General features: G+C 65.3%; 106 protein-coding genes, 2 pseudogenes and 1 riboswitch (1 of these 109 cut by a window edge). Of the genes and pseudogenes, 43 read left to right on the top strand and 65 right to left on the bottom strand.

From position 1 onward, the window contains the following. Positions 1 to 444: 444 nt before the first annotated feature. The 10 genes from HL666_RS18275 to HL666_RS18230 form a co-directional block, all read right to left on the bottom strand. Positions 445 to 2,184: a nitrilase-related carbon-nitrogen hydrolase gene (locus HL666_RS18275; RefSeq protein WP_172182792.1), complete on the bottom strand. Its 1,740-nt coding sequence runs from the start codon at positions 2,182 to 2,184 to the stop codon at positions 445 to 447. An 11-nt stretch (positions 2,185 to 2,195) separates the two neighbouring features. Further along, positions 2,196 to 3,185, bottom strand: coding sequence for an acetamidase/formamidase family protein (locus tag HL666_RS18270; protein WP_172182790.1), 990 nt, complete (start codon positions 3,183 to 3,185; stop codon positions 2,196 to 2,198). Positions 3,186 to 3,217: 32 nt separating this feature from the next. Continuing rightward, a complete protein-coding gene (locus HL666_RS18265; protein WP_172182788.1) occupies positions 3,218 to 3,934 on the bottom strand; it encodes an ABC transporter ATP-binding protein in 717 nt (238 codons plus the stop codon). After that, entirely contained in the window at positions 3,927 to 4,643 is a 717-nt protein-coding gene (locus HL666_RS18260) for an ABC transporter ATP-binding protein (protein WP_172182786.1), read from the bottom strand. Before HL666_RS18260 ends, HL666_RS18265 begins: the two co-directional genes overlap by 8 nt. Further along, complete coding sequence (locus HL666_RS18255) at positions 4,643 to 5,707, bottom strand: branched-chain amino acid ABC transporter permease (RefSeq protein ID WP_172114934.1); 1,065 nt, start codon at positions 5,705 to 5,707, stop codon at positions 4,643 to 4,645. The genes HL666_RS18260 and HL666_RS18255 overlap by 1 nt, the downstream gene beginning before the upstream one ends. A gap of 11 nt (positions 5,708 to 5,718) precedes the next feature. Beyond that, on the bottom strand, positions 5,719 to 6,591 hold the full coding sequence (locus HL666_RS18250) for an ABC transporter permease subunit (protein WP_172114932.1): 873 nt from the start codon (positions 6,589 to 6,591) through the stop codon (positions 5,719 to 5,721). A 92-nt stretch (positions 6,592 to 6,683) separates the two neighbouring features. Continuing rightward, positions 6,684 to 7,922 carry an urea ABC transporter substrate-binding protein gene (locus tag HL666_RS18245; protein ID WP_172114929.1) on the bottom strand — a complete coding sequence of 413 codons (1,239 nt, stop codon included), beginning with the start codon at positions 7,920 to 7,922 and terminating at the stop codon, positions 6,684 to 6,686. Positions 7,923 to 7,931: 9 nt separating this feature from the next. Continuing rightward, positions 7,932 to 8,597, bottom strand: a complete 666-nt coding sequence (locus HL666_RS18240; RefSeq protein ID WP_172114927.1) for an ANTAR domain-containing response regulator — start codon at positions 8,595 to 8,597, stop codon at positions 7,932 to 7,934. After that, entirely contained in the window at positions 8,594 to 9,754 is a 1,161-nt protein-coding gene (locus HL666_RS18235) for a transporter substrate-binding domain-containing protein (protein WP_172114924.1), read from the bottom strand. The genes HL666_RS18240 and HL666_RS18235 overlap by 4 nt, the downstream gene beginning before the upstream one ends. A 293-nt stretch (positions 9,755 to 10,047) precedes the next feature. Continuing rightward, positions 10,048 to 10,275, bottom strand: a complete 228-nt coding sequence (locus tag HL666_RS18230; protein WP_172114922.1) for a hypothetical protein — start codon at positions 10,273 to 10,275, stop codon at positions 10,048 to 10,050. A 266-nt stretch (positions 10,276 to 10,541) separates the two neighbouring features. Between HL666_RS18230 and HL666_RS18225 the strand changes: the two genes are divergently transcribed. Further along, on the top strand, positions 10,542 to 10,961 hold the full coding sequence (locus HL666_RS18225) for an NUDIX hydrolase (RefSeq protein ID WP_172114920.1): 420 nt from the start codon (positions 10,542 to 10,544) through the stop codon (positions 10,959 to 10,961). 231 nt (positions 10,962 to 11,192) lie between these two features. On the opposite strand, the gene HL666_RS18220 is transcribed toward HL666_RS18225, so the two are convergent. Together HL666_RS18220 and HL666_RS18215 are read right to left on the bottom strand one after the other, a co-directional pair. Further along, entirely contained in the window at positions 11,193 to 11,402 is a 210-nt protein-coding gene (locus tag HL666_RS18220; RefSeq protein ID WP_172114918.1) for a PRC-barrel domain containing protein, read from the bottom strand. Positions 11,403 to 11,543: 141 nt separating this feature from the next. Further along, positions 11,544 to 13,208 (bottom strand): tannase/feruloyl esterase family alpha/beta hydrolase, encoded by a 1,665-nt coding sequence (locus HL666_RS18215; protein WP_172182784.1) that lies wholly within the window; start codon positions 13,206 to 13,208, stop codon positions 11,544 to 11,546. Between the two features lie 186 nt (positions 13,209 to 13,394). On the opposite strand from HL666_RS18215, the gene HL666_RS18210 reads away from it, so the two are divergent. Beyond that, complete coding sequence (locus tag HL666_RS18210; protein WP_172134626.1) at positions 13,395 to 14,753, top strand: LLM class flavin-dependent oxidoreductase; 1,359 nt, start codon at positions 13,395 to 13,397, stop codon at positions 14,751 to 14,753. Positions 14,754 to 14,772: 19 nt separating this feature from the next. On the opposite strand, the gene HL666_RS18205 is transcribed toward HL666_RS18210, so the two are convergent. Further along, positions 14,773 to 15,423 carry an aspartate/glutamate racemase family protein gene (locus HL666_RS18205; RefSeq protein WP_172114952.1) on the bottom strand — a complete coding sequence of 217 codons (651 nt, stop codon included), beginning with the start codon at positions 15,421 to 15,423 and terminating at the stop codon, positions 14,773 to 14,775. A 144-nt stretch (positions 15,424 to 15,567) separates the two neighbouring features. Beyond that, positions 15,568 to 16,239 (bottom strand): O-methyltransferase, encoded by a 672-nt coding sequence (locus HL666_RS18200; RefSeq protein ID WP_172182782.1) that lies wholly within the window; start codon positions 16,237 to 16,239, stop codon positions 15,568 to 15,570. Between the two features lie 89 nt (positions 16,240 to 16,328). Between HL666_RS18200 and HL666_RS18195 the strand changes: the two genes are divergently transcribed. The 8 genes from HL666_RS18195 to HL666_RS18160 all read left to right on the top strand — a co-directional run bounded on the left by HL666_RS18195 (position 16,329) and on the right by HL666_RS18160 (position 25,212). Next, on the top strand, positions 16,329 to 16,979 hold the full coding sequence (locus HL666_RS18195; RefSeq protein WP_172114908.1) for a TetR/AcrR family transcriptional regulator: 651 nt from the start codon (positions 16,329 to 16,331) through the stop codon (positions 16,977 to 16,979). 392 nt (positions 16,980 to 17,371) lie between these two features. Further along, on the top strand, positions 17,372 to 18,235 hold the full coding sequence (locus tag HL666_RS18190) for a CPBP family intramembrane glutamic endopeptidase (RefSeq protein ID WP_172182780.1): 864 nt from the start codon (positions 17,372 to 17,374) through the stop codon (positions 18,233 to 18,235). Between the two features lie 236 nt (positions 18,236 to 18,471). Next, complete coding sequence (locus tag HL666_RS18185) at positions 18,472 to 19,593, top strand: hypothetical protein (protein WP_172182778.1); 1,122 nt, start codon at positions 18,472 to 18,474, stop codon at positions 19,591 to 19,593. 1,382 nt (positions 19,594 to 20,975) lie between these two features. Further along, on the top strand, positions 20,976 to 21,596 hold the full coding sequence (locus HL666_RS18180) for a nitroreductase family protein (protein WP_172114901.1): 621 nt from the start codon (positions 20,976 to 20,978) through the stop codon (positions 21,594 to 21,596). Between the two features lie 189 nt (positions 21,597 to 21,785). Continuing rightward, positions 21,786 to 23,081 (top strand): O-acetylhomoserine aminocarboxypropyltransferase, encoded by a 1,296-nt coding sequence (locus HL666_RS18175; protein WP_172134631.1) that lies wholly within the window; start codon positions 21,786 to 21,788, stop codon positions 23,079 to 23,081. 3 nt (positions 23,082 to 23,084) lie between these two features. After that, a complete protein-coding gene (locus tag HL666_RS18170) occupies positions 23,085 to 23,867 on the top strand; it encodes an alpha/beta fold hydrolase (protein WP_172114897.1) in 783 nt (260 codons plus the stop codon). Positions 23,868 to 24,128: 261 nt separating this feature from the next. Further along, a complete protein-coding gene (locus HL666_RS18165) occupies positions 24,129 to 24,533 on the top strand; it encodes a BA14K family protein (RefSeq protein ID WP_172182776.1) in 405 nt (134 codons plus the stop codon). Between the two features lie 139 nt (positions 24,534 to 24,672). Next, complete coding sequence (locus HL666_RS18160) at positions 24,673 to 25,212, top strand: hypothetical protein (protein WP_172114893.1); 540 nt, start codon at positions 24,673 to 24,675, stop codon at positions 25,210 to 25,212. A 60-nt stretch (positions 25,213 to 25,272) separates the two neighbouring features. On the opposite strand, the gene cyoB is transcribed toward HL666_RS18160, so the two are convergent. The 13 genes from cyoB to HL666_RS18095 form a co-directional block, all read right to left on the bottom strand. After that, positions 25,273 to 27,273 carry a cytochrome o ubiquinol oxidase subunit I gene (cyoB, locus tag HL666_RS18155; RefSeq protein ID WP_172114891.1) on the bottom strand — a complete coding sequence of 667 codons (2,001 nt, stop codon included), beginning with the start codon at positions 27,271 to 27,273 and terminating at the stop codon, positions 25,273 to 25,275. A 12-nt stretch (positions 27,274 to 27,285) separates the two neighbouring features. Continuing rightward, the gene (locus HL666_RS18150) at positions 27,286 to 29,055 is read right to left on the bottom strand and encodes an SDR family oxidoreductase (RefSeq protein WP_172182830.1); all 1,770 of its coding nucleotides are present in this window, start codon (positions 29,053 to 29,055) and stop codon (positions 27,286 to 27,288) included. A gap of 168 nt (positions 29,056 to 29,223) precedes the next feature. After that, positions 29,224 to 30,132, bottom strand: coding sequence for a flagellin (locus HL666_RS18145; RefSeq protein WP_172114889.1), 909 nt, complete (start codon positions 30,130 to 30,132; stop codon positions 29,224 to 29,226). Between the two features lie 15 nt (positions 30,133 to 30,147). Beyond that, a complete protein-coding gene (gene flgK / locus HL666_RS18140) occupies positions 30,148 to 31,905 on the bottom strand; it encodes a flagellar hook-associated protein FlgK (RefSeq protein WP_172182774.1) in 1,758 nt (585 codons plus the stop codon). 27 nt (positions 31,906 to 31,932) lie between these two features. Continuing rightward, positions 31,933 to 32,385 (bottom strand): flagellar protein FlgN, encoded by a 453-nt coding sequence (locus HL666_RS18135; protein WP_172114884.1) that lies wholly within the window; start codon positions 32,383 to 32,385, stop codon positions 31,933 to 31,935. 16 nt (positions 32,386 to 32,401) lie between these two features. After that, entirely contained in the window at positions 32,402 to 32,671 is a 270-nt protein-coding gene (locus HL666_RS18130) for a hypothetical protein (RefSeq protein WP_172182772.1), read from the bottom strand. A 2-nt stretch (positions 32,672 to 32,673) separates the two neighbouring features. Next, the gene (gene flgE, locus HL666_RS18125) at positions 32,674 to 33,912 is read right to left on the bottom strand and encodes a flagellar hook protein FlgE (protein ID WP_172182770.1); all 1,239 of its coding nucleotides are present in this window, start codon (positions 33,910 to 33,912) and stop codon (positions 32,674 to 32,676) included. Positions 33,913 to 33,934: 22 nt separating this feature from the next. Continuing rightward, positions 33,935 to 34,597, bottom strand: a complete 663-nt coding sequence (locus HL666_RS18120; protein WP_172134636.1) for a flagellar hook assembly protein FlgD — start codon at positions 34,595 to 34,597, stop codon at positions 33,935 to 33,937. Positions 34,598 to 35,032: 435 nt separating this feature from the next. Beyond that, positions 35,033 to 35,305 (bottom strand): hypothetical protein, encoded by a 273-nt coding sequence (locus tag HL666_RS18115; RefSeq protein ID WP_172134666.1) that lies wholly within the window; start codon positions 35,303 to 35,305, stop codon positions 35,033 to 35,035. A 234-nt stretch (positions 35,306 to 35,539) separates the two neighbouring features. After that, positions 35,540 to 35,965, bottom strand: coding sequence for a flagellar export chaperone FliS (locus HL666_RS18110; protein WP_172114876.1), 426 nt, complete (start codon positions 35,963 to 35,965; stop codon positions 35,540 to 35,542). Further along, entirely contained in the window at positions 35,965 to 37,680 is a 1,716-nt protein-coding gene (gene fliD, locus HL666_RS18105; protein ID WP_172182768.1) for a flagellar filament capping protein FliD, read from the bottom strand. Before fliD ends, HL666_RS18110 begins: the two co-directional genes overlap by 1 nt. A gap of 61 nt (positions 37,681 to 37,741) precedes the next feature. Beyond that, complete coding sequence (locus HL666_RS18100; protein ID WP_172114872.1) at positions 37,742 to 38,566, bottom strand: flagellin; 825 nt, start codon at positions 38,564 to 38,566, stop codon at positions 37,742 to 37,744. Positions 38,567 to 38,704: 138 nt separating this feature from the next. Next, entirely contained in the window at positions 38,705 to 39,409 is a 705-nt protein-coding gene (locus tag HL666_RS18095) for an RNA polymerase sigma factor (protein ID WP_172182766.1), read from the bottom strand. A 900-nt stretch (positions 39,410 to 40,309) separates the two neighbouring features. On the opposite strand from HL666_RS18095, the gene HL666_RS18090 reads away from it, so the two are divergent. Together HL666_RS18090 and HL666_RS18085 are read left to right on the top strand one after the other, a co-directional pair. Then, complete coding sequence (locus HL666_RS18090; protein WP_172182764.1) at positions 40,310 to 41,644, top strand: hypothetical protein; 1,335 nt, start codon at positions 40,310 to 40,312, stop codon at positions 41,642 to 41,644. A gap of 22 nt (positions 41,645 to 41,666) precedes the next feature. Then, a complete protein-coding gene (locus HL666_RS18085) occupies positions 41,667 to 42,392 on the top strand; it encodes a formyltransferase family protein (protein ID WP_172182762.1) in 726 nt (241 codons plus the stop codon). Positions 42,393 to 42,398: 6 nt separating this feature from the next. Here the strand turns inward: HL666_RS18085 and bluB are convergent, their stop codons facing one another. Together bluB and HL666_RS18075 are read right to left on the bottom strand one after the other, a co-directional pair. Next, positions 42,399 to 43,055 (bottom strand): 5,6-dimethylbenzimidazole synthase, encoded by a 657-nt coding sequence (gene bluB / locus HL666_RS18080; RefSeq protein ID WP_172182760.1) that lies wholly within the window; start codon positions 43,053 to 43,055, stop codon positions 42,399 to 42,401. Beyond that, positions 43,052 to 44,392, bottom strand: a complete 1,341-nt coding sequence (locus tag HL666_RS18075) for a cobyrinic acid a,c-diamide synthase CobB (protein ID WP_172182758.1) — start codon at positions 44,390 to 44,392, stop codon at positions 43,052 to 43,054. Before HL666_RS18075 ends, bluB begins: the two co-directional genes overlap by 4 nt. Before the next feature lie 35 nt (positions 44,393 to 44,427). Here HL666_RS18075 and HL666_RS18070 point away from each other — a divergent pair, with 35 nt between their 5' ends. Continuing rightward, complete coding sequence (locus HL666_RS18070) at positions 44,428 to 45,570, top strand: cobalt-precorrin-5B (C(1))-methyltransferase (protein WP_172182756.1); 1,143 nt, start codon at positions 44,428 to 44,430, stop codon at positions 45,568 to 45,570. On the opposite strand, the gene cobM is transcribed toward HL666_RS18070, so the two are convergent. From cobM to cbiE, 3 genes are read right to left on the bottom strand one after another with little or no spacing between them, the layout of a single operon-like run. Next, entirely contained in the window at positions 45,540 to 46,301 is a 762-nt protein-coding gene (gene cobM, locus HL666_RS18065; protein ID WP_172114860.1) for a precorrin-4 C(11)-methyltransferase, read from the bottom strand. The genes HL666_RS18070 and cobM overlap by 31 nt on opposite strands. Further along, complete coding sequence (locus HL666_RS18060) at positions 46,298 to 46,696, bottom strand: cobalamin biosynthesis protein (RefSeq protein WP_172114858.1); 399 nt, start codon at positions 46,694 to 46,696, stop codon at positions 46,298 to 46,300. The genes cobM and HL666_RS18060 overlap by 4 nt, the downstream gene beginning before the upstream one ends. Then, positions 46,693 to 47,928, bottom strand: a complete 1,236-nt coding sequence (gene cbiE / locus HL666_RS18055) for a precorrin-6y C5,15-methyltransferase (decarboxylating) subunit CbiE (RefSeq protein WP_172182754.1) — start codon at positions 47,926 to 47,928, stop codon at positions 46,693 to 46,695. Before cbiE ends, HL666_RS18060 begins: the two co-directional genes overlap by 4 nt. A 14-nt stretch (positions 47,929 to 47,942) precedes the next feature. Between cbiE and HL666_RS18050 the strand changes: the two genes are divergently transcribed. Next, entirely contained in the window at positions 47,943 to 48,716 is a 774-nt protein-coding gene (locus tag HL666_RS18050) for a cobalt-precorrin-6A reductase (RefSeq protein ID WP_172182752.1), read from the top strand. On the opposite strand, the gene cobJ is transcribed toward HL666_RS18050, so the two are convergent. The 8 genes from cobJ to HL666_RS18010 are packed head-to-tail and all read right to left on the bottom strand — an operon-like array spanning position 48,680 to position 57,625. Next, positions 48,680 to 49,447: a precorrin-3B C(17)-methyltransferase gene (gene cobJ / locus HL666_RS18045; RefSeq protein ID WP_172182750.1), complete on the bottom strand. Its 768-nt coding sequence runs from the start codon at positions 49,445 to 49,447 to the stop codon at positions 48,680 to 48,682. The two genes, HL666_RS18050 and cobJ, sit on opposite strands and share 37 nt — an antisense overlap. Continuing rightward, the gene (locus tag HL666_RS18040; RefSeq protein ID WP_172134647.1) at positions 49,444 to 50,202 is read right to left on the bottom strand and encodes a precorrin-2 C(20)-methyltransferase; all 759 of its coding nucleotides are present in this window, start codon (positions 50,200 to 50,202) and stop codon (positions 49,444 to 49,446) included. The genes cobJ and HL666_RS18040 overlap by 4 nt, the downstream gene beginning before the upstream one ends. Further along, entirely contained in the window at positions 50,199 to 50,831 is a 633-nt protein-coding gene (locus HL666_RS18035) for a precorrin-8X methylmutase (RefSeq protein WP_172114846.1), read from the bottom strand. The genes HL666_RS18040 and HL666_RS18035 overlap by 4 nt, the downstream gene beginning before the upstream one ends. Continuing rightward, the gene (gene cobG, locus HL666_RS18030; RefSeq protein WP_172182748.1) at positions 50,824 to 52,107 is read right to left on the bottom strand and encodes a precorrin-3B synthase; all 1,284 of its coding nucleotides are present in this window, start codon (positions 52,105 to 52,107) and stop codon (positions 50,824 to 50,826) included. Before cobG ends, HL666_RS18035 begins: the two co-directional genes overlap by 8 nt. Next, positions 52,104 to 55,526: a cobaltochelatase subunit CobN gene (gene cobN, locus HL666_RS18025; RefSeq protein WP_172182746.1), complete on the bottom strand. Its 3,423-nt coding sequence runs from the start codon at positions 55,524 to 55,526 to the stop codon at positions 52,104 to 52,106. Before cobN ends, cobG begins: the two co-directional genes overlap by 4 nt. Before the next feature lie 9 nt (positions 55,527 to 55,535). Continuing rightward, positions 55,536 to 56,573 carry a cobalamin biosynthesis protein CobW gene (gene cobW, locus HL666_RS18020; RefSeq protein ID WP_172182744.1) on the bottom strand — a complete coding sequence of 346 codons (1,038 nt, stop codon included), beginning with the start codon at positions 56,571 to 56,573 and terminating at the stop codon, positions 55,536 to 55,538. Between the two features lie 20 nt (positions 56,574 to 56,593). Continuing rightward, positions 56,594 to 56,989: a DUF1636 domain-containing protein gene (locus HL666_RS18015; protein WP_172114838.1), complete on the bottom strand. Its 396-nt coding sequence runs from the start codon at positions 56,987 to 56,989 to the stop codon at positions 56,594 to 56,596. A gap of 3 nt (positions 56,990 to 56,992) precedes the next feature. Beyond that, positions 56,993 to 57,625 (bottom strand): HupE/UreJ family protein, encoded by a 633-nt coding sequence (locus tag HL666_RS18010; RefSeq protein ID WP_172182742.1) that lies wholly within the window; start codon positions 57,623 to 57,625, stop codon positions 56,993 to 56,995. Between the two features lie 120 nt (positions 57,626 to 57,745). After that, positions 57,746 to 57,937, bottom strand: a riboswitch (cobalamin riboswitch). A 34-nt stretch (positions 57,938 to 57,971) separates the two neighbouring features. Here HL666_RS18010 and cobU point away from each other — a divergent pair. The 3 genes from cobU to HL666_RS17995 are packed head-to-tail and all read left to right on the top strand — an operon-like array spanning position 57,972 to position 60,610. After that, positions 57,972 to 58,508 (top strand): bifunctional adenosylcobinamide kinase/adenosylcobinamide-phosphate guanylyltransferase, encoded by a 537-nt coding sequence (gene cobU, locus HL666_RS18005; protein ID WP_172114834.1) that lies wholly within the window; start codon positions 57,972 to 57,974, stop codon positions 58,506 to 58,508. Positions 58,509 to 58,524: 16 nt separating this feature from the next. After that, positions 58,525 to 59,133, top strand: coding sequence for a cob(I)yrinic acid a,c-diamide adenosyltransferase (gene cobO, locus HL666_RS18000; RefSeq protein ID WP_172114832.1), 609 nt, complete (start codon positions 58,525 to 58,527; stop codon positions 59,131 to 59,133). Positions 59,134 to 59,137: 4 nt separating this feature from the next. Then, positions 59,138 to 60,610: a cobyric acid synthase gene (locus tag HL666_RS17995; RefSeq protein WP_172182740.1), complete on the top strand. Its 1,473-nt coding sequence runs from the start codon at positions 59,138 to 59,140 to the stop codon at positions 60,608 to 60,610. Between the two features lies 1 nt (position 60,611). Here HL666_RS17995 and cbiB read toward each other — a convergent pair whose 3' ends face one another. Further along, positions 60,612 to 61,583, bottom strand: a complete 972-nt coding sequence (gene cbiB, locus HL666_RS17990) for an adenosylcobinamide-phosphate synthase CbiB (protein WP_172114828.1) — start codon at positions 61,581 to 61,583, stop codon at positions 60,612 to 60,614. Positions 61,584 to 61,605: 22 nt separating this feature from the next. Between cbiB and cobD the strand changes: the two genes are divergently transcribed. Continuing rightward, positions 61,606 to 62,640: a threonine-phosphate decarboxylase CobD gene (cobD, locus tag HL666_RS17985; RefSeq protein ID WP_172182738.1), complete on the top strand. Its 1,035-nt coding sequence runs from the start codon at positions 61,606 to 61,608 to the stop codon at positions 62,638 to 62,640. Here cobD and cobS read toward each other — a convergent pair. The 5 genes from cobS to HL666_RS17960 form a co-directional block, all read right to left on the bottom strand. Further along, a complete protein-coding gene (gene cobS, locus HL666_RS17980) occupies positions 62,637 to 63,356 on the bottom strand; it encodes an adenosylcobinamide-GDP ribazoletransferase (protein ID WP_172182736.1) in 720 nt (239 codons plus the stop codon). The two genes, cobD and cobS, sit on opposite strands and share 4 nt — an antisense overlap. Then, positions 63,353 to 63,946, bottom strand: a complete 594-nt coding sequence (locus HL666_RS17975) for a histidine phosphatase family protein (RefSeq protein ID WP_172182734.1) — start codon at positions 63,944 to 63,946, stop codon at positions 63,353 to 63,355. The genes cobS and HL666_RS17975 overlap by 4 nt, the downstream gene beginning before the upstream one ends. Next, on the bottom strand, positions 63,946 to 65,001 hold the full coding sequence (cobT, locus tag HL666_RS17970) for a nicotinate-nucleotide--dimethylbenzimidazole phosphoribosyltransferase (RefSeq protein WP_311975863.1): 1,056 nt from the start codon (positions 64,999 to 65,001) through the stop codon (positions 63,946 to 63,948). Before cobT ends, HL666_RS17975 begins: the two co-directional genes overlap by 1 nt. 82 nt (positions 65,002 to 65,083) lie before the next feature. After that, entirely contained in the window at positions 65,084 to 65,296 is a 213-nt protein-coding gene (locus tag HL666_RS17965) for a hypothetical protein (protein WP_009027829.1), read from the bottom strand. A gap of 432 nt (positions 65,297 to 65,728) precedes the next feature. After that, positions 65,729 to 66,778 carry a hydroxyacid dehydrogenase gene (locus HL666_RS17960; protein WP_172182730.1) on the bottom strand — a complete coding sequence of 350 codons (1,050 nt, stop codon included), beginning with the start codon at positions 66,776 to 66,778 and terminating at the stop codon, positions 65,729 to 65,731. Between the two features lie 143 nt (positions 66,779 to 66,921). Here HL666_RS17960 and HL666_RS17955 point away from each other — a divergent pair, with 143 nt between their 5' ends. The 3 genes from HL666_RS17955 to HL666_RS17945 all read left to right on the top strand — a co-directional run bounded on the left by HL666_RS17955 (position 66,922) and on the right by HL666_RS17945 (position 68,550). Next, positions 66,922 to 67,482 (top strand): thiamine pyrophosphate-binding protein, encoded by a 561-nt coding sequence (locus tag HL666_RS17955; RefSeq protein WP_172182728.1) that lies wholly within the window; start codon positions 66,922 to 66,924, stop codon positions 67,480 to 67,482. Continuing rightward, positions 67,479 to 68,078, top strand: a complete 600-nt coding sequence (locus tag HL666_RS17950) for a thiamine pyrophosphate-dependent enzyme (RefSeq protein WP_172114813.1) — start codon at positions 67,479 to 67,481, stop codon at positions 68,076 to 68,078. Before HL666_RS17955 ends, HL666_RS17950 begins: the two co-directional genes overlap by 4 nt. Before the next feature lie 118 nt (positions 68,079 to 68,196). Next, a complete protein-coding gene (locus tag HL666_RS17945) occupies positions 68,197 to 68,550 on the top strand; it encodes a VanZ family protein (RefSeq protein WP_172114811.1) in 354 nt (117 codons plus the stop codon). Positions 68,551 to 68,604: 54 nt separating this feature from the next. Here the strand turns inward: HL666_RS17945 and HL666_RS17940 are convergent, their stop codons facing one another. Beyond that, entirely contained in the window at positions 68,605 to 68,994 is a 390-nt protein-coding gene (locus tag HL666_RS17940) for a DUF1236 domain-containing protein (protein ID WP_172114809.1), read from the bottom strand. Between the two features lie 580 nt (positions 68,995 to 69,574). Next, on the bottom strand, positions 69,575 to 69,808 hold the full coding sequence (locus tag HL666_RS17935) for a hypothetical protein (protein WP_172182726.1): 234 nt from the start codon (positions 69,806 to 69,808) through the stop codon (positions 69,575 to 69,577). 150 nt (positions 69,809 to 69,958) lie between these two features. Here HL666_RS17935 and HL666_RS17930 point away from each other — a divergent pair, with 150 nt between their 5' ends. Next, positions 69,959 to 70,423 carry a hypothetical protein gene (locus HL666_RS17930; RefSeq protein ID WP_172182724.1) on the top strand — a complete coding sequence of 155 codons (465 nt, stop codon included), beginning with the start codon at positions 69,959 to 69,961 and terminating at the stop codon, positions 70,421 to 70,423. A gap of 245 nt (positions 70,424 to 70,668) precedes the next feature. On the opposite strand, the gene HL666_RS17925 is transcribed toward HL666_RS17930, so the two are convergent. From HL666_RS17925 to HL666_RS17905, 5 genes and pseudogenes are all read right to left on the bottom strand, one after another. Continuing rightward, on the bottom strand, positions 70,669 to 71,133 hold the full coding sequence (locus tag HL666_RS17925; RefSeq protein ID WP_172114804.1) for a hypothetical protein: 465 nt from the start codon (positions 71,131 to 71,133) through the stop codon (positions 70,669 to 70,671). A 225-nt stretch (positions 71,134 to 71,358) separates the two neighbouring features. Next, positions 71,359 to 71,751: a SecDF P1 head subdomain-containing protein gene (locus HL666_RS17920; RefSeq protein ID WP_172114802.1), complete on the bottom strand. Its 393-nt coding sequence runs from the start codon at positions 71,749 to 71,751 to the stop codon at positions 71,359 to 71,361. A 178-nt stretch (positions 71,752 to 71,929) separates the two neighbouring features. Beyond that, on the bottom strand, positions 71,930 to 72,634 hold the full coding sequence (locus HL666_RS17915) for a hypothetical protein (RefSeq protein ID WP_246739367.1): 705 nt from the start codon (positions 72,632 to 72,634) through the stop codon (positions 71,930 to 71,932). A gap of 294 nt (positions 72,635 to 72,928) precedes the next feature. Beyond that, positions 72,929 to 74,351 (bottom strand): annotated as a pseudogene (locus tag HL666_RS17910) (IS1182 family transposase). Between the two features lie 170 nt (positions 74,352 to 74,521). After that, positions 74,522 to 75,421: a sigma-70 family RNA polymerase sigma factor gene (locus HL666_RS17905; protein ID WP_246739351.1), complete on the bottom strand. Its 900-nt coding sequence runs from the start codon at positions 75,419 to 75,421 to the stop codon at positions 74,522 to 74,524. Between the two features lie 208 nt (positions 75,422 to 75,629). Here HL666_RS17905 and HL666_RS17900 point away from each other — a divergent pair, with 208 nt between their 5' ends. Further along, complete coding sequence (locus HL666_RS17900) at positions 75,630 to 76,085, top strand: carboxymuconolactone decarboxylase family protein (protein WP_172114326.1); 456 nt, start codon at positions 75,630 to 75,632, stop codon at positions 76,083 to 76,085. 37 nt (positions 76,086 to 76,122) lie between these two features. Here HL666_RS17900 and HL666_RS33995 read toward each other — a convergent pair whose 3' ends face one another. The 3 genes from HL666_RS33995 to HL666_RS17885 all read right to left on the bottom strand — a co-directional run bounded on the left by HL666_RS33995 (position 76,123) and on the right by HL666_RS17885 (position 78,173). Then, positions 76,123 to 76,269, bottom strand: a complete 147-nt coding sequence (locus HL666_RS33995; RefSeq protein WP_210261951.1) for a hypothetical protein — start codon at positions 76,267 to 76,269, stop codon at positions 76,123 to 76,125. A gap of 475 nt (positions 76,270 to 76,744) precedes the next feature. Then, entirely contained in the window at positions 76,745 to 77,461 is a 717-nt protein-coding gene (locus HL666_RS17890) for an SDR family oxidoreductase (RefSeq protein ID WP_172182722.1), read from the bottom strand. 34 nt (positions 77,462 to 77,495) lie between these two features. Continuing rightward, positions 77,496 to 78,173 carry a peroxiredoxin-like family protein gene (locus HL666_RS17885; RefSeq protein WP_172114328.1) on the bottom strand — a complete coding sequence of 226 codons (678 nt, stop codon included), beginning with the start codon at positions 78,171 to 78,173 and terminating at the stop codon, positions 77,496 to 77,498. 127 nt (positions 78,174 to 78,300) lie between these two features. Between HL666_RS17885 and HL666_RS17880 the strand changes: the two genes are divergently transcribed. The 4 genes and pseudogenes from HL666_RS17880 (at position 78,301) to HL666_RS17870 (ending at position 82,203) form a co-directional block, all read left to right on the top strand. Next, positions 78,301 to 79,197, top strand: a complete 897-nt coding sequence (locus HL666_RS17880; protein WP_172114422.1) for a LysR family transcriptional regulator — start codon at positions 78,301 to 78,303, stop codon at positions 79,195 to 79,197. Between the two features lie 95 nt (positions 79,198 to 79,292). After that, positions 79,293 to 80,063: an enoyl-CoA hydratase/isomerase family protein gene (locus HL666_RS17875; RefSeq protein WP_172114329.1), complete on the top strand. Its 771-nt coding sequence runs from the start codon at positions 79,293 to 79,295 to the stop codon at positions 80,061 to 80,063. 129 nt (positions 80,064 to 80,192) lie between these two features. Then, positions 80,193 to 80,381, top strand: a pseudogene (locus tag HL666_RS34235) (carboxymuconolactone decarboxylase family protein); the annotation flags it as partial. Positions 80,382 to 80,799: 418 nt separating this feature from the next. Continuing rightward, positions 80,800 to 82,203, top strand: a complete 1,404-nt coding sequence (locus HL666_RS17870) for an ABC transporter substrate-binding protein (RefSeq protein WP_172182720.1) — start codon at positions 80,800 to 80,802, stop codon at positions 82,201 to 82,203. Positions 82,204 to 82,370: 167 nt separating this feature from the next. Here HL666_RS17870 and arr read toward each other — a convergent pair whose 3' ends face one another. From arr to HL666_RS17850, 4 genes are all read right to left on the bottom strand, one after another. Further along, a complete protein-coding gene (gene arr / locus HL666_RS17865) occupies positions 82,371 to 82,784 on the bottom strand; it encodes an NAD(+)--rifampin ADP-ribosyltransferase (RefSeq protein ID WP_172182718.1) in 414 nt (137 codons plus the stop codon). A 328-nt stretch (positions 82,785 to 83,112) separates the two neighbouring features. Further along, positions 83,113 to 83,904, bottom strand: a complete 792-nt coding sequence (hyi, locus tag HL666_RS17860) for a hydroxypyruvate isomerase (protein ID WP_172182716.1) — start codon at positions 83,902 to 83,904, stop codon at positions 83,113 to 83,115. A gap of 34 nt (positions 83,905 to 83,938) precedes the next feature. Next, complete coding sequence (gcl, locus tag HL666_RS17855; RefSeq protein WP_172182714.1) at positions 83,939 to 85,726, bottom strand: glyoxylate carboligase; 1,788 nt, start codon at positions 85,724 to 85,726, stop codon at positions 83,939 to 83,941. A 170-nt stretch (positions 85,727 to 85,896) separates the two neighbouring features. Continuing rightward, a complete protein-coding gene (locus HL666_RS17850; RefSeq protein ID WP_172182712.1) occupies positions 85,897 to 87,699 on the bottom strand; it encodes an adenine deaminase in 1,803 nt (600 codons plus the stop codon). A 198-nt stretch (positions 87,700 to 87,897) separates the two neighbouring features. Here HL666_RS17850 and HL666_RS17845 point away from each other — a divergent pair, with 198 nt between their 5' ends. Together HL666_RS17845 and HL666_RS17840 are read left to right on the top strand one after the other, a co-directional pair. Next, positions 87,898 to 89,118 carry a metalloprotease gene (locus HL666_RS17845; RefSeq protein WP_172182702.1) on the top strand — a complete coding sequence of 407 codons (1,221 nt, stop codon included), beginning with the start codon at positions 87,898 to 87,900 and terminating at the stop codon, positions 89,116 to 89,118. A 629-nt stretch (positions 89,119 to 89,747) separates the two neighbouring features. Then, a complete protein-coding gene (locus HL666_RS17840) occupies positions 89,748 to 90,026 on the top strand; it encodes a hypothetical protein (RefSeq protein WP_172182700.1) in 279 nt (92 codons plus the stop codon). 163 nt (positions 90,027 to 90,189) lie between these two features. On the opposite strand, the gene HL666_RS17835 is transcribed toward HL666_RS17840, so the two are convergent. From HL666_RS17835 to HL666_RS17825, 3 genes are all read right to left on the bottom strand, one after another. After that, on the bottom strand, positions 90,190 to 90,426 hold the full coding sequence (locus HL666_RS17835) for a hypothetical protein (protein ID WP_172182698.1): 237 nt from the start codon (positions 90,424 to 90,426) through the stop codon (positions 90,190 to 90,192). Between the two features lie 119 nt (positions 90,427 to 90,545). Next, positions 90,546 to 91,391, bottom strand: coding sequence for an IclR family transcriptional regulator (locus HL666_RS17830; RefSeq protein ID WP_172182696.1), 846 nt, complete (start codon positions 91,389 to 91,391; stop codon positions 90,546 to 90,548). Positions 91,392 to 91,514: 123 nt separating this feature from the next. Beyond that, positions 91,515 to 93,656: an acetate--CoA ligase family protein gene (locus HL666_RS17825; RefSeq protein ID WP_172182694.1), complete on the bottom strand. Its 2,142-nt coding sequence runs from the start codon at positions 93,654 to 93,656 to the stop codon at positions 91,515 to 91,517. A gap of 189 nt (positions 93,657 to 93,845) precedes the next feature. Here HL666_RS17825 and HL666_RS17820 point away from each other — a divergent pair, with 189 nt between their 5' ends. From HL666_RS17820 to HL666_RS17800, 5 genes are all read left to right on the top strand, one after another. Further along, positions 93,846 to 94,577 carry a GntR family transcriptional regulator gene (locus HL666_RS17820; RefSeq protein WP_172114337.1) on the top strand — a complete coding sequence of 244 codons (732 nt, stop codon included), beginning with the start codon at positions 93,846 to 93,848 and terminating at the stop codon, positions 94,575 to 94,577. A 60-nt stretch (positions 94,578 to 94,637) separates the two neighbouring features. Then, positions 94,638 to 96,368 (top strand): oxalyl-CoA decarboxylase, encoded by a 1,731-nt coding sequence (gene oxc, locus HL666_RS17815; RefSeq protein ID WP_172182692.1) that lies wholly within the window; start codon positions 94,638 to 94,640, stop codon positions 96,366 to 96,368. A gap of 60 nt (positions 96,369 to 96,428) precedes the next feature. After that, entirely contained in the window at positions 96,429 to 97,706 is a 1,278-nt protein-coding gene (frc, locus tag HL666_RS17810) for a formyl-CoA transferase (protein WP_006610672.1), read from the top strand. 202 nt (positions 97,707 to 97,908) lie between these two features. Next, complete coding sequence (locus HL666_RS17805) at positions 97,909 to 98,187, top strand: DUF7660 family protein (protein WP_172182690.1); 279 nt, start codon at positions 97,909 to 97,911, stop codon at positions 98,185 to 98,187. Between the two features lie 180 nt (positions 98,188 to 98,367). Continuing rightward, positions 98,368 to 98,925, top strand: a complete 558-nt coding sequence (locus HL666_RS17800; protein WP_210261949.1) for a hypothetical protein — start codon at positions 98,368 to 98,370, stop codon at positions 98,923 to 98,925. Between the two features lie 65 nt (positions 98,926 to 98,990). On the opposite strand, the gene HL666_RS17795 is transcribed toward HL666_RS17800, so the two are convergent. Both HL666_RS17795 and HL666_RS17790 read right to left on the bottom strand, forming a co-directional pair. After that, positions 98,991 to 99,653: a macro domain-containing protein gene (locus tag HL666_RS17795; protein ID WP_246741558.1), complete on the bottom strand. Its 663-nt coding sequence runs from the start codon at positions 99,651 to 99,653 to the stop codon at positions 98,991 to 98,993. 311 nt (positions 99,654 to 99,964) lie between these two features. After that, on the bottom strand, positions 99,965 to 100,459 hold the full coding sequence (locus HL666_RS17790) for a peptidoglycan-binding domain-containing protein (protein ID WP_172182826.1): 495 nt from the start codon (positions 100,457 to 100,459) through the stop codon (positions 99,965 to 99,967). A 377-nt stretch (positions 100,460 to 100,836) separates the two neighbouring features. Between HL666_RS17790 and HL666_RS17785 the strand changes: the two genes are divergently transcribed. From HL666_RS17785 to HL666_RS17745, 9 genes are all read left to right on the top strand, one after another. Then, a complete protein-coding gene (locus tag HL666_RS17785) occupies positions 100,837 to 100,974 on the top strand; it encodes a hypothetical protein (protein WP_172114341.1) in 138 nt (45 codons plus the stop codon). 357 nt (positions 100,975 to 101,331) lie between these two features. Next, positions 101,332 to 102,330, top strand: coding sequence for a Bug family tripartite tricarboxylate transporter substrate binding protein (locus HL666_RS17780; RefSeq protein ID WP_172182688.1), 999 nt, complete (start codon positions 101,332 to 101,334; stop codon positions 102,328 to 102,330). Positions 102,331 to 102,339: 9 nt separating this feature from the next. Further along, positions 102,340 to 102,834, top strand: coding sequence for a tripartite tricarboxylate transporter TctB family protein (locus HL666_RS17775; RefSeq protein ID WP_172134555.1), 495 nt, complete (start codon positions 102,340 to 102,342; stop codon positions 102,832 to 102,834). Between the two features lie 42 nt (positions 102,835 to 102,876). Further along, the gene (locus tag HL666_RS17770; RefSeq protein ID WP_172134554.1) at positions 102,877 to 104,376 is read left to right on the top strand and encodes a tripartite tricarboxylate transporter permease; all 1,500 of its coding nucleotides are present in this window, start codon (positions 102,877 to 102,879) and stop codon (positions 104,374 to 104,376) included. A gap of 205 nt (positions 104,377 to 104,581) precedes the next feature. Beyond that, positions 104,582 to 105,868 (top strand): oxalate/formate MFS antiporter, encoded by a 1,287-nt coding sequence (gene oxlT, locus HL666_RS17765; RefSeq protein WP_172134553.1) that lies wholly within the window; start codon positions 104,582 to 104,584, stop codon positions 105,866 to 105,868. Between the two features lie 249 nt (positions 105,869 to 106,117). Then, positions 106,118 to 107,434, top strand: coding sequence for an oxalate/formate MFS antiporter (gene oxlT / locus HL666_RS17760; protein WP_172182686.1), 1,317 nt, complete (start codon positions 106,118 to 106,120; stop codon positions 107,432 to 107,434). Between the two features lie 226 nt (positions 107,435 to 107,660). Next, positions 107,661 to 108,080 (top strand): CBS domain-containing protein, encoded by a 420-nt coding sequence (locus tag HL666_RS17755; protein ID WP_172114347.1) that lies wholly within the window; start codon positions 107,661 to 107,663, stop codon positions 108,078 to 108,080. Between the two features lie 137 nt (positions 108,081 to 108,217). Further along, positions 108,218 to 109,186 (top strand): zinc-binding dehydrogenase, encoded by a 969-nt coding sequence (locus tag HL666_RS17750; RefSeq protein ID WP_172114348.1) that lies wholly within the window; start codon positions 108,218 to 108,220, stop codon positions 109,184 to 109,186. Between the two features lie 108 nt (positions 109,187 to 109,294). Continuing rightward, positions 109,295 to 110,503, top strand: partial view of a cation diffusion facilitator family transporter gene (locus HL666_RS17745; RefSeq protein ID WP_172114349.1) — the 5' portion only. Its footprint extends 180 nt past the window's final position; 1,209 of the gene's 1,389 nt are visible here — the first part of the coding sequence; it begins with the start codon at positions 109,295 to 109,297; the stop codon falls past the right edge of the window.

Raw genomic sequence — 110,503 nt, 5'->3', positions numbered from 1 at the left:
CCCGAGACCCGCAAGGACTCCGCCGTCCACGTTTCTCTTTCTTCATCTTCACTTGTCAAACAGCCCGCACTTGTTAGTTCGCGAACTAAGTCGCTCCGAACTAATTAGCGCACCTTCTTCGGTCTCTTTCGCCGTCGAAGTCTCCGTTGCCGGGGCGCTTCAAATAGCTGATTTTCCGAGACCGTCAAGAGCTTTTCTGAAGAAAAACTCAAGAGCCAGTCGGAAGAAGAAACATCAAGGAAAACAACGTCGGTCCCGAAAGTCGGGGGCCTCAGTCATCAGTGATGTCCGGCTGGCGTGGTGGTGAGATAGTGCGATGCCGCAGCCCGCGCAAGAACTTTTTGCGACGGCTGTGAAGAAATGTGGACAGCGCGGTCGCACGCCGCTCTGCGCGCTGTCACACGCGGTTTCCGTTCCATTTTGGAACGGAACGCGCGCGCAAGCTCAGAAATTGCTCGCCTTCGATTGCACCAGCGCACGATAGGAGTGCGGCATGCGCATGCAGACGAGATCTTTGCGCCGGACGACGTTGGTCGGATAGACGCTGTCGAGATTGCTGGTGTCGATCTCGAGCGTCGCGATCCCTTCCCCGCCTGCGACGATCGCCTCGCGGCGCGGAAACGCAAATGTATCCGGACCGAACACGCCGCTGAGCCCGCGATACGCGTTCGCGGCGTCGCACACATTCGCGAATGCGAAGTAGGCGTTGTTCTCGCCACCGCGAACCCGGAAGTGATGCCAGTGATGCGGATCGGCCCCGGTCGGGATCGGCGCCGGCTGCCCCACCTCGGTCCCCACATGCGCCGCACTGAAGGTGCCCTTCACTGCCGAAGGACACACGATCAGATCGCAGCCGCGCAATGCAAGCACCCGGCCTGCTTCCGGAAACGCCGCGTCATGGCCGATCAGGATGCCGATCCGCCCCATTGGCGTATCGACCACCGTCCATTGATCTCCCGCCGTGGCCCAGCTGCGCTCGGCCGTGGTCAGGTGCGTCTTGCGGTAGGTGCTGATTTTACCGTCGGGGGTCACCAGGACGGCTGAATTATAGATGGTGTTCCCGTCTCGTTCTGCAAGGCCGCAGACCAGCGTGAGCCCCTGCTCCGCCGCGATCTGGGTCAGCGCCCCCGTGATGCGGCCGGGGACCCGCTCCGCCGCTTCGGCCGGGTTGGTCAGCCCCGTTGCCGCCAGTTCCGGGAACACCAGGAGCTCGGAGCCCTCCCCCTTCGCCACAGCCGCGAGCTCGGCAATGCGGGCGAGATTGGCGGCGACGTCAGAGGTCGGTGCGAACTGCGCGACGCTGACGCGCGAGCGTTTGCCCACCGGCCACGGCTGACGGCCGTAGAGGCCGAAGAAGTCGCGCGGGTTCCAGCTGTAGGTATTGGTGAGCAGCTCCGGGTACAGTTCCGGCCGGCGCTGCGCGAACACCGGCTCGCCGAGTACGCGGCGTGCCCGGGCCCATGCGAGATCGATCTCGGCAAAGGCGACACCATCGCCCTTGTCGATCACAGCCGGCAGGCTGCCATCGGGCGCTATGACGCAGCTGCCGCCGGAGAATTGCACCGTGCGCTCCAGTCCCCAGCGGTTGCTCTCGATGACGTAGCAGGAGTTCTCGAAGGCGCGGCTGATCCAGTACGGCGCCGGCGTCCGCTCGGCGAGCCAGTTCGAGATGTGGCAGATGATGTCGGCGCCGCCGAGCGCCATCAGCCGCGCCGTCTCGACGAAATGGATGTCCATGCAGATCAAGAGCGCGATGCGGCCGATCGGCGTCTCGAACACCTGGTTGTGCAGGTCGCCGGCCGCCGCCCATTTCGGCTCGGAGATGTAGGGGTGCGTCTTGCGGTGCCGGCCGATCACGCCGTCGGGGCCGATCAGCACCGCGCTGTTGTAGTAGATGTCGTCGTCATCGACCTCGGGCATGCCGATGACGATGTAACAATCATGCCGCCTGGTCAGCGCCGCGAAGCGGTGCGTGGTCGAGCCCGGCACTTTCTCGACGTAGGGCGCCACCTCTGCGCGGTCGTACCAGCAATAACCGGTCGTGCCCATCTCCGGCGTGACGATCAGCTTCGCGCCCGACGACGCCGCCTGCTCGCAGAGTGCAAGCAGGCTTTCGATATTGCGCTCCTTCTCGGCGAGAACAGGCTCGAACTGGACGGTCGCGACCTTGACTTCCAACGTCATCGTCTGCGGCCTCAGACCAGGAAATGCTTCTTGATGGAGGCGCCGAGCGTGTATTTCGGATCGACCATGTTGCCGAGCCGGACGCGGCCGGCCTGCGTCAGCAGCATGTAGGCGTCGATCTCCTCGAAACCGTAGTCGGCCGCCATCCAGCGGCACAGCTCCCGATAGGCGATGCGTGCCGCGTCCTCCATCGGCCTGGCAGAGCCGATGGTCATGATGAAGTCCTTCGTCTCCAGCCGCGGCCAGGCGATGTGCCAGCCCTTGATCAGGTCGACCTGCACGGTCGTGACCGTCGGATGCTCGATCGCGACGCCGCACAGTTCGCCGTCGCCCTGCGCAGCGTGGCAGTCGCCGAGATAGAGCAGCGCCCCCTTGGTATTCACCGGCAGATAGATGATCGCGCCGGTGCCGACATCCGGCAGGTCCATGTTGCCGCCGTAGTAGTCGGGCACGAGCGAGGAGATCGCCTCGATTTCCGGCGAGGTGCCGATGGTGCCGATGAACGGCTCATAGGGCAGCGTGATCTTGTCGTTCCACACCGTGCCCTTCTCCGCTGTGATCTCCAGCTTCTTGACCCGCTCGGGCAGCGCCGGATTCAGCAGCGCCGTATTCCCGGTTCCGACCAGCCCTCCGAACTCCGGCATGATCACGGTGGTGCCGCGCGGCTGCGGCCCGCGCGGGACGATGCTCTCGATGTACACCGCGAGCGTATCGCCCTTCTCGGCGCCGTTGACGTAGATCGGTCCGTTCTGCGGGTTGAGGAACGGGAAGTTCAGGATCTTCGACGGGCTGTCGGTCTCATGCTTGATCGCACCCTCGAACGCGTCATGCGTTTCGGCCGAGACGACGGCGCCGGGGTCGATGATCAGCACCGGATCGACATAGGGGCCGTAGACGTAGTGATACTTGCCCTGGTCCTGTTCGGTGATGAGATGGTGCGCGCCGCGCACGCCCTTGGCCACGCCCTTGCGGGCCATGATCGATTCCGACTGCCAGGCCATGCTCGTTCTCCTTGTGCTCGTTTCAAGTTTCTTCAGACTGCGAGGTGGCGGCGCATCTCGGCGGCGTCGTCGAGCGCCTCGCGCGCGATAGCAGCGGTGATGCGGCCCTTGTCCATGACATAGGCGCGCTGCGCCATGGCGCGGATCATGTCGAGATTCTGCTCGACGAGGATGATGGTGACCCCGGTCCGGCGGTTGAGCTCGACCATGTTGCGGGCGATGTCCTGGACGATGTTCGGCTGGATGCCCTCCGAGGGCTCGTCGAGCAGGATCAGATTGGGATCCGCGATCAGCACGCGGCCGATCGCGAGCTGCTGCTGCTGGCCGCCGGACATCGTGCCGGCGCGCTGACTCCAGCGCTCCTGCAGGATGGGAAACGCGCCGATGACGCGCTGCTTCCCCTCTTCCGGAATGCCGCCGCCCTTGATCGCCGCGCCCACCGCGATGTTCTCGCCGACCGTCAGCCGCGGAAACACGTCGCGGCCCTGCGGCACATAGCCCATGCCGAGCCGCGCCCGCTTGTGCGCCGGCAGATGCTCGACGGCCTCGCCGCGATAGACGATCGAGCCGGACATAGCTGGCACAAGTCCGATCAGACTCTTCATCAGGGTCGACTTGCCGACGCCGTTGCGGCCGATCACCGCGACGATTTCGCCTTCGCGGACCTCGATCTCCAGCCCCTGCAGCACCGGCTTGCCGCCATAGCCGGCGCGAAGCCCGACGGTGGTGAGGATGACTTCCTTACGCATGCGCCTGCCCCAGATAGATCGCCGCGACGCGCTCGTCGGCCACGATCTCGTCGATCGAGCCCTGCGCGAACACCTGGCCGAGATGCAGCACGGTGACGCGCTGCGCGACCTGGCGCACGAAGGCCATGTCGTGCTCGATGGCGAGCACGGTCATGCCGGCCGCGTTCAGCCGCCGCACCATCTCGCCGGTCATGTGCGTCTCCTCCGGCGACATGCCGGCGGTCGGCTCGTCGAGCAGCAGGAGCCGCGGCTTCAGCGCGATTGCCATGCCGATCTCCAGCCACTGCTTCTGGCCGTGGCTGAGATTGCCGGCGAGCTGCGCCTGCTCGGCTTCAAGGTTCAGAAAGGCGAGCAGCCGCTCGATCTCCTGGTCGAGCGCGGCCCCGTGCAGCCGGCTTTGCAGCGCGATTTCCAGGTTCTGCCGCACCGACAGACCCTTGAACACGCCGGGCACCTGAAACTTGACCGACAGCCCGCGGCGGATGCGCGCGAAGGATTTCAGCGTCGTGATGTCCTCGCCGGCAAAATAGATCTGGCCGCTGCCGGGATGATGCTCGCCGAGGATCAGCCGGAACAAGGTGCTCTTGCCGGCACCGTTCGGCCCGATCAGGCAGTGGATCTCGCCCTGCTCCAGCACGAGATTGACGGAATTCGTCACGTGCAGACCGCCGAAATGCTTGTTGACGTCGCGCAATTGCAGCAGCGCCATCACGCCGCCTCCGATTTGCGCCGCGTGACGAGCTTCGTGATCCAGTTGATCACGCCGAGCACGAGGCCGTTCGGCGCGATCAGCACGGTCAGCACCAGCAGCACGCCCATGAACACCAGCGCATATTGGCTGCCGTAGATCGTCAGCGCCTGGAAGCCGGAGAGCACCGCCAAGGTACCGATGATGGTGGCCGTCAGATCGCTGCGGCCGCCGACGGCGACCCAGATCAGCGGCAGCGACGCCGCCGTCATGCCCATGCTGGACGGCGTGATGTACTGGCCCCACACCGTGTAGAGCACGCCGGAGAGGCCGGCGAGCGCAGCGCCAATCACGAATGTGATGAGCTGATATTTGCGGATGTCGTAGCCCAGCATCTCCGCACGCTCGGGGTTCTCCCGGATGGCGACGATGACGTTGCCGAAGGCGGAGTTCATCAGGATGCGCAAGCCGAGATAGACCAGCACGAGCATCGCGAGCACGACATAGTAGAGCCCGACATCGGCGAACAGCACGATCGGGCCGCCGAACCAGGGAATGGTCAGCGGCGGCATCGCGCTCATGCCGTTGAACCCGTTCAGCCGGGCCGCACCGATGCGCCATTCGGGTCCGGCCGTCTGCGCCATGAAGCGCTCGAGCATCAGGGTCACCGCAAGCGTGACGATGCCGAGGAACACGCCGGCGATGCGGCCGAAGAACATGAAGTAGCCGAGCAGCGCTGCCACCAGCGCCGCCATGCCGACCGCGAGCAGCAGCGCGATCCAGGTGAAGCCGTAAGCCGCGCCGAAATTGATGGTGAGAATGCCGTAGCCATAGCCGGCGATGCCGAAGAACGCGGTCTGGCCGAACGACAGCGAGCCGCCATAGCCCCAGATCAGGCTGAGGCTGAGCGCGATGAACACCCAGACGAAGAAGTAGACGGTGTTGCCCACGGTGTAGCCGTCGCTGAACAGCGGATAGGCCAGCGCGCCGGCCAGCACGAGTGCGAACAACGCCCAGAACGCTGGGCCGCGGCCGAGCGTCTGCGGTCCTTCGAGCCGGCGGAACAGGGATAGAAATCCAGCCATGGCGCCGCTCCTCAGGTCCGCTCGCGCAGCACGAAGCCGGAGATGCCCTTCGGCAGAACCCGGACGACGATGATGACGGCAATCAGGAGCCCGATCTGGCCGAACAACTGTCCCTGCCAGGAGGTCATCCCGGATTTCACGATGGCAAGGAGGCCGCCGGCCGGCGCGGTGCCGAGGAACACATCGGCGCCGCCGATCACCACGGTGACGAACGCCTCCATGATGAAGGTCGCGCCCATCGTGGGCACCAAGGTCATGGTCGGCGCATAGAGCCCGCCGGCAAGGCCTGCGAGCCCCGCGCCGCAGGCGAAGGTGAGACTGTAGATCAGCCTTGTGTCGACGCCGAGCGCGGCCGCCATGTGCGGCACCTGGATGGTGGCGCGCGCGAGCACGCCGAACCGGGTCCAGTTGAACAGCGCGTACAGCGCAGCCAGCACGGCGAGCGCGGCCACGAACAGCACGATGCGGTAGATCGAATAGGAATAGGCGCCGACCTGAAAACTGCCGAACGGCGTGCCGACGCCGGCCATGGTCGAGCCGACCAGGATCAAGGTGCCTTGCGTCGCGATCAGGCTGAGGCCCCAGGTGGCGACGATGGTGTCGAGCGGCCGCTCGTAGAGATGGCGGATCACCAGCAGTTCGACGAGCACGCCGACGAAGGCTGAGGCGAGCGTGCCGCAGAGAATGCCGAGCGGCAGCGGCAGGCCGGCGTGCACCGTCGCCGCCGTGACATAGGCGCCGCACATGATGAACTCGCCATGGGCGAGATTGATCACGCCCATCATGCCGAAGATCACCGCAAGCCCGCAGGCCGACAGCACCAGGAAGGCGAATGCGTCACCGAACTGGTAGAGCGCAGAGAATGCCAGGGTTGCGATATCCATGTCTTCGATCGATGTGGGGTTCGAATGGGCGAGGTGATGAGACAGCGGGCCGCTCCGGCGTGAGGGGACGCCGGAGCGGCCGCGTCCGCCGATCAGGGCTTCGGCGGCGGATTCGACGGCGTGTATTGCGCCATCGGATCCTTCTTGGTCAGGTCGCAGCCGGCCTCACCCAACCAATACGGCTTGATGTCCTCCCAGACCTTCGGGAAGGAGATCGAGTGGTCGGCGCCGACCTTGGCGAGATAGATGGTGTGCGACATGTGCTGGCTCTTGGGGTCGATGCAGACCTTGCCTTCCGGCGCATCCATGCAGACATCGCCCATCGCGATCACCTTGCGGATCTCGTCGCGGTTGGTCGACTTCGCCCGCTCCACCATCTGCTTGTAGAGATAGAGCGCGAGGTAGGAGTTCTCGGCCTCCTGGTTCACATAGGGCTCGTTGGGGAACTTGGCCTTGAACTTGGCCAGGAACGCCTTGCTCTTCGGGGTATCGATTTCCTCGATGTAGTTGGTGGTGACGTACATGTCCTTGAGGCTCGGCGGCTTGAAGCGCTTGTGCTCATAGCCCTGGCCGACGTTGACGGACGATGCCATCGGCAGATTGACGTTGGCGGACGCCGCCTGCTCGTAATAGGACGCCTGGGCGGTGCCGACCAGCAGGGTCACCACGAAGTCGGGCTTGGCCTTCTGGATGTTCTGGATGCTCTGCGAGAACTGCGACACGCCGAGCGGGATGAACTCCTCCCCAGCCATCTCGCCGCCGTTCTCCTTGACGATCTTGCGCACCCATTCGGCCGAGATCTGGCCGAAATTGTAGTCGGCGGCGAGCGTGTAGACCTTCTTGCCGTAGGTCTGCATCATGTAGGGGATCAAGGTCGAGAACTGCTGCTCCGGCACCGCGCCGGTCACCACCATGTGGCCGTCGCAGACGCCGCCTTCATACTGGTTGTTGTAGAAGGCGAAGCCGTTGAACTGGTCGACGATCGGCCGGTAAGCCTCGCGCGAGGCCGAGGAGAAGCCGGCGAACACGACGTCGACCTTGTCCCGCTGCAGCACGCGGCGCATGAACTCCTGATAGCGGGTGTTGTCCGACTGGGTGTCGTAGGTCACGAGCTCCAGCGGACGGCCCATGATGCCGCCGGCCTTGTTGATCTCCTCGGCCGCCAACTGGATGGCGTGCACCTTGCCGATCGTGGCGGCGGCGAAGTCGCCGGACTGATCTTCCAGCACGCCGAGCTTGATCGGGTTTTCCGCAGCAAATGCGCCTGACGCGAAGACAAGCGTCCCCGTGAGGGCTGCGGCACGCAGCCCCCGCATTCCAGATCTGGTCATGTGATGCTCCTACATCGCTTGCTTGTTGCCGCCTCGCAGCGTGACGCTGCTCGTGCGGTCCGGCGTATCGGGCGGCATCGCCCGTCTCTTCAGGAACTCCTCGCAATAGAGCTCCAGACTTTGCCGCGCCCGCATGCTGTCGCGGCGAAGCGCGGAATAGGCATCGTCGTCGTTGAGACCGGCCTCCTGCATCAGGGACACGACCGCGCGGATCACGGCCCTCCGGCCGCGCCTGCGGCTTTCCAGATCCTGCAGCTTCTCGTACATGTCGGTGCGCAGCAGGAACTGGTTGATGCCGAGGAACAGTGCGGTGTAGACGGCGCCGCCGTGCACCGGCTTGCGCAGGAACGAGGTCGCGCCGAGATTGACCAGCGCCTTGAGCCGGCTCGGCGCCTCGACGCCGACGAGGCCGATCACCGGCACCGGCGGCAGCTTCGAGGCCGGATTGACTTCCAGCGCGAGCGCGCCTTCGAGGTCGCCGTCGATGAAGAGGATGTCGCGCTCGGGCTGCAAGGCGCTGACGTCGAGCTGCGCGCGGCCGTCGATGATCTCGGGGTAGTCGCAGGCGACGCCGAGCTTGGCGAGCGTCGTCTCCAGGGTCGTCTCCCACCCTGCCCGCCGGGTGATCACCAGCGCGCGGCCACCCTTGAAGTTCTGCAGCAATCGGAAGGTCATGACTTCACCATTCGGAGCAGCGGTGGACGCATGGATGTCGCAAAGCGCGGCGACGACTGCACGAGGTACGGATCGGGCGCGATCGGCTGCCGCGCTTCCAGCAGCAGCTCGAACTGGCCGTCGGTCGAGGAGCGGCCGATCCGCGGCGTCAGCCAGGCGTGATAGGTCTGCGGATCGATCCGCACCTCGCCTTGTGGCGCGAGCAGACGCTGGTTGGCGACGGCGCAGCGCACCAGCCGCGACTCGTCACTGCCGGCCTGCGCCAAGGTGGCGGCGAGCAGCTTGACGGCGATGTAGGAGGCTTCGGCATCCGCGGAGACCACCGGGCCATCGGGGAATGCGGCCGTATAAGACTGCAGGAAGGCCGAGTTCTCCGGCGAGCTCAGCGACGAGAAGTACACGCTCGACGACAGGTGTCCATCGACGGCCTCTTCGCCGATTTCCTTCAGCTCCGGCTCGGACAGCGTGCAGCTCGCGACTGGAATCTCCTTCGCCTGGTCGATGCCTTGGGCGCGGCAGGCGGCACGGAAGGCCCGGAAGAAGGCGTAGGCGCTGGTGCCGATCAGGTTGTTGAACACGACGTCCGGCCGCTGATCGAGAATCGCCGCGATCACCTGGTCGAACTCGGTATCTCCCACGGTCAGATAGCGCTCGGCCAGCACCGTGCCGCCGCGCGCGCTGAGCGCCTCGCGGAAGATGCGGTTGTTCTCCCAGGCCCAGATGTAGTTCGAGCCGACGCAGAAGGCGCGCGCGCCCACGCGCGAGGCCAGATAGTCGACCAGCGGCAGCACATGCTGGTTCGGCGCCGCACCGGTGTAGATGACGTTGTCCGAGCTCTCGAAGCCTTCGTAATGCGACGGATACCAGAGCAGCCCGTCGAACTTCTCGAAGCAGGGAATCACCTCCTTGCGGCTCGACGAGGTGTAGCAGCCGACGACCTGGCGGATGCCGGAGCTCAGGAGCTCGCGCGCCAGCGCGCGGTACTGCGCGAGATCGCCGGACGGGTTGACCACGACCGGCTCCAGCGTGATCGGCCCATCCGCGGCGTTGACCTCTGCGAGCGCGAGCTGCGCTCCGTTCAGCATCGAGCGCGCGACGACGCTGTACGAGCCCGTCGTCGAGAACATCACCCCGATGCGAAACGTCGTCCGTGTCATCCCGCGTCCCAAAACAAAAAAGCGCCCGTCGGCTGTCAAGCCGAGGGCGCCCTCGCCACCAACCAAACACGCTTCGATCAGCGCGGCGTTGGAAATGGTTTGATCGTGCTCGCGTCCAATGGGCTGCTGTGCCCAACGCGTGGACATTACGGTCGCTTAGGACATCCATCCTGTCAAGCGCGTTGTTGCAGCGATGGCTGCATCAATTCGTGCCCGCTTGCAGTAAAAAGATGCAGCTGCGACGATGTTGCCTGTGACATCCGGCGTCGCCCTGCGCGGCCGGTCGTCGCGGGTCAGCGCGATCGCCTCGGAGTGCTGCGTGCTGGGGCGGTCAGGAAGCGGTCGAGCTCGACGATCGCTTCGGCCTCGCGGGCGCGGCGCAGCTGCCTGGCCTGCTCGATTCCGGGCGGCAGCCGTTTCGCCATATCGCGCGCCTCGCGCGCCGTCTGTTGCAACCGCTCGGCCAACGTCATCGTCTGCTTGACGCGCCGGCGCCGTTTCTTCTGAACTTCTACTTCCATGCGAGATCGGATCCGGTTTCGTCGATACGCATCACAACCTTAAATGAGGTCATGAACCGCGCATCAACATAAGTGAATCGGCGTCGAACCACGCCGTCAGCGCTCGCAGGGCGCGAGCGGATGGCGGCGCCGGGACAGTTGATGCTAGTCGCTGCGATGGCTCCATCACGTATCATTTGATATTCATCTCGGAGGTTTAACAGCCGCCGCTTCAGGAACCAATCAACAGGGTGTCCGGTTCAATCCAAGCCACGAAAGGGGGTCCCATGAAGAACAAGCAATTTGCCGCGCTGCCCTTTCGTATCGAGGCCACACAGCTCAGCATTCTGCTCATCACCACGCGGCGCAAGCAGCGATGGTCGGTGCCCAAGGGCTCGCCGATGCTGCGCAAGGGCCCGCATCGCGTCGCTGCCATCGAGGCCTATGAGGAGGCCGGCCTGCGCGGCAAGATCGGCCGCCAGTCGCTCGGCCAATTCAAGCACGCCAAGCGCAAGGGCAAGCGCAAGATCCTCTGCGACGTCGAGCTGTATCCGCTCAAGGTCAAGAAGCAGCATGGACGCTATCCCGAGCGCGGCCAACGCGAGCTGGTCTGGCTGCCCGCCGCGGAAGCCGCACGTCGCGTGCACCGGGCCAAGCTGCGCCGCCTGATCGAGAGCTTCGCCAGCCGGTACGCCAAGCGGCGCTGAGCGCAGCGATGCTGCGTGGAAGCAGGCGATCGTCCTGCCATCCCACTCCTTCCACGGCTCACGCGCGAGATTGGGCCGTACCAGAACGGTCTCGTCCCCAGATACGCCAGCATGTCGTTGCGGCATCGCAGCGGCTGATAGTCGCCTGTCGCGCCGCATGTGACCATGCGACACACCATCGATCCCCCGCATCGTCTGAAGGGTGCAAAGACGCCGGAGCGGCGGCGCCGCTCAGCGCTGCGCGAACTTGATGGTCGACACCGGCCACCGCCCGTCATGGCCGCTGATCGTGATACGCAGGCCATGCAGTTCGTCGAGATAGACCTGCTCCACGGTTCCCGCCTTGCCGTCGCTCAACGCCACGCACTTCCCGATCAGCTCCGTCTGGGCGTGCTCGAACTCGTACAAGATGGTGAAGGCTCGCGTCTTGACGGCAACCATGAGGGAACGATGTGTGGCTGATGGGAGCCGCTACGCTGCGGAGGCAGGCCGGCGCTGGCCGGTAGATCGGCACGTCCTCATCCCGGGTCAACCGCCCATCAAGCGATCGTGCACGCCGCACCAACGACGCACACGAGCCGTTCAACGACACTCGAAATTCGCCGCATCCTCCAGACTGCCGCTGCCCTTGTAGGTGGAAACCTTCGGGAACGCACAGAGATCGCGCGTGCGGCCCGGCCACGGCACATCGGGGGCGCGCCGCGCCGTGGCGCGGATCGTCGCCGGAGCGGCCGCCCTGCCCTCCACCCAATTATCCAGCGCGATCAGGAGATCGAACTGGTCGGTCGCAGGTCCGCCACCGCAATGGTTCATGCCGGGAACCAGGAACAGCCGCGCGAAGCCGTCCGCGTCAGTGTATTTCTTCTTCAGCTGCTCGACATAGTCGACCGTATCCAGCGCGGAGAAGATCGGGTCGGCAACGCCGTGATAGAACAGCATCTTGCCGCCCTTGCCTTTGAACGTATCGAGGTCAGTGGAGGTCGCGGCTTCATATTCCATGCCGGCGTCGAAGCCGCCGGCGCCCTTCATGACCTTGGGCGCGTCGCGGTCGATGTCGAAATTGCGCACCCAGGCGACGAGATCAGCCGGCGTCTCCGGCGGGCTCATGAAATCATAGGGCACGCCACCGGCGATCAGCGTGAGATTGCGCGCATTCGGCGGGCTGGCCTTGGGCGTGCCGAGCTTCCAGGCTCGCCAGCCCGGCGCGGCGAGGCCGGGGTCGTAGGGCCAGCGGGAATAGATCAGCCCGCCCATCGCGTTGCGGCTGCCGTCGAACATCAGCTTGACGGCTTTCAGCTTGGGAGCGGGCAGGCATTGCGCGCTCTCGCCGTCCTTGCAGGCGAGCACGGCCGCGTCGAAGCGGCAGGCCATAACGTCCTGCACCATGCCGTCCTTGGCGCCATCGGTGCCGTCGCACGCCGCGGTCACACCGTCGGCGACCAGCTTCAGATCGTCATCCGTCAGCGCGCTGCCGACATCGGCCTTGCCGTCGGGGCCGGGCGGCGCGATCGCGAGCAGCGCCTGCTCCTGCACGATCACGTCGATGCCGGCCAGCGGCACGCGGTAGGCGGGCGCGCCGGCGATGACGCCGTCGAACAGCTCGGGAAAGCGCTGTGTCACCATCATCGCCTGGCGACCGCCATTGGAGCAGCCGGCGAAATAGGAGCGGCGCGGCGCGTTGCCATAGAGCTTCTCGCTCGCCGCCTTGGCTGCAGCGGCGACCGGCGGGATCGAGCCATAGCCCTTGTCGCGCCGCGCCTGCGGATCGAGCCCGAACTGATACGGACCGAGCGGACCGGGCTCCTCGAGATGACCGGAGTCGGTCGAGGCCACCGCATAGCCGTTGGACAGGCCGTTCGGCGGGGTCGCGCCGGTGACCAGGCCGAGCGCCGGCCGCAGCACGCCATCGACGCCGCCGCCGCCCTGGAAGACGAACTTGCCATTCCACGTCGCGGGCAATCGCAGCTCGTAGCCGATAGCGTAGGGCTTGCCATCGATGCCGGTGCGCTCGTTGATCTTGCCGCGGATCAGGCAATGATCCGGTGCGGGACTCGTGACGCCCGCAGGCGCCGGCGGCGCCAGCTGCACGCCGCCGGCGGCGACGAACTCCGCCGTGACGATGCGACCGCTGCCGGAAAAGCCTTGCGCCAGCGCGGCGCAGCCCGCCTTGAAATCCTCGGCATGCGCCGATGGAATTGCCGCGCGCGTCAGCACCACAGCGGCCAGCGCCATCGTCCGGATCTGCATCAGTCTCGTCCTCCCCGCACGCGGGCTCATGCCCGCCTCGCGCCGTCATTGCATCGCAGCGCGCCTTGATCACCTCGAGACCATAGCCATGCCTGCGCGGCTCGCAAGCGGCCGTGAGCATGGACGCAATTGAAAATCACTGCGGAAGCGTGCCATCTGGACGGCGATGAAGCGTCGAGGGACATCATGGCTGCGGACATCCGGTTGAATGCGTTTGCGATGAACTGCGTTGGCCACCAGTCGCCCGGCCTGTGGCGGCATCCGCGCGACCGCTCCTCCGCATACAACCGCCTGCCCTATTGGCTCGACCTCGCAAAGACCCTGGAGCGCGGCCGCTTCGATGGGCTGTTCCTCGCCGACGTGCTCGGCGTCTACGACGTCTATGGCGGCAATCCGGACGCCGCGCTGCGCCACGCCATCCAGGTGCCGGTGAACGATCCGATGATGCTGATCTCGGCGATGGCCGCCGTCACCGAGCATCTCGGCTTCGGCGTGACCTGCACGCTGTCCTACGAGCCGCCCTATCCGTTCGCGCGGCGCATGTCGACGCTCGATCATCTGACCGAGGGCCGCATCGGCTGGAACATCGTCACCGGCTATCTCGACAGCGCTGCGCGCGGCATGGGCAAGGAGCGCCAGACCGCACATGACGATCGCTACGACGTCGCCGACGAGTACATGGAGGTCGTCTACAAGCTCTGGGAAGGCAGCTGGGAGGACGACGCCGTCAAGCGCGACCGCGCCAGCGGCATCTTCACCGACCCATCCAAGGTCCACCGCGTCAGCCACCAGGGCGAAAACTACCAGATCGACGCGATCCATCTCTGCGAGCCGTCGCCGCAGCGAACGCCGGTGCTGTACCAGGCCGGCACCTCGCCGCGCGGCCGCGTGTTCGCAGGCCGGCATGCCGAATGCGTGTTCATGTCCGGTCCTTCGGCCAAGATCATCGCGCCGCGCGTCGCCGCCATCCGCCAGGCCGCAGTCGAGGCCGGCCGCGCGGCCAGCGACATCGTGATCTTCAGCATCGCCACCGTCGTGCTCGGCGAAACGGATGCGGCAGCGGAAGCGAAGTTCGCGGACTATCGCCGCTACATCGACCACGAGGCCTCGCTGACGCTGATGTCGGGCTGGACCGGTGTCGACTTCTCGACCTACGACCTCGACCAGCAGGTCCGCCACGTGCTCAACGACGCCGGCCGCAGCGCGATGGACAATGTCACGCGCGCCGATCCCGACCGTGTCTGGACCGTGCGCGAAGTTGCCGAGCATGTCGGCATCGGCGGCATCGGCCCGGTGTTCGTCGGCTCGCCGGCGAAGGTCGCCGATCTCATCGAGAGCTGGGTCGAGCAGACCGGCGTCGACGGCCTTAACCTGGCGTTCGCGCTGTCGCCGGAGAGCTTTGCCGACGTCGCCGACATGCTGGTGCCGGAGCTGACGAAGCGCGGCCGCTACAAGCAGGCCTATCAGCCGGGCACGTTGCGCGAAAAGATGTTCGGCCGCGCGAGGCTCGCGGCACCGCATCCGGCGGCCGGCTATCGACCCTGAGCCGGGCGCCCGCCGCCGCTCATCCCGATAGCCTCTGCAGCAGCTGGGCCACCGCCGCCGCGATCGGCTTGATGATCGGCACCGCGAATTGCGGCTGAAGCTGATCGGCGGCCTGCGCCAGCGGCCCGCCGCCGATGATCACGGCGTCTGCGCCATCCTCTGCGATACAGCCGCGCGTGGCCTCGGCAAGTGCCGACACAAGCCGCACCGGATCAGCAGCGAGCGCCGCCGGGTCGCCCGGCGTGAGACGCGTTCCCGTAAACTGCGCCGACAGACCCAGCCGGTCTGCCAGCGCCGCGATGCTCGCGACCAGCGCCGGCGTCACCGTGGCGACGCCGAAGCGCCGCCCACTTTGCCCGGCCTCGCGCATGGCGGCCTCGCCGATGCCGATCACCGGCAGTGAACAGGTTTGTCCGATCTCAGCAGCGCCGGGATCGCCGAACGCCGCAACGATGATGCCGTCGCAGGCATCGAGATGCCCGCGCGCCATCTCAACGACCTCTGCCGCCGAGGCCGCCAGCGCCTCGGCATCGACGATCATGGCCGGCGCCCGCGTCGCGGTTGCGCCGACCACCTCGGCACGGCCGGCACAGCAGGCCGCCGCAATCGACACCATCATTGCGGTGGTCGCAGCCGAGCTGTTCGGATTGATCAGGAGAATGCGAGGCATGCAGGCTGGGTCGCGCATGATGACGGGACTCTCCTCCTGACCAATCGCCGCCCGTCCGTCAACTCCCGGGCTCCGAACGTGGGTGCCGATCAGCGGGACCGAGGCCCGGTCCCGTAGCCCGCATGTCGCTGGCGCTCATGCGGGCTACGGGCATCGTGCGATCCGCATCGACAATTCGACCTCGTCGCCGAACGGCACCGAGAGATAGCCGTTCGCCGGCAAACGGACATGAGCGAGATACTCGGGACAATAATCGGCATTGTCAGCCACGATGAACGCGCCCGCGCTGAGCCGGCTCTCGAGCAGCGCGAGGATGTCGCCATACAGCGGCTTGGCGCCGTCGAGCAGCACCAGGTCGATCGTCTCCGGCAGATCGGCGCGCAGCGTCTGCAACGCATCACCCTGTCGAAACTCGACCAGGTCGGCCAGGCCGCCTTCGGCAAGGTTGGCGCGGGCCCGCGCAACCTTCGAGGCTTCGAACTCGGTGGTGATCAGCCGGCCGCCGCCATTGTCGCGCAACGCCGCGGCCAGGAACAGCGTCGAGATGCCGAACGAGGTGCCGAACTCGACGATCGATTTCGCGCCGAAGCTGCGCGCCAGCATGTAGAGCAGCGTGCCCGTGTCGCGCGACACCGGCAGCGGAAAATCCTTCAGCTGCGCGTAGAGCTCGACATGGCCGGACTTGCTGCGCATCAACTCTTCGCCGCGCTCAGCCATGCCGGCAAAGACCGGGCTGGTTTCCGGGCGCAGCCGCGCCGCCTCGGCCAGCAGGCGATCCAGCAGCGGCGCCGCGGGCGCGGTGGTGAGGGTGATCATGATCGTCTCCGTGTTTCGCGTGGGTGTTTGCCTCCCCGTCAAAATACGACTAATCATTCGCGTTCGCTAATCGCATTCCGGAACGTGTCATGGCGCCAGCTCGAAAAGCCTCGATTGCCGCGAGAAAACAGCCGCAACAGGCGCGCTCCGCGGATCTCGTCTCGGCGATTCTGCAGGCCGCTGTTCAGGTTTTGACGACCGAAGGCGCGCAGCGCTTCACCACCGCCCGCGTCGCCGAGAAGGCCGGCGTCAGCGTCGGCTCGCTGTATCAGTACTTCCCCAACAAGGCTGCGATCCTGTTCCGGCTGCAGAGCGACGAGTGGCGGCAGACCACCGCACTGCTCACCGGCATCCTGGAGGACACCAGCCGTCCACCGCTCGTGCGGCTGCGCGCGCTGGTCCACGCCTTCCTGCAATCGGAATGCGACGAGGCCGCGGTCCGCGGCGCACTCGACGACGCCGCTCCGCTGTATCGCGATGCGCCGGAATCGAAAGCCGCCCAGGCGAGCGGCCGCCGCGCCATGCAGGCCTTCATGCGCGAGGCACTGCCCGAGGCCAGTCCGCCCGAGCGTGCGCGCGCCACCGATTTGATCAAGACGACGCTCGCCCAAGTCGGCAAGCACTTCTCGGAGACGCCGCGCAGCCGCGCCGAGATATCGGCCTATGCCGACGCGATGGCGGACATGTTTTGCGCGTACCTCTCCACCGCAAACAAGCCTCCGAGGCGCAAGGCCCGGTAGTCCTGCAACCGGCGCGTCTCCGACACGCGCGGCTCGTCCCGGCATCTGTGCCTGATAAGCAGCATATGAGCGAGCCAATGTCCGCAAACACGCCGCGCCAGCAGGTCCTGGGTCGCAAAGTGGATTGCGGCATGACCCTGCGCCTCATATCAAATGAGAGAGGAGATGCGGCACCCTGCTTGCCGGGGCTCTGCGTGCGGTCACCTGCCAAGCAAGCCAAAGACCGATACCGAGAGACCGTCAGACCCGAAAGCCGCTTGGATCTGGCGGGATGATACGCCGGTGCGGCAGCACCGACATGCGCGCGGGGACGATGGACTAACTCGTCGCAATTGTCGCCGCGAGGCGCGTCTGGAGCGAGCAGGTTCAAATCTGGGGGAGACGTTTTTCACATGACGGATATCAGCCTTTCCGGTCAGCCGCTCTGGCAGCGCATTCTGCAGTTTCCGCTGACCCGCCTCATCGTCCTGGGAACTGCCCTGTTCTACTTCATGGGATGGGCTCAGGCTCGCCTTGAGCAATTCCACGATTCACCCGTGCTGAACGCGGTCATCCAGATCGTGCTGGGTGTTGCGGCGATCGGCGTGTACGTGGCCTATCAGACCTTCATCGACCGCCGCGAGGCGACCGAGCTTGCGACGCCCGGACTCGGCCGCGAATGGGCCATCGGCGCGCTGTGTGGCGCGGGACTCTACGCCGCGAGCGCAACAGTCCTGATGCTGCTCGGCATCTACAAGGTCGAGGGATTCAATCCCGTGCTGTTCCTGCTTCCCAACCTTTCGATGGCGATCAAGTCGGGCGTGTTCGAAGAGCTGCTGTTCCGCGGCGTCCTGTTCCGATCGGTCGAGGACATGTTCGGAAGCTGGGTCGGAATCCTGGTCTCATCCCTCGCGTTCGGGCTCCTTCATCTGACGAACCCGGGGGCGACGCTGGGCGGCGCCATCTACATCAGCATCGAGGCCGGGCTGCTGCTGTCCGCGGCCTATCTCGTCACCCGTCGCCTGTGGATCTGCATGGGCTTCCACATGGCCTGGAACTACTTCCAGTCGGCGGTCTTCTCCGGCGTCGTCTCCGGCGCCGTCAGCGATCCCGGCCTGCTGAAGGCCACTATCGAAGGACCGGAGTTGCTGACCGGCGGCGCGTTCGGGATGGAGCATTCGGTGGTCGCGCTGGTGGTCTGTACCACGGCCGGCGTGATCCTTCTGCTGCTCGCGATCCGCCGGGGACACCTGATGCCGCCGATGTGGCAACGGTGAGAGAGCGGCAAATTTCTGGAGCGAAGCGGCCTATCCCTGATAGCAGCGACGCTCCGTTTCGTGACCCAAATCGGATATCCGATCCCTTTCTTGGACCTGCAGCCGGAAATCGCTTACGCTCCGATTGAGCGTAGCATGGAGCCGGATTGGCAATGAAGCGGTGCGAGTTCATGGACACTCATTCAGGACAGTTAACTACGTCCGGTCGCCGAGGGCGGAGAGCTCCCATTCCCGCCATGCTGGCGATGACGGCTTCCCTCCTTGCATCTTCGGGGCAAGCGCAGGAGGACCGGCGGGCAGCAAACAAGGCTCCCGATTACGTCGCGACAAGAGAGTACAGCGGCCGCCCCACGCAACAGGAGACTCTACGCCATCACAATGGGTGGCTGCGCGTTGACCGACAAGACGAACGAAGAAGCTATTTCCAGGGCCCGGGACGCTTTGTCTCATTGACGCGGACGCCGGATGGCAACCGCTACGAGTCACTCCATGTCACACAAGCGGTTGGCGACGATAAGACGCGGCCGGAAAGCGTGAAGACTGAGAAGCTGCAGACTTTTCTTGGAGAGACCTGCACGATCTGGGACTTTGTTGGTCCCGCGGACCCCAAGGGACGAAGGAGCACGTCCTTCCGTGATTGCATCACGCACGACGGCATTCCGATCGCGCGTGGCTGGGCGGCCAAAGACGGCGCACTCATGGAGCCGCCGGATTGGCAGCTGACGAGTTTGAGACGCACGCCAGTCTCCGAGGAAGAGACCTCGCCGCCCGCAGATCTGTTTGATTGGAGGAACTTTACGGGTTTTGATGCGCAAACGCCCTCCTTGGACACCAAAACGCAACCGGATTTCGCCGCGAAAATGAATGGCAGGATCGACTCCTCCGGTGCAGGCGTCAGGTACAGGAAGCGACACTTTCCGTGGGTGAGAACAGACACGACATTCGCCAATGGTGAGCGGATCATCGAGATCGTCAACGAACGAACCCACGCCGCACTCACGTTTCGCGCCACGGTGCAAGGCGCGTTCGAGAGCCTGTGGATCGGCGAATATCAGCCAGGGCCCGAGTACGTGTGGAGCGGCGCCGGACGTGATGCGGAACAGAAGGACGTCGTCGTCGAACGCGGGATATTCCTGGGGGAATGGTGCAGGATCACGACGGACGCGAGGAGCGAGCGCAGACGCACTGAATGGCGCACGCACGACGGCATTATTCTGAAAGAGGAGGAAAGTGGCGGTCGCGTGGCCAATCCTGAAAACTGGACCGTGGTCGAGTGGCAGCGACGCCCGGTCGAGCTGTCCGAAGTCATGCCGCCGGCGGAGATTTTCGAGCGGGCCAAGTGGGGCCTGTCTCGCTAAGGCCGACACTGCCTGACCTTCGCGCCCCCGGAGGGTCCGCAGTTCGTGGGGCGGATGGACGGAGCGCAATCCGCCTATCCGGATTTCAGCATACGTGATGTCCTGACAAAAGCGGCGGATGACGCCTGCGGCTAATACTACTGCGTCAGAAGAGGACTTCAATCTCTCCACGTGTCGTTCCGGGGCGCCCGAAGGGCGAGCCCGGAACCCATACCCACAGGCAATAGTGTGAGGCAGGCTGGTCGTGGGCATTTTGCCGCCAAACTTCTGTATGTGGCTATGGATTCCGGGCTCGCCCTTCGGGCGCCCCGGAATGACGACGGATAACTGGCAGTGTTTCTGACGCAGTAGTATTAGCGGAGCGTAATCCGCCACTCTGGATTCAGTTGGCGGCATGCGTGATATCCCGACTACAAGGGCGGATTACGCCTTCGGCGACTCCGCCCTACGCGCTGGCCGCAGCAAACGCGGTCGCCGATGACTGCGCCCTCGCCCCTTGTGGGAGAGGGCATGTGTGGCCCATCCGCGCATGCGGTTGGGTGAGGGGTATGTCTCCGCGAGCCGAACTCTTGGAGACATACCCCTCACCCAACCGAGCTTGCCGCACTTTCCTGCATGCCCTCTCCCACAAGGGGCGAGGGCACTGCATTGCGCAGCGGTGGGGAGGCGACGGCATGACAAGCATTCCCGCACCCGCATGCGCGAACACCCGATAATCCCCAGCGATCTCAAGCTGATTTGCCCTGTCCAGTCCCGCGGCGAAAAATATTCCTATTTCTTTTTTACCGAAATCATGATCATATCTGCGCATCCCGCCCGATCGAGGGGCGCTGTCGCGAACGTCACGAAGCGTTGGGTGGGATGCGGTGGCCGGTTCTCGTCGCAGCGTGCATGATGCGCGCGGACGAACGAGGGGAGCCGGACGGCGAAGTCGCGTGGTCCTGATACTCCGACGCTAGTATCACGCGCTGATGCGCAAGCATCATGCGCTACGGTGGCCAGAAAGCCCGGCGCACCGGGGAGATCGCGTATAAGCCGTAAGCCCATCGCGCAGGGAAGGCCGGATGTCCGGCTGATCCTGTGGTGACCGCCGCGTGCTTTCCTTTTTGCACGCGGGCCATGGGTGTCAGTCGACGCCCGGCCTTCCCTGCGCCCTCTCTCGACGAGGGGGGACGAACGGCAGACACATCTCGGACGCTCCGGCGCCGCGAGCGCGCGAGCGGCTGACCGAGAAGCCGCCTGATCGTGGTGAACGTGGACACATCTGCGTTGGCGATCTGGACTCCGAAGGCGTCGTGAGCCACAGAGCGCCATGGAACCGCGCTCTACAGTGAAGTGGAGCCCGAGGCCCGATGACGAGCCTGAATGAAGGAGACCTCCCCGTGACTGCCCACCTTCCCCCGCCGACCGACCGCGCCACCGAGCATCCGGCGCATCGCCTCTTCGTCGACCGCTGGTCGCCGCGCGGCTTCACCGACGAGGCGCTGCCCGAGACCGAGCTCCTCACCTTCATCGAGGCGGCACGCTGGGCGCCTTCCTCCTACAATTCGCAGCCCTGGCGCTTCCTCTACGCGCTGCGCGGCTCCGCCGAGTTCGACACCTTCCTGGCGCCGCTGATCGAGTTCAACCGCGGCTGGGCGCAGCATGCCGCAGCGCTCGTCTATGTGCTGTCGAAGAAAACCTTCATCCCGGCCGGCAAGACCGAGCCGGCGCCGACGCGCACGCATTCCTTTGACGCTGGCGCCGCCTGGGCCAATTTCGCCAACCAGGCTTCGCTGTCCGGCTGGGCCACGCACGGCATGAGCGGCTTCGATGTCGCCGCCGCGCAGAAAGCGCTCGGCGTACCCGATGGCTTCGCCGTCGAGATCGCGATCGCGGTCGGCCGCAAGGGCGACGGCGAAAAGCTGCCGGCGATGCTCAAGGAGCGCGAGAAGCCGAGTCCGCGCCTCGCCATCGCCGAGATCGCCGCGCCCGGCCTGTTCCCGAAGCGTTTTGGCGGCTGAAGACCTGAGTGCCCAGGGGCGGCGTCACCGCGCCGCCCCTGGCGAATGATCGTCGAGAAGGATCCGTGCTCGCGGCCATCCTTCGAGACGCCCGCCACCGGCGCGCAGCGCAAACCGACGCCCTCCCTGACGTCCGATCAAATCTGTGGCAGAAAGCAGAACCTGCAGTCAGACGAGAGCATAGCCCGCATGCCGCCGCCCAAACCGCCCGCCTTCGAGACCCTGAGCCTGCATGCCGGCCAGCATCCCGATCCCGCGACCGGCGCCCGCGCGGTGCCGATCTATCAGACCACGTCCTACGTGTTCGACGACACCGAGCACGCCGCCGCGCTGTTCAATCTCGAACGCGCCGGCCACATCTACACCCGCATCTCCAATCCGACCACGGCCGTGCTTGAGGAGCGATTGGCGGCGCTCGAAGGCGGCGTCGGCGCTGTCTGCACCGCGAGCGGCCAGGCCGCCCTGCATCTCGCAATCGCCACGCTTTTGAATGCCGGCGATCACATCGTCGCCTCCTCCTCGCTCTACGGCGGCACCATCAACCTGCTCGCGCACACGCTGCCGCGCTTCGGCATCACCACGAGCTTCGTCAAGCCCAGGGATCACGACGGCTTCCGTGCCGCCATCAAGCCCAATACACGCCTTCTGATCGGCGAGACGCTCGGCAATCCCGGCCTGGAAGTGCTCGACATCCCCGAGGTTGCAGTGATCGCGCACGATGCAGGCGTGCCGCTTTTGATCGACAACACTTTCGCGACGCCCTATCTCAGCCAGCCGATCGCGCAAGGCGCCGACATCGTGATGCACTCGGCAACGAAGTGGCTCGGCGGCCACGGCATCGCGATCGGCGGCGCGATCATCGATGGCGGCCGCTTCGATTGGCGCGGCTCAGGCAAGTTCCCGCAGCTCACCGAGCCCTATGCCGGCTATCACGGCATCGTCTTCGACGAGCAGTTCGGCCCGGCCGCCTTCATCATGCGCGCGCGCACCGAAGGCCTGCGCGATTTCGGCGCCTGCCTGTCGCCGACCAACGCCTTTCATCTGCTGCAGGGCGTCGAGACGCTGCATCTGCGGATGGAGCGCCATGTCGCCAATACCCGCGCGGTGCTGGACGTGCTCACGGCCAACAAGGCCGTCGACTGGGTGTTGCATCCCTCGCTCGAGTCGCATCCTGACCACGCGCTGGCGAGCGAGCTCTTGCCGCGCGGCGCCGGCTCGATCGTCTCGTTCGGCATCAAGGGCGGACGTCCGGCGGGGCGCAAATTCATCGAGAGCCTGAAGCTCATCAGCCATCTTGCCAACGTCGGCGACGCCAAGACGCTGGTGATCCACCCCGCATCGACGACGCATCAGCAGATGGACGCGGCCCAGCTCGCGGCCGCCGGGATCGGCGAGGAGCTGATCCGGCTCTCGGTCGGCATCGAGGCGGTGTCCGACATCATCGACGATCTCGCACAGGCGCTGCGCGCCTCGCAGAAGGTGTGAGCCATGCAGCTGAGCATCAGTGATCGCGAGGTCTTCGCCGCCACCGGCGGTCGCGACTTCGATCCGTCCCTTCCCGCCGTGGTGCTCGTGCATGGCGCCGGATTCGATCATTCGGTCTGGGCGCTGCACAGCCGCTGGTTCGCACATCACGGCTTTGCGGTGCTGGCGCCCGACCTGCCGGGCCATGGCCGTTCCGCCGGACCGGCGCTGCCGACCATCGCCGACATGGCCGATTGGGTGGTTGCGCTCTTGCAGGCCGTGAACGCGAAGCCGGCGCATCTGATCGGCCATTCGATGGGCTCGCTGATCGCGCTCGACGCGGCGTCCCGTCATCCCGACCGGGTTTCGGCGCTCAGCCTGATCGGTACCGCAGCGACGATGACGGTCGGGCCGGATCTCCTGAAGGCGGCGGAAGCGAACGATCACGCCGCGATCGACATGGTCTCGATCTGGGGGCTCGGTTTTGCCGCCGAGCTCGGCGGCAGTCGCGCGCCGGGCCTGTGGATGCATGGCGGAGCGCAGGCGACGTTGGAGCGCTGCGCACCGGGCGTTCTGTTCACTGATCTCTCCGCCTGCAACAACTATCAGGATGCACTGGCGTCGGCGGCCAAGATCACGGTGCCGACCCGCCTGATCCTCGGCGAGAAGGACATGATGACGCCTGTGAAAGCCGGCAGGACGCTGGCCGCCGCGATCGCGTCGGCGCGCACGATCGTGCTGCCGGGCGCGGGACATACGATGATGGCGGAATGCCCGGACGCGCTGCTCGACGCACTGATCGATTAGTTCGCTTGGCCAGGGTGCATCGAGCCCGCCCGGAATGCGCAATGAAACCCCGCCGCCGTCGAACGGCGTCGCACCGCAGCGCTGATGCAGGCAAGCTGATGCTTGAGACGAACCGCAGTGGCCCTGGAGGACAGAGGCCGCTGCGACAACATGGCGCCGCTGCGACGTTGTGCCCTCGATCGGGCGGCGCCGTGACGCGGGCCGGGCAGTTGTGGCGAAACGTTGCTCCTCCTATGTGGTCGACCGAAAGGAGCAATGCAGATGGAACTGCGAAACCGTCTCGCGGCCGCCATTCTCGGAGCCGTCGTGCTGTCGCTTGCGCCCCCCGTAGCTGCGGCTCCCCTGCTGCCGACCCATCCAGCCCCGTCATCGGCATCGCATCCGAGTGAACCCCAGGGAATCGCGTACCGCCACTGGCGTGGCGGCCACGACTGGCACCCCGGCCTCGGCCGTCGTCACGGCTATCAATACGGCTACCGGCCCCATCACGAGAGTAAGGGCCCGGCCGTTCTCGGGAGCCTCGCCGCCGGCGGCGCAATCGCCAACAGTCGTGCGCAGGCCAGCCCGTCGGAGATCTCCTGCTCGCTGCGTCACCGGTCCTACGACGCGCGCTCCGGCACCTATCGCGGCAAGGATGGCCGCCGCCATCCCTGTGGCCGTCGCTGAAGTTCCGCGCAATGCCGGAGGTCGGGCATCGCGCGTTCCTACGACGAATGTGGCGCGACAATCCGTCCTCCGCGAAAACTGCAACCAAGCCTCGGTCGTTTAGTTTGAGCAAGACCCAGACACTCCGGGAGAAATCAGAATGATGACCTTCAAGGCCGCCGCGACCCTGGCCATCGCCGGCGCGATCTCATTGTCCACGCTGCAATCGGCCTCCGCAGCGCCGCTGATGTCGCTGTCGGCGGCGAAGCCGACCGAGACCTCGAACGTCGTCCAGGTCGGCTATCGTGGCTGGCATCATGGTGGCTGGGGCGGCGGTGCGGCGATCGGAGCCGGCCTCCTGGCCGGTGCCGTGATCGGGTCGGCAATTGCCGCACCGAGCTATTACGGCGGCTATGCGCCCTATGGCTACGGCGGCTATCGCTATGCGAGCTATCCGTACGGTTATGGCGGGTATTACCCTGCTTACGCCTATCGCCCCTATTACGGCGGCTATGGCTACGGCTACGCGCCGCGCCCGGTCTATCGCAGCTACGGCTATTATCACCACCAGCGTCCGTGGCGGCACAGCTACGGCTACTACCGCGGTCCCGGCTTTGGCCATCATGGCTGGCATGGCGGCCGCCATTTCGGCCACCGCCACGGCCGTGGTGGCGTGATCGGCGTGCATCACCGCTGGTGATGCGATGATGACGTCGGTGCGGGCGGCTCGGCCGCTCGCGCCGATCGCACCGATCGCCCGTCAGGCTCCGCCCGTCGCCTGTGAGGGCCCTTGCCTCGCCTCGATGATGCTCCGATCGATCCGCGCCACCTCCGAAGCCGGGATCACGTATTCGTCGTGATCGCGCCAGGCAAACACGACGAATGTCGCGAACGCCCCCATTGCGCCGAGCGCGACCATCCACCAGATGTGCCAGATCAGCGCAAATCCCGTGATGGTGGCGAAGAACGCGCAGACGAACCCAGTGGGGGAATTCCTTGGCAGCTCGATATCCCGATAGTCTGTCGTCCGGTTGTGGAGCTGCTGGTCCTTGGCGTTTTCCTTGATCCGCCAATACGCATCCTGCCCCGTCACATTCGGCAGCACGGCAAAGTTGAACACCGGCGGAGGCGACGACGTCGCCCACTCCAGAGAGCGGCCGTCCCAGGGATCACCGGTGGTGTCGCGAAGCTGCTCGCGGTCGCGGATGCTGAAGACGAGCTGGAGGATCTGCAGGATGACACCGATTGCGAGCAGCGCCGTGCCAAACGTCGCCGCGGCCAGCCAGGGACGCCACTCGGCGACGTCATAGTGCTGCATGCGCCGGGTCATGCCGAGCAGACCGACAACGTAGAGCGGCATGAAGGTGACGTAGAAGCCGATCAGCGTGAACCAGAACGCCGCCTTGCCCCAGCTCTCGTACAGACGGAATCCAAAGGCCTTTGGAAACCAGTAGGTGACGCCCGCGAACACGCCGAACAGCACCCCGCCGATGATCACGTTGTGGAAGTGGGCGACCAGGAACAGGCTGTTGTGCAGCAGGAAGTCCGCCGGCGGCACCGCGACCAGCACGCCCGTCAGGCCGCCGATCATGAAGGTGATCATGAAGCCGACCGACCACAGCATTGGCGTCGTGAACCGCACCCGCCCGCCATACATCGTGAACAGCCAGTTGTAGATCTTGACGCCCGTGGGCACCGCGATGATCATGCTGGCGATACCGAAGATGGCGTTCACGTCGGGGCCCGCGCCCATCGTGAAGAAATGGTGCAGCCAGACCATGAAGGAGACGACGCAGATCGCCATCGTTGCCAGCACCATCGAGCGATAGCCGAACAGCGACTTGCTCGAGAATGTCGCGACCACCTCCGAGTAGATGCCGAACGCCGGCAGAACCAGGATGTAGACCTCGGGGTGCCCCCAGGCCCAGATCAGGTTCATGAACATCATCATGTTGCCGCCGGCTTCGTTGGTGAAGAAATGGAAGCCGAAATAGCGGTCCAGCATCAGCATCGTCAGCGTCGCGGTCAGGATCGGGAAGGCCGCAACGATCAGCAGATTCGACGCCAGCGTGGTCCAGCAGAACATCGGCATGCGCAGATAGCTCATCCCTGTCGTTCGCAGCTTGAGCACGGTGGTGACCAGGTTGATGCCGCTGACGAGCGTCCCCACTCCCGAGATCTCGAGCGCCCAGATGTAATAGTCGACGCCGACGCCCGGCGAATAAGTGAGCTCCGACAGCGGTGGAAACGGCAGCCAGCCGGTGCGGGCGAACTCGCCGACGACGAGCGAGACGTTGACCAACAGCGCGCCCGAGGCCGTGAGCCAGAAGCCGACCGAGTTCAGCGTCGGAAACGCAACGTCGCGCACGCCGAGCTGCAAGGGCACCACAAGGTTCATCAATCCGATCACGAACGGCATCGCCACGAAGAAGATCATGATCGTGCCGTGGGCGGAGAAGATCTGGTTGTAATGCTCTGGCGGAAGATAGCCGTTGGAATGGAACGCCACCGCCTGCTGCGTCCGCATCATGATCGCATCGGTGCCGCCGCGCAGCAGCATCAAGAAGGCGAGCAGGATGTACATGACGCCGATCCGCTTGTGATCGACGCTCGTGATCCACTCACGCCAGAGGTATGGAAAATGCCCCTTCGCGAGCACCCAGCCGAGAACGCCAAGGATCGCGACCAGCACAAGGCCTGCGGCCGCGAGCGGAATGGGCTGGCCAAGCGGAATAGCCGACCAATCGAGCTTGCCGAGCATGGCGCCTCCAGATCAACGCTGGCTGCGACGATGAGAGGGCCGCGCGGGCCGGCCTGCACGCGCGATGACAAGCAACGCGATGCCCCCGAGTCCGATGGCCAGCCCGATCTTGCTGAGCTGCCCGGCAGGCGGAAGCTTCTTGCGCCGAAGCCAATCGCCGCTCACCGCAGTCCCCGCCGGAATCGGCGCAAGCACGGCACCAGCGGTGCGCGACGCGCCCTTGGCGCGCGCGAGCAGGAACCGGAACGCCGTGCTCATGAGGCGCTCCGTCGGGCGGCGTGCCAGCGCGTAGGAGATCTGGCCAAGCCGCGCCGGCCATCCGACGGCAACCTCGTCGCGCGGCGCACGAATGAGCTGCACGAACGTCTCGGCGACGTCCTCGGAACGATACAACAGCGGACCGGGCTCCAGGTTGCGGCCGGACATGTTGGCGCCGTGAACGAACCCCGGCGTGTCGACCATGGCCGGGAACACGCTGCAGACATGAATGTGCGCGTGGGCTGCGAGCTCCTGGCGCAGGCTGGCCGAAAAGCCGCGCATGCCGAACTTGCTGGCTGTATAGGCGGCCGCGAACGGAGTCGGAGCCCAGCCGCCCAACGAAATGTTGTTGATCAAGGTCCCTCGCCGCTGCCGCAGAAAAATCGGTAGCACAGCGTAGGCGCCATTCATCGTGCCAAGCAGATTGACCTCGATCGTCTTGCGGTGGAGCGCGATGTCCGCGTCCTGATAGGCACCGAACACACCGGTGCCGGCATTGTTGATCCAGACGTCGATGCCACCGAATGTCTGTACAGCCTGCTCGGCCAGGCGCTGGACCGCTTCCGGGCGCGTGACGTCCGTCGCAACCGCGATCGCGCGGCCGCCCAGCGTCTCGCATTCGGCTGCAACGTCCTTGAGGACATCTTCGCGCCGGGCCGCCAGCACGATGCTGGCCCCTTCCCGAGCCAGGGCCTGCGCCGTGGCGCGTCCGATCCCGCTTGAGGCACCGGTGATCACGATACGGGTTCCCCGCAGGTCGCGCATCAGCCGCCGTGCCTCGGGCGACGCATCGAGAAGCCAGCCGAGCGATCGGCGCAGCTGCTGCGTCCCGCCGCTCTCGAACCACCGGCCATGAGCAAAGACGACGCGCTCGGGTGCCAGCGCGATCAACCGCGCGGCAGCGAGCCGGACGGCCCGGCCTCCCAGGCGAAGCAGCAGCCGCAGATGGGCCGGCGCCTTGCCGTCCGGCGCCGTAATCCCGAGCATGTGAGCCGCTGTGCGCGGCAGAATCCCCAACCCTTCCGGCGCAAGGTTTTGCACCAGATCAGTCAGGATGAGCGTACGGCTTGGTCGATGGAACAGCTCGACCTCGGTGAACATCGGCGCGGAGATCAATACCAGCTGAAGATCCTGGGACCATTCGTCCGGCGTGACATCTGTCAGCTCGCGGTCGATACGCAAGCGGCTGCGCCGGATCTGGCGGCGGTCGGCAAGGCCTGGGGCTGCATAAAGGCGTGCGTTCGGCAGAGCCGCCTGCCAATCCGGCAGGAACATCCAATGCGCCACGTTGGGCGCGAGCAGATATTTGATCGGCCCAAGCTGTTCCAGCTCCTCGCGCAGCGCGTGAGAGAAGCGCGTCGGGGAGTGCAGCAGCAGGTCGCCGCTCGACAGGCGGATCACGGTCATGCGAACCGGCAGCGGAAGGCCGGCGGCGCTGATGCGGCCGGCATCGATGATCCAGAGGTTGTCCGCGACCGGCCGCAGGCCATGGCCGATCGTTCGTGGCTGAGTTGGTTGATCCATGAGAGGTCCGCCGACGAGTTGCCCGTCAACAAACCTCCTGGAGGCGGCATGGTTGCAATCGCGCTGTGCCAAGGTTCCCCGGATCGCGCGCCCGCCTTGGAATCCGGCCGGCGTCGTCCGGCCGCCCCCCGTTCCGCGCCCGGCCCCGCAGCCCCCCAACCTGCCGGCTCACCGGAGATAGCTTGCCAGATTGAGACTTTGGATCTTGGAGATCGCCGTATACGACGCCGTGAGCTGCGCCTGATAGGTCGACAATTGCGCGGTCACCGCGGCGACGTCGACGCTGGTGAGATCGGTCGCCAAGCTCTCGGCGTAGCTCTTGAAATCGGTCTGCTGCGACTTTGCGGTCTCGATCCGGGAAGCGGCATCGGACAGCTTCGCCTGGACGGTGGCCACATCGTCCACCGCCTGATCTGCAAGCGTCAGTGCCGAGGTGATATCGCTACCGGACAGGGTCGAGCTGTTCGCGACGAATTTCAGCACCCGCATGACCTCCTCGAAGGCGGAATTGTCCGCCGTCACGCCATAGGTGACCGACTGACCATCGGAGACCCGCACGGTGGCAAGCTCGCCGTCACCCTGGTAGTAGCCGGTGTCGACGGTGGTCAGCGAGCCGGTTCCAGAAGCGAAGGCCGAGGTGTCGACGGCTGCCGTCGACGTTCGAGCCCCGCCAAACAGGTATTGCCCGTCATACTGGGTGTTCAGAATGCCTGCCATCTGCTCCAACAATTGTTGCGCCGAGCTGATCGCGGACGTTGTTCCCGTGCTGCTGCCGGAGCTCGCGGCGCTCAAGGCGGTACGCAGCTGGCTGACGATGTCGGACACCTGACCGACCGCGGAATACATGACCTGCACCTTGCTGTCGGCCAGCGTCGCGGCATCGATATAGGATTGCGCCCGCGTGACCGACACCTGCAGATTGACCACATGCTGGGTATCCGCGCCGTAGTCGGCCAGGTATCCCGACTTCAGCCCCGACGCTTCCTGCACCTGCAGCTTGGCCATCGTCGCCTGCGTCCGAAGTGCGCTGGCGATCATCTGGTCGGAGTTCGCGAAGGTCGCAACCCGCATCGTCATGATGAATGCTCCGAACTAGGTCGACTGCACGGCGCTGAGCAGCGACGAGAACATGCTGTTGATGACGGAGATCAGCTGCGAGGCGGCCGCGTATTTGTTCTGCAGCGAGCTCAGCCGGGCCGTCTCCTCATCGATATTGACGCCCGACTGCGACGACAGCGAGCTGGCATAGCTCGACTGGGCGGTGGATTTCGCGGTGTAGGCGCTCGCCGCCTGCGAGGCCTTGCTGGCCACGTTGGCAACGATCGATGCCGCGTAATCGGCAAAGGTTCCGGTGGTCGCGCTCAAGCCTCCGGCGGACGAGAAGCTGGTCGAGCCGGTCAGCTTGTCATAGAGCCGACTGATGACCGTCGCCGAGCCTGCCGTGAGCACCTGGCTGCCGGCCGCCAATGTCGCCGAGCTGTCGAGCGTCCCGGTCGGCAGGCCGGCAGCACCGCTGAGAATGCTGCTGTTCACGGCGAAATCGGCAGCACCCGAGCCCGTGACGAGATCGTTCATGCCGAAATAATCGGAAAAGCCGCCGCCGCCGATCGCGCCCGTCATGTCGTTGATCGAGATGCCGTTGGCCGACGACGTCGCGCTGATCGACAGATGACCGCTTCCATCGATCGAGGCCGATACGCCGGAAATGCCGTTGAGCGCCGTGACCAGATCGCCCACGGTCGCGTAGGACGACAGATCGAGATCCTGGTAGGAGACGAGGCTGCCGCTCTGATCGGCCACGGCGATCCGGACCGTACCCGACCCCGACAGCGCCGTCGTGCTGCTGACGCTCGCCGATCCCGTCAGGCTGGTTGGCGGCGGCACCGCCGATGCGCCGTTGGTGATCGAATTGAGCGCCGATTTCAACTGCGAGGCGAGCTGATCGAGCTGCGTCTGCACAGCCGGGAGGGTCTCGTCGCGCAGCGTGATCAGCGAGCCGATCTCACCTGATGTGATCTGGGACGTGACGTCGACGCCGTCGACCAAGATGCCGCTGAAGCCACCGGATGCATAGCTGGACGACGCCGAGACATTGGCCGACGCGGTATAGCTCAGCGTATGGGCCGAGCTGTCGACAAGCGCGCGCCCGGACGAGGTGTAGACCTGAAGATCCCCGTTCGACGCCGTGTAGTAGCTGACGTTCATGTAGGACGACAGATCCTGCAGCGCAGTGTTGCGCTCGTCCTCGAGATCGGCGGTCGACTGGCCGGACGCGGCCATCTTGCGGATCTCGACGTTGAGATCCGCGATCTGCTGGAGATCGTCGTTGACGCTCTGGATCGACGAGGCGATGTCCTTGTCGGCATCGGCCCGCAACGCCTGCACGCCGCTGGACGTGCTGCGCAGCTGGCTCGCAAAGTCGTCGAGCGCACTGACGACGGCCGATTGCAGAGAGACGCTGCTCGGCGAGCTCGCCAGCGACGACAGTGCCGATTCCAGCGACGCCAGCGAGTTTGCCAGCGACGTGCCCGTTGTCGACGTGCCGGAGGACGAGGCGCTGCCGAACAGCTGCTGCAACTGCGTCAGGTAGTTGTTCGTGGTGTCGGCCGCGCCGAGCTCCGAATTGGCGCCGATCAGGGACTTCAGCAGCAGCTTGTCGACATTGCTCGAGATGCCCGTGATCGACACCCCGGTTCCAACGCCCGCAGTGACGTTGGCGATCTGGTTCGCGGACTTCTGTGTGTAGCCCTTGGTGTCGGCGTTCGAAATGTTCGACGACGCCACGCTGATCTGCAACTCGGTCGTCGAGATGCCACTGAACGCGACCAGACGTGCTATATCGAGCGACATCGCCCTACTCCCGCTGCTGGATGGTCGTCACGCCCTGACATTGGTCCCGCACGAGGTCGCAGGCGCAACGCGGCGTCCGCTGACGCCATAGGGCGAGGCATTTGCGATCTGCTCGCGGATCGCCTGCATCACCGCCTCGATCCTGCGATTGCTCGCCTCGATCGCAGCCCGCAGCCGCACCAGGTTTTCGTCCATTGCGCTGCGCAGATCGAGAATGTGCTCCATCAGCTGCTCGCGCAGGACGCGGTCCCGCACATCAAGGCTCGCCGTCTGCCTGGCGCAGTCGGCCACCCGCTGCTCGAACAGCCCGGCGAGCCGGTTCTTGTCGTCGAGCTGCTTGGAGCGGGAGGCCGGCAGACCCTTGGCGAGTTCTGCATTCTCCTCCGACACCACCGCGATCAGCTCGTCGATCAGCGCGATCAAGGTCCGCACCTCGCTTTCGCTTGCCGGCCGTCGGTCGGGCTGGATTGCCTGTTTCATCCTGTCGCTCCCAATCCTAGTTTTCACGCGGCGGCCGGCCGCTCGTCTGCGCGACCCGCGCATAGGTGTTCAATGCCGTCACCCGGACCGCAGCGACTCGGAACTCCTCCTCGAGCAGCGCGCATTCGCGCAGGAGCTTCCGGCGGACCGTCTCGATGTCGTCCATCAGCGCCAGTAGTCGCGCACGATCATCCCTGCGGGCACCTGCGGCGCGCAGCCTCAGCCGCCGCAGCTTCTTCAGCAGGATCTCGCCCTCGCCGAGCCGCTCCTTTTTCAGATCGGCCATGCTCACCTCATCGACGAGATCAGGGTGTCGTACATCTTGTTGACGGCCGAAATCACCTGCGAGGCCGCCGAATACGCCTGTTGTGCCGAGATCATGTTGCTGAACTGGCCGGTCGTATCCGTCGTGCTCGACTCGAGCTCGCTGCCGTAGATGGTGCCCGCACCATTCTCGCCCGACGCCTGCAAGGTCGCGTTGCCCGACGTCGCCGTGGCGGTGTACATGCCGCTGGAGTGCGCCACGAGCCCGTTCGGATCGGAGAAGGTGGCGACCGCGAGCTTATAGATGGGAACGGTCTGGCCGTTGGAATAAGTCGCCTCGACCAGACCGTCCTTGCCGACCGCGATGCTGCTCAGCGTGCCGAAGGAGATGCCGTCCGAGTTGGCACTGAAATTCGAAACGCTCGGGGTCGTGCTTCCGGACGCCAGCTGGGTCAGACCATCGGTGCCGCCGCCGGTGGTTCCGAAGCTGAGCGTGATCGAGCTGGCAGCAGCACCGTTGTTCCAGGTGATGCCGAGATTGGTCGAGGAGACGGTGCTGAGCGATCCGTCCGAATTGAAATCAATCGTATAGGTGCCGCTGGTCACGGTGCCGTCCGAGGTGGTGGCGGGGGCGATATCGGCGGTCCACTCGTTCGCCGTCGCCGACTTGGTCCAGTTGACATTGAGCGTGTGTGCCTGCCCCAGCGAGTCGTATACCGTCATCGAGCTGCTGAAGGTGTCGCCGCTCGCGGCATCCGCCGGCAGATTGGCGGCAAGCGAGGTCTTGGTGGTGGCCCCGCCATTCGTCAGCGCCACCTTGGTGTTGACCGGCTCGAGGCCGTTGCCGACCACGTTGCCGCTGGCGTCGGTGCGCCAGCCCTCCAGATAATAGCCGTTGTTCTGGAGATAGCCGGCATTGTCGGTCGAGAAGGCGCCATTGCGCGTGTAGAACGTCTCGCCGCCGGCCGAGGTCGAGTTGGTGGCGACGAAGAATCCCGATCCCTGGATTGCGACGTCGGTCGCGTTGGTCGTGGCAGCCAGCAGCCCCTGCTGGGTGATGTTGGAGCGGCCGGAAACCGACACACCGCCAGACGAATAGGCCTTGGAGCTGCTCGACGCCGTCACCAGCTGCTCGAACAGGCCCGATGTGGTCTTGTATCCGGTCGTATCGGCGTTTGAGATGTTGTCGCTGATCATGGCGAGCGACGAGCTCTGCGCATTGAGCGCCGAGATCGCCGATGAAAGGGCTCCAGAAAGACTCATGATTATACTCCGAATGGTGCGGTCAGGAGGTGACGCCGATAATGTTGCTGGCGCTGACCGGTACGCCGCCGACAGTGAGCGACGGCGTGCTGGTCGAGGTGTCGATGCCGGTCACTGTCCCGGTGACCGTCGTGTAGTTGAGGACCGAATTTCCGGCCGAGTCGGTGGCCGTCACGGAGATGGTGTACTGGCCGCCGTCGCTGAGCTGGTTGCCGCTGGAATCGGTGCCGTCCCAGCTGAAGGAGTTGCTCCCCTTGTTGCCCGTGCCGGTGCCGGTCCAGACCGTGCTTCCCGAGGAGTCCTTGACCGAGATGGAGACAGTCGACGCAGCCGACGAGAGCGAGTAGCCGAACGTCGCGGAGCCGTTCGAAAGGACGGCGGTATCGCTCTTCGCCTCTACGGTATGACCGATGTAGTTGACGGAGTTCAGCGTCACCAGGCTCGAGAAGGAGCCGGCCAGCGAAGTCAAGCTGCTGTTGATGGATTGCTGCGACGAGAAGTTCGCATACGAGGTCATCTGGTTGATGAAATCGGTGACGCTCGTTGCGTTCATCGGATCCTGGTTCTGCAGCTCGCTAACCAGCAGCTGAAGGAAGTCGCTCGAGCTGAGCGTCGTGCGCGAGTCGCTGGAGGATGAAGTTGATGAGGTGGTCGTGGTCGACGAGCTCGTCGCGGAAACGGTCATGGCAGAACTCCGGCTCTCGCCGTGACAAACGGCGGGACACAGCGCCTCCGATGGTGGTGAAGGCGTCTGCTGATCAAACGGCTGGAGTGCCGAATTCAGGCGCACAATTAGTTGGACGAATTAGTTGATATGGCGGCAGAATTTGCCGCCGCGCCATTGGGCAGAGGCGGCAAGAATCGCCTGGTGCGGCGCGTCGTGGTGATAGGCAGCGCGGCTCATCCGAGCGATCGCCTGGAAGCGACGGAATCGGGAATGTCGGACCGCCCGGCTGCTCTGGAGCGCCCAGCTGGCTGCGCGGTCACGGCATGAACGACGTCGCGTCGCCGCGATCATCGCGTCGAGCGCAACGCGCCGGATGCGGCAGACCTGAGCAAGTTCGATCAGTGAGAGGATGACGCGGGCGCGGCGATCAGGACAACGTGCCCGGCAGGCGGCTCAACCGGCCTGATGAGCGTCCGCGGAGACAGCCGTAGCCTCCTCCGGCGTTTCCCGGTTGGCCGCTGCCGCGATACGGGCGGCAAGACCGGCGGGCGCGCGAACCGGGGGTGACGACAACGCCTCGCGGACAAGGCGGGCCTCGGAGATCAATTGGCCGGCTTCGGGCGAGGACGCGAGCAACTCGGCCGCCGCCTGACGCCGCTCGGCGGGCCATCGGGAGATGTCCTCTCCCAGGCGGTCGATCAGATCCTCGAATTCCCTGACGTCCATCGTCCGCTCGGTCCAGCGTTCCTCCGTCCCTCTTAAAGCATTCACCCGGCGAACGAAATTGATATTGGCCAATTGTGACGAACGACCGCAAGCAGGCCGGGCAAAACCCGTAAGTTCCGGGAGGTGTATGCATGAAAGGCTGCACCGAATACCGCGGCCTTGAGACAATGCCGGCTGTTTCCGTTCGGTTTCGCGAGATTTCTGCAGCGCAACAGTTACGTGATTCGGCGGCTGCTATCGGCGGCTGGCCGAATCACCCGACATGCGCGCCCCGCGTGCAGCGGCGTCGACGGCGTCCCACGAATCGCGAAGCTCCAGCAGACCGGCCGTGATCCGCTGGAAGTTCTCGCGCATGTGAGGGCGACCGTAGGCCCGCAAGGCGGCGAGGATCAGAGCGTTGTAGGTCGCGAACAGCTGGTCGGCGACCGCCCCGCCGCGATTGGGATCGAGATGCAGACTCAATCCGCGCAGGATGGCAATCGCGCGGGTCAGGTGCCCGTGCCCCTCCTCGAAGCGGCGCGCTTCCTGCGCCTGCAGCGACTTCTGGAGACAGCTCACGGCTCCGTTGAGGAGCATGACGACGGCCCGCAGCGGAGGCACCGCCACGGCGGCGCCGCGATAAGCCTGACTTGCAAATTGGGCCATTGAACTCTGGGTCATCAGTTACTGGAACTCGCGTTGAGGAGAGCTTTGAGGTAGGTCAGCATGTTGTTGGCGCTCTCGATGGCGGCCTGGTATTTCGCATATTGCGCCGTGAGCTGGGTCTGAAACGTCGCCGCCGCACTCTTGATGTCGTTGACCTTCGCCTGCAGCGTCTCGTCGCGGGACGTCAGATTGTCGATCAGCGTCTGCAAGGATCCGGTGCTGGATGAGGCGGTCTTCGCGAGCTGGTAGATCTGGGTGGCAAGCCCCTGCGTCGACGTGACCGTGATCGATTGCGAGGTCGAGCCGGTATAGGTGAAGGCCATGCCGGCGTAGATCGTCCCGGAGTTGCCAACGATGGTGTTGCCGCTGATCGTGAACAACGAGCTGTCGCCGCCGACCGACGCGGCCGACAGATTGCCGGACGAATCCACCGTGAGATCGAGGGTAAAGGATTGCGGCGAGGTTCCGGTATTGACCACGCTGAGCTGGCTCGACGATGTCTTCGTCTGAGCCGACAGCAGAGTCGTCACGCCGCTGAGATTGGTGCTGAGGATCGTCGACAGCGTGCCGGTGTCGAGCTCGAGTTCGTTCTTCTCGTTGAAGGACAGGCCGAGGTCAGCCATCGTCAGGCCGCCGACCGAGGATCCGAGCACGGATTGCAGCGTGTTCATGATGTCGCGCATCGTGCCGTCGCCGAACAGAACCGAGCTGGACGAGGCCGTCCCATCCGAGTTGGTCGTCTGCTGCGCCAGAACGGCATCACGGAATGCGTTGTAGTCGGTGACGAAGGTCTGGAGTGCAGACGAGATCTGGCTCGTGTCCGTGCCGATGGTGATGTTCAGCGAGGCTCCCGACGGGGTCGCCTGCAGAAGGTCGAAAGTGACGCCGCTGAGAACATCGGTGATGTCGTTGGTGTTCCGGGTCAGGCTGATCCCATCGAGCGTGAACTCCGCCGCCTGCGCAGTCTGAAGCACGGTGGCGAAGGCACCCGAGCTGTCGGTCACTCCGAGCTGGTTGAGGATGTCGTCGCCGGACGAGCTGGAATAGGTGATGTCGGCTGCGTCCTGCGTGCCGGTCAGCACGAGCTGGTAGGAATTGCTGGAGACCTGAACGATCGATGCCTCGACATTCGTGGTGGAGGTCTGCGCATTGATGGCGTCGACCATGTCCTGCAAGGACATGCCGCTCGTGATCGTGATGTCGGCCGTGCTGCCGCCGGACAGGCCGAGCGAGAATGTGCCGGAATAGCCGAGCGCCGTGGTTTGGCTGGACTGCGCGGTCCCCGTCACCTTGTGGGCGGTGGCGATCTGGCTGATGGTCAGCGTGTGGCTGCCGGTCGCCGCGCCGTTGCTCACCGACATCGACAGAGCGGATGAGGCGCTGACGTCGCCGGTGGTGCTGATCGTGGCCGCCCGCGTCGCAAAGGCGTTGGTTGCGAGCGAGTTCACCATCGACGTCGCCAGTGACGACAGTCCCGATGAGAGCGTCTTCAGCGCCGTCTGCAGCGTCTCATAGGCGGTGATCTTGGCCTCGTTGGCCGTGATCTTGGTGGAAATCTGGGTCGCCTGGGTGAGCTTGGCATTCACCGCGGACTCGATCAGAGCCGTCCAGTCGATGGTGCTCGTGGTGCTCGTTCCCGACGTCGTGAGCGAACTGCTCGAACTCGTCGATGATGAGGATGACGACGTCGTCGTGCTGCTCGTGCTCGAGGTGGCGCTGCTCACGGTCATTCGTCGACATCCTTTGAACGAGGCGCCGGACCGGCATGACGCCGGTCCGGCAGATCGCGGCTCAGCCCAGCAGCTTCAAGAGGTACTGCGGGATCTGGTTCGCCGCGGCTTCCGCCGACACGGCGGCCTGGGTCTTGACCTGGGCCGACGACAGCTTCGCCTGCTCGGATGCGATATCCACGTCCTTGATCGCCGAATTGGCGGCCTGCAGGTTCTGCGTCTGCGTCGAGATGGAATCGGCGGAGAAGTTGAAGCGCGACTCCTGCGCGCCGATGTCGGCGCGGGCCTTCGATACGGTGTCGATCGCCGTGTCCAGGGCCGTCAGAGCGGCGGTCGCTCCGGTCTGCGTGCTGACGTCGAGGGCGGAGACGCCGAGCGTGCTGGCGGTGAGGTCCGACAGCTTGATGTCGATGGTGTCGGTGGCGGACGAGCCGACCAGCACCGAGACGCCGGCCGAGAAGGTGCTGGTGCCGTCGAGCAGGCTCTGGCCGCTGTAGCGCGTGCCGGTCGCGATCGAGGTGATTTCGCTGATGAGCTGCGAGAATTCCGACTGGATGTAGGTGCGGCTGGTCCCGACCGTGGTGCCCGACGCCGACTCCGAGGCCAGCGACTTCATGCGCGCCAGGATGTCGCTGATGTTGGAGGCGCCGCCATCCGCGGTCTGCAGGATCGATGTGGCCTGCGATGCGTTCGTCGCGGCCTGCTGCAGCGTGGTGATGTCCGAGGAGATGCGGGTGGAGATCGCGAGGCCCGCAGCGTCGTCGGATGCGGACGTGATGCGGGAGCCGCTCGACAGCTTCGAAAGCGAGCTCGTCTCCTGTGCGGAGTTGATGTTCAGGTAGCGGACGGCCGAGTTGGCGGCGACGTTGGTCGAAATTGCGGGCACGGTGAGGACTCCTGGGTGATCGGCAAGACACGCCGCATCGTGGAAGGACTGACGGTGCGGATCGGCCCCGTCTGACCGATCAAACGGAAGCGCCTGCGGGAATCAGGCGGGAATTCTCTTGCGCCGGGAATTTTATGGTTAGCAATCGGTAAAGGCGCCGCGGATGTCGCGCTCATGACGGCGCAGCATCTCGCGCAGTTGCTGCCGTCCACGCTTCAGCAGCGATTCCACTGCGGCGACCGTCGTATCCATCACCTCGGCGATCTCGCCGTTGCTCATGTTCTCATGATAGGAGAAGATCACGGCGATCCGCTGCTGCTCGGGCAGACGCTGCATTGCAGCTTCGAGAATGCTGCTCATCTCGGCACGCTCGATCACGCTTGCCGCATCGGGCTGGCCGTCCGCCACTTCGGGAACGACATCGACATTCTCGGTGCGTGGCTTGCGGCGGAGGTCGATGCAGCGGTTGCTGACGACGCGATACAGCCAGGTCGAGAATTTCGCGCGGCCATGCTGCCAGCGTCCGCGATGGGTCCACACCTTCAACATCGTGTCCTGCACGACATCCTCGGCATCGGCGGCATTGCCGACGATCCGCAGGGCAATGGCGTAGGCGCGGTCGATGTGACGCTCGACGAGGAGACGGAACGCAATTTCGTCGCCGGTCGCAAGGCGATCCAGCAACTCCTTGTCCTCGTCGAACACAGCGGCCTCGCCGCCCGGCGCGCAATCCGGGACGGTGCTGGCCGACTCGCTCCATGGCACCGTCGCACCATCAACTGGTGCCGGCTCCTTCGAAGACATGCCATCGGCCGGGGCCCAGACGTCCAGCGCGTAGCTCATATCCGACTCTCCAACCCGCAATGCCGAAAGCGCAGCTCGCAGACGGCTTCCGATCGTTGAACGCTGCGACCGGAGCAAACAGGCGGAGTATTTTCGTTATTTTTCAAACTCTTAGCTGGAATATTTTGCCGGGAGCCGGGCAAAATCTGCCGCACGAGACTGACGCGCTGGAGGATCATGGAGGACGGGAAGCCGCTGGTCGGCATGGCTGGGATTCATTCCGGAAGACGAATTCAGCAGAAAACGCAGCTGCAACGCTTACTAACACGATCGATGACGCATCCTGCGGGTTCACAAGGCACGTCATTGCGTGGGACTCGAAACTCCCGCAGCGCTCGTCACACCCCGGCAAATTTTTCCGAATCACATCGACGAAATTATCGCATTTTTCGACTCTGTCAGTTGTCACGATGCAGATTCTGACTCTCACGACGATTATTTGCAGCTTTGTGCGCCTGATCTTGCAGGCTCATACGTTGTAGTTGCAGGCAGCAATGAGATTGAAAGCGCTCGACGTGATGCGTCGCGCGCCGAATTTTGCGCGCGCATTGCTGAATGTTTCGGAATGGTATCGCAACGATTCAGCAAGCGATCCTGTCGCGGCGCCGTGCAAGGACGATGGCCCGCGCTGCACGTTACTTTTCAGCCTTTTAGACAGGCGGTTTAGTCGTCGAACGAGGTCATGCATCGTAAGGCATGATCAATCCATGCTCGGGCTGAACGCAGCATCTTGCTGTCCGCCGCAATGTCGATCAGGCTCTCTGCAACATTCGGAAACGAAACGCGCGCGCTCCGTGTCGCACTAATAGATCACACCTTCCGCTTTCAGCGCCGACGACCTTGCGATCGGTGCGCCTGATTGGCTGCCGTGATCCGTTCTACTGTGCAGGAGGACCCGGCATGTCGCGACCAGACCCGAACGCCATTGATAATGATCCGGTGCAAGCCCTGCGGAGGCACGGCGTCAGGCTCGGCAACGAACAGGGACGCCGCCTGAAATGGCTGTCGCGAACGTTCGGCCCTCTCGTTCCCTGGAGCAACCTCCCGTCGCCGCGCGACGGACGCACCGTCGTCGTCATCGACCCGCCGACGGGCGCCGGGGCCGAGCTGCTCTGCCGCACGCTGACGGCTCGTGACGCCGTCGCGATCCCGTTCGGCGAAAATCCCGCATTCGATTTCCTGAAATCGAAGTTGACGGAATTCGGCACGGTGGGGACGTCGACGGACGGTCCGCACGAATTATGGTGGGGCGGCCGCGACTGGCGCCTGCCCTCCCCTGCGCGCGCAGCGGATACGATGCGCATCGTCTCCTGTCATCCCAAGAGCGTGGGCGACCTGCACGTCTATCATCTCAGGAGATCGCTGGAGCGCCTCGGGCTGCCGTTCGAGATCGAGCCGGTCGAGACGCGTCAGCGCGATGTCGTCAGCGCGGCGGAGAAGGCGGATTTCATTCTGCGCATGAGGCGGCGGCATGGTGCTCCGCTGCTCTTCGTGGACGCAGGCGTGATGCTGCAATCCGTCCCGTCGCTGCCGCTCCACGCCGGTTGCGACTTCGCCGTTCACAAGTGGAACGGCTGGGAGATGTCGGCGCGCACGCTCTACTTCGGACGGTCGCAAGCCGCCGAACAGCTGCTGACGATCTGGCGTGAGATCGCGTCGTCCCACCCGGATGTGTGGGACGGCTATCTCATCGATCAGGCCTGGAGCCTGGCTGTGTCGCAGATGCCGCTCGATACGGTCTGGCTGCCGCGCTCGTATCACGCGCTCGCCGGTGAGACTGGAGCGAGAGACGCCGCGATCGTTCATGATCTGAGACCGACCACCGCCGATCTCGGTCCGGATCCGGAGTTTGCCGAGATGGTTCGATCGGCGCGGCGGGCAGGCCGCGCCGGTGCTCGCGATCCCCTGCTCATCGTTCAATCGGACCAGGCCTGCGAACGGGCCATCACCGTGATCCTGCACGACGTCGAAGGCAGCAATGCGCGTGAGACGGCGGCGAGCATTCAGGCGCTGACCAGCGCATTCACCAACGACAATGGCGGCTTCTCCCGTCTCGAGCTTTCACTCTGCTCCTGGCAACGGGACGTGCGGGTCGCCAGGGAGGCCGCGTTTCTCGCCGACAACAGGGTACTCGAGGTCGTACCCGGGCAGCAGCTGCCTCCCGACATGTTCCGCTCACTCACTGCTGGAGACGCCACGCGCCAACCGATCGGCATCGATGGCCGCGGACACTGAGCTCAACAAGGAATCCCCAACCATGCTCGACACGATCATCCTCCTGACCGGCAGCCGCGATCAGCAGCTTGCCCTGACCGAGCTTCTCAAGGCGCATAATCCGGCGCTCGCGTTCCGTTGCGCCGTCACCTTGCAGGACCTGCAGGCGATCGAGCATGACGTGCTCGCCACGGCCCGCCTGCTGGCCTTCACCACCGGCGTGATCGTTCCTGTCGACATCCTTCAGGCGCTCGGCCATGGCGCCTACAATTTTCATCCGGCGCCGCCGGACTATCCGGGCTGGGCGCCCGCTCATTTTGCGATGTACGACGGCGCGACGCGTTTCGGCGCCACGGCCCATGTGATGGAGGCCCGCGTCGACTGCGGGGCGATCATCGGCGTCGAGACGTTCGACATCCCGAACGGCGTGAATGTCCGAGGGCTGGAGCAGATGACGTTCGTGCGGCTGGCCTATCTGTTCTGGCGCATGTCGCGTGATCTCGCCTGCCACTCCGGTCCGCTCCCGGTTCTTCCCATCGAGTGGAGCGGAATCCGGAGCACCCGAAAGATGTATGCCGAGATGTGCAACATGCCCGCCGACATCGGCCCGGCCGAGATGCAGCGCCGCATCCACGCGTTCCACGACAATTTCCGCGGCATTCCGCTCACGGTCACGCTGCACGGCGCGCGGTTTCAGCTGACGCCCGCAGCGCCGGCGGCCGCTCAGCCTGTCATCCTGGACGCGCCTGCGCTAGCGATGGCGTCTTGATCTGACCTAGCGCTTCAGCGGCTCGGTCGCCGTTCGATCGAGCCGCGTTTCCCAGCCGTGACGCTCCAGCTCGGGATCGTCATGCTCCTCTTCCGGCCATCCCACGCAGAGATAGGCGATCAGCGTCCAGTCGGGCTGCAGCTCGAGTTCCCGACAGACCTCGGCAGGATCGACGATCGACACCCAGCCGACGCCGAGACCTTCGGCACGCGCCGCCAGCCAGAACGTCTGGATCGCCGCGACGACGGAGTAGCGCAGCGTTTCCGGCATCGTCGCGCGGCCGAGTCGATGACCGGTCGCGGCGCCTTCGTCGGCGCAGACGGCGAGGTGCACCGGCGCCCGCGCCAGCCCCTCGAGCTTCAGGCTCGCATAGAGCGCGCGCCGCTCGCCATCATAGCCCGCAAGCGCGGCCTGGTTGGCGCGCCGGAAATTCTCGATGATTGCGGCACGCCGGCCGGCGCTCTCGACCAGCACGAAACGCCAGGGCTGACAGAAGCCGACCGACGGCGCATGGGATGCGAGGGACAGCAGCTGTGTGATCAGCTCAGGACTTACGGCATCGCTGCGGAAGCGGCGGACGTCGCGGCGCCAACGCACGAGCTCGGCAAAGCGAGCCTTGAACGCTGCATCGAATTGCGGCGGCTCTCGCTTCGTAGCGCTCATGCGTCTTCCCCGCTCAGGACGTGCAGGAACGATCCCGTCACGGTCGTCCGCCTCGCACCACGCTCGGCGATCGCGCGGCCGGCGGCATCGCGACAGTCGATCAGGGGATCATCAGCTTCGCTCAGGATTGTCGCGTAGTGGAATTCGTGGCCGTAAACGCAGGCGCCCTTCCGGCCGAGGCTGCAGTCTGCCAACAGGGTTGCGCAGCGATAGCCGAGATGCAGGCGTCGCTTGGCGAAGGAGGTCTCGAGCGACAGCAGTCCGGCCATCGCATGCCGCGTGCCCCCGGCATCCTCCAGACCCGTTCCCAGCGTCATGTAGCCACCGCATTCGCCGTGAATGGCCACGCCACGCGCGGCCATCGCGCGCAGGCTGCCGAGGAACGACGACGCCGAAGCCAATCGTCCTGCATGGAGTTCGGGATAGCCGCCCGGCAGCCAGACCGCGTCCGCTGCCGGATCTGGCGCCTCATCGTTCAACGGCGAGAACGGCACGATCTCCGCGCCCTCAGCACGCCATTGCCGCAGCAGATGCGGATAGCTGAACGAGAACGCGGCATCGGATGCGAGGGCGATGCGCTGCCCCGGCGGCCTGATGCCGAATCCGGATGTCGGCGCAGGATGGCCGATCGCACGCACGCGCTGCGCGCATGCGAGCACCGCATCCAGGTCGACCGATGCGGAGACGGACGTCGCGAGACGATCGAGATACGCCTCGATCGCCGCGATTTCCTGCGCCTGGACGAGTCCGAGATGCCGCTCCGGCAGTGACACTTGCTGATCGCGCGGAAGCGCGCCCAGCACCTTGATGCCGACCGTTGCAAAAGCTGGCTCAATCAATGCGCGATGCCGTTCGCTCGCGATCCGATTCAGGATCACCCCGGCGACGGCGATATCGTCGCGAAAGCGCGCGCAACCGAGCGCAACGGCCGCAGCCGTCTCGGTCTGACCGCTGACATCGAGAACGAGCACCACGGGCCAGCCGAGCAAAGCAGCGAGATCCGCAGCCGAGCCGCGCCCCGAACGGCCGGGCTGCGGCGCGCCATCGAACAGGCCCATGACGCCCTCGACGACGGCAATATCGGCGTCGGCAGCGACACCGCCGACGAGCTCCATCAATTGCGGCACGGACATCGCCCAGCCGTCGAGATTGTAGCTCGTCCGTTGTGCCGCAACCGTGTGAAATGCGAGATCGATGTAGTCGGGGCCGCATTTGAACGGCTGCACATGCGTGCCACGCCGGACCAGCGCCCGCAGCAGTCCGAGCGTGACGGTGGTCTTGCCGGCGCCGGAACGCGGCGCTGCAATGATGATCCCCCGAGGCACCGTCGTGGTCATGGCCCGCGCACCGCCGTGTCCCAGGAAAATGTGCTATGCGAGGAGCCATGACGGGAACCACTGGCACTCCGCGCCGACCGCTGAAACGTGGCTGGACCACCGGCAGCTGCGCCACGGCAGCCGCACGCGCGGCCTATGAGCTGCTGATCACCGGCAGCTGTCCGGCCACGGTCGAGATCGCCCTGCCCGGCGGCCGCCGCGTCAGCTTCGCCGTCGCGATGCACGAGACCAGCACGGCGAGCGCGACCGCTGCCGTGGTGAAGGACGCCGGCGACGATCCCGATGTCACACACGGCGCGCTGATCAAGGCAATGGTGCAGCGCGGTGCCGAGAAGACCGGCGTGACGTTCCGCGCGGGCGCGGGTGTCGGCACCGTGACGCGGCCGGGATTGCCGCTGCCGCCGGGAGAGCCCGCGATCAATCCCGTACCTCGCCAGATGATCACGGCCGCGATCGACGAAGCCGCCACAGCGCTCCGCGCGAACGGCGATGTCGTCGTGGAGATCTCCATTCCCGGCGGTGAGGAACTGGCCAGGAAGACACTGAACCCGCGGCTCGGCATCATCGGCGGCCTGTCGATTCTCGGCACCACCGGGATCGTGGTGCCGTTCAGCTGCGCCGCCTGGATCCACTCGATCTATCGCGGCATCGACGTCGCACGCGCGGCCGGCCTGCCGCATATCGCCGGCGCGACGGGAAGCACCTCCGAGAAGGCCGTGCAGCAGCTCTACGGCCTGCCGGAGGCTGGACTGATCGACATGGGAGACTTCGCGGGCGGCATGCTGAAATATCTGCGCCGGCATCCGGTGCCGCGCATCACCGTGGCCGGCGGCTTCGCCAAGATGACCAAGCTCGGCCAGGGCCTGCTCGACCTGCATTCGCGCGCCGGTGAGGTCGATCTCGGCTGGCTCGCGGACACGCTGCGCGATGCGGAGGCGCCGGACGCGCTGGTCGCACTTGCGCGTGGCGCCAACACCGCGCTGCAGGTGCTGCAGGAGGCCGAGCGGATCGGATTCCCGGCGGGCGAGATCGTCGCGCGGGCCGCCTGGCAGACGGCCCGCCGCGCCCTCGGCGACAATGACATCGCGCTCGATGTCGCCGTGTTCGACCGCGACGGACGGCTGGTCGGGCAGAGCAGCGGACCGGCTCATTCGCCCCTCCCGCGGAAGCGCCGCTGATAGTCGGCGTCGTAAAGTGCGCTGTTGCGAAAATCCTCCGAGCCGAGCGCGCGGCCAACCAGAATCAACGCAGTGCGCTCCATGGCCGCGCTCGCGACCTGGCCGACGATCGACGCCAGCGTGCCGGTCACGATACGCTGCTCCGGCCAGCTCGCGCGATAGACGATCGCGACGGGGCAATCCTCGCCGTAATGCGGACGCAGCTCGTCGACGACCTTGTCGAGCACATGGATCGACAGATGGATGGCGAGCGTGGCGCGCGATTGCGCGAACAGCGACAGCTGCTCCGTCTCCGGCATTGCGGAAGCGCGGCCGGACGTGCGTGTCAGCACGACCGATTGTGCGAGACCCGGAAGCGTGAGCTCACGCTCCAACGCGGCCGCGGCCGCAGAGAACGACGGCACCCCCGGCGTGACCGTGTAGGGAATCTTCAACGCATCGAGCCGCCGCAACTGCTCGCCGAGCGCGCTCCAGATCGAGAGATCGCCGGAGTGCAGCCGCGCCACGTCTTCGCCAGCGGCCGTGGCCTGAGCCATCTCGGCTATGATCTCGTCGAGCGCCAGCGGCGCGGTGTCGATGATGCGGGCGCCTGGCGGGCAATGCGCGAGGAGGGCTGCCGGAACCAGCGAGCCGGCATAGAGACAGACGGGACAGCGCGCGATCAGGTCGCGACCGCGCACGGTGATCAGATCGGGCGCGCCGGGCCCGGCGCCGATGAAATGCACCGTCATGTTGCCGGCTCCACCGGGCCATCGCCTTGCGCAATTGCACAAGTCGCGCAGGCGTTGGCCAGCCTCGGCAGAATGAGGCGCGCATTACGGCCGGCCGCCGCCAGCGCTGCGGTCTCGGCCACGGACGGAACACCCTTGAGGCGCTGCACGAGATCGCTTCGGGTGACGGCGAGCTCAGCGACGGCCGCGAGGTCTGCGATGCCGATGCCCCGTAGCGGCCGCCGCAGCCGCATCGCTGCTTCGATCACGCCGGACTCGTCCCTCTTGTCCGCCGCCGTCGCGACCACGGCAATATCACCGGGGGCCAGACCCGCAGCAGCCAAGGCCTGCGCGACGACCGCATCGACGTCGTCGGCGCTGACGTTGCGACGGCAACCGATCCCGAGCGCGATCATGGCTTGGTGACTCGCCATTGCGTCACGGGCATCGCCTGCCGCCAGCCATGCATGCGGCCGACCGGCTCTATTCGCGACACCGCGACGCGGATGAGCTCACCGCCATGCTTGCCGAATAGATCCGACAGCCGGCCCTCGCCTTCGAGCGAAATGACATTGGCGACGAGGCGGCCGCCAGATCTCAACTTCGACCAGACCGCCTCGAACACACCCGGCTCCGAAATGCCGCCGCCGATGAACACCGCGTCCGGAGGCTCGATATCGGCGAGCACCGCCGGCGCGCGCCCGATGACGACTTTCAGATCGGGAGCACCGAGCGCAAGCGCGTTGCGCATGGCGCGGTCGCCGCGATCCTGCCGCGCCTCGATGCCGACCGCGCGCAGCGCGCCGTGGCGCAGCAGCCATTCGATCGCAACGGAGCCCGACCCCAAACCGACGTCCCAGAGCAATTCGCCTGGTCGCGGCGCAAGCGCGGCCAAGGTGACTGCACGGACGTCGCGCTTGGTGATCTGACCGTCATGCTCGAACATATCGTCGGCAAGGCCCGACGTCAGCGGGATCACCCGCGCATCAGAACCGGCTTCGACCTCGATGGCAAGCGTGGTCAGCGGATGGATGTCCGACAGATCGAACTCATCCGCCGTCACGCCGCGCACCCGCTCCTGCGGTCCTCCGATCGCCTCCAGAACCGTCAAGCGCGAGCGCCCCATGCGCCGGGACGTCAACAATGCAGCAAGCTTTTCGGCGGTCGACCCGTCCCAGGCCAGCGCCAGGATGCGAGCTCCCGGCGTGAGATGGCGGATGATGCCTTCGAGGGCGCGGCCATGCAGCGTGACCTGGGCCACCTCCTGGAGCGGCCAGCCGAGTCGCGCAGCTGCAAGGCTGAACGCCGAGGGCTGCGGGACGCACAGCATCTCGTTCGCATCGAAGCGCTGCATCAGCTGCTTGCCGACGCCGTAGTTGAAGGGATCGCCGCTCGCCAGCACGGCGACCGGCGTTCCCCGGCGCACCGCGATCTGCTCGAACGCCAGTTGCAGCGGGCTCGGCCAAGCCAGCCGCTCGCCTCTCACAAGCTGGGCCGCGAGATCCAGATGACGCACGCCGCCGACCACCAATTCCGCCTGCGCGATGAGACGCCGCGCGGGCTCCGAAAGACCCTCCACACCGTCCTCGCCGATGCCGACGATGGACAGCCAGCGTGCCACGTTGCAAGTTGCGCCCGGATTCACCATGGACCCTGCCCCGCATGCGCATCCTCATTCTCGGCGGGACGACCGAGGCCTCGGAGCTGGCGCGGCTGCTGGCCGACGACAGCCGGTTCGAGGCGACGCTGTCGCTCGCCGGCCGCACCATCTCGCCCAAGCCGCAGCCGCTGCCGACGCGCATCGGCGGCTTCGGTGGCATTGTCGGACTGCAAGCGTGGTTGCGCGATCATGCTGTCGAAGCGGTGATCGATGCGACCCATCCCTATGCCGACCAGATCTCCCGGCATGCGGTCGCGGCCTGCCATGCGCTCTCGCTGCCGCTGGCATCGATCCTGCGCCCAGCGTGGCAGCGCCAAGAAGACGATCGCTGGATCGAGGCCGAGAGTGCGGACGCCGCCGCTCGCGCACTCGGGGCCACTGCTGCGCGCGTGTTCCTCAGCCTGGGCCGGCTGGAGCTGGCGGCGTTTGCCGCAGCTCCGCAACACCACTACGTCGCCCGCACGATCGATCCGCCCGGTGACATCCAGCTGCCGCCTGACATCCGCTTCGTCTACGATCGCGGACCGTTCGACGATGCGAAAGAGCATGACTTTCTCACGCGTGAGCGCATTGCCTTCCTCGTCTCGAAGAACTCCGGCGGAGCCGCGACCTATCCGAAGATCGCGGCAGCACGGCGGCTCGATCTTCCCGTGGTGATGATCGCGCGGCCCGACAAGCCGCGTGGCGTGGCGCTGGACAGCGCAGGGGCCGCCCTGCTCTGGCTGGAGACCGCGCTTGCTCATGCGCCGCCCTCGACTTCTCGGCGCAGCGTGTAGACGAACGGCGCCTTGCCCTCCCGCTCAATCAGGCGCGTTGCGGTCGATCCGATCAGGACCAGCGTGCGCATGTCGGCGTTGTCGGGATCGACGTCGCCCAGCGTCGTGATGATCTGCCTGACGTCGCCGCTGCCCGCGGCGCGCACCATCACGACCACGGTCGACGATGGCTTGATCTGCCGCAGCAGCGCAAAGGCGTCGCCGAGCTGATGCGGCCGCGCCCTGGAGAGCGGGTTGTACAGCGCGATGACGAAGTCGGCCGCAGCCGCAGCCTCCAGCCGGCGCCTGATGGTGGCCCAGCTCTTGAGATTGTCGGACAGCGAGATCGCGCAGAAATCGCCGCCCAGCGGCGCCCCGACCTCGGCTGCAGCAGCCAGCATCGCGGTGACGCCGGGCTCGACGCGGATGTCCAGATCGCGCCACGCCGACGGGCCCGCCTCGACCGCCTCGAACACGGCGGCGGCCATCGCGAACACGCCGGGATCGCCGCCTGAGACCACGGCGACCTGCTTGCCGGCGCAGGCAAGTGCCAGCGCGTGACGCGCGCGGTCGAGCTCGACGCGATTGTCGCTGGCGTGGCGGGTCTGTCCTGCGCGAAGCGTCGTCACCCTGTCGAGATAAGGTCCGTAGCCGATCAGATCGGTTGCGTCCGCGATCGCCGCCGACGCCGCCGGCGTGATCAACTCGGGACGCCCGGGGCCGACACCGACGATGGTCAGCGTGCCCGTCACAGCCGACGCCCCTGTCCGGGGATCAGGATCATCGAGAAATACGGGCCGCGATCCGACACCACTTCGGCCAGCGGCGAGACGCGCTGCGCCTCCATGGTGCCACGCTCGACGTAGATGGCGCGATCGAGCAGCCCGGCCTGAGTGATGGCGCGCTTCACCTTGGCGAGATTGCGCCCGACCTTCATGATGACGGCGGCCTCGCAGCGGGTCAGCCGGTCATGCAGAATGTCCTCCGCCAGGGTGCCCGGTAGGACCGAGAGCACGTCGTCGCCCCAGGTGATCGGAGCATTGGCCTTGGTCCAGCATCCGGACATGCCGGTCACGCCGGGAACCACCTCGACCGGGTGATCCTGTTCGAGCCGTCGCCACATGTGCATGAAGGAGCCGTAGAAGAAGGGATCGCCTTCTGACAACAGGCCGACCGATCGGCCCGCGGCAAGATGGGCCGCGATGCTGTCGGCTGCGCGATGATAGAAATCGCCGATCTGCGCCTGATAGGACGGATCACCGACAGGCACCTCCTCGGTGACGGGATATTCCAGCCGTAGCTCGTGGCGGCGCGGGTCCATCAATGGCGCCACGATTCGCCGGGCATTGCCCTCGATGCCGCGCTTGGCAAAGAACGCCACGACATCGACGGATCTGACGAGGCCGGCCGCGCGCAGCGTGAGATAGCGTACGTCGCCCGGGCCGACGCCGATGCCGTAGAGCGTGCCCGGATCTGCCGAGCCTGCGATGGTGTCGAGCAGACTCATTCGACGTCACTCGCAACGGCATTGACGGCCGCAACGGCCATCGCGCTGCCACCCTTGCGGCCCTTCACGATGAGATACGGCACGCGGCCGTCGGCCGCGAGCGCCTCCTTGGACTCACGCGCCCCGACGAAGCCGACCGCCGTTCCGATCACGGCTGCCGGCCGCGGCGCGCCCTGATCGAGCATGTCGAGCAGATGAAACAGCGAGGTCGGCGCATTGCCGATCGCCACCAGCGCACCGCCGAGATGCGGTCGCCACAGCTCCAACGCCGCCGCTGAGCGCGTCGTGCCGAGCTGCGCCGCCAAAGCCGGAACTTTCACGTCGTCGAGCGTGCAGATGATCTCATTCCCGGCGGGCAATCGCGCTCGCGTGATGCCTTGCGCCACCATCTTGGCATCGCACAGGATCGGTGCGCCGCGATCGAGCGCGGCCCGCGCTGCAGCGGCGAACTGATCGGACATCTCGATGTCGGAGGTGATCTCGACCATGCCGCAGGCGTGGATGATGCGCACCGCGATCTTCTCTTCGAGTCCATGGAAGCGCGAGAGGTCGGCCTCGGCGCGGATGGTCGCGAACGAGCGCCGATAGATCTCCGCGCCATCCTTGATGTAGTCGCGCAGATCAGACATCGGCCTTCTCTCTTGCTTCGAACAGCCCAGCGCCGGCCATGTCGAGATCGGCCGGATCGAGGCTGCCGGACGGCTCGCTCTTCACCGTTCCGTTGCGGACGATGCGATAACGTCGACCATCACCGATCAGCACGAGGTCGGCAGCAGCCGAGCGCGCGCAGCCCTTAGCACAGCCCGAGACATGCAAGGTGCCTGCGAAGCGCGCGCGAGCCATCGCGCCGGCCAGCAAGCGGGCGTGCACGCGCACAGCCAGCGATGTCGACGGGCAGCCGCCGGCGCCGGAGCAGGCATCGATGCGCATCAGCGGATCGGCGTCGTCGACGATCAGGCCCAACCGGGCTGCTCCTGCAACGAGCGGCTCGGCATGGCCGTGGTCCGCAGCGACATAGAGCGTGCGCCAGGGTGACAGCCGGACCTCGGAGACCGCATAGGTCTCCAGGAGTGCCGCGAGCCGCACCAGCATGTCGCTGTCGACACGGCCGAACGGAGCGCCGAAGCCGACTGCGCAGGCCTGCTCGGTCAAGGCGAAGGCGCCGCGTCGTTGCTGCGGCTCCGCGGCTGCCGAGACCATCGCGATCGCATCCAATGCATCGAGACCCGGTCCGGCGCGCAGAGCGGCGATTGCCTCGGGCGGCAACGCGGCGGCACGGCGCGTGGGGCTATGCTGCAACATACTTCGCGCGAGCTGCATCGCGACGGCAGCAGCATCGGCGACGGCGGTCGTGCCGAGCCAGACGACGCCGTCGCGACCGGCAACGCCGACGGCGACGCAAGCCTGATCACGTTGGACACAGGCGACCAGACGAATGTCGGCGGCGAGATCCGCAAGCGTCAGCACGCCGCCGCCGTCGAGCGCAAAGCCGAACTTGGCCGGCAGCGCATGCAGCGATCGATCGGCCGCGAGCAGCGTCTCCAACGTCGCGGCGATGGGACGCATGTCGAGGAGCTCGGCCGGGTCGAGGCCCGCCAGCGGGGTGATAACGATGTTGCGGATCGCCTCCTGCTCGGCGCTGTCGTCGAGCAGCGCGAGCGAGGCCATCAGCTCCCACAGCGGCGCCAGCCCTTCGGCGGCCACACCTCGGATCTGAAGATTGGCGCGGCGGGTGAGATCGATCTGGCCGCTGCCGAAGCGCTGCGCGGCCTCGGCAAGGTCGCGCAAGGCTGCAACCTGCAATGCACCGCCATGTGGCCGGACGCGCACGATCAGCCCGTCGCCGCTCGGCATCGGCCGGCGCGCGCCGGGACACCAGCCCTTGATGTCGACCGCGGCCGTCACGACGCCCTCTCCGTTTGCGCCAGACGGCGGCGGGCAAGTGCAAGCTCGTCCGCGACGGCATTCCGGCGCGGCACCCACAGCTGCCGGCGCAGCGCATCCTCGAATCGCGACGTCATCGCCGCAACAGCCGCCGGATTGCGTGCGACCATGGCGTCCAACACTGCCTCGTCACGCAGCAGCGCCCCATGCGCCAGATCAAACAGGTGCTCGGCAACCGTGTCCGACGTGGCGGCAAAGGCATACAGCGCGTCGACGGCTTGCGCGATCTCGGCGACGCCGCGATGGCCATGGCCGAGCATTCCCGCGATCCAGCGCGGATTGGCGAGGCGGCCGCGCACCACGCGCGCAATCTCCTCGCTGAAAGTCCGTGCCTTTGGCGCTTCGGGACGGCTGGTGTCGAGATGCAGCAGCGCGGGCGACGCGCCGAGCGACGCGGCAGCAGCCGCGAAGCCTCCGGCAAAGTCGGCAACCTCCTCGCCATCGAGCAGATCGCGCTCGCGATCGTCCTGCGGATGCACCAGCGCATCGGCGCTGCGCACGCGCGCGCGGAACGTGTCGGAGGCCGCGACGCCGTCATGCGCTCCCCCGAAGCTGAAACCGGTGCTGTCGAGATAGGCTTCGCCGAGCTGCGACCGGCTCTCCCAGTTCATCCCCAACGCCAGGTCGGCGGCAACGGCGCCGTAGCTGCCCGGCGCGCCGCCGAACACGCGCGCGAGACTCTCGCCGCGGCGCCGCGCCGCAGCCAGCGGATTGTCGGCATCGTCCTCGTCGAGCGATGCCACCTTCTGCACGGCGAGATCGAACAGCGCAATCTGCGCCTCGAACAGGTCGCGAAACAGCCCCGAGATCCGCAGCGTCGCATCGATGCGGGGACGGTCGAGCATCGCCAGCGGCAGCACGTCGACGCCCGTCACGCGGTTCGAATTGAGATCCCAGCGCGGCCGCACGCCGAGATAGGCGAGCGCTTGAGCCAGATCGTCACCGCCCGTGCGCAGCGAAGCGGAGGCCCAGAGATCGAGCATCAGCGACCGCGGATAGTCGCCATGGTCCTGCAAATAGCGCCGGATCACCTCGTCGGCCGCGCGGACGCCGACCAGCGCGGCCGTGCGGGTCGGGATGGCGCGCGGATCAATCGCGGTCAGATTGCGCCCGGTCGGCAGCACGTCGAGGCGGCCACGGCTCGGCGCACCGGCGGGACCAGCGGCCACGCGGCGGCCGTCGAGCGCCGCGAGCAGCGCGCTGCCTTCGGCCGCAGCGCTCTCGGCGATGCGGGCCTCGACGGCCGTCCGATCGACGGTGCCACCCGCCAGCTCCGCCGCTGCCGTGATCGCATCGGCGAGGAGACTGGTCGCTGCGACGTCGGGCGCCTGGCCGAACACGTGCAGGCGGTCACGCACCGCGAGCTCCTTGATGTCGCACAATTGGGCGTCGAGCTGCGCGATCGCCTCGCGGTTGCTCATCGTGCGCTCGAGGCCGCAATCGGCGGCAAGCCCGCTCTGCCAGGCCCGGGCGATGATTTCGTCCTCCAGGAGCGTCAGGCGTCGTTTGTCGAGACCGTCGGCCTCGGCATATTCCTCGACCAGCCCCTCCAGCTCCAGCAACGGTCCATGCAGACCGGCCTGCGACAATGGCGGCGTCAGATGCCCGAGCGTCACGGCGGACAACCGCCGCTTGGCCTGCATCGCCTCGCCGGGATTGTTGACGATGAAGGGATAGATCATCGGCAGCGGGCCGAGCACGGCTTCCGGCCAACAATTGCTCGACAGCGCCAGCGCCTTGCCCGGCAACCATTCCAGCGTGCCGTGCGCGCCGAGATGGATTAGCGCGTCGATCTTTTCGACATCGCGCAAATGGGCATAGAGCGCAACATAGGCATGCCGCGGCGGCACGCTGGTGTCGTGGTAGCCGGACTTGCGATCGGCGCGGCTGCCGCGATCCGGTTGCAGCAGAATCGCGAGCTTGCCCGCGCGCAGCACCTGAAAGCGAAACGCGCCATCGCGAAACGCCGGGTCGGCTTCCGCCTCGCCCCAATTGTCATGCAGGGCGCGCTGCAGATCGGGCGGCAACAGCGCGAGAGCGCGCCGATGGTCCGCAAGCGGCACGACGAGCTCATCCGCCTCGTCGCGCAGCAGCGCTTCAACCTGTCGCGACGCCGGGAGCTGACCACCGACATCGTATCCGGCCTCCGCCAACGTCAGGGTGATCGCCGCGGCGCTCTCGCTGGTGTCGAGTCCGACCGCATAGCCGCGGCGCCCGCCGCGGGCCGGATAATCCGATAGCACGAGCGCGATGCGGCGCTCCTGCGCGGGCAGCGAGCGCAACCGCGCCCATCGCGCGGCGAGCTGCGCGACATAGCATATGCGATCCGCCCGCGGAACGTAGCGTACGGTGCCGAATTGCAGGCGGTCGTCCGCCGGCATCTCGCCCTTGAAGGCGATCGGGCGCGCCAGCAGTCGACCGTCGAGCTCCGGCAGCACGACGTTCATCGCAAGATCCGTCGGCGACAATCCGCGACCGGACGAGGCCCAGCTCGCTTCCGTGCTCTGCGCCTGGATGATCTGCAGGACTGGCGCGTCTGCGACATCCAGCACCGTCGAGCCGTCATCGCGCAGCGCCGAGAACGCGGTCGCGTTCAGGATGATCGCGGGACGCCGCGTCACGATCAGTTGCTCCAGCGCAGCCGCGATGCTGGGATCCTTCAGGCTGGTGACCGCGACCGCCAATGCGGCGAGCCCTTCGCGTTCGATCCCCCGCATCAGTTCGGCGATCCCCGCCGTGTCGGCGGCCAGCAGACTGGCGCGATAGAACACGGTCAGCGCGGTCGGCCGCGTATCACCGTGACGGAAGAGTTCCTCGATGGCGACGGCGCCGCGATCCGGCACGAAGCCCACGATCGAGCCGATCGCAACCGGCGCGGCAAAATCCGTGCGACGGCCGAGAAGCGCAGCGAGGTAACGCAGCGCCTCCCGCGCATTCCCGACCCCGCCTTCGTGCAGATAGCCATAGAGCCGCGACGTGGCGTCGTGCGGCAGCGTCGAGAGCGCGTCGAGCCGATCGTCGGCGCGATCATCGCCCGGCAGCGCCGCGAACGCGATGTTGCGGCTGCGGCACACCGCGGCAATGCGCTCCATCCCGTAGCGCCAATAGTCGAGCCCGCCGAGACAGCGCACGACCACCGCGCGTGCGCCAAGCACGACGCGGTCGATGTAGAGGTCGACTGACATCGGGTGCTTCAGTCGTTTCAGGCTCGCGAGGCGCAGGCCGGGCAGCTCGTCCGACGCCCCCGTCCAAGCCTCGGCCAGGGCTGACAGGTCGCTGTCGGAGAACGACAACACGACGATCTCGGCGGGCGACTGCGCGAGATCCACGGCCTGTTCGAGGTCGTCGAGATCAGCGCCCGATGTCGCCAGGAGATGCATGTCCCTCGCCTAGCCCGCGATCAGGCTTTGGATCGCGGCCGCATCGAGACCGCGCTCGCCGATGATCACCAGCCGTCCCTGCCGCGACTCGCCGGATTGCCAGGGGCGCTCGAACTGATGCTGGATGCGGTTGCCGACGGCCTGCACCAGAAGGCGCAGCGGCTTGCCGGCCACTTCCACGAATCCCTTCACCCGCAACACGTCATGCGCTTCGACGGCAGCCGCGATGCGGTCGACGAGTGCATCGGGAGAGGTCTGCGCCGGGACGTCGAGCACGAAGCTTTCGAAATCGTCGTGATCATGCTCCGCCTCGTTGTCGTGATGTGAGGGACGCGCAGCGAGATCGTCCTCGGCGGCGGCACCAAGCCCGAGCAGCACGGAGGCCGACAGCCTGCCATGCTCGGTCGCGATCACCTTGACGGCGCGCTGCACCTTGGTCGCGATCTCGGAGGCCACGATCTTGCGCTGCTCGTCGCTCATCAGGTCGCTCTTGTTCATCACGACGAGGTCGGCGCAGAGCAGCTGATCCTCGTAAACCTCCTCGAGCGGGTTGTCATGATCGAGCGAAGCGTCCGCTGCGCGTTGCGCGGCGAGCGCCTTGGGATCGTCGGCGAAGCGGCCAGCCACCACCGCCGGGCCATCGACCACTGCGACGACACCATCCACCGTGACGCGGGTTGCGATCTCCGGCCAGTTGAAGGCCTGCACCAGCGGCTTCGGCAGCGCGAGGCCCGACGTCTCGATCACGATGTGCTCGGGCGGGTCCTTCTGGTCGAGCAGGCTCTTGAGCGCGGGTACGAAATCATCGGCCACCGTGCAGCAAAGGCAGCCATTGGACAGCTCGACGATACGATCCTCCGGACAGTCCGGCACACCACACCCCCTGAGGATATCGCCGTCGATGCCGACATCACCGAACTCGTTGACGATGATGGCGAGCCGGCGGCCATTCGCCGTCTCGATCAGATTGCGCACCAGCGTGGTTTTCCCGGCCCCGAGAAAGCCGGTGACGATGGTGCAAGGCGTCTTGGCGAACGACTTCGTCATGGTGATACGATCTCTCGTCTTCAGCGCGGCACTGCCAGAGCAGGCACGCGCGCAACGGTGTTCTTGCGGATGTATTCGGGACGCTCGCGCCAGGCCGGCAGGCCAGCTTCATGGCGCTGATGCAGCTGCGCGAAGCTCAGCACATCCTGAGCATGAAGATCTGGATCGAGCGCCCCGAGCACATAGGTCCATTTGCCCGGCGCCGTCACGGCAACCGTGCAGGCCCGGTTGCAGTTGGACAGGCACTCGACGCCGACCACCGACACACCGGCGCGCTGCTCGGCCGGCACGGTCTCGATCGCTGCGAGCAGGCGGGCCCCGGCCCGCGGCTGATCAGGCGGCGCAGCTTCAGCCGCCTGCGTGCGACAGGTGACGCAGACGAACAGCGTCGTTGCGCCAATTTCAGGTGTGGACATCAATCAGCCGATCATTCCGGCTGCCGTGGCCGCAGCGACGCCGCCGGCCAGCACGATCGCAGCGCCGGCCAGGCGCAGCGCCAGCGGCGCAATGGCATTGGCCTTGGCCGACAGCAGCTTGGTGCCGAGGAACGCACAAGCAGCGATCACCGTCTGGATCACGAGCAGGCCGGCGAGATAGGCGCCGAGCGGCGCAGTCTCCGCACCGACGATCGACTCACCCAGCGCATAACCGTGCACGAGGCCCGTCAGAGCAAACAGACCGGCGACCGGCAGCACGCCGAAACGGCCGCGCACCACCACCACGAGGCCGACCACGACGGTCGTGAGGCCGACCAGCAGCTCGGCCGCCGGGATGTTGGCCTTCGCCACGTGAAGGCCGACACCGGCGATCATCGCCGTCGTGAACGCCAGCACCGGGGCGAAGCCGCGGCCGAGCAACGCCGCAACGATGCCGGCACCCACGATGGCCGCCAGATGATCGATGCCGATGATGGGATGGGCGAGCCCGGACAGCATGCCCTGCGCGAAGGTCTGCGGCAGCTTGCCATCCATCATGTGATGCGCGAAAGCGGGCTGGGCGGCGAGCAGAAGCAGGCTCGCAATCGTGAAAGTCGTCGTGCGGGTGAACTTCATGGCCGTCTCCGTCGCTTGCCGGCTCCCCCAGAGGACCGGACGATGCGCTGCATCCGACGGCATCCCGCCCATCCCGGCGGGATCAGAACCAGCATCGCGACTCCCCGCGCGACGGGTCGGCCAACAGCAATGTCGACGGCAGGTCTCCTGGCTCTCGGGTCGCTGCGTGAAACCACCTTCCCGGTTTCCCAGTGGTGCTTTGGCCTCACACTCGCCGATTACAGTTGCGGGGGCAGCCACGGCCTTGGGTGTGATCCCGCACCATGTTCCCTAAATCTCTCCTTTCGGAGAACCGTCATCTGTTAGATACGGGTCGCGCCAAAGCCCGTCAATCGGAATCGTCCCCATGGTCCCTGCCCCGCCGCCTCCCGCCCTGCCGCGCCTGACCCTGGTGCTCGGCGGAGCGCGCTCGGGCAAGAGCCGCCACGCGGAGGCGCTGGTCACGACGAGCGCGCCGCCCTGGACGTATGTTGCGACCGCGCAGGCGTTCGACGAGGAAATGACCGAACGAATTGCGCAGCACAAGGCGCGGCGCGCAGACGGATGGCAGACGCTGGAGACGACGCATGATCTGGCCGGCCTGATTCGCGAACACGCGTACCAGCCTGCGCCAGTGCTGATCGATTGCCTCACGCTGTGGCTCAGCAATGTCATGCTCGCCGACATGAACGTGCAGGCGGCTTGCGCCGAGCTCATCGATGCGCTCCGCGCCGCACGCGGGCCGATCGTCGCCGTCTCCAACGAGGTCGGTCTCGGCATCGTGCCGGACAACGCGCTGGCGCGTGCGTTTCGCGACGCGCAGGGGCGGCTGAACCAGGACGTGGCGGCATTGGCGGATCGCGTGATCCTGATGGCGGCCGGGCTGCCGCTCAGCTTGAAATGACGAAGAGGACGAACCGATGACCGAAAGCGCCGACGATGCCCGCCACAAGGCCAAGATGGAGAACCGCAAGGCGGTGCAGGATGCCGAGGTCGCTTCGAAGACCGTCGAGAAGGGCCTGCTGATCGTCCACACCGGCAAGGGCAAGGGCAAGTCGACGGCAGCGTGGGGCCTGATGCTGCGTGCGATCGGCCGCGGCTTTCGCATCGGCGTTGTGCAGTTCGGCAAGGGTGCATGGGAGACCGGTGAGCGCAAGGCGATCGCCGCGTTCGGTGATCAGGTCTCGTGGCACACGCTCGGCGAAGGCTTTACCTGGGAAACGCAGGATCGTGCGCGCGACGTGGCCGCGGCCGAGCGCGCCTGGGCCAAGGCAAAGGAACTGATGGCGGATCCCGCGATCCGGCTGCTGGTCCTCGACGAGCTCAACATCGCGCTACGCTATGATCACCTGCCGATTGGCGACGTCGTGGCAGCGCTCGCGGCGCGCCGTCCCGATCTCCACGTCGTGGTGACCGGCCGCAACGCGAAGCCGGAGCTGATCGAGGCGGCCGATCTCGTCACCGAGATGAACCTCGTCAAGCACCACTTCGCAGCCGGCGTGAAGGCGCAGGAAGGCATCGAGTACTAGGCTCATGAGCGCGCGCGCCATCATGTTCCAGGGCACCGGCTCCGACGTCGGCAAGTCGCTGATCGTTGCAGGCCTTGCGCGCGCGCTGACACTGCGCGGCTTGAAGGTGGCGCCGTTCAAGCCGCAGAACATGTCGAACAACGCCGCCGTCACCGCGGATGGCGGCGAGATCGGCCGGGCCCAAGCGCTGCAGGCGCGCGCAGCGCGGCGGCCGATGACGGTGCATATGAACCCGGTGCTGCTGAAGCCGCAGAGCGAGATCGGCTCGCAGGTGGTGGTGCAGGGCCGCGTCGTCGGCAATGCCAAGGCATCCGCCTATCAGGCGATGAAGCCGCAATTGATGCATGCCGTGCTCGACAGCTTTCATCAATTGGCGGCCGATGCCGATATTGTGCTGGTGGAAGGCGCGGGCTCGGCGTCCGAGATCAACCTGCGCGCCGGCGACATTGCCAACATGGGCTTTGCGCAAGCGGCGCAGATTCCCGTGGTGCTGATCGGCGACATCGATCGGGGCGGCGTGATTGCGAGCGTGGTCGGCACCAAGACGGTGATCGCGCCCGACGACGCCGCGCGTGTGGCGGGTTTCCTCGTGAACAAGTTCCGCGGCGACCCCGCCTTGTTTGCATCAGGCATGAACGAGATCGCGCAGCGGACAGGGTGGACGTCGCTCGGGCTCATTCCACATTTTCCGGATGCGCGCCGCCTGCCGGCGGAGGACGCGCTTGGCCTGGCTGAACGCGGATCATCGGGAGGACAGCGGCCGAAGATCGTCATCCTCGCCTACCCGCGTATTTCCAATTTCGACGAGTTCGATCCGTTGCGGCTGGAAGATGGAATCGATCTGCAGTTTTTGCGGTCTGGCACGCCGATTCCCGGCGACGCTTCGATTGTGATCCTGCCGGGCTCGAAGGCCACGATCGCCGATCTCGCCGCCCTGCGCGACGCCGGCTGGGACATCGACCTCGCCGCGCATCTGCGTCGCGGCGGGCGCGTGCTCGGCATCTGCGGCGGCTATCAGATGCTGGGGCGCATCATCAGCGATCCCGATGGACACGAAGGAGCACCGGGTTCCGTCGCAGGACTTGGCCTGCTCGACGTTGAAACCACGCTGACCGATGACAAGGCGCTGCGGGAGGTCCATGGCAAGCTGATGGATGATCAGCGGCCCTTCCGCGGTTACGAGATGCACATTGGCCGCACCGACGGGCCGGCAACGCAGACCCCATTCCTCACCTTCTCCGACGGTCACCGCGATGGCGCTGTCGCAGCCGACGGCCGGATCGCCGGCTGCTACGTGCACGGCCTGTTCGCAGATGACGGTCTGCGCAATCATTGGCTGCGCGGCCTCGGCGCAGCCGCGAGCGGGCTCGCTTACGAGAGCGACGTCGAGACAACCCTCGATGCGCTTGCAGCACATCTGGAGCAACACATCGACGTCGATCGTGTCCTAGCACTGGCCACCGAGCCGCGCGGCTAGGCTAGACCATCCTGACCACGACGAGTGCGGCAACCACGAGAGCCTGAACAACACACGCCAGCCGGTAGAGCCGCAATGCGCGCCGGATGTCCGAGGCATCGAGATCAGCACGCCCATCCCCCATCCAGGCATCGGTGACGAGATGGCCGTCATAGACGCGCGGCCCGGCCAGGCGCAGTCCCAACGCCCCCGCCATGGCGGCCTCCGGCCAGCCGGCGTTCGGCGACCGATGCCTCGCGGCATCGCGTGCAACGATTTGCAGGGCCGATGCCGAGGACGCTGCGGGGACGATGCAGGCGGCGGCTGCAATCCACAGTGCCGAGAGCCGTGAGGCCGGCAGGTTGATGAGATCGTCGAGCCGCGCCGCCGCCCAGCCAAACGCGCGGTGACGTTCCGAGAGATGGCCGATCATGCTGTCGGCCGTGTTGAGAGCCTTGTAGATCAGGATGCCCGGCAGACCGCCCATCACGAGCCAGAACAGGGGCGCGACCACACCGTCGGAGAAGTTCTCGGCCAGACTTTCGATGGCCGCGCGCGACACGCCGGATTCATCGAGCCGCTCGGGATCGCGCCCGACGATCATCGCCACCGCACGGCGGCCGCCGTCGAGCCCCTCGTTCTCCAAGCCGTCCGCGACGGCGGCGACATGCGCGTCGAGGCTGCGCTGAGCAAGCAGGCTGCTCGCTAAGCCTCCAAGGATGATCGTTGCGGCCCATTCGCCCGCCACGGCCTGCACGATCCAGGTTGCGCCCAGGCCGACGGCCAACATGCCTGCGGCGAGCAGCATCACGAGGCGCAGGCCGCGCGCCCGTCGCGCGGCGAAGCTGTCGCCGGCCCCGTTCCAGTGGCGGTCCGCCCATGCTATCAGCGCGCCCATCCACATCACGGGATGACCGATCCGCTGCACCAGCATCTGGGGATAACCGACCGCAGCTTCGATGAGGAGCGCCGCGAGCGCGAGAGAGACGAACATCGATCTCCGCTGAAGGACAGACATGAACGACGACAGAGCGACTAGCACGCGATCGGAAACGCCGGAAGCAATCCTTCACGGCGGCGATCTCCACGCGGTCAGCGGTCGTTACCCGGATGCGCCGCAGCCGTGGATCGATCTGTCGACCGGCATCAATGCAGTGCCCTACCCGGTCCCGGAAATCCCGCCCTCCGCCTGGCAGCGATTGCCGGCCAAGTCCGAGGAGCGCATCCTGCTCACCGCGGCGGCGGCGCGCTATCGCGTGGCCTCCCGGGACACGATCGTCGCCGCGCCAGGCACCCAGGCGCTGCTGCAGAGTCTGCCGCGGCTGCGGCCGCGATCGACCGTCGCGGTGCTCGCGCCAACCTATGAGGAGCACGCGCTGTGCTGGCGGCGCTGCGGCCATCAAGTGCATCTGGTCGACGACGCCGACGCGCTCGCCCACGCCGACATCGCCGTCGTGGTGAACCCGAACAATCCAACCGGCCGCCTGCTGCCGCGCGACGTCCTGGTCCGGCTGGCCGCAGCACAGCGCCGGCGCGACGGTCTGTTGATCGTCGATGAAGCGTTCGTCGATCTGTATCCCGCCAATGCGAGCCTTGCGGCCGACCTGCCGCCGGCGACGATCGTGCTGCGCTCATTCGGCAAGGTCTATGGCCTCGCCGGCGTGCGGCTGGGATTTGCGATCAGCTCGGCGGACATTGCAACGCGCCTCCGCGGGGAACTCGGACCCTGGGCGGTATCGGGGCCGGCGCTCGCGGTGGGAACGGCCGCGTTGGCCGATGACGCCTGGCTCGCGCAGACAGGCGCGCGCCTCGCCCGGGATGGCCAGCGCATCGAGGCGCTGCTGGAGAACGCCGGTTGCGCCGTCATCGGCATCACGCCCCTGTTCCGCCTGATCGCATCGCCGATCGCGGCCGGGATCGCCGACCGGCTCGCCCGCCACGGCATTCATGTCCGACGCTTTCCGGCTCAGCCGACCTGGCTACGCTTCGGCCTGCCAAGCCATGAGGGCGACTGGGAGCGGCTGGCGCAGGCGCTCGGCAGTTCGTCCTAGCCCAGCACGCAGGCCGCAAGCAGCAGCGTCTCCGTGACCTCGATGCTGGCGCCATGACAATCGCCGGTGATGCCGCCGAGCCGCCATTGCCAATAGAAGGCGACCGCCGGAATGAGGATGATGGCGATCAGCGTCGGAGGTGCGCCGGCCAGTGCGCCGAGCGCGAGCACGCCGCCCCAGCCGACGATCACGTTCCAGCCGACGCTGTTGGAGATGCTCGCGCCCAGACCCGGCTTCAGCGACAGCAGCGTCTTGTTGCAGACCAAGGTCCCCAGACGCGCCCAGGCCGGGATCAGCACGAGCGCCCAGGCGGTCGGTCCGGTCGCCAGCTCGGCGATCAGCACCAGCTTGGCTGCGATCTGCAGGGCGATGGCAACGACGGCGAAGCTGCCGGCATGGGGATCGCCGAGCACGGCAATGAAGCGCTCGGGCTTGCCATGCGCGGCACCGAAGGCATCGGCGACGTCGCCGAGACCATCGAGGTGAAGCGCGCCGGTGATCCAGATCCAGGCGACCAGAACGGCGAGCGCGACGATCCAAGGGTCGGCGCCGTGCAGAAGCCGGGCCACGACCGCCAGACATACGCCGATGACCAGTCCCGCGGCCGGGAACCAGACCGAGGCTCGCGCGAGATCATCCGCACGCGCCTCCGCGACGCGCGGCGTCGGCAGCCGCGTCAGGAATTGCAGCGCGATCCAGAATTCACGTGTGCTCATGGCTGGATGATCTCGATGATTTCGCCCCAGGACGTGCCACTCTCCGCCCGTCCGGCTTCGACCGCGATGCGCGTCCCCGGACGAATGCGCAGGCTCCACAGCTGGCGCAGCCGCCAGCCGAGCAGATGCGCCAGCGCGGCGCGAATGGCACCGCCATGGCTGACGACCAGAGCCGGCGCGGCCTCCGGGCTGGAGAGAATGCGATCCAACGCTCGCGCAATCCGGGCCTGCAGGTCGGCCCAGCTCTCGCCGTCGGGCGCGGGAACCGCAGCATCGGAGTAGAAGGCATCCAGCAAGGCAGCTCCGCCGGCCTCCCCCGCGATGTCGGCGCGCGTGCGCCCATCCCATCGGCCGAAGTCGAGTTCGCTCCAGTCGGGATCGATGGCCAGCGCACAGCCGGTTTGCCGCGCGAACTCCGCCGCCGCCGCATGCGCGCGCATCAATGGCGAGCTCACGACGCGCCGCCAGATGCGGCTTTGCGTCTGCCGCCGGAATTGATCCCAGCCGAGTTCGCTGAGCGGCGGATCGGTGCGGCCGTCGAGATGACCGTCGCGACCGGTCGTGCCGTGCCGCAGGAGATCGATCCGCATCAGGACCCGCGGCCGGAGACGGCAGCCTCCGCAAAGGTCGCCATGCCGTTGTGAAGCGCGCAGGCCAGGCGGAGGATGGGGAGCGCAGTGGCGGCCCCCGAAGCTTCGCCCAGCCGCAGGTCCAGATCGATCAGAGGATGCGCGCCGAGCGCTTCGAGCACCAGGGCATGGCCGCGCTCGGCCGAGCGGTGCGAGAACAGCAGCCAGGAACGGCAGGAGGAATTGAGCCTGACGGCCACGAGCGCCGCGACCGAGACGATGAAGCCGTCGACCAGCACCGGCCAGCGGCGCTGCGCGGCCGCGATGATCGCGCCGGCGATCGCGATGATCTCCAGACCACCGACCGCGGCGAGAATGTCGGCAACGCCCGCGCCTGATGTCAGCCCATGCCGCGCCAAGGCGGCGGCGATGATCGCGGCCTTTCGAGCCCGCCCGTCGGCATCGAGACCCGTGCCGCTGCCGACGATCTCGGCCGGCGCGCAACGCAACAGCGCGGCGGCGATTGCGGCCGCAGATGTCGTATTGCCGATCCCCATTTCGCCGAAGATCACGAGCTGCGGCGCATGGTCCGCCTGCCGCGCCACGGCGCGCCGTCCAGCCTCGACCGCGAACGCGACCTCCGCAGGCGCCAGGGCCGCCTCGACGCTGAAATCACGCGTGCCGCGGCGCGGCTTGTCGACCAGGACGCCCGGCACCGGCGCGCTCGCCAGCGTGCCGACATCGACCACCTCGAGCGGACAACCGAGGCCGCGTGCCAGCACCGAGATCGCCGCACCGCCGGCTGCGAAATTATGCAGCATCTGGACGGTGACTTCGGGCGGATAGGCCGAGACACCCTGCGCCGCTATGCCGTGATCGCCTGCGAACAGCACCACCGGGACCCGGTCGGCCGAAGGCCGCTCGGAAGCCTGGAGCGCCGCGATCTCGACCGCCACCTGCTCTAGCCGGCCGAGGGCACCGAGCGGCTTGGTCAACTGCGCCTGACGTTCGAGAGCCGCCTGCCGATGAGTCTCGGACGGGGGCGCACAATCGAGGCTGGTCCATTCAGGAAGCACGCAAGATCTTTCGTGAGGGGAACGACGGGCGCCACGATTGCCATCGCACCATGCCGATGACAAGCGCTGCCGGCGTGCTGCATCAGGACGGGAAGTCGGCCGCCTTGACCTGCATCCGGTCGGCATGCAGCGACCAATCGCGCAGGTTCTGCGTCTTGCAGAATTCCTGTTTGGCGATCTCTGCCGCTTCGCCTTCGCTGTCGGCCTCAACCTCCAGCGTGCTCTGGCAGATCTCGCACTGCCGGCCGTTCTCGCCCAGCACGTCCTTCATGAAATGGATGACATAGCGCGACATACAACCTCCCGCCTCTCAAGCAGTGCTTGAGGGAGATGTTACCGCGCTTGCGGTCGGGCTGTTGACCGATATCAAGCGGCCGACGCAAATATTTGATGCAGCAATGGAACCGTCGCTCAGGCGCCGACGGAGGGCAGGCTCGCGGCGGCGATCGCCACGAAGGTCGAGACGGCACGCCGCACCCGACGAGGGGTCGACTTCAAGATCGCGTGCAACTGGCGCATTGGATCCATTTCCCTTCGGCGCCGAGCGAAAGGCGGTGCTCAAGCTCATGGCGCACCTCGGAAAATGATGGGGCACCGTCGGGCTGTCGAGACCGGCGGGAAAATAGCAATGTCTGCGTCGTCGAAGCCGCTCCGGAGAGAAGATTTGTTGCTGCATTGCAGCTTGGGACGCATGAAATCTTCCCCCCGAATGCGGCCCTCGCCCCCCTCAGCCCGGGCTCACCCCGAACGCCTCGCGGAACCGGGCGCTGTAGCGCGGCCAAGCCTCCGGGTTGATCAGCCGCGGCGGCCGGCTCCCGTCGAGCGCGGCGAGCAGCTGCTCGGCGGCGATGCGGCCCATGTTCTGCCGCGCCTCCCGGGTCACGCCGGCCGTGTGGGGGCTCGCCAGGACGTTGTCGAGCAGCAGCAGCGGATGCTCCGGCGGCGGCGGCTCCTTGGCCCAGACGTCGAGCCCGGCCCCGGCGATCCGCCTCTCGGTGAGCGCCGCGAGCAGCGCCTCCTCGTCATGGATGAAGCCGCGCGCGGTGGTGACGAAATAGGCATTCGGCTGCATCAGCGCGAACTCGGCCGCACCGATCATGCCCCGGCTTTCCCGCGTCAGCGGACAATTGACCGAGACGAAGTCGGAGCGCCGCATCAGATCGTGCAGCTCCACCTTCTCCGCCCCGCGCGCGGCGATCTCCTCGGCCGAGAGATAGGGGTCGTAGGCCAGCACTGTCATGCCGAGAATGCCCCGGCATAGCTCGGCGACGCGGCGGCCGACATTGCCGAGCCCGACGATGCCGACCGTGCGGCCCTGCACCTCGTGGCCGATCAGGTCGTTGCGGTTGACGTCGCGCTCCCGGCGCAGCCTCCGGTCGGACTGGATGATGCGTTTCGACAAGGTCAGCATCATGCCGAGCGTGTGCTCGGCGACCGAATGGGCGTTGCCGCCGGACTGGTTCACGACCAGGACGCCGGCCTGGGTGCAGGCCTCGACGTCGACGGGATCGTAGCCCGCGCCGTTGCTGGAGACGATCAGGAGATTTGGCGCGCGGCGCAGCAGGTCGGCATCGACATGGAAGCGCGGGGCAAGCTCGTCGCGGGCCGCACCGATCTGATAGGCGTGGGCGGCCGCGAGGATCGGCGCGGTCTCGGCCTCGGCGCCCTCGTTTTCCAGCCGGTCGAGCCGGACGTCGGGGCGGGCCGCGAGCAGCTCGCTGAAGATCGGGTGCGCGAGATATTTGACGTAGAAGACGCGCTTCGAGTTTGCGGCCATGAGCGGGCGACCTCCTGGTTCTCGTTTCTTGATTCGGACGCGCAAGGCAGATGCCTGACCGGCCGGGGCGGCATGTTGACAATCGTCCGGACCACGTCAAGCTCAACGCAATGCCTCGGGACGGAGGCGCGGGAGGACGAACCATGGCCGCCGATGCCGATGCGGCGCGATCACCGGGCATATCACCGGACTTGCCGCACTGGCACGAGATCGTGCAGGCCACGCTCAAGCGCAACGAGGTGAACCTCGTCCCCTACGTTCCCGACCGCGTCCTGACCCCGCTGATCGCCGGCCTGCATGCCGACCCGTTCTTCACGACCTTCGCCACGGCGCGCGAGGAGGAAGCGGTCGGCATTCTCGCCGGCGCCTGGATGGGCGGCCGGCGCGGCGCGCTGCTGATGCAGACCTCGGGCTTCGCGACGTTGGCAAACGTGCTGGCCTCGCTGGTCGTGCCCAGCCAGATTCCGCTGATCATGTTCGTGTCGGAACGCGGCACGCTCGGCGAGTTCAATGTCGGCCAGTCACTGGTGTGCCGGACGATGCGGCCGGTGCTCGATGCGCTGGCGATGGAGCATCACACCATGACGCGCCTCGACGAGCTCGAATTCATCGTCGACCGCTCGATCAAGCAGGCGGTTGCGACGCAGGCGCCGGTGGCGCTGATCCTGTCGCCTTTGCTCACAGGCGGGAAGGTGTTCGCATGAGCGCGCCGCTGCGCAATACCAAGGTCATGAACCGCACCGATCTCACCTGCCGGCTGGTCGGCAGGCTGACGCATGGGGAAGCCGTGATCGGCGGCATCGGCAACACCAATTTCGACCTGTGGGCGGCAGGCCAGCGGCCGCAGAATTTCTACATGCTCGGCAGCATGGGGCTGGCCTGCCCGATCGCGCTCGGCGTCGCACTGGCGCAGCCGCCGCGCCGGGTGTTCGCGATCGAAGGCGACGGTTCGCTGCTGATGCAGCTCGGCTGTCTGACCACGATTGCGACGCTGGCGCCATCAAATTTGGCCATCATCGTCATGGACAACGGCATCTATCAGATCACCGGATGCCAGCCGACGCCGGCCCGGCAGGCCGACATCGTCGCGATCGCCGCCGGCTGCGGCATTGCGGCCAGCCATTGGGCCGTGGACGAGGAGGATTTCGAACGCCTGGTCGACGTCGCGCTCGCGACGCCAGGGCCGATGCTGATTGCGGCGCGGATCGACGACAGACCGGGCGTCGGGGCCACCAAACGCGATCCGGCGCAGATCCGCGAGCGGTTCATGCAGGGCCTCGGCGTGCGGCAGCCGATCTGACGGGCGGTCGAAGCCCGCGGTACAATCGGACGGCGCGGGCTTCAGCGCCATTAACTACACCAGCGGCTCGAGCAGCCGTGAGCCCGGCTTCTGGCCCGGATCATGCTAAGCAGGATGCATGAAACTCGTATTCCGACTCTCTGCCTGGCTGCTCGCCGCGGCCGTTGCCTTTGCCACGCTTGGCCCGCCGAACTACCGGCCGCACTCCCATCTCGGACAGGATGGCGAGCATGCGCTCGCCTTCGTCCTGATCGGCCTTGCTTTCGGCCTCGCCTATCGCAGCCACCGCTTGCTGACGACGGCAATCGCGGTGGCCCTGATCGGCGCACTCGAGCTGGCGCAGTTCCTGGCGCCCGGGCGCCACGCACGGCTGGAAGATTTCATCGTCGACGCCGCTGCGGCCTGCGCAGGCTTCGGTCTGGCCGCCGCACTGGATTGGCTGGCTCGCCAGATCCGTCCGCAGACCACTTGATGCACGGAAGGCCCCGCTGATGCAGCGGGGCCCTCCGCATTCGGAGACGTCAGATCACTCGATGATCTTGATCACGCGACGGGTGCGCGGATCGACGATCACGCGACGATCGTTGACGACCGCATAGCGATACTCGGTGTAGCGCGGCACGGGGCGCAGCTCGACCGTGTCGGGCAGCGGCTCGCCGACCACGACGCGCTCACGCACCACGACCGACGGCGCGCGCTCGCCCTCGATCGAGGTGATCACCGCGTTCGGAATCTCGACGGCTGCGCCGACGGCCGCACCGACCGTGCCACCGACCATGGCACCGACCGGACCGGCGACGGCACCGCCCGCGGCCGCGCCATTGGCGGCGCCTTCGACGGTGGTGGACTGGGCGAACGCGGCGGTCGACGCCAGCAGCGAGGTGGCGATCAGCGAAACGGCAAGACGGGTTCTCATCATTCTCTCCTCCAGTGCGTTCAAGGTGCCCGCTCAACACCGAGAGAACGCCCGCGGTTCCGGTTCCAAATGGCCGAAACTTCATCATTCCCCCGGGAACGGAAACCGAAGCTCGGCACCTGGACATGACAAGGGTCGCTCGAGGTCTATCCACGTTTCAAACAGCGGCGCAGGTTCGCGATCTCGCGGCGGATCACGCCCGAGTCCTGCGATCGATCGCCCTTCGATGACATCGAGAGGGCGCAGGGAATGCCGGGTGAAGGCCTCACCCATGGCCCGCCTGCTGAAAAAAATGCAGGCGGCAGGTACCACAGGCAAAGCCGATCAACCGGCATTCCCTGCGCGGCGGTTTTAACGCTTCCTTCGCGCTCTCCTCGGGGACCGGCTGATTGACCCCGTCGCTCGCACGAGAGCATGAGCTCTCGTCGCGCGCTTGACCTCGGCACCGGGAGGCCAGGACCACACGACTTCACGTCCGTGATGCATCGTTCGTCCACATGCACGTAAGCACATGCTGCGACATCTCACGGCCACCGCATCCCTGCCCCACGTGTCGTGACGATCGCGCGCAACGTCCCTCTCATCGAGGCAGGATGCGCACATCATGCATGATTTCTGAAAAATGGAAAGCGATTTCTCGGCTGCGCGGCGATGTGCGCGAGATCAGCTTGATTTCGTGGACGAATTCGATTCGTCCGATGCGGCGTGTCTTAGCCACGGCGGCGCGCATTTCAACCATTTGCGCGCAAAGTGCGCGGACTGATTTGCCCGACGAGCGCAGCCCTTGTCCTTCTGATCGCTTCTGCCCCGTCACGCGCCTTCCCGCTCGATGCCGGCGACATCCGCGCTGAAGGCCGCATCGAAGCAAATCGTGGAATGGTCGGCAGACAGCTCTTGACCAAAGCGGAACCGGCAGCCGTTATGGTGCAAGGCGATGGAGTTCGGTCGATCGGATGATGGACAGATGAAGCTGGTGAAGGTGACGCTGGTCGTGGCGTTCATGCTTGGGAGCATGCAACCGAGTGATGCTGCCGTGCGCATCGTTTTTGATCAGGGCGGACGGATCGGAAACTATGTCGACAGGTTCAAACTTTTGCGCGACTTCGGCGCGTCCGTCATCATCGACGGCGTCTGCGCCGGCGCCTGCACGCTCGTGCTGGCGTACATTCCCCACGACAGCATCTGCGTGACCCCGAGAGCCGTCTTCGGCTTCAGGGTCGCCGACAATCCTGGGCCCGACGGGAAGGCTATTCCCAACCCTGAAGCCACGCAGATGCTCTATGATCGTTACCCACCCGCGGTCAGGCAATGGATTACGCGGCACGGCGGCATGACCGCGCGCGCGATCTACCTTCGCGGCCGGCAACTCCAGGCGCTGTATCGGTCCTGCGCCACCGATGTCGAAGGTGGACGCGGCCAGCCACGGTAGCCAAGGCCAACGGATGGTGTTGCGCCGGGTCGCCATGACGAGGTGGCCCCGCAGCGGCCGGGCTCGAGGCCACCCAAGAGTTTCTTGGGTTCAAGTACCGACCCTGAAGCCGAGCCGCTTCTTGAATTGCTTGAGGACTGTAAGCGCGCCGGTGATTTTGACGGCTTTACGCCTCAACGGCAGCTTGCGTTTTATCGGCGATATTACGGGCTCACCTCGTGAAGCTGCCATATCTGCTTCGGACCCTAAGCCGACTTGCTCACCCGTGCTGGCGATTGCAGCCATCTGTCCAAGAAGAACAATGGCACCATTCCCAAACAGTGAATGGCTATTCCAACCAAAAGAGGAATGGTGCCATAGATCAAACCCAGCAAAAACGTAATAGGAGCGAAGATTACGGTGATAAGGGAAACAATGATGAGAAGCGTGAAGTAGATGCAAACGGGAGCGCCAATAAAATAACGTACTAGCATGCCTACGTCGATGGCATTCCGCTTTCTTATAGCGCTCATTGCTTCGCCAAATGCGACTGGGGCGACGATGAACGGAGCAAATCCCGGAAGCGCATTCATCAGGTCGCGCTCGATGCGCACCACGGACGTAAAAAGCTCGGGATAGAGAGGCCGGATCATAAGAATGGCCAGCGAGGCCACAGCGGTGGTCCAGATCGTTAGATAAGTAACGATGACCGCCTGCGCTCGGACTTTCACGCTGGGAGCTCCACTCATATGCTCATCACCATAGCATACGCTAGTTTCCCGTATTGCCCGCTTGCTCAGAACAGGTTTGCAGACCATTAACGAGTTCGTCTACCTGCACCTTCCGCTTCCGGCCCGGAACGCAAGTGCTGGGCCGCACGGGGCACTTCCGGAGCTGGGGGAAGTCCGGCTGTGCCGTCCGACTGCAGCTTACAGCCGCCCTTGACCCGAAACAGACTACTTCGGTGGTTGCGCCGTTCGAAACTCGATCTCGCCTTTTGGAGCATTGTTAAGTTGCTCCGCCAGACCATTCACTTCTTGATCGGTCCAATCGCGGTCACTGATCTGCCAAGTCGCACCTCCTATTGGCTCTCGAAGTACCGGGGTCAGAAACGTACGTCCCGCAACACGAATCTCGAGCGGCCGACCAAGATTGCTGTTGCTAATAATGCGTAATGTTTCCTTGGATTTCTCCGCAAAGATCAGGTTCAGGATTGGCCTTCCTGTTCTCTCGTCGCGACCTACTGTCGCGCCGGTGAGCACAACCACGTGGTCACCCGCAATGCATCCTGACATAAACAAAAGGCTGGTGACCACAATCAGTAGCGAGCGGCATCTCAGCAACATCATGGACCGGCTCCAAGCTCAACCGGATTTAACGTCAGCGTCATTGTAGACGAGAGCACCCAAGTCGCCTACTGACCCCAGAGCGGATATTGGCGAACGAGCTACTGGGTTGCGCCGTCTACCAAAAGAGAAAAGAGAATCCATCCGCGTTGATATACAATCTCAAGTCCAGATGATGCTGCTATCTTTGTTTACGTTCGACACGTCGCTGAAGCTTTTTCGCTCCGAGCGGCACAGTTGCGGAGAAAGGGGGCGGTTGCGGGTCCGGAACGAGATTGTTGAAGTCGGCGAGGCAGATCGCTTCCCGTGTCTTTGTAGCCGCGCAGATGAGCTTGCCATCAGCCGCGTAGATTAATCTGCCGCGTTGATCTCGACCGGTCCACTCAGCTCCCTCAATTTCCTGGGTCGACTGATGTAAGGGAGCAAGATCGTATTTTCTCTCAAAACTCGTGTCGAAGGCAATGAAGCTGACATTGAGCCCAGCTCCCGGGTGATCTGGATGTGCTGCTACCGGATAAAATCTGAGGACGGCGCTTCGATCGTCTGTAAAGCGTCCGCCTCCGCCATACGTCGTACCCTGGGGCCACAGCCCAAGAGCATGAAGCCAGGGACTCCGGCTGATAGCGCTCCACGCCGACCTGTAGTCAGTTTTCAGTTTGCGTCCTTGATGGATGAACGACAGAAGCAATTTGCCGTCAGGCGACAAATCGCATTTCTCAGGATAGATGCGTCCTTTTAGCCAGGCGCCCGGATGGAACGTATCGTTCTTGGTGTCCCAGCGAACGATATGAAACCAGTCCGACGGACCCCGACGGAAGATGACGGCTTCATGTGCTTCACACGCAAATATCACAAAAAGACGAGGGGCGACTTTCTTCTGAACCACATTTGCACCCGCAGGCAGAGAACGAAGTCAGATCCCTATGGAGTTGCTCAATGCCGCGAGGAGTATCAAAGTGGCACTATCTTGTGAATACGCCCAATCGGCGCTGGTCCTTACGGGCTTAAGAGACTGTGAATGTCTGCTGGTGGCCGATGCTGTCGAAAAAGTCTTTTTCGCCGCGCGGGACTGCTTCTCCTGGTCTGGTTCGACGGCGAGGCCATTTATGGATCGAGTATCCGCTGCGCCGGCCGATCGCTGGCTGCGACGCTGGCGCATAATTGCTCACACGCATACAACTCATACCCGCGCCGGCTCTGGCGGCTTGAGCAGCTTCAGCGCCATTGTCTTCAGGTTCTGCACGATGGCGGCGAGATGGAATTCGTCGCGGGCGCCGGACAGACCTCTCAGGCGCAACCGCTCGAACCCATGGTGGGTCTTCAAATGTGCGAACCGCATCTCGACCCGCTTGCGCTCGTCGCGTGATTTGAGGAACGCTTTCGTCGTCATTTTCCGGCGCGCGACATCTCGGGCGTCTTCGTGGAGATCGCGCGGGATCTGCCGGGCGGGCATGTTTGGGCAACACTGCGCCTTCAGGACAGATGGAGCAATCGTGTTTGCTGGCGCGGAACCGTAGCATCGTTCCATCGTGAACTTTGCCGGTGGTGCGAAGCACCTTCCCACTGGGACAGACATACACATTGGCGCGGCTATCCCATTTGAAGTCTGCACGCGAGAAGGTGCCATCTTCGCGTTTACTTTTATCCCACACGGGGATGTGCGGCGTGATCTGTTTCTCCTTGACGAGCCAACCGAGGAACTTGCCTGTGCCATAGGCTGTATCGGCGATCAGTCGCTTCGGCTTCAGATCGAAGCATCGCGCTGTGCGATCGATCATCGTCTTGGTCGCGACGACTTCGTCGTAGGTCCGCGCTGGCGTTGCTTCCACGTCGACGATGACCGCATGTTCGACGTCGATCAGGTAATTTAGACCATAGCCGAACTGGACGCGCTTGTTGGCTTTTGCCGTCCACGCAGAAGATGGATCGGACAGCGAGATCACCTTCGGCGCCTTGCGTTCGCTGCGCCGGTGCCGCGGCGTCTCAGGATCATTGTCGGTGTCGTCGGCGCCATCCGCCGCCTCGGTGGGCTGCGCGGCAGCTTCGATCGAAGCAAGATACTCAGCAACGGCGCGCCGCTGACGTTGTGCGTCGGTCCAGTCGAGTTCGGCCGGCGGCTTGCCGTGGTAGCGACTGGCGTTGGCCTCCAGCACGCTGGCATCGACCGCGAAGCCTTCGCCCTTTACCAGCCCGGTCGCCATCGCCGACCAGACGACACGCTCGAAGATGTGGCGCAGCACGTCGCTCTCGCGAAAGCGGCCGAGCCGGTTGACCGAAAATGTCGAGTGATGCGGGAGAGCGTCATCGAGATCGAGCTGGCAGAACCAGCGGTAGGCGAGATGCAGTTCCACTTCCTGGCAAAGCCGGCGCTCTGAGCGGATGCCGTAGCAGTACCCCACGAGCAGCATCCGGATCATGAGTTCGGGATCAATCGACGGTCGCCCGATCTCGGAATAGTGCGGCTCAAGCTCCTTGTGTAGATCGGCGAGTGCCACGGCGACGAACGCGTTCATCCGCCTGAGCAGATGGTTCTCGGGGATACGATCCTCCAAGCGAAACTCATAGAACAGGCTGCCCTGATCCCGCTTCCGCCGTCCCATCATCACCGTTCTCCGTCACCGAAGCTCGATCAGATGAAGGAATCAGTGTTCGCCGAGGCTCTCAAGCCTTTTTTCGACAGCATCGGCCCGTAGCGGACGTTCGACCGTGAGCGAGCCATGTGTGCAGCCTATCGAATGATTCTCCGCGTTGCCGCAGTCACTGAGGCAATTCATCAAGCTGGTCGGATCGGCGAAACGCCTTTTGAAAAGTCCATTTCTGCCGCCAAGTGAGACAGCTTGTCCGGGTTTTTGACGATGTAGATCGCGGTGATCCCGTCCTCGCGAATGTCGAGCGCGGTTGTCTGAAGCATGCCCCCTGCATCGAGGCTGACGTAGCCTGGCAGGCCGTCGATGGTGACGACACGAAGCAGCGTCGGCAGCACGACATGTTTGCGGCGCTGCCCGGCAAAAAGGCGCAGGGCCCGCTCGACGCCCCAAATGACGTTGCGAAAGGCACGGACCTTGCCGCCGCCATCGGTATGGATCTCGACATCCCTTGCCAGCAGGGCCGAAAGCGCCGCCACGTCCCCGTCGCGTGCCGCGGCGAAGAAGGCACGGGTGATCCGATCCGCATCCGCGGGTTCGACGTCAAAGCGGGGACGAGCGGCCTGCACGTGCTTGCGGGCGCGCGCCGCGAGCTGACGAACCGCGGCCGGCTCGCGGTCGAGGGTGATGGCCACTTCGGTCAGCGGCACGTCAAAGACGTCGTGGAGAAGGAAAGCGGCCCGCTCCAGAGGCGACAAACGCTCAAGGGCCAGCATCAACGTGACCGTGACGTCGTCGGCGACCGTCTCGTCCGGTTCCACCAAACCCACGAGAGGATCTGGCAGCCAGGGTCCGACGTAGGTTTCCCGGCGCGCCCGCGCGGAGCGGCGTCGGTCGATGCACAGGCGTGTGACGATGCGGGTCAGATAGGCGGGAGGCGAATCGACGCCACCCTCCACCCCCACCCACCGCAGCCATGCGTCCTGAACGACGTCCTCCGCCTCCGTGAGCGAGCCCATCATCCGATAGGCCAGGCGTGTCAGGCGTCTTCGCTCCGCTTCGAACTCGGTGGTCCGCTGATCGTTCATCGCCTTCATCCGCCCCGCTTCCTCGCAGGTCATATCCGCTTTTCCATCGCTCGCGCATCAAGGCGCGAGGAGAAGACGATTGGACGAGCCCGGATGTGACATCGGCCGCTTCGAATGGAAATGTTGATTGGGCATGTCACACCCGGAATGCTTGGCCCGTCATGGTTCCGAATGTCGATTTCCGGCGTTCCGAACATTGAGACACGTCATGAGCGAGAACAAGCGATTGGTCTGGAACGAGGTGGCGCCGCAGGGTGCGAAGGCCCTCTTCGCTATCCATCATTACATCACCACGGGAACCGACCTGCCCCGCGAATTGATCCACCTCGTCTTCCTACGAGTTTCGCAGATAAACGGCTGCGCGCACTGCATCGATCTGCACACCCGGGACCTCCTGGCCACGATGCCAATCGAAAAGGTCGCCCTCGTTCCGGTCTGGGCCGAAGTACCGCGCCTCTTTCCCGACAAGTACCGAGCTGCGCTCGCGTGGGCGGAGGAAGTCACTCTCGTCAGCGAGACGCACGCCTCCGACGAGGCCTATGCAGCCGCAAGCGCGGTGTTCGCGCCTAAGGATCTCGTCGACCTCACCATCACGATTGCTGCAATGAACGCCTTCAATCGGCTGGGGGCGCCCTTTCGGCTCCCGGTCAAGGCAGAGGCCTGATCCGCTTCTTCCCTCTTCATCCTGGCGCACTCCCTGGTCAGCAATCCATGTCGACGACGAGCGGTATGCTCTCATCGATCGAAAGGAGCCGCCGCCCATCTCGGTTCGCACCCAGCCGGGAGGCGACCAGCAGCAGCGCATGTCCATCGCTCGGATGCTTGGCCGCATAGCCCTTCATCAGCATGTTGAGGGCCGCTTTGCTGGAGGAATAGAGTTGTCAGGAACCCGTGGCGTTCTCGATGCTTCCGAGCTCGGAACTCATGATCGCGATTGTGCCGCCTGGCGGGACTGGATCCTGCAGCAACTCCGCTGCGCGCACCGGCGAGAATGCATTTGTGAGCATCATGTCGAGGAAGTCCGTCTCGCTGCGCTGAGCGGGCTTTCGGGGACGGCGCGCGCAATCCCGCGTTGACGAACAGAACGTCGAGACGTCGTCCACCGAGCCGCTTCCGGAGCGCGCGGACCGTCTCAACCTCTCGAGCCTGCCGGAGAAGCGGCTTCCGAACTTGTCGAGCTCACGTGATGGCTTCGAACGGCGGCAATCACGTGCCACCGCGAGTCAGCCATTCCTCGACGAGTGCAAAGCCGAGCCCACGCGAGGCACCCAGGACAAGGGCAGTTTGTTGCACCATCATGATCTCCTTAGGACAGGTTGAAGACTAGAACGCCGCTTTGCCGATCGAGGCACCACCATCGACGTGGATGGTCTGGCCGGTGATGAAGGCCGCCTCGTCGGACAGCAGGAAAGCGATCGCTGCGGCGATCTCATCCGGTTGGCCGAATCGTCCCATCGGGACGCCCGCGAGGTAGCGGCGCTCGCCGTCGCTCCCGGGCGGATTGTTGGCACGGAACAGCTCCGTCTCGGTCGGTCCCGGCGAGACCGCATTGACGGATATCCCGGTGCTGGCAAGTTCGAGCGCCCAACTCCGGCTGAAGCTCACCAGTGCTGCTTTCGCCGCAGCATAGGCGGTGCGTTCGACCGAACCGAGCACCGTCAGGCTGGAAATGTTGACGATCCGTCCCCAGCCGCGCTCCGTCATGCCCGGAAGCAGAGCCTGCACTGCCTGGAGCGCCGGATGCAGGTTGACACGCATCACGTCGTCGAACGCCTGCAACTCGAGGGCGCCGAGTCGTTGCGGGCGGACCAGGCCGACATTGTTGACCACGCCATCGAAGCGGAAGCGCGTCGAGAGCTCCGCGAGCACGGCTTCGGTCGCGCCGGCGTCGGCGAGATCGACGGAGACGAGCGTGCCTGGGAAGTCCGGCGTGGCGTGGCGCGCGAGGCCGACGACCGCGTGGCCGTCACGGATCAGGCGACGGGCGAGCGCCAGGCCAATGCCCTTGCTGGCGCCTGTGATGAGGAACGTGCGAGACATGGAACACTCCGCAACGGTTTTCAACGGGGGCAGGTCACGAGGCGATGGCCGCCGCACGACGACGAAGCGCGGGCAGCATATCCTCCGGCTCGGGACGCTTCGTGTAGTCCGGGTTGACCTCGGCATAGAGGATCGTTGCGTCCGGTCCGATCACGTAGCGGGCCGGCATCGGCAGCGTCCAACTCGGGTCGCCATTGAAGCTCGGCAGGTCATTCTTGAGGCTCTTGTAGAGGTCGACGAGATAGTCGGGCAGCGCGAAACGAAGCCCGAACGCCGCCGCCACGTCGTTGCGGGGGTCCGACAGGATCGGGAAGCCCAGCGCGTTCTGACGCACCGATTTGCGGCTGTTCGCTGCGGTCTGCGGCGAGATCGCAATGAGCGTTGCGTCGAGCTTCTGAAACTCCGGCAAAGCGGCCTGCAGCGCCTGCAGCTCCATGTTGCAATAGGGACACCAGACGCCGCGATAGAAACTCAGCACCAGCGGTCCCCGGGCGAGCAGGTCCGCCGAGGACACCGGCTGGCCGTCGGGGTCGTTCAACGTGAAAGCGGGTGCTTTGTCGCCCGCCTTGCGCGCGTGGCTGGCGGCGCCACTGGCGATCAGCTCGGACGTTGCACGTCGCATCGTCTCGATGACGGCGGGGGGCACATTGTAGGGCGGTTTGCCGGCTTGGAACTCGGCTTTGAAAGCGTCGAGCTTGGCCTGGAGGCTCATGATCTGCTCCTTGAGGATGCTAGGGGATGGCGTGGTGCGAACGGTGCCGTGACGGACCTATGCGCCTCTGCCGCTCGACAAGGCAGCCGTCTCCCGGCGATAACGCTCATTCCTGAGAGGAATGACGGTGGACAGATATCAAGCGATGGCGACCTTCGTGCGGGTGGTGGAGACCGGCTCCTTCTCGGCCGCCGCTCGCCATCTCAATGTCGGCCAACCTGCGGTGTCGAAGACGATCGCACAGCTGGAGGGCCGCCTGCAGGTCAGCCTGCTGATCCGCTCCACGCACGGACTGACGCCGACCGAGGCCGGGCAGCGCTTCTATGAGCGGGCCAGGGCGGCCATCCAGGAAGCCGATGAAGCCGAGCTTGCAGCGCGCGGGGCGGGCGCGGGCCTGTCCGGTTGCCTCCGCGTGTCGGCAGCGACGACATTCGCCCGGTTACATATCGTACCGATGCTGCCGCGCTTTCTGGCCCAGCATCCCGGACTCGAGATCGACGTGATCCTCGACGACCGCATCATCGACCTGGTCGTCGAAGGGATCGACGTGTCGCTTCGCATGGGGGAGTTATCCGATTCTTCTGCGGTCGCTCGCAAGCTGGCAACCGGCGGCCGTTCGGTGCTGGCAACACCCGCCTATCTCGAACGGGCGGGCGAGCCGCATGGCCCGGCTGACCTCGCTGGACATGAGGCCGTGATCTACAGCCAGCTTCCCAATGTGTGGTCATTCACCCGCGACGGCGCAGAAGCCTCCGTGTCCGTGCGCGGCCGCGTCCGGGTGAGCGCGGCCGAGGGCCTGCGCGCCGCGGTGCTTGCCGACATGGGGCTGACCATCGCGTCGGACTGGATGTTCGCCCCTGAACTGGCGAGCGGCGCCGTGCGCCGGGTGCTACAAGACTGGACGCTGCCGCCGCTCGACCTTTGGGCGGTGTTTCCTGCAGGTCGCATGGCCAGCGCCAAAGCGCGCGAGTTCGCAAGCTTCGTGGAAGGGGTGATGGCGAGAGCCTATTCCCGAGGGGCATAAGGCATATCACCCCGAGCCACGCTCCGTTCGGGCCAGCAACCGCGTAACTGATCGTGACGCCGCTCCCCGACGGCCCGAGATCAAGGATCAGTATCATGGCCAATTTCAAGACCTACCGCGACGCCTTTCCGAACGCCCGCCTGACGCGCAAGGACAATGGCGTGTTGGAAGTCGCGCTACATACCAATGGCGGCAAGCTCGTCTTCAACGGTCATACGCACGAGCAGTTCGTCGACTTGTTTCACCATATCGGCGAGGATCGCGACAATCGTGCGGTGATCCTCACCGGCACAGGTGATGCCTTCATGGACGCAATCAATCCCGAGGGCTTCGACTTCTTCACCCCCCAGGGTTACGACAAGATCCTGCGCGAGGGCCGCAAGGTGCTTTCGAACATCCTCGACATCGAGGTGCCGATGATCACTGCCTTGAATGGGCCGGTGCTGCTGCATAGTGAATATGCGCTGCTGACCGACATCGTGCTCGCGACTCCTCAGACCGTGTTTCAAGACAAGCCGCATTTCGAGTTCGGCATCGTACCGGGTGACGGCGTACATATCCTGTGGCCGCATGTGATCGGATCGATCCGCGGCCGGTACTTCCTGCTGACGCGGCAGGTGCTCGACGCTCAAACGGCCAAGGACTATGGCGCGGTCAACGAGATCGTTCCCGCCGACCGCCTGCTCATACGTGCTCACGAAATTGCCGATGGGATCGCCGCGCTGCCGCCGCTTACCGGCCGGTATACACGCATTGCACTCACCCAGCAGCTCCGTCGTCTCATCGATGAGGGGAGCGCGTACGGGCTTGCTCTCGAAGGGATCAGCGCCGCTGCCGTTGCTCGCAGCATGGCCGCACAAAGCTGAAACGGCAACCACGCCGGTTAAGTCGGTGAGCAGTTGACGGACGCTCGGTCAGGATGAGTGATTGCCGGGCGTCCGTTCCGCACGGCTTGTGCAAGCGAGATAGGGAAGCGCGACCGCTTCAGTGTTTGCCGCGCTGTCCTCGCTTGGGCGGAGGGAGTCACGTTCGTCAGCGAGACGCACGCCTCCGACGAGGCCTATGCGGACGCAAGCGCGGCTTTCGGGCCAAAGGATCTCGTGGACTCCACGATCACGATTGCGGCTATGAACGCGTTCAACCGGCTGGCGGCGCCCTTTCGTCTCCCGGTCAAAGCCAGGTCTGATCCCTTCTTTCCCTCGTCACCGATGGCCCTAGCGGGGTTCCGATTCAACCATTCAGGATCCAACCCATGGCTGTAAGCGCCGGGCTGCGCGACATTGTCCCAATCCTTCAGTCCACACCGCGCACCCGGCTACGCAGACGGCACCAGTTTCCGCTGCGAGGCCGCTCGGAACCGAAGCCCATAGACCGCTTCTGGCTCGTCCGGACTTGCGGAGTGGCGCTGAGAATGTCCGCTCTCGGGCCCGATCGAAAGTAGGCGGCGGAGTGCCTCAAGGCCACTTTTGATCCAAAGCGACCCAGCAAGGCTTGCTTTCATCAACTCTCGCCAGCCGCGGCGGAACATCCCGGGGGGACACCGGTTCGCCCAAGTTCCAGCGCGTTTGGTGCCAACACGCATTGTTCTCAGAGGGTCCGCTGATGTCATCGTCCGATGTGGTCAGGAGCGCTCACGATCGCCGCCAACGAAGGCTGCTGATCGTGCTGGCCTTGGGATTTGTGGCCTTTGGCGCAGCTGCGGCCGGCCTGGTCTACGTGTTGCAGCCCGAGACTCTCCGGATCGCCGTCGGGCCGGCAGGGAGCGACGACCACAAGGTGGTCCAGGCGATGGCCGACGCATTCAGTGAGGAAAGCAGGACCGTCCGGCTGTCCCCGATCACGACGGGGGGAGCGGCGGAATCCCTGGCCCTGCTCGCCGCCGACAAGACCGATCTGGCGGTCGGCCGCGGCGACCTCGGCATGCCCCCCGATGCGCAGACATTGGCCGTCCTGCGCAAGAACTATGTCGTGCTGTGGTCGCCCTCCGGACGACGCGGCAGCGAATCCAAGCCGAAGGGCAGCGGCAAGATCGCCGATATCGCCCATCTGGCGGGTCGCAAGGTCGGCATCATCGGCCGGACCGGAGCAAACGTCGCGGTGCTCCAGGCCATTCTGGAGGGGTCCGGCGTGCCACCCGATAAGGTTGCCACGGCTCAATTCGGGACGGACGAGATCGAGAAGCTTGCGCAAGACCCCACCCTCGATGCGTATCTCGCCGTCGGTCCGCTCGACAGCAAGATCACGGTGGACGCGATCACCGCGACCTCCCGGGCACGCGGAGCTCCGACGTTTCTTCCGATCGACGCATCGGAGGCCATTGCCCTGAAGCATCCGCGCTACGAGGCCGAGGAGATTCCAGCCAGCGTCTTCAGCGCGAAGCCGGCCTGGCCGGAGGACAAGGTCGACACGATCAGCGTCAATCATTTGATCCTAGCGAAGAAGGAACTGTCCGAAGCCAAGGCGGCGGCGTTCTACCGGCAGCTTTTCGCGGTCCGCGACACGATCACGCAAGGCCTCGCCGGCGCGTCGCACATCATGAAGCCCGACACCGAGAAGGAGACCGAGCCGTCCGTGCATCGCGGCGCCGCGGCGGTGATCAACGGCACCGAGCGAACCTTCCTGGACAAATACAGCGACTACTTCTGGTTCGCGTTGCTCGTCCTGTCCGGCATCGGTTCGGCCGCCGAATGGCTGCGCCGCTATCTGAACCGGGATGAACCGGAGGACGACACCAGCGGCCGCAACCGCGTTCTGGCCGCGGTGTCGGAGGTGCGCAATGCCGGCTCGGAAAACGATCTTCTGACCTGGCAGCGGGAGGTCGACGGGATCATCGCCGAGACCCTCAAGGACTATGACGATGGCGCCATCGAACAGGAGGACCTGGCGGCATTCGGCCTGGTCCTCGAACTCTTCAACCATGCCGTCGCCGAACGGCGAGCGACGCTGGCGAGCGGCGCCCCCGATCAATCATGGACGACGGGTCCGACCATCGCCTCTCGGCGATAGGCTCGGCTCATGAGGACGAAAATTCGTGCGTCGACACGCGTTCGAACCCCGCCACCAGACTTTTTCGATGTTCTGGACGGCGGACGCCGGCGTGGCGAGCGCGTCGCAGCGTCCGCAATCAGCCATCGGGCGCAACGGTCGACGCCATTGCGATGCCGCCGCGCCGTTCAGTCGATGATGCCCGGCCCTTCGGTCATCGCGCGCGCAACGCCCTCCTTCATCTGCCTCACCGCCTCCGGCGCGTGCCCCTGCCACAGGACGACCTCGGCAATGACGCGCAGCGGCGCGCGGGATCGATGAGACCGCGTCGGATTGCCCGGGAACTTCTTGTCCGTCAGGTTCGGGTCGTCGACGAACGGACCGGTCGGCTCGACGACGTAGATCCGTCCCCGTCCGTCACCGGCAGCCAGCTCGGCGCCCCAGATCGCCGCATCCAGCGTCGCCGTGAAGTAGACCCAGGACAGCGGCTCCGCCTCGGTGAAGTTGGACGGATATCCAACGGCGATCAGGTCGCCCGGCCGCAGATCGGCGCGTGTTCCGTGGAAGAAGGATTGGGCAAACACGGTTGCGGCAGACGACATCGAGGACCTAGCGTGGCTTCCAGTGCTCTTCATCTGTCCGGGAGCGGTGCCGAATGCAAATGACTGTTTCGTCAGCCGAAAGTGCTCTCCCGCCGTCATTCCGGGGCGCGCGCCAGCGCGAGCCCGGAATCCATAGCCACGCCTGTCTGCGATGACGCGCGCTGCGCGTGGCCTCACCTCGTCCTGCATCTGCCGTTCGTGGCTATGGATTCCCGGCTCAGCCGCTGCGCGGCTGCCCCGGAATGACGAGGGAGCGCGGTTCGGTGCCGGCGCAATCGCCTGACGTGGTGTTGCGCGATCATCCGGGCCGCATGGCCCCTTGTTCAGCTCAGCTCGCCGGGGTGAGCGTACCGTCCATCAGCCAGCCCAGCCCATCCGTCGTCGCTGCCCGCGGCTTGTACTCGCAGCCCACCCAGCCCGCATAGCCGATGGCGTCGAGATGGCGGAACAGGAAGGGGTAGTTGATCTCGCCCGTTCCCGGCTCGTGGCGGCCGGGATTGTCGGCGAGCTGGATGTGGGCGATGCGGGCGAGGTGCTTCTGCATGGTGCGGGCGAGATCGCCCTCCATGATCTGCATGTGGTAGATGTCGTACTGCACGAACAGATTGTCGGACTCGACCTCGGAGATCAGCTGCAGCGCCTGGGCGGTGCGGCTCAAGAAGAAGCCGGGGATGTCGAGCGTGTTGATCGGCTCGATCAAGAGCTTGATCCCCTGCGCTCTCAGCGCGGTCGCGGCGAAGCGCAGGTTGCGGACCAGCACCTGGTTGAGCTCGCGCGCATCGGCGTCGTCGGGCGCGATGCCGACGAGGCAGTTGAGCTGGCGGCAGTCGAGCGCCTTGGCATACTCGATGGCGCGGCGGACGCCGTCGCGGAAGTCGTCGACGCGGTCGGGCAGGATGGCGATGCCGCGCTCGCCGGCGGCCCAGTTGCCGGCGGGCAGATTGTGCAGCACCTGGGTCAGGCCATGGCGCGCGAGCTGCTCGCGCAGCTCCGCCTTGTCGAAGTCGTAGGGAAACAGATACTCGACCCCGCTGAAGCCGGCCGCCTTGGCGGCGGCGAAGCGATCGATGAACGGCAGCTCGTTGAAGAGCATGGTGAGATTGGCGGCAAAGCGCGGCATGTCGTGGTCCTCGATGATCGGGGGTGTGCTGAGATCAAGCCGGCAGCAATGTGCGTTGCGGCTCGGCCGGGGTCTCGTCCACCGGCAGATCGAGCACCTCCTCGAACTCCATGACGTTGTCGATCTCCGTCCCCATCGCGATGTTGGTGACGCGTTCGAGCACGAACTCGACGACGACCGGCACCTGATACTCCGCCATCCATTCGCGCGCGGTGGCGAACGCCGCCTGCGCGTCGCGCGGATCGGTGACGCGGATCGCCTTGCAGCCGAGCCCTTGCGCGACCGCGACGTGGTCGACGCCGTAGCCGCCGACCTCCGGCGCATTGATGTTCTCGAACGACAGCTGGACCTGATAGTCCATCGAGAAGCCGCGCTGCGCCTGGCGGATCAGGCCGAGATAGGCGTTGTTCACGACGACGTGGATGTAAGGCAGATTGAACTGGGCGCCGACCGCGAGCTCCTCGATCAGGAACTGGAAGTCGTAGTCGCCGGACAGCGCGACGATCTCGCGCTTGGGATCGGCGGCGCGGACGCCGAGCGCGGCCGGCAGGGTCCAGCCGAGCGGGCCCGCCTGCCCCGCATTGATCCAGTGGCGCGGATGGTTGACGCTGAGGAACTGTGCGCCGCCGATCTGCGACAGGCCGATGACGCTGACATAACAGGTGTCGCGGCCGAACGCCTTGTTCATCTCGTGATAGACGCGCTGCGGCTTGATCGGCACCTGGTCGAAATCGCTTCGCCGGAGCATCGTGCGCTTGCGGTCCTGGCAGGCCGCCGGCCACGCCTGCCGCTCGCGCAGTCTGCCGGCCTTGCGCCATTCGCGCGCGACGGTGATGAACAGCTCGAGCGCGGCCTTGGCATCGGAGACGATGCCGAGATCGGGATTGAAGACGCGGCCGATCTGGGTCGGCTCGATGTCGACATGCACGAAAGTCCGGCCCTTGGTGTAGGTCTCCAAGGAGCCGGTGTGGCGGTTGGCCCAGCGGTTGCCGATGCCGAGGACGAAATCGGACTCTAGGAAATTGGCGTTGCCGTAGCGGTGGCTGGTCTGCAGACCGACCATGCCGGCCATCAGCACGTGATCGTCGGGAATGGCGCCCCACCCCATCAGGGTCGGCACGACCGGCACGTTGACGATCTCGGCGAAGGTGACGAGCAGATCGCTGGCATCGGCGTTGATGATGCCGCCGCCGGCAACGATCAGCGGCCGCTCGGCGGCATTGAGCATCTCCAGCGCCTTCTCGATCTGCTTGCGGCTCGCCGCGGGCTTGTACACCGGCAGCGGCGTGTAGGTCTCGTCGTCGAACTCGATCTCGGCGAGTTGCACGTCGAGCGGCAGGTCGATCAGCACTGGGCCCGGGCGGCCCGAGCGCATGATGTGGAACGCCTGGCTGAACACGCGCGGCACCAGGCCCGGCTCGCGCACCGTCACCGCCCATTTCGTCACGGGCTTTGCGATCTGCTCGATGTCGACGGCCTGGAAATCCTCCTTGTACAGCCGGGCGCGCGGCGCCTGGCCGGTGATGCAGAGGATCGGAATCGAATCCGCGATCGCCGAATACAGCCCGGTGATCATGTCGGTGCCGGCCGGGCCCGACGTGCCGATGCACACGCCGATATTGCCGGCCTTGGCGCGGGTGTAGCCCTCGGCCATGTGCGAGGCGCCCTCGACGTGGCGGGCGAGAATGTGGCGGATCGAGCCGCGTCGTTGCAGCGCGGAATAGAGCGGATTGATGGCCGCACCGGGAACGCCGAAGGCGCAGGTGACGCCCTCCTTCTCCAAGATCCGCACCGCAGCATCGATCGCCCGCATCTTCGCCATCTCGCGTCTCCCGTCTGGTTGATGCGCGAGGATCGCTGCTGAGAGCGTCGATCTCAATTCAGTCGTCGATTTTTCCCACGATGCGGCACGCTCGGCAAAACACCGGCAGCCTCAGTTAGTTAGGACGGCAAACAGCTGACATGTCCTAACAACTCTGCAACGCGATCGTGCTACTCGAACAGCGGCGCCAGCTCCATCTGCGGCACCAGCACGAGGCCCTTGTCGGTGATACGAATTTCCGGAATGACCGATAGAGGAATCAGATTGAAGCCCATGTAGGGAATGGTGCAACCGGCCTCGGCCCACTCTTTCTTGAGGAGCTTCACCTCCTCGGCCACCTCGGTGACGCGCTTGTCCGACAACAGGCCGGCGATCGGCAAGGGAACCATCGCCCCCACCTTGCCGTCGGCCACGACGCACACCCCGCCCTGCTGCGCGCCGATCGCGGCGACGGCCGTTTGCATGTCCGCCTCATTGGTGCCGGCGACGATGATGTTGTGGCTGTCATGGCCGACGCTCGAAGCGACGGCGCCGCGCTTGAGGCCGAAGTCCTTCAGCAGGCCGTGCGCAACATTGCCGGCCGACTTGCCGTGACGCTCGATCACGGCGACGAAGCACAGGCCGTGGCGCGCGAACAGCGTCTCCCAATCGTTGGCCGGCTCGATCGCGACCTTCTCATGGATCAGCGTGATGCCCGGCAGCGCGGTCTTGATCGCATTGACGGTGCAGGCCTTGGTCGGCAGCTCCGGCGTCAGCTTGACCTGCGCCGGCAGCTTCACCGTGGCATAGGCCGCCTTCGGGTACTGATAGCGCTGCGACAGCGCCTGATCGAGACGCGGCGTGATCCGGCCCTTGTCGACGACGAGCTCGCCGCCATACCAGGTCGATTGCGGCTTGAGACCGTCGTCGAGCAGCACGAGATCGGCGCGGCGGCCGCCGCCGAGGCCGCCGATCTCGCCGTCCATCGCGAACCGCGTCGCGCCGTGCAGCGAGCCCATCGACCACGCCTGCTCTGGCGACATCCCGGCCTTCACCGCCTCGCGCACCACCCAGTCGAGGCCAAACAGCATGAGATCGTCGGCGTCGCGATCGTCGGTGCAGACGGCCGTGCGCTTGTGTGACGCACCGAGCTCGGTGATGGTGCGGATCGCCTGCGGCAGGCTGTGCCACGGCGTCGTCGGCGGACCGCCGCGCAGGAAGATCCAGACGCCGGCATCGAGCAGGTCGTCGGCGATGTCGCGGTCGATCGCCTCATGCGTATCGGTGACGCCGCTCGCCGCATAGGCGGCGACGAACTCGCGGCCATAGACATGGCCTGACACCGGCCGCCCGCGCTGCAGCGCGGCTGCGAGGATGGCATGGCTGCGCTCGTCGCCCATGCAGACCGGCACGAAATCCATCTTCTCGCCGAGCGCCACCGCCTCCGGCCAGCGATCGAACAGGCCGGCGATCTTGTCCGGCGTGAGATCGCCGCCGGCGGTCTCCAGCGCCGCCGACGTGGCCGGCACCGTCGAGGGCACGGTGAGGAAGATCGACAGCGGCGCCTGCCGCGCATCCTCCAGCATCGCCTCGACGCCGGCGACATCCATCACGTTGCCGATCTCGTGGCTGTCGCAAAAGATCGTCGTGGTGCCGTTGAGCAGTGCGGCTTCCGCATAGGCGCAGGCGGTCACCATCGAGGATTCGATATGGATGTGCGGATCGACGAGGCCGGGCGCGATGATGCCGCCTGCGGCGTCGTAGATCGCGAAGCCGCTCGCGAGCGCCTTGTGCGCGCCCGCAGGCTTCACCGCGGCGACGCGTCCGCCGGTGATCCAGAGCTCGCGGCTCGGAAGAATACGTTCCGAATAGGTCGACAGCACCCGCGCCCCGGTGATGACGAGATCGGGCGCGACCCGGCCCGACGCGACATCGGCGAGCCGCCGCGTCATGCTGTGCAGAGGAGCGACCGAGAAGCGGGTGAGTTTGGACATGGCACAACTCGCTGGACGTGTTCAGGTGATCCGCCACGATCGTTGCGCGCGATGCAGGCGACGGCAAGCCCAAATAGGGCGGCGGATTTGATTACGCCTTGGGCAGTGGGGGGCTCCTTCACCGTCCCTGATCTTGACGACATCGGCTGCGCACCCTAGGGGCGAGAGATCACGAATGCGTCACCTGTGAAGGGTCCCTTGCTCAGATTGCTGGCTGTTCCGATCGAGTTGCTGCGCCTCGTCATCTGCGTCCTGCAGGCGATGGTCGACGCCGTCAGGGGCCGCCAACGGCAGCGCTACGAGGCCCAGATCCTGATCAACGCCCCGCGCGACGCGGTGTGGCGCTTCAACGTCGCCGAGCGGATGGTGCTGAACGGGCCACCGGTGCTTGAGATCACCCGCGAACCCCTGCCCGGAAGCCCCGACCTCTGGCTCGGCCGCGTCGCCGTGAGCGGACAGCCGCGAACGCAAGGCGTCTACCGCGAGATCGAGCGCGACGATGCCAACGGGATCATCCGGTCCCAGAACGTGGCGCATGAGCTGAGCGTGCCGCCGGAGGGCGGACGCGATGCGCAGGCGGGCGTGAGCGTCACCGCCACCGCGCAAGGGACGCTGCTGACCATCTTCAACGAGCTGACGATCCGCAGCTTTCGCGACCGCATCATCTATCCGCTCAGCGTGCGCAGGCTGACGCAACTGATCAAGGCCGAATGCGAGCGGGAGGCCGGCACGCACAGCCGTCTCGCCGACCTCGCCAATCATGGTCTGGTGCTCTCGGCGCTGGCCTTCGCCAGCTTCTGGTACATGTTCAGCCTGAAGGAGGCGGTGCTGCTGGCGATCGTCCTCGCCATCCATGAGGCCGGCCACGCCGCCGCGATGCTGATGGCCGGCGTCGGCATCCACGCCATCTACCTCGTCCCCTTCTTCGGCGGCGCCATCGTGCCGAAGACCGCCTATGGCAGCGAAGGCCGGCTCGGCTTCATTGCGCTGATGGGGCCGGCGATGAGCCTGATCCCGACGCTCGCGCTATTTGCGATCATGCCGGCCGGCAAATCCGACCTGCGCCTGGCGATGGAGATGTTCGCGGTGATCAACGCGGCCAACCTGCTGCCGATCTATCCGCTCGACGGCGGCCTCGTTCTCAACGCGCTGATCGGCTCGGCGAGCCGGAAGGCCGCCCTGCTCGCCGGCTGGATCGGCGTCGTGGCTGGCCTCACGCTGGCGCTGCATTTCCACTCCTGGCTGATGGGCATTCCGTTTCTGCTGTTCGCGCTGCAGCGCTATCTGGGCGGCCATCAGGCGATCCAGTTGAAGCCACTCTCGCTCCGGGGCGGCGTCGCGCTGGCGGCCGCCTATGTCCTGACGTTCGCGGCTTACGCTGCCGTGATCAAGACGATGCTGGCGACGCGGGGAATGTGAACGACGCGTTTCGCCGAAAGCCGACAACGCCTTGCGCAGCGACACACCGCGAGATGAAGTCCGCATCCGCTTGACCTGACTGGGTTCGGCAGAAACTGCGCGTCAAATCGGCGACCGCGACCGCCGTGGCGGCCGCACAGGAGGGTTCACCGCAGACCATCTCTCTCGACGCCGCTTCATCGCTGGCGTGGCGCTTGCTGCGTTGGAACTGGTGCTCGCTGCGTCGGCCGGCGCCGAGATGCCCGCCGACTCATCGCTGCCCTCACCGCCCCTGGTCCGGCTGATCCGCCATCCGATGCTGGTCCGCTCGCTCTACAGTCGAAGCGTCGGGGCCTGGCACCCCGGTGCCAAGCTCGGTCGGATGAAGCATTTCGGTGAATCTCATTGACGGAATTTTGGTGAAATTTCAGTGCATTTGACCGTCGGCCTTTTGGGGAGTTATGAGCACCGAAATTTCCTTGAGAGGCAAGGGCAAGCCCAAACAGGTCAGCGGTCTGATTGCGGCTTGTGCAGCCGAGCAACCGAGCCTAGCTTTGATCAACGGATCGGCGCTCAGGCTCGGACACTGATGATTTCACCTCGCTCGAACGAGGCCTAATCCACCGCTCGCTTCGGACGAAGGAGGTCCCTTGGACAGGGAAGAAGCCATCCGGCGGCTGCGTTTGGGCAATCTGAATGCGACCAAGCGCGATTGGGCCCTGGGGGCCAGCATCGCTGTGCCTTTCGGAGAGCCCCAGGAAGCTGACGGCATCATTGTCTTCCCAGACTGCTGCTACCTGTATCCAAGGCCGGACGGATGCTGGGAGCACCTGCACGTCGCAGATGGCGTCGTCACTTGCTATGACACACTTGATCTGGCGGTTGAAGCACTATTGAACTCGCTCCTGCGCCCGACCGCGTCGCGCTGACAAGGATCTGGGGAGCGACACTCAGCCCTTGTACGGTGGGCAAAGGCGCGGTCCTGCCCCCTCCTCACGCGATATCGTCGTGGCGCCGTGCCCACCGTCTGGCCGCTGAGTTCGCTGATGGACGATGGGCACGCTGCCGCCTGCGGCGGCTGCTTTGTCCACCCTACAGCAAGGCCCGAGGCGCTTTGTTTGCCGTTCTCAGCCGCTCAATTTCGTCAGCCGCGGCTGTCATGGCTTCCGCGTAGTCAGTCAAGAAGCCCTGGAATGCATCGCGCGGCCACGATGCCTTGTTCCCGTTTGCAAACTCCGCGCGCCATCTGTCCCAATTGGTCATGATGGAGCCATCCCAGTCCGTCATGTCATTTGCGAGGCTGCGCAACCGCGTTACGATGTCGGACATCAATGATCGTCTCCCTACGACGCCGGCTCCTCATATCGGTAACAGGGCTGGACTGCGCAAGCTGCCATCTCAGTCGCGCAAATCATCGCGCAGACTAGCCACCACGTCCTGGGTCGTCGTCAGTCAGTCTGTCGAACCCCATTGCCGCTGGCTGGCCCTACCCCACCCAGCGCCGCCGTCAGCTCCGCCGCAATGTCCCGCACCATTCCGCCGACCACCAGCACCCGCTCCTCCGTCAGCCGGCTCGCCAAACCCGACACCGAGATCGCCGCCACCGGCTCGCGGCAGGAATCGTGGACGACGGCGGCGATGCAGCGCAGGCCGAGCCTGGCCTCCTCGTCGTCGACGGCGTAGCCCTGGCGGCGGATGCTCTCGAGCTCGCGGAACAGGTCGCTGGCGCGGATGATGGATTTCTCGGTTAGGCGCGGCATGCCCTGGCGGTGAATGATGCCGTTGACGTCGTCGTCGGAATAGGTCGCGAGCACGGCCTTGCCCATGCCGGAGGCGACCATCGGCAGGCGGCCGCCGACCTTGGTCAGCGAGCGCATGATCTCGCGGCTCTCCAGCCGCATCAGCACCATCAGCGATTCGTCGTCGACAACGGCGAGATTGGCGGTTTCGCGCGACTGGTCGCGCAGCCTGCGTAGATAGGGAATCGCGAGCGCCACGAAATTGCGCCGGCGGGTGAAGGTCGCGCCGACGGCGAAGCTCTGCGCGCCGACATGCCATTTCGACTCCATGCGGTCGAACTGCACGAAGCGGCGCTTTTCCAGCGTCGTCAGCAATCGATGCACGGTGGATGTCGACAGGCCCGCGCGCACGGCGAGATCGCTGAGGCGATAGCCTTCGTCGTCCTCGGCGAGAATTTCCAGGATCTGTAGCGCGCGGCCGACGGATTGCACGCCGCCGTCGCGGGGCTCGGCCGCGGCATCCGCGCGTGGCTCGATCGTCTTGCGACGGATCACGTGGCGCCTCTCTGCACCGCCATCAGCGGTGGCGTCGTTGCAGGACGGACGGATCTTGCTTCGTCACGCTATCAAATAAAGTGCCGCCCCGGCAGGCCGGAGCGGCATTCGCGTCACTATTACTTAGAGCAGGCCCGCGCCGCGCGCCCACTTGTACTTCGCACCGAGCACCTCGACCGGCAGCTCGGTGGAATAGGCGTAGGCCGGGATGCCGTTCTGGTAGAGATATTCGGCGGCTTCCTCGACTTCGACGTCGCCGGCAAGGGAGGCGACCATCGGCTTGACGAAGCCCTTGGCCTCCATCTCCTTCTTCACCTCGACCATGTTGCGCGCGAACACCATCGGCGGGGTCACGATCGTGTGCCAGTAGCCGAGGATCAGCGCATGGATGCGCTCGTCCGACAGGCCGAGCTTGACCGTGTTCACATAGGTGATCGGCGGCTCGCCGCCGGTGATGTCGACCGGGTTGCCGGCGGCACCGAACGGCGGGATGAACTTGCGGAACGCGGCATCGAGATCCGGCGGCATGCTCATCAGCGACAGGCCGTTGTCGACGACCGCGTCGGACAAGAGCACGCCCGAACCGCCGGCGCCGGTGATGATGAGGACGTTCTCACCCTTCGGCGTCGGCAGCACCGGCACGCCGCGGGCGAATTCGAGCAGCTGGCGCAGGCTCCGGGCGCGGATGACGCCGGACTGCTTCAGCACGTCCTCATAGATCTTGTCGTTGCCGGCGAGCGCGCCGGTGTGCGACGAGGCGGCCTTCGCGCCAGCCGAGGTGCGGCCGGCCTTGAGCACGATGACCGGCTTCTTCTTGGAGACGCGCTTGGCGGCTTCCGCGAAGGCGCGGCCGTCCTTGAGGTCCTCGCAGTGCTGCGCGATCAGGTTGGTGTTCGGATCCTGCTCGAAGAAGGCGAGCAGATCGTCCTCGTCGATGTCAGACTTGTTGCCGAGGCCGACGATCGCGGAGACGCCCATCTTGGCCGAGCGCGAGAAGCCGATGATGGCCATGCCGATGCCGCCCGACTGCGACGACAGCGCCGCGTGGCCCTTGACGTCATAGGCGGTGCAGAAGGTCGCGCAGAGATTGGCCGGCGTGTAGTAGAAGCCGTAGATGTTCGGCCCCATCAGGCGGACATTGTACTTCTTGCCGATCTCGACGATCTCGGCCTGCAGCTCCGGCTCGTTGGCTTCGGCGAAGCCCGACGGAATCAGCACAGCGCCCGGGATCTGCTTCTCGCCGCATTCGGTCAGCGCGCCGGCGACGAACTTGGCGGGGATCGCGAACACCGCGGTGTCGATCACGCCCGGCACGTCCTTGACGCTCTTATAGGCCTTGTAGCCGAGAATCTCGGAGGCCTTGGGGTGGATCGGATAGATCTGGCCCTTGTAGCCGCCGTTGATCAGGTTCTTCATCACGGAGTTGCCGATCTTGCCGTCCTCGGCGGAGGCGCCGATCACGGCGACCGCCTGAGGCTTCATGATGCGGTTCATCGCGGTGACGATTTCCTCGTTCGAGCGCGGCGCCGGACGGGGCTTGTAGTCGAAATCGACGACGATGCGGACGTCGGCGGCGATGGCGCCGTTCTTGGTCGCGAACACCGGGTTGAGGTCGAGCTCGACGATCTCAGGGAAATCGCTGACCAGCTTCGACACCTTGACGATGACGTCCGCCAGCGCCTCGCGGCTGACGGCATCGCCACCGCGCACGCCCTTCAGCATCTCGTGCGCCTGGATGCCGTCGAGCATCGACAGGGCATCGTCCTTGGTGGCGGGGGCGAGACGGAATGTCACATCCTTCAGCACCTCGACCAGCACGCCGCCGAGACCGAAGGCCACCAGCTTGCCGAACGAGCCGTCGGTGATCGAACCGACGATCACCTCGGTACCGCCGGTCAGCATCTGCTGGACCTGGATGCCTTCGATCTTGGCGTCCGCCTTGTACTTCTTCGCATTCGCGAGAATGGTCTCATACGCCGCCTTTGCATCGTCCGCCGTCTTGACGCCGATGATGACGCCACCGGCTTCCGTCTTGTGCAGGATGTCCGGCGAGACGATCTTCATCACGACCGGAAAACCCATATCGCCCGCGAGCTTGGCCGCTTCGGCGGCGGACTTCGCCAGTCCCTCCTTCGGCACCGGAATGCCGTAGGCGTCGCACACGATCTTGCCTTCGGGCGCGGTGAGGCTGGTGCGTTTATCCGCCTTCACGCGATCGAGGACGTCTCGGATCGTGGCCTTGGCATTCGGGATGGCGTCAGACATTGGGGCTTCCTCCTGAGGGATTAGTCGTCTTTATGGCATTTGGTATGCCAGAAGCCAATTTTGTCAAGCGCCACGAAGATGTGGAAACGCTGAAAAAGCACGCAGCTTGACAGTCTGGCATCTGGTATGCCAAAAATCTTGGACGCAAAATGCTGTAAACAAGGATCTCCCAAGGAGAGGAGATCGGTCTTGTCGACAGAGAAAACAAACAAGGCATTGCCCATCATGGCCGAGGCCGACATCGCGATCGCTCGCATCGCCCCGGAGACGAGCTTCAAGAATAAGGCCTATGAGGCCTTGAAAGAAGCCATTCTGAAGATGGACATCTACGCCTCGCCCGAGCCGGTGATGCTCGACGAGCGCGCTCTTTCCGAGCGCCTCGGTGTCAGCCGCACGCCGATCCGCGAAGCCATCGCAATGCTCGAGCAGGACGGCTTCGTGAAGACCGTGCCGCGCCGTGGCATCGTCGTCGTACGTCGAACGAAGAGCGAGATCGTCGACATGATCCGCGCCTGGGCAGCGCTGGAAAGCATGGCCGCGCGCATGATCACGACGATCGCGCGCAAGAAGGACATCTCGGCGCTGCGCGACTACTTCAAGGATTTCGGCAAGGACCGCCCGCCGCAGGAGCACATCGAGGAATATTCCAAGGCGAACATCGCGTTTCATCAGGCGCTGATCTCGCTGTCGGAATCGCCGGTGCTGGTCGACATGACCAACGACATCCTGCTCCACGTGCGCGGCTATCGCCAGCTCACGATCGGCCGCACCGACCGTATCGCAGCCTCCCTGCCCGAGCACCTCGCGATCATCGAGGCGCTGGAGGAGCGCAACACCGAGCTCGCCGAGAAGCGCGCCCGTGATCATACGCTGGGCCTCGCGACCTATGTCGAGACGCACGGCCAGGAATTATTCAGCTAACAAGTTCAAACAGAAGAAGACGCGGAATGCGCCTTCGACGAAGACCAGGGAGAGAGGCGCATGCCGCAGACTGCCATGAAGACCGAGGCGGACATCCACGAGGAGCTCACGGACGGCTTCCATCTCGTCATCGACGCGATGAAGCTGAACGGGATCGACACGATCTACAACGTCCCGGGGATTCCGATCACCGACCTCGGCCGCATGGCGCAGGCTGAAGGCATCCGCGTGCTCTCCTTCCGTCATGAACAGAACGCCGGCTACGCCGCCGCGATCGCCGGCTTCCTGACCAAGAAGCCGGGCGTCTGCCTCACCGTCTCGGCCCCGGGCTTCCTCAACGGTCTCACGGCGCTGGCGCATGCCACGACCAACTGCTTTCCGATGATCCTGGTCTCGGGCTCCTCCGAGCGCGAGATCGTCGACCTGCAGCAGGGCGACTATGAGGAGATGGATCAGCTCGCGATCGCCAAGCCGCTGTGCAAGGCGGCGTTCCGCGTGCTGCACGCCCAGGACATCGGCATCGGCTTCGCCCGCGCGATCCGCGCCGCTGTCTCCGGCCGTCCCGGTGGCGTCTATCTCGATCTTCCGGCCAAGCTGTTCGGCCAGGTGATGAACGCGCAGGCCGGCACAGCCTCGCTTGTCAAGGTGATCGATCCGGCCCCGGCGCAGATCCCCTCCCCCGACTCCGTCAAGCGCGCGCTCGATCTGTTGAAGAACGCGAAACGCCCGCTGATCATCCTCGGCAAGGGCGCGGCCTATGCCCAGGCCGACGAGGCGATCAAGACCTTCGTCGAGAAGAGCGGCGTGCCGTTCCTGCCGATGAGCATGGCCAAGGGCCTCCTGCCCGACCTGCATCCGCAGTGCGCCGGCGCGGCGCGCTCGACGGTGCTGAAGGATTCCGACGTCGTGATGCTGATCGGCGCCCGCCTCAACTGGCTGCTGTCGCACGGCAAGGGCAAGAGCTGGGGCGATGCCCCGAAGAAGTTCATCCAGGTCGACATCGAGCCGAAGGAGATGGACTCCAACGTCGAGATCGCGGCCCCCGTGGTCGGCGACATCGGCTCGGTCGTGACGGCCTTCTCCGACGCGATGGGCGGCAGCTGGACCAAGGCGCCGGCCGAGTGGCTGAGCGCGGTGCAGAAGAAGCGCGAGGACAACGTCGCCAAGATGGCGCCGCGGCTGATGAACAACAACTCGCCGATGGACTATCACGGCGCGCTTGGCGTGCTCCGCACCATCATCAAGGAGCGCCCCGACGCGATCCTCGTCAACGAGGGCGCCAACACGCTCGACCTCGCCCGCGGCGTGATCGACATGTACCAGCCGCGCAAGCGGCTCGACGTCGGCACCTGGGGCGTGATGGGCATCGGCATGGGCTCGGCGATCGCCGCCGCCGTCGAGACCGGTAAGCCGGTGCTGGCGATCGAGGGCGATAGCGCCTTCGGCTTCTCCGGCATGGAAGTCGAGACCATCTGCCGCTACAATCTGCCGATCTGCGTCGTCATCTTCAACAATGACGGCATCTATCGCGGCACCGATCAGAACGCGGCGGGCACCGATCCGGCGACCACCGTGTTCGTCAAGGGCGCGCGCTACGACAAGATGATGGAGGCCTTCGGCGGCGTCGGCGTCAACGCGACCTCGCCGGACGAGCTGAAGCGCGCCGTCAACGAGGCGATGGATTCCGGCAAGCCGACCCTGATCAATGCCGTGATCGATCCCGCAGCGGGATCTGAGAGCGGCCGCATCGGCAACCTCAATCCGCAGAGCGTGCTGACCAAGAAGAAGTAAGGCCACCCACATCACCTGCCCGCCGATGCGGGATGACCATTCGATACGGAGAGGAACAACATGACCAAGGCGCTCGAGGGCGTTCGCATTCTCGACTTCACCCACGTCCAGTCCGGACCGACCTGTACCCAGCTGCTGGCCTGGTTCGGCGCCGACGTGATCAAGGTCGAGCGTCCGGGCGTGGGTGACATCACCCGCGGCCAGCTGCAGGACATTCCGAACGTGGACAGCCTCTATTTCACGATGCTGAACCACAACAAGCGGTCGATCACCCTCGACACCAAGAACCCGAAGGGCAAGGAAGTCCTGACCGAGCTGATCAAGAAGTGCGACGTGCTGGTCGAGAATTTCGGCCCCGGCGTGCTCGACCGCATGGGCTTCCCCTGGGAGAAGATCCAGGCGATCAACCCCAAGATGATCGTCGCCTCGATCAAGGGCTTTGGCCCCGGCCCCTACGAGGACTGCAAGGTCTACGAGAACGTCGCCCAGTGCACCGGCGGCGCCGCCTCGACCACCGGCTTCCGTGACGGCCTGCCGCTGGTGACCGGCGCGCAGATCGGCGATTCCGGCACCGGCCTGCATCTGGCGCTCGGCATCGTCACCGCGCTCTATCAGCGCACCCACACCGGCAAGGGCCAGCGCGTCACGGCCGCGATGCAGGACGGCGTGCTCAACCTCTGCCGCGTCAAGCTGCGCGACCAGCAGCGCCTCGACCACGGCCCGCTGAAGGAATACAGCCAGTTCGGCGAGGGCGTGCCGTTCGGCGACGCCGTGCCGCGCGCCGGCAACGATTCCGGTGGCGGCCAGCCCGGCCGCATCCTGAAGTGCAAGGGCTGGGAGACCGACCCGAACGCCTACATCTACTTCATCACCCAGGCCCCGGTCTGGGAGAAGATCTGCGACGTCATCGGCGAACCGACCTGGAAGACCGATCCGAACTACGCCAAGCCCGCCGCCCGCCTGCCGCGCCTGAACGAGATCTTCGGCCGCATCGAGCAGTGGACCATGACCAAGACCAAGTTCGAGGCCATGGACATCCTGAACGAGTTCGACATCCCCTGCGGCCCGATCCTGTCGATGAAGGAGATCGCCGAGGACGAGTCGCTGCGCAAGACCGGCACGCTGGTCGAGGTCGACCACCCGACCCGCGGCAAGTATCTCTCGGTCGGCAACCCGATCAAGCTGTCGGACAGCCCGGCCGACGTCACGCGCTCGCCGCTGCTCGGCGAGCACACCGACGAGATCCTCCGCCAGGTCCTCGGCTTCAGCGACCACCAGGTCGCGGAGATCCACGACTCCGGCGCGCTCGATCCGCCGCGCAAGGAAGCGGCGGAGTAAGGCTGGAGCCGGACAAGACAAGGCGCGGCACAAGCTTCGCCGCAACTGCCCTCTCGACATCAAGCCGCCGGACATCGTCCGGCGGCTTTTCGTATTGAGCCAGGTGCTTTGCTGGCCAAGAATGACGTGCAAATGCAATCGGGCCGAACTCGAACATGCGGGTGGTGATTTGTCGGGATCTAGCACAGACGAACAACTGAGGATGAAGTTGGAAGCGGTGACAGACGCCAGCTCACTGCTGGCGTTCGTTCACGCTCTGGTGGCCGACCGCGAGTCTGCTATGAAGCGCGAGAAGGCGGAGCCGACTTCACCCTGGGGGCCCGATGCAGGTGGTTGGGAGAATATCAGAATCGAAACCTACCTCGAAGCTGCAGCCGCTTGGGCAGAAGCCACCGACTTCGGAGTCGAGCAGGGGCTCGCCGCAAACAATCTCTGGCGCCGCTTCGCTGACTTCCTGATCGCAGGAAAGAACTACGAGTAGTTGCATCTAACATTTGAACGGCTGAGGGCCCCGAGATCGGAGAGCACTCAGGATTCGGGGACAGTGCTGGACCGAATCCGCTATCGGCGCTACTACGGGCTGGCCTCCTGAGACCTCCCCCGGGTGATGGAAAGCTGTCGTCTGCTCAGCGCCTTTACAAGCCGAACGGGATAGCGCCAAATGGCTGGAGCTTTTGAGGTGAATGCGGACGGAGCGCGGATCGTGATCACACGGACAGCAGGACACCTGATTTTACGCCTCGTCGTAGCCGCGATGACCCCGATCGTTGGCCACGCCTTCGCGCAGGGCGCATCTGCAGCGCCGCTGCCCGGGCAGACCGCCCCCCCTCCGCAGGGCGACAGCGCGCCAGCGGTTGCCGACGGCGCTTCGGATGTCTGCAACGGATTTTTTCCCTTGCGCGCAGAGGCAGAGCGGCGCGGCCGGCTGATCAAGGCCGCCGCCGAGCGCCGCGCAACGCCGGAAGACGCCTGTGAACTCATTCGCAGTTTCTCTCAGGCCGAACTCAAGATGATCGAATATGTCGAAGCTCATTCGACCGATTGCAGAATTCCGCCTGACGTCGCGGATATGCTCAAGGCTGGCCACAAGAAAACCGAGACCTTGCAGACCAGAGTCTGCGCGATCGCGCAGCCGGGCAACCCAGGTCTGGGCGACGTGCTGGGGCCGCCCAAAAGAGAACCGGCTGGACCAGTTGGCGATTTCTGGATGTTTCGATAGGCAACCGCAGTGCCCCAACAAGCCTGGCTTGGCGCGAGGTATCGAGCCGAGTCCACCGAGCGTTTTCAGGCGAGATATTCCACCAGAGTGTGATCCTCCTCCTCGAGTTCGGCATCGATGATCTGCGCGATCAGTGTCCAGTCGCCCTTGGCCAAGCCGGCACCGATCCTGGGATAGCCGATGCGGCGCTCGGCAAATCGGAGCTTCACTTGCTTCATGACCGTCCTGACGGCCGCGTAGTCGACGAGAACGCCAGCCCCGCGCCAGTGGAATTGCGTATAGCCGTTGACGATCGTGATTTGTTGGCCGGCGCGCGTGACGGTCGCGGCCGATATGGAGCCGAGCTTCTCGCGGCTGCCTTTCGGCGTCGACAGATCGGCCGCATAGGCCTCGGGGAAGACTTCTTTGATGGTCTTCGCGATGCCCGCCCCCATCGTGCACTGGCAATTGCAGCCATGCACGATCACATCGAAATGCCCGTCGAGCGCGAGCTTGATCAGATCTCCCTTGATGATCTTCATCATGAACGCTTCAGCTCGGTGAAATCGGAAAGGTCGCTGCAGGACTCCGTCGCGAGAAGAATGCTGCGCATCTTGCCATCCCGGTAGGCGAAGGCGAGATTGTCTCTCACCACGATCCCGAATGGATTTGCCCGATAAAGGGCGACGCACACGGCCTTCCCCGCGCAGAAGCGGCTTCGGCCGCGCAGTCGGGACAAGGCCGGGCATGACGGATTACCAAGTGAGCAGGATCGTTCGCCAGTACAGCTCCGCATCGCCATATGCGATAGCCCTGCCTGGAATACGATGCCAGTGCACAAAACTCCGGGTTGAGCTTGAGCCGTCTCCACTGCGGTATGCTCCGCGAAGGCGGAGCATCCAGTAAGCCGCGGCAGACGATATCGAACCGAGGTCACCGCGTCCTGGATCGTCCGCTTTCGCGGACGATCCAGCGGGTTGACATGATCGATCTGCCAGGACGCCGGACACGGCGTTCCAGGTTGCTCGGGACGTCTTGCAACTGTTCGCGGTTGGACGAGCTACCTGCCGAAGATTCCGCCCACCACCCGATGCATCGCCCCGCCGATCGCGCCGATCGGACCTCCCGCACTTCGCGACTGCCGCGTACGGCTCCCCGCGCTGCGGCGGGCTTGGCGGTCGGATTTTGCAGCCTCCTTGGCCGCGGCCATCAGAACCTTGTATTGGGCGGCATCGAGAAAGCCGGTCGCGGGATAGCCGCGCTCCTGCTGCCAACGTGAGAGGGCGGCACGCGTCTGGTCATCGAACGTCCCGTTGGGCCTGGTGTCGAACCCGAGCCGAGTCAGTCCGCGCTGGACAGCACGTCGCTTCGTCTTGGTGAGGCCGATCTGCTTCTCGGTCTGCTGGTTGGCGTCCTGCTGATCGGCGTCCTGGGTGGCGGTCGCGGGATCGGCGGGTGCCGTTGCTGTACGGGGTGAGCTGCTCAGGCCGGCGTTCGCGACACCGGCGCTCGCGACGACCGTCAGGATGGACATTGCCAGGATCAAGGCGCGCATGGTCCCTCCTTCGCCCGCAAATCTGCCGATAATTTGTTCCATCCTGAAACGGCGCGACGGATCCATGAGCATTCTTCTCGCCGTCCAGCTTTGACGCATCAACGGCGTTCCATTGTGCAGGGTTCCCGCCCGTGTCGGCGATTGTTGGATTGTACCTTCCGCGCCACATCCATCTCTCGGTACCGTTTTGATCCTGCTTTGGGCGGCAGTTTCAGTATGAGAATGCCGGTTTCAATAAGAAATCCCAATTGTAACATTCCTGCTGCATCGCAAAATGCTCATACCGCTATGCAATATCCATCATTGTATCTGGCATCTGGTATACGTAAATTCTCCTCAGTCAGAACGTCATACCGCCTCACTGAAGGAGACAAACCATGGCCAAGACCGTTGCCCTCCCCCTCGTTCAGCCCGTGTCCCTGTTCGGCCGCTTCCTGGCCGCCCTCGACCGCGTGCTGATGACCAGTGCTCGCGCCGCTAACCGCAACGGCGACCTGCCTTATTTCGGACTCTGAGGCCAGAGCGCGCTGCCAGCGCGCCTCCCCCTCGAAGACCAATCAAGAGCCCCGGACCTTCCGGGGCTTTTGCTTTTTGGCGACCCCACGGCTGCGACAAATTGGCCTCCGAGGCATCCCAGCCGATCTCCTCATTGCGGTCGGTCGGTTTCTCATACCAAAATCAAATCGATCGATATGCTGCGGCGATGACTGCGTTGCGTTTCGACGGCCGCGCCTGCTGCGGCGCGGAATGGCCTGAAGCGCGTCGTGGTTGAACAATGGCAAGGACTGGTATCAAGATAGAGTCGTGGTTTGAGCGGATAGAACGGCCGGAAGAAGCCGTCGCGATCCGGGAATGAAGGGGAGAAAGCGTCGATGAAGCGTTCCGTACGCGTGGCCTTAGCGGCTGGCATTGCCCTCGTGGCGGGGCAGATCCCGGCCCTGGCGGGATGGGAGCCTGTCCGCCCTGTCGAGTTCATCGTTCCCGCCGGCACCGGCGGCGGTGCCGACCAGATGGCCCGGACGATCCAGGGCATCGTGACCAAGCACAATTTGATGAAGCAGCCGCTGGTGGTGATCAACAAGTCCGGCGGTGCCGGCGGCGAGGGCTTCCTCGACGTCAAGGCCTCCGCGGGCAATCCGCACAAGATCATCATCACGCTGTCGAACCTGTTCACCACGCCGCTTGCCACCGGCATCCCCTTCAACTGGAAGGATCTCACCCCGGTCGCGATGCTCGCGCTCGACGAGTTCGTGCTCTGGGTCAACGCCGAGAAACCCTACGCGACCGCCAAGGACTACATCGACGCGGTCAAGCAGGCCGGCGGCACCCTCAAGATGGGCGGCACCGGATCGAAGCAGGAAGACCAGATCATCACCGTGGCCATGGAGAAGGCCACCGGCGCCAAGTTCACCTACATCCCCTACAAGGGCGGCGGCGAAGTCGCCGTCCAGTTGGTCGGCAATCACATCGATTCCACCGTCAACAATCCGATCGAGGCGGTGGCGCAGTGGCGCGGCGGCAAGGTCAGGCCGCTCTGCGTGTTCGACGACAAGCCGATGGGCTATGACGAGCCGATCACCGACGGCAAGGCCTGGAAGGACATCCCGACCTGCAAGTCCCAGGGGCTCGACATCGAATATCTGATGCTGCGCGGCATCTTCATGTCGCCCCGGGCCACCAAGGACCAGATCGAATACTACGTCGACCTGTTCAAGAAGGTTCGGGAGACGCCGGAATGGCAAGATTTCATGAAGACCGGCGCCTTCAACACCACCTTCATGACGGGCGCGGACTACGCCAAATGGGTCGAGACCGAAGAGAAGCGGCACGAGCTCCTGATGAAGGAAGCCGGCTTCCTGGCCTCGAACTGAGCGGCTCGCATGAGTAGTCACGGAGGATCCGCCGGCCCCAGTCACAAGGCGGTCGAGGCCGGCGTCACGCTCGCCATCGCGTTGTTCGGGATCATCGTGATCATCGGCAGCGTGAAGGCGGGCATCAATTGGGGCGCCGAGGGGCCGCGCGCGGGGTTCTTCCCGTTCTACGTCGGCCTGCTCATCGTCGCCGCGAGCGCGATGAATTTCCGCAATACGCTGCGCGAGGACGACGGCGGAGTCTTTGCCGAATGGGGCCAGCTTCGCCAGGTCATGAGCGTCGTAGTGCCGACCGCGATCTATGTTGGCGCCCTGCCCTTCACCGGGATCTATCTCGCCTCCATGATCTTCATCGCCTGGTTCATGCGATGGCTCGGCAAGTATGGCTGGCTCACCGTCACGGCGGTCGCGATCGGGATGCCGGTGGTGACCTATCTGATCTTCGAGCGCTGGTTCATGGTCCCCCTCCCCAAGGGGCCCGTCGAGGAATGGCTCGGACTCTAACAAGAAACTTCATTGGGCTTACGGGTTGCAGGACCAGCTGGCATGGAAGAACTCGCCAACCTTTTTCACGGCTTCGCCGTCGCGCTGCAACCCTTCAACATCATGGTGATGATCCTCGGCATCGTGCTCGGGGTGATCATCGGCGTGCTGCCGGGCCTGGGCGGCGCCAACGGCGTCGCAATCCTGCTGCCGCTGACCTTCAGCATGCCGCCGACCTCGGCGATCATCATGCTGTCCTGCATCTATTGGGGCGCCCTGTTCGGCGGCGCCATTACGTCGATTTTATTCAACATACCCGGTGAGCCATGGTCGGTCGCGACCACCTTCGACGGCTACCCGATGGCGCAACAGGGCAAGGCCGGCGAGGCGCTCACGGCCGCATTCACCTCCTCCTTCGTCGGCGCGCTGTTTGCGGTCATCATGATCACGCTGGTCGCGCCCCTGGTCGCGAGCTTCGCGCTGCAATTCGGGCCGGCAGAGAAGTTCGCCGTGTACTTCCTCGCCTTCTGCAGCTTCGTGGGCCTGAGCAAGGAGCCGCCGTTCAAGACCGTCGCGGCGATGATGATCGGCTTCGCACTCGCAGCAGTGGGCCTCGACTCCATCACCGGCCAGTTGCGGCTGACCTTCGGCGTCACCGAGCTGCTCAACGGCTTCGACTTCCTGATCGCCGTGATCGGCCTGTTCGGCATCGGCGAGATCCTGCTGACGATGGAGGAAGGCCTGAGCTTCCGCGGCGGCAACGCCAAGATCAATCTGCGGGTCGTGCTGCACACCTGGAAGGAGATGCCGGCCTATTGGCTGACGTCGCTGCGCTCCTGCCTGATCGGCTGCTGGATGGGCATTACACCCGCGGGGGCCACCCCGGCGTCGTTCATGAGCTACGGCATCGCCAAGCGCCTGTCCAAGCGCGGCAAGAAGTTCGGCCATGGCGAGATCGAGGGCGTCGTCGCGCCGGAGACCGCGGCCCATGCCGCGGGCACCGCAGCATTGCTGCCGATGCTGTCGCTCGGCGTGCCGGGCTCGCCGACGGCGGCCGTGCTGCTCGGCGGCCTGCTGATCTGGGGCCTGCAGCCCGGCCCGATGCTGTTCGTCGAGCAGAAGGAATTCGTGTGGGGCCTGATCGCCTCGATGTATCTCGGCAATCTCGTCGGACTGCTCGTCGTGCTGACCTGCGTCCCGATCTTCGCAGCGATCCTGCGCATTCCCTTCAGCATCATCGCACCTTTGATTCTCGTGCTCTGCGCCATCGGCGCCTATTCGGTGCATAGCAGCACGTTCGACGTCGTGCTGATGCTGGTGTTCGGCGTGCTCGGCTATTTGTTCAAGAAGTGCGGCTATCCGCTCGCACCCCTGGTGCTGGCGATCGTGCTCGGCGACAAGGCCGAGGAGGCTTTCCGCCAATCGCTTCTGGGATCCCAGGGCTCGCTCGCCGTGTTCTTCTCGAATGGGCTGGTCGGCACCATCATGGTGCTCGGACTGATTGCGCTGTTCTGGTCGGCGATCCAGGAAGGCTACAGCCGGCTGCGGGCAGCCACCGCCTAAACCCGCCTTACTCCGATAGTCGAGCTACAATTTTCCCCTGCTGCGTCGTATTGTCGCTGCAGCGATTTGCCTTGCTTCTGCGAGGTTTTTTACGCTGGCTGGCGTACCAGCCCAACCCGGCCGCAATGAATCCGCTTGTCTATTGGCATATCATATACCAAACTCCGCATAGCTGTTAGGACAAAATAGACAGCCTGGAGGAAACATGACGGACTTGGCTCACGCGGGGGCGCCCGCATCTGCAAGAGTAAGTGACGCCTATCGATGGACGCAGCTCGCGGTCGGCGTTCTGGCGATGGTGATGATCGCCAACTACCAGTATGGCTGGACCTTCTTCGTCCCCGATATCGCAAAGACCTTCGGCTGGGATCGGGCCTCGATCCAGTGGGCCTTCACGCTGTTCGTTCTGTTCGAGACCTGGCTGGTGCCGGTCGAGGGCTGGTTCGTCGACAAATACGGTCCGCGCATCGTCGTGCTCGTCGGCGGCGTGCTCTGCGCGATCGGCTGGATGATCAACGCCTACGCGACCTCGCTCAACGGCTATTATCTCGGCATGATCATCGCGGGCATCGGCGCCGGCGGCGTCTACGGCACCTGCGTCGGCAACGCGCTGAAGTGGTTCCCCGACAAGCGCGGCCTCGCAGCCGGCATCACGGCGGCCGGCTTCGGCGCCGGCTCGGCGCTGACCGTCGCGCCGATCCAGGCCATGATCCGCGACTCCGGCTTCCAGACCACCTTCCTGTATTTCGGCCTGGGACAGGGCATCATCATCGTCATCCTCGCCTTCTTCCTGTTCGCACCGAAGGAAGGCCAGGTGCCCGCGGTCGTTCAGAACGCGAACCTGGTGCAGAGCCGCCGCAACTACAATCCGACCGAAGTGCTGCGCCAGCCGATCTTCTGGCTGATGTACTTCATGTTCGTGATCGTCGGCGCCGGCGGCCTGATGGTCACCGCCAACCTCAAGCCGATCGCCGGCGACTGGAAGGTCGACAACGTTCCGGTGACGCTGATCGGCATGACCATGACGGCGGTGACCTTCGCGGCCACCATCGACCGCGTGCTCAACGGCCTGACCCGTCCGTTCTTCGGCTGGATCTCCGACAACATCGGCCGCGAGAATACGATGTTCATCGCCTTCGGCATGGAGGGCATCGGCATCTGGGCGCTGTACATGCTCGGTCATGATCCGGTCTGGTTCGTGATCCTCTCCGGCTTCGTGTTCTTCGCCTGGGGCGAGATCTACTCGCTCTTCCCGTCGACCTGCACCGACACGTTCGGCACCAAGTTCGCGACCACCAATGCCGGCCTGCTCTACACCGCGAAAGGCACGGCGGCGCTGCTGGTGCCGATCGCGAACTACATGCAGCAGTCGTCGGGCGATTGGGACCGCGTCTTCATCATCGCGGCCGGCGCCAACATCCTGGCCTCGATCCTGTCGATCGCGGTGCTCAAGCCGTGGCGCAAGGTCGTGGTGGAGAAGTCGATGCTCTGAGGAGCGCGCTTCGCACTGCAGCGAAAATAAAATAGAACGATTCCAGATTGAGGACGCTCGGCAGTTTGCCGAGCGTTTTCTTTTGCTTGGTGCACCGGCGCGGCTTGTGTGCAAAGCAACATGTCGCACCCTGTGTCGCAGGCCATATTGCCGTCTGGGATATCTTATACCAGTATACCAAGACAGACGGACGACGGCCCCGCCGCCCGGCCCGACAGGCCGAAAGAGAGCGCCGTCTTGGGAGGACACATGGTTTCCAGCACTGAGGCAACACCGCCTGTTCAGGCACAGTCCAGCAGCTTCCGCTGGGTTCAACTCGCGATGGGCATCGTCTGCATGGCGATGATCGCCAACCTGCAATACGGCTGGACACTGTTCGTCGACCCGATCGATGCGAAGTTTCATTGGGGCCGCACCGCCATCCAGCTGGCGTTCACGATCTTCGTGGTCACCGAAACCTGGCTGGTGCCGGTCGAAGCCTGGTTCGTCGACAAATACGGCCCGCGCGTCGTCATCATGTTCGGCGGCGTCATGATCTCGCTGGCCTGGGTGCTGAACTCCTACGCCGACTCCCTCACTCTGCTCTACGCCGGCGCCGTGATCGGCGGCATCGGTGCCGGTGCCGTGTACGGCACCTGCGTCGGCAATGCGCTGAAATGGTTTCCGGACCGCCGCGGCCTCGCCGCCGGCGCCACCGCCGCCGGCTTCGGCGCCGGTGCCGCGCTCACCGTGGTGCCGATCGCCAGCATGATCGCCTCCAGCGGCTATCAGAGCGCGTTCTTCACCTTCGGCATCGGCCAGGGCCTGATCGTGTTCGTGCTCGCGATCTTCCTGCGGCCGCCGAGCGTGGCGGCGCCCGCCCGCAAGAAGCAGCTCAACCTGCCGCAGAGCAAGATCGACTACACCCCGCCGCAGGTGCTGCGCACGCCGATCTTCTGGATCATGTATCTGGTGTTCGTCATGGTGGCCTCCGGCGGCCTGATGACCGCAGCCCAGATCGCCCCGATCGCGCACGACTTCAAGATCGCCAACGAGCCGGTGACGCTCGCCGGCTTCCAGATGGCGGCGCTGACGTTCGCGATCTCGCTCGACCGCATCTTCGACGGCTTCGGCCGCCCGGTGTTCGGCTGGATCTCGGATACGATCGGCCGCGAGCACACCATGTTCATCGCCTTCGGCACCGCCGCGCTGATGCTGCTGACGCTGGCGAATTACGGGCACAACCCGATCGTGTTCGTGCTCGCCACCGCCGTCTATTTCGGCGTGTTCGGCGAGATCTACAGCCTGTTTCCGGCAACCTCAGGCGACACCTTCGGCAGCAAATATGCCGCGACCAACAACGGCATGCTCTACACTGCGAAGGGCACCGCCTCGCTGCTGGTCCCGCTCGCGAGCCTCGTCTCGGCCAAATATGGCTGGCAGGCCGTGTTCGTCATCGGCGTCGCCCTGAACGCGACGGCGGCGTTGATGGCGCTGTTCGTGATCAAGCCGCTGCGCCGCGCCTTCATCCTCGGCAAGGAGGCTTCGGCCGCCGAGCCGGCCGCGCAGGATGTCCGGACGGCATGAGCCCCCTCTTCCTCCCGCGACTTCGAGAGGCGCACCCCCGTGCGCCTCTTTTTTTTGTTTCTGCCCCGAAACGAAGCACCAGATGCCAGGGAGCACCGTCCTGGACAGCGTTGCTGATGTGTTTTTCCGGTGGCCCGGCGCACAAAAAGCCATCGAACGACATTGACTTCTGGCATAACGTATACCAGACTTCCAACCATCGAAGCCAAACAAACGGGAGGGTGCCATGAAAGTCGGAGACATCCTGCGCAACAAGACGGCGCGCGTGATCACGGTGCGAATGAACGAGACCGTCGGCGTCGCGGCGCAGCTGATGCGCGCCAGCAATGTCAGCGCCCTCGTCGTCAAGGATGTCGTCCGCACCGAGGGCAACACCGCGGCCGGCATGTTCACCGAGCGTGACGTCGTTCGCGCCATCGCCGAGCATGGCGCCGCCGGCGTCAACCTGAAGGTCTCACAGCTGATCTCGCCGCAACGGCTGATCTCCTGCAGCACCGAGGACACGCTCGAGCATGTGCGGCACCTGATGAACGTGCACCACATCCGCCACCTTCCCGTCATCGTCGACTTCGCACTCGCCGGCGTCATCAGCATGCGTGACGTCTCCTCGGCCTTCGACGAAGCGGAAGCTCCGGTCGCCGCCTGACGCATTGTGCCGGTCAGCGGAACGGTCTTACCGCAAACGAGGTCTTGTCGGAGCTGCGCGCCGCCTGTTAGGCGGTGCGCAGTGAAGAGCGGCGGCTCGATCCCGCCACTCGCTTTGGCCCGACAGGACTGCTTGCGATGAAAGCCTATGTGTATGGCGCCCAGGGCGCCGCGATCACCGACGTCGCCAAACCCGCGCCGAAGGGCACGCAAGTGCTGGTGCGCGTCCGTGCCTGCGGCCTCAATCGTGCCGATCTCGGCATGACCAAGGGACATGCGCACGGCGCCGCCGGCGGTGTCGGCACCGTGCTCGGCATGGAATGGGCCGGCGAGGTCGCCGAGCTCGGACCCGACGCCAAGGGTCTCAAGGTCGGTGACCGGGTCATGGGCTCGGGCGGCGCCGCGTTCGCAGAATACACCCTCGCCGATCACGGCCGCCTGTTCCACGCGCCGTCGAACATGAACTTCGACGAGGCCGCGACGCTGCCGATCGCGCTGACCACGATGCACAACGCCGTCGTCACCAACGGCGCGCTGCAGCCCGGCCACAGCGTGCTGGTACAAGGCGCGAGCTCCGGCGTCGGCCTGATGGCGATGCAGATTGCCAAGCTCAAGGGGGCATCGCTCGTGATCGGCTCCTCCACCGATGCCACGCGCCGCGAGCGACTGAAGGAGTTCGGCGCCGATCTCGCGATCGACTCCAGCGATCCCGGCTGGGTCGACCAGGTGCTGAAGGCGACGGGCGGCCAGGGCGTCGACCTCATCGTCGACCAGATCTCGGGCGCCGTCGCCAACCAGAACCTCGCGGCCACCAAGGTGCTCGGCCGGATCGTCAATGTCGGCCGGCTCGGCGGCACCCATGCCGATTTCAATTTCGACCTGCACGCGGCGCGCCGCATCACCTATGTCGGCGTCACCTTCCGCACCCGCTCGATCGAGGAGATCCGCGCGATCTTCGACGAGGTGAAGCAGGACATCTGGAGTTCCGTGGAAACGCGGGCCCTGCGCCTGCCGCTCGACCGCGTCTTCGCCTTCGACGACATCGGCGCGGCGTTCGCCCACATGGAGGCGAACAGGCATCTCGGCAAGATCGTGGTGACCTTGTGAGCCCAATGTTCTGACATTTAGACGCAATCGAAACAGTGCGCGGCAAAGACGAATTTGCCGCGCGATGCCGGCTTTCACGGCGCGACATCGGCTGCTAAATCCGCGCCCATGAAGGACGCCGTCTCTCATGTCGATTCCGGCAAGGCCCGCGTCGCTGCGATTTCGATCGCGGCGAGCGCCAGCATGGCCGCGGCGAAGTTCGTCGTCGGCATCCTGATCGGCAGCCTCGCACTCGTCTCCGAGGCGCTGCACAGCGCCGTCGACGTCGTCGCCACCGTCATCACATGGATGGTGGTTCGGGTATCGGACCGGCCGGCCGACGACGAGCATCATTATGGCCATGGCAAGCTCGAGAGCCTGTCGGCACTCGGCGTCATCGCCCTGCTCTACGTGCTGGCCGGCGGCGTCCTGGTCGAGTCCGTCAGCCGGTTGCGGGAAGCCGCGCCGCCGCCACAGCTCTCGGCGATCCCGTTCGTGGTGCTGCTGATCGACATCGCCGTGAATTTCTGGCGCGCCCGCGCCCTGCACCGGGCCGCGCACGAAACCCACAGCCAGGCGCTCGCCGCCGACGCGCTGCATTTCGCCTCCGACGTGCTCGGATCGATCGCGGTCATCGCCGGGCTCGTCCTCACTGCCTTCGGCTTCTGGTGGGGCGATTCCGCCGCCGCCGTCGCCGTCGCCGTGATGATCTCGGTGCTCGGCCTGCGGCTCGCACGCTCGACCGTAGAAACACTGCTCGACCGGGCGCCCGATGGCGCGGCGGAGAAAGCCGACGTCGCGATCCGTTCGGTCGCCGGCGTCGTCGGCGTCGAGCGGCTGCGGGTGCGACTCGTCGGCGCCACGCATTTCGTCGACGCCACCGTCACGGTGCCGCGCACCTATCCGATCGACCGCGTCCACGAGATCAAGCGCGATGCGCAGGCGGCGGTGGACGCCAGCCTCGGCGGCGCCGACGTCACCTTCACCACGGTGCCGGTCGCCCTCAGCAATGAGAGCGTCCGCGAGCGCATCATGGTGATCGCGCGCAATTCCGGGCTCGCGATCCACCACGTCACCGTCCACGATATCGGCGGCCGCCTGATCGTCGCCATCGACCTCGAGGTCGACGGCGACATGACACTGGTCGCCGCCCATGCGATCGCCCACGAGCTGGAACGCAGCATCCGCGACGAGTTCGGCGCCGACGTCGAGGTCGACACCCATATCGAGCCGCTCGAGCCCGAGCTGCCGTTCGGCATCGACGCGCCCGCAGAGCGCATCGCGCTGATCGCCGACGCCTTGCAGCGCTTCGCCGCCGAGACCGACATGTACGATGTG

The sequence above is a fragment of the Bradyrhizobium aeschynomenes genome, from assembly GCF_013178945.1.
Classification (GTDB): Bacteria; Pseudomonadota; Alphaproteobacteria; order Rhizobiales; family Xanthobacteraceae; genus Bradyrhizobium; species Bradyrhizobium aeschynomenes.
This window is presented reverse-complemented; position numbering and strand designations above follow the sequence as displayed.

Excerpts from the sequence above, each read along its gene's own strand:
- HL666_RS17960 (WP_172182730.1), bottom strand. The coding sequence starts at position 66,778 with ATGGCCGCAAACTCGAAGCGCGTCTTCTACGTCAAATATCTCGCGCAC.
- oxc (WP_172182692.1), top strand. The coding sequence starts at position 94,638 with ATGCCGCAGACTGCCATGAAGACCGAGGCGGACATCCACGAGGAGCTC.
- HL666_RS18150 (WP_172182830.1), bottom strand. The coding sequence starts at position 29,055 with ATGGATCAACCAACTCAGCCACGAACGATCGGCCATGGCCTGCGGCCG.
- HL666_RS18185 (WP_172182778.1), top strand. The coding sequence starts at position 18,472 with ATGCTGGCGATGACGGCTTCCCTCCTTGCATCTTCGGGGCAAGCGCAG.
- cbiE (WP_172182754.1), bottom strand. The coding sequence starts at position 47,928 with ATGGTGAATCCGGGCGCAACTTGCAACGTGGCACGCTGGCTGTCCATC.
- HL666_RS18110 (WP_172114876.1), bottom strand. The coding sequence starts at position 35,965 with ATGACCCAGAGTTCAATGGCCCAATTTGCAAGTCAGGCTTATCGCGGC.
- HL666_RS17800 (WP_210261949.1), top strand. The coding sequence starts at position 98,368 with ATGGCTGGAGCTTTTGAGGTGAATGCGGACGGAGCGCGGATCGTGATC.
- HL666_RS18165 (WP_172182776.1), top strand. The coding sequence starts at position 24,129 with ATGGAACTGCGAAACCGTCTCGCGGCCGCCATTCTCGGAGCCGTCGTG.
- HL666_RS18085 (WP_172182762.1), top strand. The coding sequence starts at position 41,667 with ATGCTCGACACGATCATCCTCCTGACCGGCAGCCGCGATCAGCAGCTT.
- HL666_RS18205 (WP_172114952.1), bottom strand. The coding sequence starts at position 15,423 with ATGCCTCGCATTCTCCTGATCAATCCGAACAGCTCGGCTGCGACCACC.
- HL666_RS18120 (WP_172134636.1), bottom strand. The coding sequence starts at position 34,597 with ATGACCGTTTCCGCGACGAGCTCGTCGACCACGACCACCTCATCAACT.
- HL666_RS17755 (WP_172114347.1), top strand. The coding sequence starts at position 107,661 with ATGAAAGTCGGAGACATCCTGCGCAACAAGACGGCGCGCGTGATCACG.
- HL666_RS18190 (WP_172182780.1), top strand. The coding sequence starts at position 17,372 with ATGACGGATATCAGCCTTTCCGGTCAGCCGCTCTGGCAGCGCATTCTG.
- HL666_RS17780 (WP_172182688.1), top strand. The coding sequence starts at position 101,332 with ATGAAGCGTTCCGTACGCGTGGCCTTAGCGGCTGGCATTGCCCTCGTG.
- HL666_RS18090 (WP_172182764.1), top strand. The coding sequence starts at position 40,310 with ATGTCGCGACCAGACCCGAACGCCATTGATAATGATCCGGTGCAAGCC.
- HL666_RS17890 (WP_172182722.1), bottom strand. The coding sequence starts at position 77,461 with ATGTCTCGCACGTTCCTCATCACAGGCGCCAGCAAGGGCATTGGCCTG.
- HL666_RS17750 (WP_172114348.1), top strand. The coding sequence starts at position 108,218 with ATGAAAGCCTATGTGTATGGCGCCCAGGGCGCCGCGATCACCGACGTC.
- HL666_RS17930 (WP_172182724.1), top strand. The coding sequence starts at position 69,959 with ATGAAGCTGGTGAAGGTGACGCTGGTCGTGGCGTTCATGCTTGGGAGC.
- cyoB (WP_172114891.1), bottom strand. The coding sequence starts at position 27,273 with ATGCTCGGCAAGCTCGATTGGTCGGCTATTCCGCTTGGCCAGCCCATT.
- cobO (WP_172114832.1), top strand. The coding sequence starts at position 58,525 with ATGACCGAAAGCGCCGACGATGCCCGCCACAAGGCCAAGATGGAGAAC.
- cobM (WP_172114860.1), bottom strand. The coding sequence starts at position 46,301 with ATGACGGTGCATTTCATCGGCGCCGGGCCCGGCGCGCCCGATCTGATC.
- HL666_RS17790 (WP_172182826.1), bottom strand. The coding sequence starts at position 100,459 with ATGCGCGCCTTGATCCTGGCAATGTCCATCCTGACGGTCGTCGCGAGC.
- cobD (WP_172182738.1), top strand. The coding sequence starts at position 61,606 with ATGAACGACGACAGAGCGACTAGCACGCGATCGGAAACGCCGGAAGCA.
- HL666_RS18270 (WP_172182790.1), bottom strand. The coding sequence starts at position 3,185 with ATGGCCTGGCAGTCGGAATCGATCATGGCCCGCAAGGGCGTGGCCAAG.
- oxlT (WP_172182686.1), top strand. The coding sequence starts at position 106,118 with ATGGTTTCCAGCACTGAGGCAACACCGCCTGTTCAGGCACAGTCCAGC.
- HL666_RS18160 (WP_172114893.1), top strand. The coding sequence starts at position 24,673 with ATGATGACCTTCAAGGCCGCCGCGACCCTGGCCATCGCCGGCGCGATC.
- HL666_RS17775 (WP_172134555.1), top strand. The coding sequence starts at position 102,340 with ATGAGTAGTCACGGAGGATCCGCCGGCCCCAGTCACAAGGCGGTCGAG.
- HL666_RS18240 (WP_172114927.1), bottom strand. The coding sequence starts at position 8,597 with ATGACCTTCCGATTGCTGCAGAACTTCAAGGGTGGCCGCGCGCTGGTG.
- HL666_RS18050 (WP_172182752.1), top strand. The coding sequence starts at position 47,943 with ATGCGCATCCTCATTCTCGGCGGGACGACCGAGGCCTCGGAGCTGGCG.
- oxlT (WP_172134553.1), top strand. The coding sequence starts at position 104,582 with ATGACGGACTTGGCTCACGCGGGGGCGCCCGCATCTGCAAGAGTAAGT.
- cobU (WP_172114834.1), top strand. The coding sequence starts at position 57,972 with ATGGTCCCTGCCCCGCCGCCTCCCGCCCTGCCGCGCCTGACCCTGGTG.
- HL666_RS18245 (WP_172114929.1), bottom strand. The coding sequence starts at position 7,922 with ATGACCAGATCTGGAATGCGGGGGCTGCGTGCCGCAGCCCTCACGGGG.
- HL666_RS17805 (WP_172182690.1), top strand. The coding sequence starts at position 97,909 with ATGAAGTTGGAAGCGGTGACAGACGCCAGCTCACTGCTGGCGTTCGTT.
- HL666_RS18070 (WP_172182756.1), top strand. The coding sequence starts at position 44,428 with ATGCGAGGAGCCATGACGGGAACCACTGGCACTCCGCGCCGACCGCTG.
- HL666_RS18175 (WP_172134631.1), top strand. The coding sequence starts at position 21,786 with ATGCCGCCGCCCAAACCGCCCGCCTTCGAGACCCTGAGCCTGCATGCC.
- HL666_RS18235 (WP_172114924.1), bottom strand. The coding sequence starts at position 9,754 with ATGACACGGACGACGTTTCGCATCGGGGTGATGTTCTCGACGACGGGC.
- HL666_RS18095 (WP_172182766.1), bottom strand. The coding sequence starts at position 39,409 with ATGAGCTACGCGCTGGACGTCTGGGCCCCGGCCGATGGCATGTCTTCG.
- bluB (WP_172182760.1), bottom strand. The coding sequence starts at position 43,055 with ATGAGCGCTACGAAGCGAGAGCCGCCGCAATTCGATGCAGCGTTCAAG.
- HL666_RS17905 (WP_246739351.1), bottom strand. The coding sequence starts at position 75,421 with ATGAACGATCAGCGGACCACCGAGTTCGAAGCGGAGCGAAGACGCCTG.
- HL666_RS17785 (WP_172114341.1), top strand. The coding sequence starts at position 100,837 with ATGGCCAAGACCGTTGCCCTCCCCCTCGTTCAGCCCGTGTCCCTGTTC.
- HL666_RS17900 (WP_172114326.1), top strand. The coding sequence starts at position 75,630 with ATGAGCGAGAACAAGCGATTGGTCTGGAACGAGGTGGCGCCGCAGGGT.
- HL666_RS18265 (WP_172182788.1), bottom strand. The coding sequence starts at position 3,934 with ATGCGTAAGGAAGTCATCCTCACCACCGTCGGGCTTCGCGCCGGCTAT.
- HL666_RS18225 (WP_172114920.1), top strand. The coding sequence starts at position 10,542 with ATGAAGAACAAGCAATTTGCCGCGCTGCCCTTTCGTATCGAGGCCACA.
- HL666_RS18220 (WP_172114918.1), bottom strand. The coding sequence starts at position 11,402 with ATGGTTGCCGTCAAGACGCGAGCCTTCACCATCTTGTACGAGTTCGAG.
- HL666_RS18135 (WP_172114884.1), bottom strand. The coding sequence starts at position 32,385 with ATGAAACAGGCAATCCAGCCCGACCGACGGCCGGCAAGCGAAAGCGAG.
- HL666_RS18075 (WP_172182758.1), bottom strand. The coding sequence starts at position 44,392 with ATGACCACGACGGTGCCTCGGGGGATCATCATTGCAGCGCCGCGTTCC.
- cobW (WP_172182744.1), bottom strand. The coding sequence starts at position 56,573 with ATGACGAAGTCGTTCGCCAAGACGCCTTGCACCATCGTCACCGGCTTT.
- HL666_RS18170 (WP_172114897.1), top strand. The coding sequence starts at position 23,085 with ATGCAGCTGAGCATCAGTGATCGCGAGGTCTTCGCCGCCACCGGCGGT.
- HL666_RS17950 (WP_172114813.1), top strand. The coding sequence starts at position 67,479 with ATGAGCGCGCCGCTGCGCAATACCAAGGTCATGAACCGCACCGATCTC.
- cobS (WP_172182736.1), bottom strand. The coding sequence starts at position 63,356 with ATGAGCACACGTGAATTCTGGATCGCGCTGCAATTCCTGACGCGGCTG.
- HL666_RS17885 (WP_172114328.1), bottom strand. The coding sequence starts at position 78,173 with ATGAGCCTCCAGGCCAAGCTCGACGCTTTCAAAGCCGAGTTCCAAGCC.
- HL666_RS18115 (WP_172134666.1), bottom strand. The coding sequence starts at position 35,305 with ATGGACGTCAGGGAATTCGAGGATCTGATCGACCGCCTGGGAGAGGAC.
- HL666_RS18040 (WP_172134647.1), bottom strand. The coding sequence starts at position 50,202 with ATGAGTCTGCTCGACACCATCGCAGGCTCGGCAGATCCGGGCACGCTC.
- HL666_RS18275 (WP_172182792.1), bottom strand. The coding sequence starts at position 2,184 with ATGACGTTGGAAGTCAAGGTCGCGACCGTCCAGTTCGAGCCTGTTCTC.
- HL666_RS18260 (WP_172182786.1), bottom strand. The coding sequence starts at position 4,643 with ATGGCGCTGCTGCAATTGCGCGACGTCAACAAGCATTTCGGCGGTCTG.
- HL666_RS18145 (WP_172114889.1), bottom strand. The coding sequence starts at position 30,132 with ATGACGATGCGGGTTGCGACCTTCGCGAACTCCGACCAGATGATCGCC.
- HL666_RS17955 (WP_172182728.1), top strand. The coding sequence starts at position 66,922 with ATGGCCGCCGATGCCGATGCGGCGCGATCACCGGGCATATCACCGGAC.
- flgK (WP_172182774.1), bottom strand. The coding sequence starts at position 31,905 with ATGTCGCTCGATATAGCACGTCTGGTCGCGTTCAGTGGCATCTCGACG.
- gcl (WP_172182714.1), bottom strand. The coding sequence starts at position 85,726 with ATGGCGAAGATGCGGGCGATCGATGCTGCGGTGCGGATCTTGGAGAAG.
- HL666_RS17945 (WP_172114811.1), top strand. The coding sequence starts at position 68,197 with ATGAAACTCGTATTCCGACTCTCTGCCTGGCTGCTCGCCGCGGCCGTT.
- HL666_RS18060 (WP_172114858.1), bottom strand. The coding sequence starts at position 46,696 with ATGATCGCGCTCGGGATCGGTTGCCGTCGCAACGTCAGCGCCGACGAC.
- HL666_RS18195 (WP_172114908.1), top strand. The coding sequence starts at position 16,329 with ATGGCGCCAGCTCGAAAAGCCTCGATTGCCGCGAGAAAACAGCCGCAA.
- arr (WP_172182718.1), bottom strand. The coding sequence starts at position 82,784 with ATGTCGTCTGCCGCAACCGTGTTTGCCCAATCCTTCTTCCACGGAACA.
- HL666_RS17965 (WP_009027829.1), bottom strand. The coding sequence starts at position 65,296 with ATGTCGCGCTATGTCATCCATTTCATGAAGGACGTGCTGGGCGAGAAC.
- cobN (WP_172182746.1), bottom strand. The coding sequence starts at position 55,526 with ATGCATCTCCTGGCGACATCGGGCGCTGATCTCGACGACCTCGAACAG.
- HL666_RS18250 (WP_172114932.1), bottom strand. The coding sequence starts at position 6,591 with ATGGATATCGCAACCCTGGCATTCTCTGCGCTCTACCAGTTCGGTGAC.
- HL666_RS18015 (WP_172114838.1), bottom strand. The coding sequence starts at position 56,989 with ATGTCCACACCTGAAATTGGCGCAACGACGCTGTTCGTCTGCGTCACC.
- hyi (WP_172182716.1), bottom strand. The coding sequence starts at position 83,904 with ATGCCGCGCTTTGCCGCCAATCTCACCATGCTCTTCAACGAGCTGCCG.
- HL666_RS17770 (WP_172134554.1), top strand. The coding sequence starts at position 102,877 with ATGGAAGAACTCGCCAACCTTTTTCACGGCTTCGCCGTCGCGCTGCAA.
- HL666_RS18215 (WP_172182784.1), bottom strand. The coding sequence starts at position 13,208 with ATGCAGATCCGGACGATGGCGCTGGCCGCTGTGGTGCTGACGCGCGCG.
- HL666_RS18255 (WP_172114934.1), bottom strand. The coding sequence starts at position 5,707 with ATGGCTGGATTTCTATCCCTGTTCCGCCGGCTCGAAGGACCGCAGACG.
- HL666_RS17795 (WP_246741558.1), bottom strand. The coding sequence starts at position 99,653 with ATGCCCGGCCTTGTCCCGACTGCGCGGCCGAAGCCGCTTCTGCGCGGG.
- HL666_RS17995 (WP_172182740.1), top strand. The coding sequence starts at position 59,138 with ATGAGCGCGCGCGCCATCATGTTCCAGGGCACCGGCTCCGACGTCGGC.
- frc (WP_006610672.1), top strand. The coding sequence starts at position 96,429 with ATGACCAAGGCGCTCGAGGGCGTTCGCATTCTCGACTTCACCCACGTC.
- HL666_RS17875 (WP_172114329.1), top strand. The coding sequence starts at position 79,293 with ATGGCCAATTTCAAGACCTACCGCGACGCCTTTCCGAACGCCCGCCTG.
- HL666_RS17835 (WP_172182698.1), bottom strand. The coding sequence starts at position 90,426 with ATGTCCGACATCGTAACGCGGTTGCGCAGCCTCGCAAATGACATGACG.
- cbiB (WP_172114828.1), bottom strand. The coding sequence starts at position 61,583 with ATGTTCGTCTCTCTCGCGCTCGCGGCGCTCCTCATCGAAGCTGCGGTC.
- HL666_RS18130 (WP_172182772.1), bottom strand. The coding sequence starts at position 32,671 with ATGGCCGATCTGAAAAAGGAGCGGCTCGGCGAGGGCGAGATCCTGCTG.
- HL666_RS18200 (WP_172182782.1), bottom strand. The coding sequence starts at position 16,239 with ATGATCACCCTCACCACCGCGCCCGCGGCGCCGCTGCTGGATCGCCTG.
- HL666_RS17850 (WP_172182712.1), bottom strand. The coding sequence starts at position 87,699 with ATGTCCAAACTCACCCGCTTCTCGGTCGCTCCTCTGCACAGCATGACG.
- HL666_RS18230 (WP_172114922.1), bottom strand. The coding sequence starts at position 10,275 with ATGGAAGTAGAAGTTCAGAAGAAACGGCGCCGGCGCGTCAAGCAGACG.
- HL666_RS18035 (WP_172114846.1), bottom strand. The coding sequence starts at position 50,831 with ATGTCTGATCTGCGCGACTACATCAAGGATGGCGCGGAGATCTATCGG.
- fliD (WP_172182768.1), bottom strand. The coding sequence starts at position 37,680 with ATGACCGTGAGCAGCGCCACCTCGAGCACGAGCAGCACGACGACGTCG.
- HL666_RS18010 (WP_172182742.1), bottom strand. The coding sequence starts at position 57,625 with ATGAAGTTCACCCGCACGACGACTTTCACGATTGCGAGCCTGCTTCTG.
- HL666_RS17975 (WP_172182734.1), bottom strand. The coding sequence starts at position 63,946 with ATGCGGATCGATCTCCTGCGGCACGGCACGACCGGTCGCGACGGTCAT.
- HL666_RS17940 (WP_172114809.1), bottom strand. The coding sequence starts at position 68,994 with ATGAGAACCCGTCTTGCCGTTTCGCTGATCGCCACCTCGCTGCTGGCG.
- HL666_RS17825 (WP_172182694.1), bottom strand. The coding sequence starts at position 93,656 with ATGTCTGACGCCATCCCGAATGCCAAGGCCACGATCCGAGACGTCCTC.
- HL666_RS17870 (WP_172182720.1), top strand. The coding sequence starts at position 80,800 with ATGTCATCGTCCGATGTGGTCAGGAGCGCTCACGATCGCCGCCAACGA.
- HL666_RS17920 (WP_172114802.1), bottom strand. The coding sequence starts at position 71,751 with ATGATGTTGCTGAGATGCCGCTCGCTACTGATTGTGGTCACCAGCCTT.
- HL666_RS33995 (WP_210261951.1), bottom strand. The coding sequence starts at position 76,269 with ATGCTGATGAAGGGCTATGCGGCCAAGCATCCGAGCGATGGACATGCG.
- flgE (WP_172182770.1), bottom strand. The coding sequence starts at position 33,912 with ATGAGTCTTTCTGGAGCCCTTTCATCGGCGATCTCGGCGCTCAATGCG.
- HL666_RS18210 (WP_172134626.1), top strand. The coding sequence starts at position 13,395 with ATGGCTGCGGACATCCGGTTGAATGCGTTTGCGATGAACTGCGTTGGC.